The sequence below is a fragment of the Pseudomonas sp. 273 genome (assembly GCF_029201425.1).
Classification (GTDB): domain Bacteria; phylum Pseudomonadota; class Gammaproteobacteria; order Pseudomonadales; family Pseudomonadaceae; genus Pseudomonas; species Pseudomonas delhiensis.
Genome location: NZ_CP116775.1, coordinates 3999393 through 4111452 on the forward strand (window position 1 = coordinate 3999393; position 112060 = coordinate 4111452).

Annotated in this window: 98 protein-coding genes and 5 pseudogenes (2 of these 103 only partly in view); 26 read left to right on the top strand and 77 right to left on the bottom strand. The window is 69.1% G+C overall.

Going from position 1 to position 112060, the window contains the following annotated elements; all coding sequences use genetic code 11:
• Nucleotides 1-1125 carry the 3' portion of an NAD(P)/FAD-dependent oxidoreductase gene (locus tag PKO50_RS18185; RefSeq protein ID WP_275626829.1) on the top strand. Its footprint begins 78 nt before the window's first position, so the window shows 1125 of its 1203 coding nt (coding positions 79-1203); the start codon falls outside the window, past its left edge; the stop codon is at nucleotides 1123-1125.
• A gap of 653 nt (nucleotides 1126-1778) precedes the next feature.
• Here PKO50_RS18185 and PKO50_RS18190 read toward each other — a convergent pair.
• The 7 genes and pseudogenes from PKO50_RS18190 to PKO50_RS18220 all read right to left on the bottom strand — a co-directional run bounded on the left by PKO50_RS18190 (nucleotide 1779) and on the right by PKO50_RS18220 (nucleotide 9623).
• Entirely contained in the window at nucleotides 1779-2003 is a 225-nt protein-coding gene (locus PKO50_RS18190; RefSeq protein WP_109934005.1) for a hypothetical protein, read from the bottom strand.
• 149 nt (nucleotides 2004-2152) lie between these two features.
• On the bottom strand, nucleotides 2153-3112 hold the full coding sequence (locus PKO50_RS18195) for a zinc-binding alcohol dehydrogenase family protein (protein WP_275626830.1): 960 nt from the start codon (nucleotides 3110-3112) through the stop codon (nucleotides 2153-2155).
• 248 nt (nucleotides 3113-3360) lie between these two features.
• Nucleotides 3361-4610 (bottom strand): annotated as a pseudogene (locus PKO50_RS18200) (MFS transporter).
• Between the two features lie 30 nt (nucleotides 4611-4640).
• Nucleotides 4641-5993, bottom strand: a complete 1353-nt coding sequence (locus PKO50_RS18205) for an outer membrane beta-barrel protein (protein WP_275626831.1) — start codon at nucleotides 5991-5993, stop codon at nucleotides 4641-4643.
• 64 nt (nucleotides 5994-6057) lie between these two features.
• On the bottom strand, nucleotides 6058-7689 hold the full coding sequence (locus PKO50_RS18210) for a bifunctional 3-(3-hydroxy-phenyl)propionate/3-hydroxycinnamic acid hydroxylase (RefSeq protein WP_275626832.1): 1632 nt from the start codon (nucleotides 7687-7689) through the stop codon (nucleotides 6058-6060).
• A gap of 103 nt (nucleotides 7690-7792) precedes the next feature.
• Nucleotides 7793-8713: a VOC family protein gene (locus PKO50_RS18215; RefSeq protein ID WP_275626833.1), complete on the bottom strand. Its 921-nt coding sequence runs from the start codon at nucleotides 8711-8713 to the stop codon at nucleotides 7793-7795.
• A 76-nt stretch (nucleotides 8714-8789) separates the two neighbouring features.
• Nucleotides 8790-9623 carry a fumarylacetoacetate hydrolase family protein gene (locus tag PKO50_RS18220; protein WP_275626834.1) on the bottom strand — a complete coding sequence of 278 codons (834 nt, stop codon included), beginning with the start codon at nucleotides 9621-9623 and terminating at the stop codon, nucleotides 8790-8792.
• Nucleotides 9624-9795: 172 nt separating this feature from the next.
• On the opposite strand from PKO50_RS18220, the gene PKO50_RS18225 reads away from it, so the two are divergent.
• Entirely contained in the window at nucleotides 9796-10500 is a 705-nt protein-coding gene (locus PKO50_RS18225) for an FCD domain-containing protein (RefSeq protein ID WP_275626835.1), read from the top strand.
• Nucleotides 10501-11407: 907 nt separating this feature from the next.
• On the opposite strand, the gene PKO50_RS18230 is transcribed toward PKO50_RS18225, so the two are convergent.
• Nucleotides 11408-12796 (bottom strand): aldehyde dehydrogenase family protein, encoded by a 1389-nt coding sequence (locus PKO50_RS18230; protein WP_275626836.1) that lies wholly within the window; start codon nucleotides 12794-12796, stop codon nucleotides 11408-11410.
• Nucleotides 12797-12899: 103 nt separating this feature from the next.
• Here PKO50_RS18230 and PKO50_RS18235 point away from each other — a divergent pair, with 103 nt between their 5' ends.
• Nucleotides 12900-13784, top strand: coding sequence for a LysR family transcriptional regulator (locus PKO50_RS18235; protein ID WP_275626837.1), 885 nt, complete (start codon nucleotides 12900-12902; stop codon nucleotides 13782-13784).
• Between the two features lie 152 nt (nucleotides 13785-13936).
• On the opposite strand, the gene PKO50_RS18240 is transcribed toward PKO50_RS18235, so the two are convergent.
• From PKO50_RS18240 to PKO50_RS18410, 35 genes are all read right to left on the bottom strand, one after another.
• Nucleotides 13937-14377, bottom strand: a complete 441-nt coding sequence (locus PKO50_RS18240) for an FCD domain-containing protein (protein WP_346770518.1) — start codon at nucleotides 14375-14377, stop codon at nucleotides 13937-13939.
• Between the two features lie 578 nt (nucleotides 14378-14955).
• Nucleotides 14956-15381 carry a lipocalin-like domain-containing protein gene (locus PKO50_RS18245; RefSeq protein WP_275626838.1) on the bottom strand — a complete coding sequence of 142 codons (426 nt, stop codon included), beginning with the start codon at nucleotides 15379-15381 and terminating at the stop codon, nucleotides 14956-14958.
• A 4-nt stretch (nucleotides 15382-15385) separates the two neighbouring features.
• Entirely contained in the window at nucleotides 15386-16222 is an 837-nt protein-coding gene (locus tag PKO50_RS18250; protein WP_275626839.1) for an alpha/beta fold hydrolase, read from the bottom strand.
• Nucleotides 16219-17178 (bottom strand): VOC family protein, encoded by a 960-nt coding sequence (locus PKO50_RS18255; protein ID WP_275626840.1) that lies wholly within the window; start codon nucleotides 17176-17178, stop codon nucleotides 16219-16221. The genes PKO50_RS18250 and PKO50_RS18255 overlap by 4 nt, the downstream gene beginning before the upstream one ends.
• Before the next feature lie 34 nt (nucleotides 17179-17212).
• Entirely contained in the window at nucleotides 17213-17827 is a 615-nt protein-coding gene (locus PKO50_RS18260; protein ID WP_275626841.1) for an SDR family oxidoreductase, read from the bottom strand.
• Between the two features lie 159 nt (nucleotides 17828-17986).
• The gene (iaaH, locus tag PKO50_RS18265) at nucleotides 17987-19429 is read right to left on the bottom strand and encodes an indoleacetamide hydrolase (protein WP_275626842.1); all 1443 of its coding nucleotides are present in this window, start codon (nucleotides 19427-19429) and stop codon (nucleotides 17987-17989) included.
• 13 nt (nucleotides 19430-19442) lie between these two features.
• Nucleotides 19443-20180, bottom strand: a complete 738-nt coding sequence (locus PKO50_RS18270) for an aspartate/glutamate racemase family protein (protein WP_249919835.1) — start codon at nucleotides 20178-20180, stop codon at nucleotides 19443-19445.
• Nucleotides 20181-20196: 16 nt separating this feature from the next.
• Entirely contained in the window at nucleotides 20197-21522 is a 1326-nt protein-coding gene (locus PKO50_RS18275; protein ID WP_275626843.1) for an acetylornithine deacetylase, read from the bottom strand.
• Between the two features lie 10 nt (nucleotides 21523-21532).
• The gene (locus PKO50_RS18280; RefSeq protein WP_275626844.1) at nucleotides 21533-22561 is read right to left on the bottom strand and encodes a ring-hydroxylating dioxygenase ferredoxin reductase family protein; all 1029 of its coding nucleotides are present in this window, start codon (nucleotides 22559-22561) and stop codon (nucleotides 21533-21535) included.
• Between the two features lie 51 nt (nucleotides 22562-22612).
• Complete coding sequence (locus PKO50_RS18285; protein WP_275626845.1) at nucleotides 22613-22981, bottom strand: VOC family protein; 369 nt, start codon at nucleotides 22979-22981, stop codon at nucleotides 22613-22615.
• 170 nt (nucleotides 22982-23151) lie between these two features.
• Nucleotides 23152-23643, bottom strand: a complete 492-nt coding sequence (locus tag PKO50_RS18290) for a flavin reductase family protein (protein ID WP_275626846.1) — start codon at nucleotides 23641-23643, stop codon at nucleotides 23152-23154.
• A 14-nt stretch (nucleotides 23644-23657) separates the two neighbouring features.
• Nucleotides 23658-24860 carry an outer membrane protein transport protein gene (locus PKO50_RS18295; RefSeq protein WP_275626847.1) on the bottom strand — a complete coding sequence of 401 codons (1203 nt, stop codon included), beginning with the start codon at nucleotides 24858-24860 and terminating at the stop codon, nucleotides 23658-23660.
• A 5-nt stretch (nucleotides 24861-24865) separates the two neighbouring features.
• Nucleotides 24866-26095 carry a styrene monooxygenase/indole monooxygenase family protein gene (locus PKO50_RS18300; protein WP_275626848.1) on the bottom strand — a complete coding sequence of 410 codons (1230 nt, stop codon included), beginning with the start codon at nucleotides 26093-26095 and terminating at the stop codon, nucleotides 24866-24868.
• A 134-nt stretch (nucleotides 26096-26229) separates the two neighbouring features.
• Nucleotides 26230-27222, bottom strand: coding sequence for an AraC family transcriptional regulator (locus PKO50_RS18305; protein ID WP_275626849.1), 993 nt, complete (start codon nucleotides 27220-27222; stop codon nucleotides 26230-26232).
• A 164-nt stretch (nucleotides 27223-27386) separates the two neighbouring features.
• Nucleotides 27387-28391: a quinone oxidoreductase gene (locus PKO50_RS18310; protein WP_275626850.1), complete on the bottom strand. Its 1005-nt coding sequence runs from the start codon at nucleotides 28389-28391 to the stop codon at nucleotides 27387-27389.
• 64 nt (nucleotides 28392-28455) lie between these two features.
• The gene (locus PKO50_RS18315; protein WP_275626851.1) at nucleotides 28456-30378 is read right to left on the bottom strand and encodes a propionyl-CoA synthetase; all 1923 of its coding nucleotides are present in this window, start codon (nucleotides 30376-30378) and stop codon (nucleotides 28456-28458) included.
• Nucleotides 30379-30518: 140 nt separating this feature from the next.
• Nucleotides 30519-31922 carry an amidase gene (locus tag PKO50_RS18320; protein ID WP_275626852.1) on the bottom strand — a complete coding sequence of 468 codons (1404 nt, stop codon included), beginning with the start codon at nucleotides 31920-31922 and terminating at the stop codon, nucleotides 30519-30521.
• A complete protein-coding gene (locus PKO50_RS18325; RefSeq protein ID WP_275626853.1) occupies nucleotides 31919-32782 on the bottom strand; it encodes an alpha/beta hydrolase in 864 nt (287 codons plus the stop codon). Before PKO50_RS18325 ends, PKO50_RS18320 begins: the two co-directional genes overlap by 4 nt.
• A gap of 57 nt (nucleotides 32783-32839) precedes the next feature.
• On the bottom strand, nucleotides 32840-34174 hold the full coding sequence (locus tag PKO50_RS18330; RefSeq protein WP_261746082.1) for a Rieske 2Fe-2S domain-containing protein: 1335 nt from the start codon (nucleotides 34172-34174) through the stop codon (nucleotides 32840-32842).
• 226 nt (nucleotides 34175-34400) lie between these two features.
• A complete protein-coding gene (locus tag PKO50_RS18335) occupies nucleotides 34401-35405 on the bottom strand; it encodes an AraC family transcriptional regulator (RefSeq protein WP_275626854.1) in 1005 nt (334 codons plus the stop codon).
• A gap of 426 nt (nucleotides 35406-35831) precedes the next feature.
• Entirely contained in the window at nucleotides 35832-36368 is a 537-nt protein-coding gene (locus PKO50_RS18340) for a cupin domain-containing protein (RefSeq protein WP_275626855.1), read from the bottom strand.
• A 22-nt stretch (nucleotides 36369-36390) separates the two neighbouring features.
• Nucleotides 36391-37497, bottom strand: coding sequence for an alcohol dehydrogenase catalytic domain-containing protein (locus tag PKO50_RS18345; RefSeq protein WP_275626856.1), 1107 nt, complete (start codon nucleotides 37495-37497; stop codon nucleotides 36391-36393).
• Between the two features lie 108 nt (nucleotides 37498-37605).
• A complete protein-coding gene (locus PKO50_RS18350; protein WP_275626857.1) occupies nucleotides 37606-38865 on the bottom strand; it encodes a DUF1329 domain-containing protein in 1260 nt (419 codons plus the stop codon).
• Nucleotides 38866-38885: 20 nt separating this feature from the next.
• Nucleotides 38886-40490: a DUF1302 family protein gene (locus PKO50_RS18355; RefSeq protein ID WP_275626858.1), complete on the bottom strand. Its 1605-nt coding sequence runs from the start codon at nucleotides 40488-40490 to the stop codon at nucleotides 38886-38888.
• A gap of 69 nt (nucleotides 40491-40559) precedes the next feature.
• Complete coding sequence (locus PKO50_RS18360) at nucleotides 40560-42947, bottom strand: MMPL family transporter (protein ID WP_275626859.1); 2388 nt, start codon at nucleotides 42945-42947, stop codon at nucleotides 40560-40562.
• Nucleotides 42948-42978: 31 nt separating this feature from the next.
• Nucleotides 42979-43269: a hypothetical protein gene (locus PKO50_RS18365; protein ID WP_275626860.1), complete on the bottom strand. Its 291-nt coding sequence runs from the start codon at nucleotides 43267-43269 to the stop codon at nucleotides 42979-42981.
• A complete protein-coding gene (locus PKO50_RS18370) occupies nucleotides 43266-44036 on the bottom strand; it encodes a glycosyl hydrolase (RefSeq protein ID WP_275626861.1) in 771 nt (256 codons plus the stop codon). The genes PKO50_RS18365 and PKO50_RS18370 overlap by 4 nt, the downstream gene beginning before the upstream one ends.
• Before the next feature lie 220 nt (nucleotides 44037-44256).
• Nucleotides 44257-46236: a methyl-accepting chemotaxis protein gene (locus PKO50_RS18375; protein WP_275626862.1), complete on the bottom strand. Its 1980-nt coding sequence runs from the start codon at nucleotides 46234-46236 to the stop codon at nucleotides 44257-44259.
• Between the two features lie 591 nt (nucleotides 46237-46827).
• Entirely contained in the window at nucleotides 46828-47841 is a 1014-nt protein-coding gene (gene mhpE, locus PKO50_RS18380; RefSeq protein WP_275626863.1) for a 4-hydroxy-2-oxovalerate aldolase, read from the bottom strand.
• On the bottom strand, nucleotides 47838-48767 hold the full coding sequence (locus PKO50_RS18385) for an acetaldehyde dehydrogenase (acetylating) (protein WP_275626864.1): 930 nt from the start codon (nucleotides 48765-48767) through the stop codon (nucleotides 47838-47840). The genes mhpE and PKO50_RS18385 overlap by 4 nt, the downstream gene beginning before the upstream one ends.
• A 14-nt stretch (nucleotides 48768-48781) precedes the next feature.
• Complete coding sequence (gene mhpD / locus PKO50_RS18390) at nucleotides 48782-49576, bottom strand: 2-keto-4-pentenoate hydratase (protein ID WP_275626865.1); 795 nt, start codon at nucleotides 49574-49576, stop codon at nucleotides 48782-48784.
• 14 nt (nucleotides 49577-49590) lie between these two features.
• A complete protein-coding gene (locus PKO50_RS18395; protein WP_275626866.1) occupies nucleotides 49591-50460 on the bottom strand; it encodes an alpha/beta fold hydrolase in 870 nt (289 codons plus the stop codon).
• Between the two features lie 12 nt (nucleotides 50461-50472).
• A complete protein-coding gene (gene mhpB, locus PKO50_RS18400; RefSeq protein ID WP_275630498.1) occupies nucleotides 50473-51420 on the bottom strand; it encodes a 3-carboxyethylcatechol 2,3-dioxygenase in 948 nt (315 codons plus the stop codon).
• Between the two features lie 352 nt (nucleotides 51421-51772).
• Complete coding sequence (locus tag PKO50_RS18405) at nucleotides 51773-52171, bottom strand: metalloregulator ArsR/SmtB family transcription factor (RefSeq protein WP_275626867.1); 399 nt, start codon at nucleotides 52169-52171, stop codon at nucleotides 51773-51775.
• Nucleotides 52168-52818 carry a peroxiredoxin gene (locus PKO50_RS18410; protein WP_244160936.1) on the bottom strand — a complete coding sequence of 217 codons (651 nt, stop codon included), beginning with the start codon at nucleotides 52816-52818 and terminating at the stop codon, nucleotides 52168-52170. The genes PKO50_RS18405 and PKO50_RS18410 overlap by 4 nt, the downstream gene beginning before the upstream one ends.
• Nucleotides 52819-52965: 147 nt before the next feature.
• Here PKO50_RS18410 and PKO50_RS18415 point away from each other — a divergent pair, with 147 nt between their 5' ends.
• The 3 genes from PKO50_RS18415 to PKO50_RS18425 all read left to right on the top strand — a co-directional run bounded on the left by PKO50_RS18415 (nucleotide 52966) and on the right by PKO50_RS18425 (nucleotide 56475).
• Nucleotides 52966-53904, top strand: coding sequence for an MBL fold metallo-hydrolase (locus tag PKO50_RS18415; RefSeq protein WP_275626868.1), 939 nt, complete (start codon nucleotides 52966-52968; stop codon nucleotides 53902-53904).
• Between the two features lie 83 nt (nucleotides 53905-53987).
• Nucleotides 53988-55670, top strand: a complete 1683-nt coding sequence (locus tag PKO50_RS18420; protein WP_275626869.1) for a bifunctional protein tyrosine phosphatase family protein/NAD(P)/FAD-dependent oxidoreductase — start codon at nucleotides 53988-53990, stop codon at nucleotides 55668-55670.
• A 10-nt stretch (nucleotides 55671-55680) separates the two neighbouring features.
• Entirely contained in the window at nucleotides 55681-56475 is a 795-nt protein-coding gene (locus tag PKO50_RS18425; RefSeq protein WP_275626870.1) for a sulfite exporter TauE/SafE family protein, read from the top strand.
• A gap of 44 nt (nucleotides 56476-56519) precedes the next feature.
• Here the strand turns inward: PKO50_RS18425 and PKO50_RS18430 are convergent, their stop codons facing one another.
• Complete coding sequence (locus PKO50_RS18430; protein ID WP_089392213.1) at nucleotides 56520-56753, bottom strand: metal-sensing transcriptional repressor; 234 nt, start codon at nucleotides 56751-56753, stop codon at nucleotides 56520-56522.
• A 184-nt stretch (nucleotides 56754-56937) separates the two neighbouring features.
• On the bottom strand, nucleotides 56938-57135 hold the full coding sequence (locus PKO50_RS18435; RefSeq protein WP_109936422.1) for a DUF2892 domain-containing protein: 198 nt from the start codon (nucleotides 57133-57135) through the stop codon (nucleotides 56938-56940).
• Nucleotides 57136-57318: 183 nt separating this feature from the next.
• Here PKO50_RS18435 and cydP point away from each other — a divergent pair, with 183 nt between their 5' ends.
• The 7 genes from cydP to PKO50_RS18470 all read left to right on the top strand — a co-directional run bounded on the left by cydP (nucleotide 57319) and on the right by PKO50_RS18470 (nucleotide 61297).
• Nucleotides 57319-57516 (top strand): cytochrome oxidase putative small subunit CydP, encoded by a 198-nt coding sequence (gene cydP / locus PKO50_RS18440; RefSeq protein ID WP_275626871.1) that lies wholly within the window; start codon nucleotides 57319-57321, stop codon nucleotides 57514-57516.
• Nucleotides 57516-59090, top strand: coding sequence for a cytochrome ubiquinol oxidase subunit I (locus PKO50_RS18445; RefSeq protein WP_275626872.1), 1575 nt, complete (start codon nucleotides 57516-57518; stop codon nucleotides 59088-59090). The genes cydP and PKO50_RS18445 overlap by 1 nt, the downstream gene beginning before the upstream one ends.
• Before the next feature lie 10 nt (nucleotides 59091-59100).
• Complete coding sequence (gene cydB, locus PKO50_RS18450; RefSeq protein ID WP_109936419.1) at nucleotides 59101-60237, top strand: cytochrome d ubiquinol oxidase subunit II; 1137 nt, start codon at nucleotides 59101-59103, stop codon at nucleotides 60235-60237.
• A 12-nt stretch (nucleotides 60238-60249) separates the two neighbouring features.
• Complete coding sequence (gene cydX / locus PKO50_RS18455) at nucleotides 60250-60366, top strand: cytochrome bd-I oxidase subunit CydX (RefSeq protein ID WP_089392208.1); 117 nt, start codon at nucleotides 60250-60252, stop codon at nucleotides 60364-60366.
• Complete coding sequence (locus tag PKO50_RS18460; RefSeq protein WP_275626873.1) at nucleotides 60347-60646, top strand: cyd operon YbgE family protein; 300 nt, start codon at nucleotides 60347-60349, stop codon at nucleotides 60644-60646. The genes cydX and PKO50_RS18460 overlap by 20 nt, the downstream gene beginning before the upstream one ends.
• A gap of 36 nt (nucleotides 60647-60682) precedes the next feature.
• Nucleotides 60683-61060: a hypothetical protein gene (locus PKO50_RS18465; RefSeq protein WP_275626874.1), complete on the top strand. Its 378-nt coding sequence runs from the start codon at nucleotides 60683-60685 to the stop codon at nucleotides 61058-61060.
• Nucleotides 61061-61123: 63 nt separating this feature from the next.
• Nucleotides 61124-61297, top strand: a complete 174-nt coding sequence (locus PKO50_RS18470; protein WP_158546448.1) for a hypothetical protein — start codon at nucleotides 61124-61126, stop codon at nucleotides 61295-61297.
• A gap of 1485 nt (nucleotides 61298-62782) precedes the next feature.
• Here PKO50_RS18470 and PKO50_RS18475 read toward each other — a convergent pair.
• A complete protein-coding gene (locus tag PKO50_RS18475) occupies nucleotides 62783-64060 on the bottom strand; it encodes a putative porin (RefSeq protein WP_275626875.1) in 1278 nt (425 codons plus the stop codon).
• A 154-nt stretch (nucleotides 64061-64214) separates the two neighbouring features.
• On the opposite strand from PKO50_RS18475, the gene PKO50_RS18480 reads away from it, so the two are divergent.
• Nucleotides 64215-64394: a hypothetical protein gene (locus tag PKO50_RS18480; RefSeq protein ID WP_275626876.1), complete on the top strand. Its 180-nt coding sequence runs from the start codon at nucleotides 64215-64217 to the stop codon at nucleotides 64392-64394.
• Nucleotides 64395-64409: 15 nt separating this feature from the next.
• Here PKO50_RS18480 and PKO50_RS18485 read toward each other — a convergent pair whose 3' ends face one another.
• From PKO50_RS18485 to PKO50_RS18500, 4 genes are read right to left on the bottom strand one after another with little or no spacing between them, the layout of a single operon-like run.
• Nucleotides 64410-65783, bottom strand: a complete 1374-nt coding sequence (locus tag PKO50_RS18485; RefSeq protein WP_275626877.1) for a 4Fe-4S binding protein — start codon at nucleotides 65781-65783, stop codon at nucleotides 64410-64412.
• On the bottom strand, nucleotides 65780-66631 hold the full coding sequence (locus PKO50_RS18490) for an FTR1 family protein (protein WP_109936409.1): 852 nt from the start codon (nucleotides 66629-66631) through the stop codon (nucleotides 65780-65782). Before PKO50_RS18490 ends, PKO50_RS18485 begins: the two co-directional genes overlap by 4 nt.
• Nucleotides 66632-66643: 12 nt before the next feature.
• A complete protein-coding gene (locus tag PKO50_RS18495) occupies nucleotides 66644-66970 on the bottom strand; it encodes a cupredoxin domain-containing protein (protein ID WP_275626878.1) in 327 nt (108 codons plus the stop codon).
• A gap of 59 nt (nucleotides 66971-67029) precedes the next feature.
• A complete protein-coding gene (locus PKO50_RS18500; RefSeq protein ID WP_275626879.1) occupies nucleotides 67030-67560 on the bottom strand; it encodes an iron transporter in 531 nt (176 codons plus the stop codon).
• 248 nt (nucleotides 67561-67808) lie between these two features.
• On the opposite strand from PKO50_RS18500, the gene PKO50_RS18505 reads away from it, so the two are divergent.
• Together PKO50_RS18505 and PKO50_RS18510 are read left to right on the top strand one after the other, a co-directional pair.
• On the top strand, nucleotides 67809-68018 hold the full coding sequence (locus PKO50_RS18505) for a DUF2945 domain-containing protein (RefSeq protein ID WP_109936407.1): 210 nt from the start codon (nucleotides 67809-67811) through the stop codon (nucleotides 68016-68018).
• Between the two features lie 12 nt (nucleotides 68019-68030).
• Nucleotides 68031-68564, top strand: a complete 534-nt coding sequence (locus PKO50_RS18510) for a DUF488 domain-containing protein (protein WP_275626880.1) — start codon at nucleotides 68031-68033, stop codon at nucleotides 68562-68564.
• A 57-nt stretch (nucleotides 68565-68621) separates the two neighbouring features.
• On the opposite strand, the gene PKO50_RS18515 is transcribed toward PKO50_RS18510, so the two are convergent.
• The 7 genes and pseudogenes from PKO50_RS18515 to PKO50_RS18545 all read right to left on the bottom strand — a co-directional run bounded on the left by PKO50_RS18515 (nucleotide 68622) and on the right by PKO50_RS18545 (nucleotide 76673).
• Nucleotides 68622-69872 (bottom strand): OprD family porin, encoded by a 1251-nt coding sequence (locus PKO50_RS18515; protein WP_275626881.1) that lies wholly within the window; start codon nucleotides 69870-69872, stop codon nucleotides 68622-68624.
• An 82-nt stretch (nucleotides 69873-69954) separates the two neighbouring features.
• A complete protein-coding gene (locus PKO50_RS18520; protein WP_275626882.1) occupies nucleotides 69955-70884 on the bottom strand; it encodes an FAD-binding protein in 930 nt (309 codons plus the stop codon).
• Nucleotides 70884-71633 (bottom strand): electron transfer flavoprotein subunit beta/FixA family protein, encoded by a 750-nt coding sequence (locus tag PKO50_RS18525; RefSeq protein WP_275626883.1) that lies wholly within the window; start codon nucleotides 71631-71633, stop codon nucleotides 70884-70886. The genes PKO50_RS18520 and PKO50_RS18525 overlap by 1 nt, the downstream gene beginning before the upstream one ends.
• A gap of 226 nt (nucleotides 71634-71859) precedes the next feature.
• Nucleotides 71860-73097 (bottom strand): annotated as a pseudogene (locus PKO50_RS18530) (CaiB/BaiF CoA-transferase family protein).
• 22 nt (nucleotides 73098-73119) lie between these two features.
• The gene (locus PKO50_RS18535; protein WP_275626884.1) at nucleotides 73120-74322 is read right to left on the bottom strand and encodes a 3-oxoadipyl-CoA thiolase; all 1203 of its coding nucleotides are present in this window, start codon (nucleotides 74320-74322) and stop codon (nucleotides 73120-73122) included.
• A gap of 33 nt (nucleotides 74323-74355) precedes the next feature.
• Nucleotides 74356-75884, bottom strand: a pseudogene (locus PKO50_RS18540) (3-hydroxyacyl-CoA dehydrogenase).
• A 3-nt stretch (nucleotides 75885-75887) separates the two neighbouring features.
• Nucleotides 75888-76673 carry an enoyl-CoA hydratase gene (locus tag PKO50_RS18545; RefSeq protein ID WP_275626885.1) on the bottom strand — a complete coding sequence of 262 codons (786 nt, stop codon included), beginning with the start codon at nucleotides 76671-76673 and terminating at the stop codon, nucleotides 75888-75890.
• Between the two features lie 320 nt (nucleotides 76674-76993).
• On the opposite strand from PKO50_RS18545, the gene PKO50_RS18550 reads away from it, so the two are divergent.
• The 3 genes from PKO50_RS18550 (at nucleotide 76994) to PKO50_RS18560 (ending at nucleotide 80367) form a co-directional block, all read left to right on the top strand.
• Nucleotides 76994-77782 carry an IclR family transcriptional regulator gene (locus PKO50_RS18550; RefSeq protein ID WP_256596019.1) on the top strand — a complete coding sequence of 263 codons (789 nt, stop codon included), beginning with the start codon at nucleotides 76994-76996 and terminating at the stop codon, nucleotides 77780-77782.
• 59 nt (nucleotides 77783-77841) lie between these two features.
• Nucleotides 77842-78996 carry an acyl-CoA dehydrogenase family protein gene (locus PKO50_RS18555; protein ID WP_275626886.1) on the top strand — a complete coding sequence of 385 codons (1155 nt, stop codon included), beginning with the start codon at nucleotides 77842-77844 and terminating at the stop codon, nucleotides 78994-78996.
• Nucleotides 78997-79095: 99 nt separating this feature from the next.
• A complete protein-coding gene (locus PKO50_RS18560; RefSeq protein WP_275626887.1) occupies nucleotides 79096-80367 on the top strand; it encodes an MFS transporter in 1272 nt (423 codons plus the stop codon).
• 93 nt (nucleotides 80368-80460) lie between these two features.
• Here the strand turns inward: PKO50_RS18560 and PKO50_RS18565 are convergent.
• The 6 genes and pseudogenes from PKO50_RS18565 to ppk2 all read right to left on the bottom strand — a co-directional run bounded on the left by PKO50_RS18565 (nucleotide 80461) and on the right by ppk2 (nucleotide 87871).
• Nucleotides 80461-81485, bottom strand: a pseudogene (locus PKO50_RS18565) (DUF2955 domain-containing protein).
• Entirely contained in the window at nucleotides 81475-82593 is a 1119-nt protein-coding gene (locus PKO50_RS18570; RefSeq protein ID WP_275626888.1) for an HlyD family secretion protein, read from the bottom strand. Before PKO50_RS18570 ends, PKO50_RS18565 begins: the two are co-directional and overlap by 11 nt.
• Nucleotides 82590-84095, bottom strand: a complete 1506-nt coding sequence (locus PKO50_RS18575) for a TolC family protein (protein ID WP_275626889.1) — start codon at nucleotides 84093-84095, stop codon at nucleotides 82590-82592. The genes PKO50_RS18570 and PKO50_RS18575 overlap by 4 nt, the downstream gene beginning before the upstream one ends.
• 17 nt (nucleotides 84096-84112) lie before the next feature.
• Nucleotides 84113-85210, bottom strand: a complete 1098-nt coding sequence (locus tag PKO50_RS18580; protein WP_109932904.1) for an AI-2E family transporter — start codon at nucleotides 85208-85210, stop codon at nucleotides 84113-84115.
• A gap of 30 nt (nucleotides 85211-85240) precedes the next feature.
• The gene (locus PKO50_RS18585) at nucleotides 85241-87019 is read right to left on the bottom strand and encodes a monovalent cation:proton antiporter-2 (CPA2) family protein (protein WP_275626890.1); all 1779 of its coding nucleotides are present in this window, start codon (nucleotides 87017-87019) and stop codon (nucleotides 85241-85243) included.
• A gap of 27 nt (nucleotides 87020-87046) precedes the next feature.
• Nucleotides 87047-87871: a polyphosphate kinase 2 gene (ppk2, locus tag PKO50_RS18590; protein WP_275626891.1), complete on the bottom strand. Its 825-nt coding sequence runs from the start codon at nucleotides 87869-87871 to the stop codon at nucleotides 87047-87049.
• Nucleotides 87872-88159: 288 nt separating this feature from the next.
• Here ppk2 and PKO50_RS18595 point away from each other — a divergent pair, with 288 nt between their 5' ends.
• A complete protein-coding gene (locus PKO50_RS18595) occupies nucleotides 88160-88342 on the top strand; it encodes a hypothetical protein (RefSeq protein ID WP_275626892.1) in 183 nt (60 codons plus the stop codon).
• A gap of 774 nt (nucleotides 88343-89116) precedes the next feature.
• Here the strand turns inward: PKO50_RS18595 and PKO50_RS18600 are convergent.
• The 5 genes from PKO50_RS18600 to PKO50_RS18620 form a co-directional block, all read right to left on the bottom strand.
• Complete coding sequence (locus PKO50_RS18600; RefSeq protein WP_275626893.1) at nucleotides 89117-91552, bottom strand: MMPL family transporter; 2436 nt, start codon at nucleotides 91550-91552, stop codon at nucleotides 89117-89119.
• 27 nt (nucleotides 91553-91579) lie between these two features.
• Nucleotides 91580-92644, bottom strand: coding sequence for a YCF48-related protein (locus tag PKO50_RS18605; RefSeq protein WP_275626894.1), 1065 nt, complete (start codon nucleotides 92642-92644; stop codon nucleotides 91580-91582).
• A gap of 63 nt (nucleotides 92645-92707) precedes the next feature.
• Nucleotides 92708-94066, bottom strand: a complete 1359-nt coding sequence (locus PKO50_RS18610) for a DUF1329 domain-containing protein (protein WP_109933054.1) — start codon at nucleotides 94064-94066, stop codon at nucleotides 92708-92710.
• 41 nt (nucleotides 94067-94107) lie between these two features.
• On the bottom strand, nucleotides 94108-95955 hold the full coding sequence (locus PKO50_RS18615) for a DUF1302 domain-containing protein (protein ID WP_275626895.1): 1848 nt from the start codon (nucleotides 95953-95955) through the stop codon (nucleotides 94108-94110).
• Between the two features lie 133 nt (nucleotides 95956-96088).
• Nucleotides 96089-96652, bottom strand: coding sequence for an alpha/beta hydrolase (locus PKO50_RS18620; RefSeq protein WP_275626896.1), 564 nt, complete (start codon nucleotides 96650-96652; stop codon nucleotides 96089-96091).
• 333 nt (nucleotides 96653-96985) lie between these two features.
• Between PKO50_RS18620 and PKO50_RS18625 the strand changes: the two genes are divergently transcribed.
• Nucleotides 96986-97987: an AraC family transcriptional regulator gene (locus PKO50_RS18625; protein WP_275630499.1), complete on the top strand. Its 1002-nt coding sequence runs from the start codon at nucleotides 96986-96988 to the stop codon at nucleotides 97985-97987.
• Between the two features lie 877 nt (nucleotides 97988-98864).
• On the opposite strand, the gene PKO50_RS18630 is transcribed toward PKO50_RS18625, so the two are convergent.
• From PKO50_RS18630 to PKO50_RS18660, 7 genes are all read right to left on the bottom strand, one after another.
• Nucleotides 98865-99875: a putative sulfate exporter family transporter gene (locus PKO50_RS18630; protein ID WP_275626897.1), complete on the bottom strand. Its 1011-nt coding sequence runs from the start codon at nucleotides 99873-99875 to the stop codon at nucleotides 98865-98867.
• Nucleotides 99872-100204, bottom strand: coding sequence for a Rieske 2Fe-2S domain-containing protein (locus tag PKO50_RS18635; protein WP_275626898.1), 333 nt, complete (start codon nucleotides 100202-100204; stop codon nucleotides 99872-99874). Before PKO50_RS18635 ends, PKO50_RS18630 begins: the two co-directional genes overlap by 4 nt.
• On the bottom strand, nucleotides 100201-100866 hold the full coding sequence (locus PKO50_RS18640; RefSeq protein WP_275626899.1) for a DsbA family protein: 666 nt from the start codon (nucleotides 100864-100866) through the stop codon (nucleotides 100201-100203). Before PKO50_RS18640 ends, PKO50_RS18635 begins: the two co-directional genes overlap by 4 nt.
• The gene (locus tag PKO50_RS18645) at nucleotides 100860-102146 is read right to left on the bottom strand and encodes an MFS transporter (protein ID WP_275626900.1); all 1287 of its coding nucleotides are present in this window, start codon (nucleotides 102144-102146) and stop codon (nucleotides 100860-100862) included. Before PKO50_RS18645 ends, PKO50_RS18640 begins: the two co-directional genes overlap by 7 nt.
• A gap of 79 nt (nucleotides 102147-102225) precedes the next feature.
• A complete protein-coding gene (locus PKO50_RS18650; protein ID WP_109935910.1) occupies nucleotides 102226-103278 on the bottom strand; it encodes a 3-keto-5-aminohexanoate cleavage protein in 1053 nt (350 codons plus the stop codon).
• 53 nt (nucleotides 103279-103331) lie between these two features.
• On the bottom strand, nucleotides 103332-104180 hold the full coding sequence (locus tag PKO50_RS18655; protein ID WP_109935909.1) for a TauD/TfdA family dioxygenase: 849 nt from the start codon (nucleotides 104178-104180) through the stop codon (nucleotides 103332-103334).
• Nucleotides 104181-104190: 10 nt separating this feature from the next.
• Nucleotides 104191-105171, bottom strand: coding sequence for a quinone oxidoreductase (locus PKO50_RS18660; RefSeq protein WP_109935908.1), 981 nt, complete (start codon nucleotides 105169-105171; stop codon nucleotides 104191-104193).
• A gap of 224 nt (nucleotides 105172-105395) precedes the next feature.
• Between PKO50_RS18660 and PKO50_RS18665 the strand changes: the two genes are divergently transcribed.
• The gene (locus tag PKO50_RS18665; RefSeq protein WP_275626901.1) at nucleotides 105396-105563 is read left to right on the top strand and encodes a hypothetical protein; all 168 of its coding nucleotides are present in this window, start codon (nucleotides 105396-105398) and stop codon (nucleotides 105561-105563) included.
• A 95-nt stretch (nucleotides 105564-105658) separates the two neighbouring features.
• Here the strand turns inward: PKO50_RS18665 and PKO50_RS18670 are convergent, their stop codons facing one another.
• Both PKO50_RS18670 and PKO50_RS18675 read right to left on the bottom strand, forming a co-directional pair.
• Entirely contained in the window at nucleotides 105659-106747 is a 1089-nt protein-coding gene (locus PKO50_RS18670) for a polyamine ABC transporter substrate-binding protein (RefSeq protein ID WP_109935906.1), read from the bottom strand.
• A gap of 43 nt (nucleotides 106748-106790) precedes the next feature.
• Nucleotides 106791-108092 carry an FAD-binding oxidoreductase gene (locus PKO50_RS18675; RefSeq protein WP_275626902.1) on the bottom strand — a complete coding sequence of 434 codons (1302 nt, stop codon included), beginning with the start codon at nucleotides 108090-108092 and terminating at the stop codon, nucleotides 106791-106793.
• Nucleotides 108093-108227: 135 nt separating this feature from the next.
• Between PKO50_RS18675 and PKO50_RS18680 the strand changes: the two are divergent.
• From PKO50_RS18680 to PKO50_RS18695, 4 genes and pseudogenes are all read left to right on the top strand, one after another.
• A pseudogene (locus PKO50_RS18680) lies at nucleotides 108228-109153 on the top strand (LysR substrate-binding domain-containing protein).
• A gap of 171 nt (nucleotides 109154-109324) precedes the next feature.
• Nucleotides 109325-109840: a sigma-70 family RNA polymerase sigma factor gene (locus tag PKO50_RS18685; RefSeq protein ID WP_109935903.1), complete on the top strand. Its 516-nt coding sequence runs from the start codon at nucleotides 109325-109327 to the stop codon at nucleotides 109838-109840.
• A complete protein-coding gene (locus tag PKO50_RS18690; RefSeq protein ID WP_275626903.1) occupies nucleotides 109830-110888 on the top strand; it encodes a FecR domain-containing protein in 1059 nt (352 codons plus the stop codon). Before PKO50_RS18685 ends, PKO50_RS18690 begins: the two co-directional genes overlap by 11 nt.
• A 121-nt stretch (nucleotides 110889-111009) precedes the next feature.
• Nucleotides 111010-112060, top strand: partial view of a secretin and TonB N-terminal domain-containing protein gene (locus PKO50_RS18695; RefSeq protein WP_275626904.1) — the 5' portion only. 1781 nt of this gene lie beyond the right edge of the window; only the first 1051 of its 2832 coding nucleotides appear in the window; the start codon lies at nucleotides 111010-111012; its stop codon lies beyond the right edge, outside the window.

Sequence of the window (112060 nt, forward strand, 5' to 3'; positions counted from 1 at the left end):
AAACACGACCGTCACGACGTACAGGTCACCCTCCTGGCGCCCCAGGCGGAGCTGCGCATCCGCCCACGCTTCTACGAGCCCGAGGTGGACCGCATGTTCGCCCCGCTGGACGCCCTGTTCGACACCGTGGGCATACGCTTCGTCCAGGGCACCGCCGAGCGCATCGACGAGCAGGCGCAGACCGTCGGCTACCGCGACGCCGCCGGCCGCCAGGGCGAGCTGGGCTACGACCGCCTGGTGCTGGCCACCGGCAGCCAGCTCGCCCGGCCGCCGGTGCCGGGCCTGGGCAGCCACGCCTTCGACGTCGACCAGATCGAGTCCGCGGCACGCCTGGAAGAACACCTCAAGGCCCTGGGCGAGCGGCCCGCCAGCCCGGCGCGCAACACCGTGGTGATCGCCGGCGGCGGCTTCACCGGCATCGAGACCGCCACCGAGATGCCGGCGCGCCTGCGCCAGGCGCTGGGCGCGGACCAGGACATCCGCGTGGTCATCGTCGACCGCGGCGCGCAGGTGGCCGCCGCCCTGGGCGACGGCATCCGCCCGTCCATCGTCGAGGCCTCCAGGGAACTGGGCATCGAATGGCTGCCCGGCGCCAGCGTCGCGGCGGTGGACGCCAATGGCGTGACCCTCGCCGACGGCCGCCGCATCGACAGCCACACGCTCATCTGGACCGTGGGCTTCCGCGCCAGCCCGCTGACCGGGCAGGTGGGCGGCGAGCGCGACGCCCAGGGCCGCCTGCACGTGGACGGCAACCTCCGGGTACGCGGCCAGGGCAGGATATTCGCCGCCGGCGACGTGGCCTACGCCGCCACCGACGACCTCGGCAACCACGCGGTGATGTCCTGCCAGCACGCCATCTCCCTGGGCCGCCACGCCGGCAACAACGCCGCCGCCGACCTGCTGGGCGTGCCACCCACCACCTACCGCCAGCCCAAGTACGTGACCTGCCTGGACCTGGGCGCCTGGGGCGCGGTGTACACCGAGGGCTGGGACCGCCAGGTCAAGCTGGTCGGGCAGCCGGCCAAGGAGCTGAAGACGCAGATCAACACCCTGTGGATCTACCCGCCGGCAGCGGACCGCAGCATCGCCCTGGCGGCGGCCGATCCGCTCATTCCGGTGGCCTGATCGCGGACGCGGGGAGCCAGGGTTCGCGAGCAAGAACTAGGCGTCCCCCTCGATCCTACGAAGAGCCGTGCCGCTCTTGATTTTGGACTTCCAGAGAAACCTCCGAGCGCACCGGAACGCCCCTTCAGGAGGCCGAGCGAAACCGGCGCTCAGGAGGTCATGCGACATGGATGTCGCGAGAGCCCCGATGGGCTACAGGGACGTACCCTCGGGGCGGGCCTCCGTGGCGGGGGAATTCGCGAGGGTAGCCCGGCTCCATCGGGCCCGTATGCGGGGCTGCCTTTTTGGTTACTTTTGTGGCGTTTGACAAAAGTGACTCGCCCGAGGGGGCGAAACAAGAAACATCAACGCACTCGGAGCGGCGCGCTACACCCAAACCCAATAGACAGCTGCTCCTACCCCACCACCGCTGTCCCACCTGTAGGAGCGCGCCCTGCGCGCGATTCGCGGGCAGGGCCCGCTCCTACCCTGCCGGCGGGCACTGCTTCTCGTAGGAGCGAGCTTGCTCGCGAATAAGCCCCGCAGCGGAGCCTGTTCGCGAGCAAGCTCGCTCCTACGAAGAGCAACCTCGGCACGACCTGCAAGACAGTTGCTCCTACGGTTCCAGGAAGCACGATCGTAGGAGCGGACTCCGTCCGCGATTGCCCCCCGGCTCACCCCTGCGCGCTGGGCACCTCGTCCTCGCTGATGCAGTGCTCGATCTCGGTCACCTTGTGCAACGCGAGATCGGCGCAGGGGTAGGCCCCGAAAATGCGTCCCTGGTAGAAGACCACCCAGACGAACCCCAACGGCTCCACGCCCGCCAACCCCCGGACCAGCGTCTGGAACCGAGGGGGCAGGTCGTCGATGTGCATCTGTGCCATACCGCGCAGGATCATGGCGGCTCACCTCTTGCCCGGAAGGCCGCATTCTCGGTTCCCGGCGGCCGCTGGGCAATACGACGGAAGTTTGCCGGAGGCGGTTATCGGAGTGCGGCGACCACCTGGAGAAGATGCCGTTGCCCATACCCCTCCGGGTAGCCAGCGGATCACAGGGTGAAGACGATGCGCTCGGCGGCGTTGCGCTGCCAGGCCGACTCGACCTCGCTCAGCGGCACCGCCTCGGCGTCCACCTTCAGCCCGGCCGGCCCGATGGCCTGCAGCAGTTGGCCGACCACCTTCACCAGGCCTTCGTTGGACACGCTGCCCAGGCCGCTGCCGAGCAGTTCCAGGCCGGAACTGCGCAGCGCGCCGGGGCCCATGGGGATGCTCGCCCCGGCGAGCGAGCCGATGTTGACGAAGCGCAGGCGCGGCGCGGCCTTGCCGCTGCCGTGGCTGACCACCGCGTCGAGGATGCAGGCCGCCGGCGGGCCCCACAGGTAGTCGAGCACCACGTCGATGCCGCGGCCCTGGATTTCCTCGCGAAAGGCGGCGGTCAGCTGCTCGGCCGGCTGGTCGAGGCGGATGAAGTCGTCCGCGCCCAGGGCGCGCAGTTCCGCTTCCACCGCCGGGTTGCGCGCGGTGGCCACCACGCGGGAGGCGCCCAGGTGCTTGGCCACCTGGATGGCAAGGCGCCCGGAGACGCCGGCGGCGCCGTTGACCAGCACGCTCTCGCCGGGCTTGAAGTGCGCGCGCTCCTGCAGCGCCGCCCAGGACGACATGCCGGGGTTGGCGATGGCCGCCGCGGTGATGTCGTCGACGCCCTCGGGGATGGCCACGCACTGGCGCGCATCCACCGCCACCACCTCGGCCATGGCGCCGATGGGCGCGCGGGGGAAGGCGAAGTACACGCGGCTGCCGTCTTCCAGCAGGCCGACGCCATCGGCGCCAGGCACCACCGGCAGGGTCTTGCCGCTGCTGTAGTGCTTGCCGCTGGCCTGGGCACGCACCAGCTGGCTGAGCGCGGCGGCGCGCACACGCACCAGCACCTCGCCGGCGGCGGCCTGCGGCGCGTCTATCTCGCCGTAGCGCGGCGGCTGCTCGAAGGAATGGACGATGGCGGCTTTCATTGCGGGTTTCTCCAAGGCACAAAACAGCGATTCTCGCCCGGCCAGCCCCGTGGCGCCAGCCATGCGGGCCCGGCGAAGACCGGGCGGCGCCGGCTCGTGACCGACGCCGCCCGAGCCCGGCGCGAGGGAAGAACGCCGCCGGGCGCGGGTAGCGCCGGCGGCGGCATGCGCATCCGGCGCATGACGGCGACGAAGCCGGGACGGCAGGCCCGGCCTCGTCGTGCCGACCTCCTGTCGGCACTATCGCTTCAGGCCGCCTCCTCGCCCTGCCCGGCCGGCAGCCCGCGGCGCAGCGGCGCGGTCTCGCGCAGCAGGCAGGCGACCAGCAGGCCCAGCGCCACCCCGCCCAGAGCCAGGTAGAGGGTGTACTGGATGCCGTGGTGCTGGGCGATGTAGCCGGCCAGCGCCGGCGCCACGCCGCCGCCGAACACCTCGCCTATGCCCACCACCAGGCCGGTGGCGGTGGATACCAGGGGCAGCGGCACCGACTCGCCGGTGAGCGGGCCGACGGTCATGCAGATCATGCTGAAGTTGAAGAAGGTGGTGAGGAACAGCAGGGCGAACAGCACCAGCGGCTCGGCCCCGGTGTGCATCAGCAGCCAGATGCAGGCGCCGGTGGCGACGAAGCTGCCCAGCACCACCGACTTGCGCCCCAGGCGGTCGGACAGCGCCGGCAGCACCAGCTGGCCAACGAAGCCGCCCAGGCCGATGGCGGACATGACGAAGCCCATCTGCTGTACGCCCAGGTGCAGGTAGTCGGTAAGGTAGTTGGGCATCATCACGCTGAGCACGAACAGGCTGGTGAGCATGCAGAACATGCCGAGGATGTTCAGCGGCACGTTGCGGTAGCGCAGCGCATCCAGCCAGCGGCCCTGCTCCGGTTCCTGCGCCTGGGCAGGTGCCGCCGCCACGCGGGTCTCGCGCAGGCTGCGGTACATCCACCAGGCGAGCAGGAAGCCGGGCAGCGAGACCACCGCGAACACCCAGCGCCAGGACGGCAGCACCAGCAGCAGCTGGGTGGCGAGGATGGGCGCCAGGCCCAGGCCGAGGATCGGGAAGAAGGCCTGCTGGATGCCGATGTTCAGCCCGCGCCGCGACGGGTGTGAGGACTCCGCGGTGGCGGCGATGGCGGTGGGCGTGAAGGCGCCCTCGGAGATGCCCATCACCGCGCGGATCAGCAGCAGCGCGGCGACGCCGTTGGCCAGCCCGGACAGCCCGGCCAGCAGGGAGAACAACAGCACCGCGGGGATCAGCACCTTGCGCCGGCCGATGCGGTCGGAGAGCCGGCCCATGAAGATCGAGGAGATCCCCAGGCGATGGCCAGGACCGCCGAGATGTTGCCCAGGTCCTGATAGTCCAGCTGCAGCTCGTTCATCATCACCGGGAACAGCGGCAGGATGATGAAGCGGTCCAGGCCGACCAGGCCGAAGCCCAGGGCGAGCATGGCGACGGCGGTGTATTCGTAGCGCGCATTCCACTTCTTGTCGTTGTTGTGCATGGCATGGGTACTCGGGGCGGTGGCGGGCGGTCAGAAGTAGAACAGCGCTTCGACCATGGTGGAGAGTTGCGAGCGGTCGCGGCCGTTGCCGTAGGGGCGGTCGTGGTCGCGGGCATCGAACCAGTCGTAGCGGACCTCCGGGCGCAGCGAGAGGTTGCCGGTCACGTCCCAGCGCAGCCCGCCGGTGAGGGCGTTGTAGTCGCCGCGGGCGCTGCTGGTGGGGAACAGGATGAAGCCGTCCGGGTCGCTGAAATGCTCGCCGCGCACCGAGAACGACAGGTCCGGGCGGTACTGGTAGGTCAGCACCGCGTTGGAGCCCCACCAGTGGGCGCCGTCGAAGCCCGGGCCGCTGACGATGTCCACGGTGCCCGGCTTGCCGTCGCCGGCCTGGTGGCCGTAGACCACTTCGGCGCCCATGGACCAGCGTTCGTCGAACTTGTGCCAGCCGTTGAGCGAGTGCTGCTGCTTGAGCTGGCCGCTGTCGGCGATCAGCCGCGCGGTCGGCGCCTGCACGTCGGAGGTGCTGTCGTTCTGCTCGTCGCCGACGATGAATTCGTAGTCGACCCAGGTGTTCATGTCCGGCGTGCGCCAGCGCAGGGCGCCCATGACCGACTTGCCGTCGTTGTTGTCGCGCAGGTTGTTCCAGCCCTGCACCACGCCCAGCTCCAGGCCGAGGATGCCGGGGTCGCCATCGAGCAGGCGGGTGCCCACCAGCACCCCGGAGACGGTGCCCGGCTCGCTGACGAAGGCGTAGGTCTTGCTGGCGAAGGGGTTGCGCGCCTGGCGTATGTTCGGCGGTATCTCGTAGCCCAGCGCCGGGCCGAACACCCCGGCCATGAAGTTGAAGCCCGGGCCGTAGGGCACGTAGGCGGTGGCGGCGATGTTGGGGACGGCGAGGAAGCGGTCCTTGTCCTTCTGCGCCTTGGCGTTGTCATCCTCGTTCAGGTTCCAGTGCATGTCCCAGCCGAAGGTGCGGGCGAACTGGGCGTTGCGGCCGTAGTTGGCCTCGAAGGTGAAACCGAAGGCGAAGTCCTGCGGCTTGGGCCCCGGCAACGGGGTGATGCGCGGCACGAAGGTGCCCTTGAGCGCCTTGTCGACGAACAGGTGCAGGCTGCCCCACTCCAGGCCCTCGTCGGACATGCCGGTGAGCGGCAGGTTGCTCAGGCCGTCCCGGCGTTCGTCATGGGTGGAGCGGTTGTTGCGCACGTAGGCGATGTCCAGCAGGTTGGAAACGGTGATGCCGTAGTTGCGCTCCAGGCTGTCGCCGAAGAGGCCCTTGAACAGAGCGCCCTCCCCCGGCGCCGGCGCCTCGGCAGCATGACATTCCACGAATGCCAGGGCGGCCAGGACCGCACCAAGCGTTTTCACCTTGATGTTGAGCATCGTTCTGTCTCTTGTTGTTGTTTTCAGAGGGGTGCCGCGGGGAGTGCCCCGCGGCCGAAGTGACCTAGACCTGGGCGGCGAGCGGCCGCCGCGCCTCGCGCAGCGCGCCGCCCTGGCCCTGCTGCAGCGCCAGGTCGCGGCGCAGCGCGTCGAGCAGTTGCGGCAGTTCGCTGGCGTGGCCGATGCCGCCGTAGATGTAGAAGTCCGGGCGCACCAGCACCGCCTGCAGCCCGGCGGCGCGGAGGAACTGGTGGTACTTGCCGGAGAGGTCGCGGCAGGTGCCCGGCGCGCCGTCCTCGCTCAGGCGCACGGTCTTCACCTCCAGCTGTTCGAGCAGCGCCTTGTGCGCCTCGCCCAGCCCGGCCAGCGGGTCGTCGCCGATGCTCACCAGGTGGAAGCCGCGGCCGAAGGCGTCGTCGTAGCGCTGGCGGTGTTCGTCGCGCTCGATCTCGCCGTGCACGCCCAGGCAGCCGGCCGGGCCCAGGGCGCGGCCGTTGCGCTCGTCCTTGTGCACCACGCCGTCGACCAGGCCGGGGAACGGCGGCAGCGGCGGCACTTCGCCGGCGAGGAAGGCGGCGTCGCGTTCGGCGGCCTTCTGCGGGTCGGCCACGCAGACCACCTTGCCCATCGCCACCGAGGCATCGATCACCGCGCGGATCTGCGGCTTGCGTTCCAGGGTGTAGCTGTCCAGCAGCCTGTCGGAGCAGATGCCGCGGAAGACCAGGTCCAGGCGCCAGGACAGGTTCCAGGCGTCGCGGATGCCCGAGCACATGCCCTGGCCCATGAACGGCGGCATCAGGTGCGCGGCGTCGCCGGCCAGCAGCACGCGGCCGTGGCGCCAGGTTTCGGCGATGCGCGAGCGGAACTGGTAGACGGCGTGGCGCACCAGGGTGGCGGTGTCCGGGGTGACCCAGGGCGACAGCAGTTCCCAGACCTTCTCGGTGCTCTGCAGGTCCTCGATGCTCTCGTGGGGCAGGCGCATGAACTCCCAGCGGCGGTAGCCGGGGCCGCCGGGGACCATGGTGGTCGGCCGCGCCGGGTTGCACCACTGGCCGATGTCCGGCACGTCCAGCTCGACGCCGGGGTTGGGCTGCAGGTCGACCACCAGCCAGTCTTCCTGGAAGCCCAGGTCCAGCCAGTCGATGCCGCACTCGCGGCGCACCACGCTGTTGGCGCCGTCGGCGCCGATCACGTAGCGGGCACGCACCGTGCGCTGCTCGGCGGCCTGCGCCGGGTCGCCGCGCTGGGTGCGCTGCAGGCGCAGTTCGCAGCCCTGCTCGTCCTGGCTCAGCCCAAGCACTTCCCAGCCCTGGTGAACCTCGACCTGGTCGATGGCCTTGGCCCGGCGATCGAGTATGGCCTCCAGGCCCGGCTGGTTGAACAGGTAGCCGAAGGGGCCGTCGCTGATCGACTCGGCGGACCAGTCGATCTCCACCAGCACCTTCCAGTCGGCGTTGAACCACTGGTAGCAGGCCGAGGGCTGGGAGATTTCCTTCAGCTCCTCCTCCAGGCCCATCATGCGGAACACGCGGCGGATCTCGTGGTCGTGGAACACCGCGCGCGGCAGCGGGTAGAGGGACTGCCAGCGCTCGTACACGGCGACGCTGTAGCCCATGCGACCGAGGAGGATGGCGAGGGTCTGGCCGACCGGCCCGTAGCCGACGATGGCCACGTCGTGGATCTTGTTTTCGTTCATCTGTGCTGACCTGAACCGGGTGGGTTTGGGCAAGCCGCTCCCCGCTTCCCTGGACGGCAGGAAAGTGTGCGGGACGTGGGGGCGGCCTGCGTCGCTGTGGGCGCTAGCTTTTGGCTGGCGCGCCGTCTGCCTCGGTGTTGAGGACGAAGTACTCGGGGACGCTGGGACCCCAGAGGTACAGCGAGTTCTCGGGCGGGAAGTCGCCCGCCGGCCACTGGCTGCCGGCGTCGATGAAGTCCATGTCCGCCGAGTACTCGCAGAACGAGCCCCAGGGGTCGCGGACGTAGTGGAAGTAGTTGGAGCCCAGGCAATGCCGCCCGGTGCCCCAGCCCTCGCGGTAGCCGGCGCTGGCCATCTGCTCGGCGCCGTTGCCGACGTCGTCCACGCCGTCCACTTCCCAGGCGGCATGGTGGAAGCCCCTGGCGCCGCTCTTGCAGAAGGCCACCAGATGGTGATCGCAGCCGTGGGGGGCATGGGTGAAGGCGATGATGTCCTGGGAGTGGTCGGACAGGCGCAGCCCCAGGGCCCGCTCGTAGAAGGTGACCGCCTGGGGCACGTCGGGGCTGAACAGCAGCACGTGGGACAGCCGCCGCGGGCGCACCCGGGCCACGGCGTCGCGGGTGCCGACGCCGCGCACGGCGGGCCGGGCCGGCGCCGACAGCTGCTTGTGGTCGGGCATGTGCTTGGCGCCGACCTTCACCTGCAGCAGGTTGCCATCGGGGTCGCGGAACCAGAAGCCCTCGCCGTCGCCGGCCTCGAAGCGCGCGCCGGCGGCCTCGGCCTGCTGGCGCAGGGCCGGGTAGTCCTCGGCGAAGCAGTTGAAGCTCAGGTAGGCCAGGCTCTTGCGCGGCCCCGGCAGCATCCGCGCCCAGCGGTGGCCGTCGGCGGCCCGCAGTTCCAGGGCGTCCGGGGTTTCGCCGACTTCCAGGCCGAAGCTGGCGAAGAACTGGCGCGCGTCGTCCAGCGAGGGCACGAACAGCGCGTAATGATCGATCGAATGCACACCACGGATGGTGGGAGTCATGATCGCCTCCGATTGTTGTTCTTGTCGTCGAAGCCTCGGAGCGGGAGGCTTCGATCTGGCCGGGAACTGCCCGGGGTCAGGCTTCGTCCAGCACCGGGTTGACCAGGGTGCCGATGCCTTCTATGGACACTTCCACCACGTCGCCGGCCTTCAGGTAGACCTTCGGCTCCATGCCGAAGCCGACGCCCGCCGGGGTGCCGCTGACGATCACGTCGCCGGCTTCCAGGGTCACCGCCTCGCTAAGGGTGGAGATGATGGTGGCCACGTCGAACAGCATGTCCTCGGTATTGGCCGATTGCACCACCTTGCCGTTGACGCGGGTCTGCAGCAGCAGGCCCTTGCCGCCGGCCGGCAGTTCGTCGGCGGTCACCAGGTCCGGGCCGAAGGCGCCGGTGTCGTCGAAGTTCTTGCCCACGGTCCACTGCGGCGACTTGAACTGGTACTCGCGCACCGAGCCCTCGTTGAACAGCGCGTAGCCGGCCACGTGCTGCAGCGCCTGCTCCTTGGGAATGTGCCGGCCGCCGCTCTTGAGCACCACGGCCATCTCGCCCTCGTAGTCCAGGGTGTCGGAGATGCGCGGGCGCACCAGCGGCTGGTTGTGGCCGATGAGGCTGCTGTTGAAGCGCGGGAACAGGGTCGGGTAGTCCGGCTGGGCGTAGGGCGATTCCTTGGTGTGGTCGGCGTAGTTCAGGCCGACGCAGACGATCTTGCCGGGCTTCTTCATCAGCGGCAGGTAGTCCTGCTCGCCGATCTGCACCAGCGGGCCCTGGGCCTGGGCGCCGTAGGTGGTGAGGTCGACGCCGCGCTCGAGCAGCGACTCCAGGGTTTCCTCGCCGAGAACCCGGACGCCTTCGGCGGTGCGAACGCCCAGTACCGGGCGGCCTTGGTGGGAGAAGCGAACGTAGCGCATGGAGCAGACCTCTTGTTGTGGTTCGTGACGACCGCCAGGCAGTGCGGTATGGGCCCTAAGCTAATCCCGATAAAATATGCCGTCAACGATAAAATATATTTTTTCAGAATTATCGATAAAAGGCTCCCGTGTGTATCATCTGTCTCATCCGTCATCATCCGTGGAACAGCCCATGAACCGAGCCGAACGCTGGGCGGAACAGCCCGAAGCCTCGGAGAAGCGCACCATGGCCTCGCAACTGGAGGCCCGGGTCCGCGAAGACATCATCAACGGCCGCCTGGCGCCGGGCAGCCGCCTGCGCCTGAAGGAGCTGGCCGAGCATTACGACGCCGGCGTCATCCCCCTGCGCGAGGCGCTGTCGCGCCTGGCCGCCAGCGGCTTCGTCAGCGCCGAGGACCAGAAGGGCTTCAGCGTCGGGCGCATCTCCGCCGGGGAAATCCGCGACATCACCGCCACCCGTCTGCTCATCGAATGCCAGGCCCTGGCCGACTCCATCCGCCACGGCGACCTGGACTGGGAAAGCCGCCTGATCGCCGCGCACCACCGCCTGGACCGCCTGCCCATCGTCGAAGGCCCGGAACGGCTGCTGAAGCCGGAATGGGAGAACGCCCACGTGGCCTTCCACGAGGCGCTGATCGGCAGCTGCCGCTCGCCCTGGCTGCTGCGCCTGTCGCACATGCTGCGCGACCAGACCGCGCGCTACCGCATGCTCTCGGTGCACTACGCCGAAGGCGCCGAACGCGACGTGCCCGGTGAACACCGCGCGCTACTGGACGCCGCCCTGGCGCGGGACGTGGACAAGGCCTGCGCGCTGCTGGCCGAGCACTACGAGACCACCACCCGCAACGTGCTGGCCCACAAGGTGCTCAAGGGCTGAGGCGACGCCATGGGAACCTGGGCCAGCAGGCGCCGTAACGCCCTGCAGGAGCGGATCTTGTCCGCGATAGCCGGACGTTCCGAGGCGATTCGCGGATGAGATCCGCTCCTACGCCGCCCCACCCGCGCCATTCCCATTGTAGGAGCGCGCCCTGCGCGCGAATCGCGGACAGAGTCCGCTCCTACAGCTCCAGGGAAGCACGGTCGTAGGAGCGGAACTTTTCCGCGATAGCCGGACGTCCCGGCGCGATTCGCGGATGAGATCCGCTCCTACGCCGCCCCACCACGCCATTCCCATTGTAGGAGCGCGCCCTGCGCGCGAAATCGCGGGCAGGGCCCGCTCCTACAGCTCCAGGGAAGCACGGTCGTAGGAGCGGAACTTTTCCGCGATAGCCGGACGTTCCGGCGCGATTCGCGGATGAGATCCGCTCCTACGCCACCCCACCACGCCATTCCCATTGTATGAGCGCGCCCTGCGCGCGAATCGCGGATGAGATCCGCTCCTACGCCGCCCCACCACGCCATTCCCATTGTAGGAGCGCGCCCTGCGCGCGAAATCGCGGACAGAGTCCGCTCCTACGGTACAGGCAGGCACTGCTTCTCGTAGGAGCGAGCTTGCTCGCGAACCGCATGGCACCGGGTTTGTTCGCGAGCAAGCTCGCTCCTACGAAGAGCACCTCTGCACAGTCAGAAGTAGTAGAGCGCCTCGACCATGGTCCCCAGCCGCGTGCGGTCACGGCCGTTGCCATAGGGGCGATCGTGGTCCCGGGCGTCGAACCAGTCGTAACGGACTTCCGGGCGCAGCACTGGGCGTCGGCGGCAAGCGTCCACGGCAGCAGGTCACGAACCATGGGCGCAACCTGGTGCCGAGCCCGCGCCGGAGGCTCCGGGGGAAACGGCCGGCCCCGTCAGCGGCGATCCACCCAGACGGTCTGCGCATTGCAGAACTCGCGCACCCCGAAGTGCGACAGCTCGCGGCCGAAGCCGCTCTTCTTCACGCCGCCGAAGCCGACGCGGGCGTCGCTGGCGCTGTAGCCGTTGATGAACACGCCGCCCACCTCCAGCTCGTCGGCCATCTGCCGCGCGCGGGCCTGGTCGGCGCTGAACACCGTGGCGGTCAGGCCGAAGTCGCTGTCGTTGGCCAGTTCCAGGGCATGGCGGGCGTCCCTGGCGCGGATGATCGAGGCCACCGGGCCGAACAGCTCCTCGCGGAACGAGGTCATCTGCGGGGTGACCTCGGCCAGCACGGTGGGCTGGTAGAAGTTGCCCGGGCCCTGCGCCTTGTCGCCGCCCAGCAGCAGGCTGGCGCCTTCGGCGAGGGTGCGCTGGACCTGGTCGTGCAGTTCGTCGCGCAGGTCGAAGCGCGCCATGGGGCCGACGTAAGTCCGCGCCTGGGTCGGGTCGCCCATCGCCAACTCGCGGACGGCGGCGACGAAGCGCTCGGTGAAGGCATCGGCGATGCCGTCCTCGACGATGAAGCGCTTGGCCGCGGCGCAGACCTGGCCGGAATTCTGGAAGCGCCCGGCGACCGCCGCCTTCACCGCCAGGTCCAAGTCCGCGTCGGCCAGCACGATGAAGGCGTCCGAGCCGCCCAGCTCCAGCACGCACTTCTTCAGCACCGCGCCCGCCTGCGCGCCGATGGCCGAGCCGGCGCGCACGCTGCCGGTCACGGTGACGGCGGCGATGCGCGCGTCGCGGATGGCCTGGGACACCAGGTCGTTGCCGACGTTGATCACCTCGAACACGCCCGCCGGGAACTGCGCCTGGCGGAACGCCTGGAGCAGCAGGTAGGCGCAGCCCATGACGTTGGGCGCGTGCTTGAGCACATAGGTATTGCCCGCCAGCAGTGCCGGCACGGCCCCGCGCAACACCTGCCAGATGGGGAAGTTCCACGGCATCACCGCGAGGATCGGGCCCAGCGGGCGGTATTCGATCCAGGCGCGCTCGTGCTCCACGCTGGTCGGCTCGGGGGCGAGCATCCGCGGGCCGTTGGCCGCGTACCAGTCGCAGAGCCCGGCGCACTTCTCCACCTCGCCGCGCGCCTGGGTGATCGGCTTGCCCATCTCGGCGGTGATGCACTCGGCCAGGGCGTCGGCGTTGGCGCGCAGGGCCTGGCCGAGGCGGACCAGCGCGGCGGCGCGCTGCTCCAGCGGGGTGCGCCGCCAATTGGCATAGCCCTGGGCCGCGCGGGCCAGGGCCTGTTCCAGGGCTTCGGCGGACTCGAAAGCGTAGCTGTCGATCACCTCGCCGGTGGCGGGGTTGCGGGAAATCGCGTGGGTCTGGGGCGTGATGCTCATGGCGCGCTCCTGGGGGCGGATTGGGGTAGCGCCAGTTTCGCGCTGAGTGATACTTATGAAAACTGAATAATAGAGAGTATTACGCTCTCGTTTGGAGAATGAAATGGACCTGGTCCAGCTGGAGATCTTCTGCGCGGTGGTCACCCACAAGAGCATCGCCGCCGCCGCGCAGGCCATGCACCGCGTGCCCTCCAACCTCACCACGCGGATCAGGCAGTTGGAGGCGGACCTCGACGCCGAGCTGTTCATCCGCGAGAAGAACCGCCTGCGGCTCTCCGTGGCCGGGCACGACTTCCTCGCCTACGCCACGCGCATCCTCGGCCTGGTGGAAGAAGCGCGGGTGGCGGTGTCCGGCAAGGAGCCCAGCGGGCGCTTCCCCCTCGGCTCGCTGGAAAGCACGGCGGCGGTGCGCATCCCCAGGCTGCTGGCGCGCTACCACCAGCAGTACCCGAAGGTGGAGCTGGACCTGTCCACCGGGCCTTCCGGGGCGATGATCGACGGGGTGATCGCCGGGAAGCTGATCGCCGCCTTCGTCGACGGCCCGATCAAGCACCCGGCGCTGGAAGGCATGCCGGTGTTCGACGAACAGATGCTGGTGGTCGCCCCCTCGCACCACGCGCCGATCCGCCGTGGCCAGGACGTCCACGGCGAAATGATCTACGTGTTCCGCGACAACTGCTCCTACCGCCACCACTTCGAACGCTGGTTCGCCGCCGACGGCGCCGCGCCCGGCGCCATCCGCGAACTGGAGTCCTACCACAGCATGTTGGCCTGCGTGAGCGCCGGCGGCGGCCTGGCGGTGATGCCGCGCAGCATGCTGGCGAACATGCCGGGCAGCGCCTCGGTCAGCGCCTGGCCCATGGCCGGCGACTTCGCCCGGCTGAACACCTGGCTGATCTGGCGCAGCGACTCGCGCTCACGCTCGCTGGAGCTGTTCCGCCAGTTGGTGCGGGAGCAGGCGGCGGCGCTGGACATGGCCGGGGGCTGACAGCGCCAGGGGAACCGCCGTCGAAGCCTGGCGGCGCCGGCCACATGAGCTGCGACGCCAAGGCGCTGGAACGCATCTACCAGGCCATGGCCACGCAGCAGCTGGTGCTGGTGCCTACGCGCCGGTGAATGGAAAGACCGGGCCCCGACGGGCTATGAAATCTTCATGCGCGAAGTCAGGTTCTGCTGCATGAAGTCCAGGAAGCGTCGCTGGAACAGCATGGTGTGCTCGTGGGCGGCCTTCTCCGCCGCGTCGGCGTCGCGGGCGGCGATGGCCTCGACGATCTCGGCATGGTCGCGCCCCATGCCGTCGGTGCTGGCGGCGCTGATGATGAAGTCGAAGTACAGGTGCGAAAGCCGTTGCCCTTCTCCCAGCAGCTTCTCGTAGTAGCCAGTGAGGCAGGGGTTCTTGCCGGCGCGGGAGATTTCCATGTGCAGCGCCTTGTTCGGCTCCGTCATGGCCTGGAAGTCGCCGCTGGTGATCGAGGTCATGTACGCGGTCTCCGCGGCGCGGATGCGCTCCAGGTCCTCGTCGTTGCGCTGGATGGCCGCCAGCCGGGTGACGGCGCGCTGAAGCAGGTCCGGCGCGGCGATTCTGGTAGGTGCGCGCGTCCAGGCGGTTGCGGAACATCACGTAGGGCACTTCGTCGATCTGCTCGTACAGCGGATGCTGGCGGTTGATCCTATCCTTGAGTTTCACCCCGGCGTCGGCCAGCTCGCGGGTGTTCTCGGGGCGATGGACGAGCCGGCGCAGCAATGCCGCGCCGCCGGTGAAGAAGAGAAAACAGGCGGAAAATCAAAAAGTTATATGAACAGGCGGGAAGCGCGGGCGGCAGCCCGCGTGTGGCAGGCGGGTCGAATGGAGGGGGCGAAGCCGGGGTTACGTTAGGATTTCAACACATGAAGGTAAGAAATATTGGATTCATCCAACATGAAACTTGCCATCAAGATAGTGGCCACGCCCAGGGTGCCGAGCCGTAATGGACGGCTATGGCCCGGGCGCAGGAATCATGGGGCAGCCCCCGGCGAACGCCGGGCCGGGCGCCTCTGCCAGCGTGCCAGTGGACGCAAGGTGAGCTGCATTGTCGGGGGGCGAGCCTTGCGCCATCAGCACCACGGGTGCCGGAGGTTCCGGCACCCGTTTTTTTGCCGGGCGACCCGCGGCCGTCCGCTCAGCGCACCCGCCGCCAGAGCAGCCTGGCGGTTCGCGCCTCGGGGGTGCCCTCCTCCAGGCGTGCGCTGAGCGCCAGCACGTCGCCCTCCAGCTGGGCGATGCGGCGCTGGCTGCCGCCCTCCCAGTTGGGGAACAGGCTATGGCGCACGTGGTGCAGCACGGTATCACCCTGCACTTCGTAGCCGCCGGCGTAGGTCAGGTAGCTGCCGTAGGCGGCGGCCTTCTCTTCATCGCTGGCCGACCATTGCCCGCCGCTGCGGAAAGGCTCGCGGTCCTTCCTGGCGACCACGCAGAACATGCCATGCGCGCCGTACTCGATGAAGCCCTCCAGCGCCACGCCCATCGGGTGGAGCACGCGCCCGTCGTCGTAGAGCTGCTCCCAGGCCAGGATTTCCCAGCGGCCCTGGATGTCTGTTGCGTTCATGCTGTCACTCCGCTGCATCGGTGAGGAAATCAATCAGCAGGCGGGTGAACGCCCGCGCCCGCTCGATCTGCACCCAGTGCCCGCACTCGCCGAACACGTGCAGCTGCGCATGGGGGATCAGGCGCAGCAGGCGCTCGGAGACCTCCAGCGGTATCACCCGGTCGTCGCGGCCATGGATGAGCAGGGTCTGCTGGGGCAGTTCGCGCAGCGCGGCTTCAGGCACCGCGAGCATCTCCACCCCCTGCTGGCGCGGCGCGGGGAACAGCTGGGCGAAGCGTGACTGCACGTCGTCGCGGATGCTGGCCTCGTAGCGCATGCGCACCAGGTCGTCGTTGATCAGCGAATGGTCGTAGGCGAACACGCCCATCAGCTCGCCCATGGCCTGCAGCGAGGGCTGGTAGCCCCAGACCTTCTCCAGGCCCTCGGTGATGGGGAACGAGATACCCGCCGAGCCCATCAGCACCAGGCGTTTCACCCGCTGCGGATGCCGCTGGGCCAGCGCCAGTGCGATGGCGCCGCCGAAGGAGTTGCCGACCACAGAGACCCTGTCGATGTCCAGGGCGTCGAGCAGGCCGGTCAGTTGCCCGACCCAGGCCTCGGGGTCCAGCCGGCGGCCGGCCGGGCACTGCGTATAGCCGAAACCGAGCATGTCCGGCGCTATCACCCGGGCGCGCCCGGACAGTTCGGGGATCACCCCGCGCCAGTTGGCCCAGGCGGTGACACCCGGGCCGGAGCCGTGGATCAGCAGGATCGGCTCGCCCTGCCCCTGGTCGTGGTAGTTGATGGTGCAGTCGCCGACCCGCAGGTGGTTGGCGATTTCCGCTGATGTCGAAGTAGTCATTGTCTGGCCTTCGCGGTCTGGCTGGTGGTAACGACGGGGGCACGCATCCCCTGCTCGGCCAGGCGCTTGAGGATCTGCCTGGCCTCCTCGCGCTTGTCCGGCGGCAGCCAGGTGCGGTCATGCCCCCACAGGCTCATGCCCTGCAGCTCTTCCACCTCCCAGTCGGGGCCGATGGTGCGCCCGGCCCAGCCGAGCTCGAACATCCAGCCGTCGGGGTTCTTCAGGTAGAAGGAGGTGACGTGGTCGTTGATGTGCCGGCCGAGGGTGACGCCGATGCACTCGGGGTCGGCCAGCGCCATGTCGTAGGCCCGCCCGAGGTCGTCGAAGTCGTTGTACTCCAGCATCATGTGGTAGATCTTCGCCGGCCCGCCGGTGTGGGCGATGCCCAGGGTGTGGTGGCGCGGGTTGACGTGGAGGAACTCGACGCGGAACGGCGCCCGCGCGCGGTCGCTGACCTTGAAGCCCAGCACCTCCTTGTAGAGGTGGCACATCTGCTCGAAGTGCGCGGTGATCAGGGCCACGTGGCCGATACCCAGCTCGCCGGTGCGGAAACCGCCCAGCGGGCGCCCCGGCACGAAGGGGCTGGCGGCGTCGGCCAGGCCCCAGGCCACCTCGATGCGCACGCCGTCGGGGTCGCGGAAATGCAGCATTCCGGCGACGCCGCGCAGGGCGTTCTCCTGCTCCGTGCCGCGGCTGACCGGGTAGCCCGCCGCCGTCAGCGCCTGGGCGGCCTGCTCCAGCTCCTCCGCATCCCCGACCTCGAAGCCCATGCCCATGCTGGGTTCGCCTTCGCAGGCTTCGAGCAGCAGACGCTGGACCTTCTGGTCGGCGCGCAGGCGCACGCAGCGCCCCGGCTCGACCACCTCCACCTGCAGGCCGATGTGTTCCGCCGCCTGCTTCTGCCAGGCCGGCAGGTTGGGAGTGCCGACTATCACGTAACTCAGTGCCCTGATCATGCTTGCGCCTCTCCTGCGCTGGTCCATGTCTGTGTCATTCCGCCGACATCCCGCCATCGACCGAGAGGGTGGCCCCGGTGACGTAGGAGGCCTGCCCGGAAAGCAGCCACAGCAGCGCCGCGCCGACCTCCCCGGGCTGGCCGATGCGCCGCATGGGCACGCCGTCGTCGTACAGGTGGTCGTCGCCGCCGGTGACGCGGTCGAAGCTCGGCGTCTTGATCGGCCCGGGACAGAGGGCGTTGACGCGGATGCCGCGGGTCGCGTAGTCCAGCGCCGCGGCGCGGGTGGCGCCGACGATGCCGTGCTTGGCGGCCACGTAGCCGGCGGTGCGCGGCATCGCCTTGAGGCCGAAGATCGAGGCGTTGTTGACGATGGAGCCGCCGCCCGTGCGCAGCATCGCCTCGGCTTCGAACTTCATCATGTAGAGGACGCCCTTGAGGTTGATGTCGACCACCTCGTCGAGCTCTGCCAGGGGCGTTTCGTGGATGTCGTGGAACGCGCGCTGCAGGCCGGCGTTGTTGAAGGCGCCGTCGAGCCGCCCGTAGCTCTCCACGGCCAGCGCCACCAGGGCGCGGCAGTCGGCGGGGCGGGACACGTCGGTGGCCAGGAACAGGGCCTGGCCGCCGGCCGCCGCGATTTCCTCGACCACGTCCGCCCCGCCCGCGCATCGCGGTTGCCCAGCACCACCCGGGCCCCCGCCCTGGCGAGCGCCAGGCAGGCCTCGCGGCCGATGCCGCTGCCGCCGCCGGTCACGACTATCACCTTGTTGTCCAGATTCATGCTTGCTCCTCCAGGAAAGCGACCGGCATCAGGCCGGCGGGATGCGCCCGAGCACGGCTTCCAGGGCGATGCCCACGGCCAGCAGGCGGCGGTCCGAACCAAAGGGCGCGTCCAGTTCCAGGCCCACCGGCAGCCCCGTGCGCGGGCCCAGCCCGATGGGCAGCTGGATGCCCGGCAGGCCGGCGCTGGCGGCCGGCTCGGTGTTCTGGATCAGCCGCTCGAAATACTCCGGCAGGTTGACCTGGTCGCTGGCCGGCGGCGCCACTATGGGCGTGGTGGGGAAGACCAGGGCATCCAGCCGGTACTGCTCGAACAGGTCCTGGTAGTGCTCCTTCAGGGCCGGGCGGGCAGTGTTCCGAGCCGCCTCGTAGAGCGGCGCGACGTCCACCAGGCCGCCCTCCCCCGGCGCCTTGCGCGGCAGCACCCACTGCTCGTAGATGGCGCGCACGTCCGGGCTGTGGATGTCCCGGGCCAGTTCCTCGATGCTGATGCCCGGCCCCTCGTCGCGCAGGTAGGCGACCATCGAGTCGTAGGCTTCGTGGATCACCACCGGAAAGCCGACGGCGCGGTTCAGTTCCTGCAGGCGCGTCGCCGGCAGCTCGACGAGGCTCACGCCATGGCTGGAAAGCTTCGCCAGGGCGGCCTCGGCCACCTCGCGGACGTCGTCGTCCAGATGGCTCCAGAAGTCCTCGACGATGCCCAGGCGCAGCCCGTCCAGGCTCACCGGCGGCAGCGCGTATTCGTCGCTGATCAGGGCATCGAGCAAGGCGACGTCGGCCATGCACAGGGCCATGGGCCCCACGGTGTCGCGGCTGCGGGCGATGGGGATCACCCCCTCGCTGGAATAGCGGCCGGCGCTGGGGCGCAGCGAGGAGCAGCCGTTGAGCGCGCAGGGAATGCGCATCGAGCCGCCGGTGTCGGTGCCCAGCGCCGCCAGGGCCATGCGCGCGCCCAGCGCCGCGGCGCTGCCGGAGGACGAGCCGCCGGCGATGCGCTCGCTGTCGTAGGCGTTGCGCACGCCGGGTTGGCTGCCTGTGTTGAAGGCAGCGTTGTAGCCGGTGGCGCCGAAGGCCAGCTCGTGCATGTTGGTCTTGCCCAGCAGGATCGCCCCGGCGTCGCGCAGGCGCTGCAGCGTCGGCGCGTCCTGGCGCGGGACGAAGCCGGCCAGCGCCGGCGTGCCGGCGGTGCACGGCAGGCCCGCGGCGTGGATGTTGTCCTTGACCACGATGGGGATGCCGGACAGCGGCTTCTGCCGCCGCCCCGCGCGGCGCGCGGCGTCGGCGGCCTTGGCCTCGGCCAGCGCGCCGTCGCCGTTGAGGGTGACGTAGACGTTCAGCTCGCGGCCGTCCTCGGCGCGGTCCAGGCAGGCGCAGACCAGTTCGGTGCTGCTCAGTACGCCATCGCGGAAGGCCGTGACGGCTTCGGCGATGGTCAGGTCGGCAAGGGTCGGGGAGTCTTGGAAGAGTTTCATGCGGTGGCTCCGTTCAACGGCTGAACGCCTCGTCCTTGAGTCGCTCCGGACTGGGATAGGCAAGCTTGCTGTGGGCGAGGCCGAGGTCGAGCAGCACCTCGCACAGCTTGTAGGCGATGACGCCGGGGTTGAGCACCGGGACGTCCAGGTGCTGGCTGAGGAAGGCGTGGGACTGGTGCATGGTGGTCGAGCCCAGCACTATCACCTCGGCGCCGTCCTCGTGGATGGCCAGCCGGGCGGCGTCCAGCAGCTTGGCGAAGACCACCTCCTCCTTGCCCTGCAGCAGGGCCTCGGTGTCCGGGCGCACGTCGATGGAGCGCAGCGAGGCCAGCCGCGATTCGAGGCCGTATTCCCTGAGCGTCTTGCGGTACAGCGGGAACCAGCGCGGCCACATGGTCAGGACGCTGAACTTGTGGCCCAGGGCGCAGGCCAGGTGGAAGGCGCTCTGCCCCGGCGCCAGCACCGGGATCGACAGCCGGGCGCGCAGCGCGGCCAGGCCCGAGTCGCTGACGGTGTTGATGCACACGGCATCGAAGCCCTCGTCCTCGGCGCGCATGCCGGCCTCGATCACTGCCAGCTCCATCAGCGCCATGTCGTAGTAGCTGTCGGCCAGGGTCGAGACGCTGCCGGCGCCGACGAAGCACACCTCGATGTCCGGGCGCTGCAACGCCGCCGGCAGCTGGGACTCGACCAGGGGCCGGGTCTGCTCGCTCAGCGGCACGGGGAAGATCATTTTCACGCGCTTGCGCATGTTCGTTCTCCCGGGCTCAGAGGCCCAGTTGCTGGCGTGGACGGGTCAGGGTGTCGATCAGCGCGTAGAGGATCTTGCGCGCGCAGGGCATCAGGTCGGGCACGTAGGTCGCGCCCATGCCGCCCAGGCCCTCGGCCACCGGCAAGGGCGCGCCCTGCGCCGGCCACGGCCAGCCGATGCGCGCGGTGGGCACGCCGTAGCGGCGCAGCGCGGCGCCGTCGGTCTGGCCGCCGAGCCAGTCGGGCGTGCCGTGCGGGCGCCGCTCGATGTGTTCCCAGCCACGCTTGCACGACTGGACGATCCAGTTCTGCGGGTCGGTGCTGCCGCCGGGCACGGAGCCGTACATGTCCCACTCCAGCTCCAGGTCGGGGCGCCGCGCCTGCAGGTCGCGGACGAATGCGGCGAACTGCGCCTTGACGTCGCCCGGGCTGCTGCGCGGGTTGATGCGTACGTCGAAGAAGATTTCGGTGACCGCCGAGGGGAACGCCGGGCGCTCGACGTCGCCGCCGCGGATGCCGGCGATCCAGCCGTGGGGCTTGACCACCCCGGAGGTGTTGCGCTCGGCGTAGTCGATGATCCATTGCTCCAGCTCGCCGACCACCGCCGCCGCCGGCACCACCGAGCTGCGGAAGCCCGGGGTGCCGCGCGGCACGCCGGCGTAGCCGAGGCTGCCGTAGACACGCAGCTTGAACCAGGCCATGCCCGGCTCCTCGTGGTACACCCAGTTCCACGGCTTCATGATGATGGCGAAGTCCGGCGCGGCGCCGCGGTTGAGCAGGTGCAGCACGCCGTTGGACATGCCCGCGTGCTGTCGCGCCGAGATGTCCACCGGCATGCCGCCGTCGGCCAGCCCCAGCAGCAGGTCGCCGGTCAGCGGCACCCCGGCTTCGATCAGCGCGGTGGCCACTTCGGTGAGGGTGGCGATCATGCCCTTGGGGTTGGAGGCGCCGAGGCCGAACACCCAGTCGTCGACCTGCTGGGCCATCGGCAGCATGTCGGCCTGCCCGGCTTCGCCGGTCAGCAGCTTCTCGGCCTCGTCGCATTCCAGGTGGGTGTCCAGCGGCGCGTACAGCATCACGCTGGCGCCGCCGCCGCTGCCGCGCAGTTCGCCCAGCACGTTGCCGCTGGTGAAGCTCATCGGCTGGTAGCGGGCGGCCATGCCGATCTGCTTCAGGTGGGCGGTCATGAACTCGCCCACGGCACGGGCCGAGCCGGTGGGGCTGTGGATGTCGGTGATGGCGAACAGCAAGTCCTGCAGGCGCCTGGCGTCGAGCCTGGCGCAGGCCTGCTCGTACCATTTCATCTGCTCGGCGGAGAACGGCATGGAGGTGGTGGGTTGCATGCTGGCGCCCTCAGTGGCTAGCGACGAACTGTTCGCTGAAGATGTTTTCGGGGGCGACGCCCAGCTCGATCAGCCGCGCCGTGGCGGCATCGATCATCGGCTGGGGGCCGCACAGGTAGGCCACGCAGTCCGGGCCGCTCACGTCGCCCTCGCGCAGGGCGCTGACCGGGCTGCCGTGGTGCAGGTCCTCGCGCGGCTCGCGGTCCACGCAGATGCGCGCTTCCAGGCTCGGCAGCCACTGCTTGCGCAGCTCGATCTCGTCGAGGCCGAACAGCACTTCCGGGGTGGCGCAGCCGAAGCTCAGGAGCATCGGCGGCTTGCGCCCGCCGAGCTTGTGCAGTGTGTCGATCATCGACAGGATCGGCGCCAGGCCGGTGCCGCCGGCGACGAAGATGTGCGGCGCGCGGCGCTTCTCCTCGCGCAGGAAGAAGGCGCCGTAGGGGCCGCTGAGGGTCAGCACCTCATCGGGTTTGACCTGCTCTTCCAGGTAGCTGGACATGGCGCCGCCGGGCAGCAGGCGGATGAGGAACTCCAGCTTCGGCAGGTCGGCCGGGGTGCTGGACGGTGAGTAGCTGCGCAGCACCTCGAAGCCCGGCACCTGGATCTGCATGAACTGGCCGGGGCGGAAGTCCAGGCATTCGCCATCGGCCAGTTCCAGGCGCAGGCGCACCACGTTGCTGGCGATGCGCTCGACCGAATCGACGAAGGCATGCACCTCACCGGCCGCCCCCGAGCCGACCTCGCTGCCGTAGGCCAGCTCGAAGGTACAGTCCGTTTGCGCCTGGCACAGGCACAGCAGGCGCTGGCCGGCGGCGTACTCGCTGGCCAGCAGCGTGGAACTGGCGCCGGGGCGGGTGACCGCCTCGCCGTCGGCGAGGTGGGCGATGCAGCTGGAGCAGCTGCCGGAACGGCACTGGTACAGCAGCGGCACCTGCGCCTCGAGGGCGGCGTCGAGGATGCTGGCGTCGGCAGGGACGCTGAAGCTGCGGCTGACGCCGTCGGAGAAGTTCACGGTGACTTGGTGTGTCTGGTCTTTCATGAGTGGGGTCCCACGGGATACGTCGATGGTGCGGCGGGCCGGCCGGCCTGCTCAGTCCTTGTGGAAGATCGCCAGCTTGTTGCCGTCCGGGTCGCGGAAATAGGCCATGTAGAACCCCTGGAAACGCTCGCCGGGCAGCCCTTCGTCGCTGGCGCCCAGCGCCAGGGCCAGGGCGTGCAGCTGGTCCACCCGCTCGCGGGAGCCGGCCGGCAGGGCGACCATGTTGCCGTTGCCCGGCTGCGCGGGGCGTTCGTCATAGGGGGTGCAGATGCCCAGCATCGGTTGTTCCAGGGCCTGCCCGTACAGGCTCAGGCGCGGGGACTCCAGCAGCGCGGTGGCGCCCATGGCGCCGAGGAAGGCGCCATAGAACGCGCGGGCGCGTTCCAGGTGGTTGCTGCCCAACAGCGTGTATCCAATCATTGCAAGGCCTCCGGAGCAGGCAGGGCGTCTTTCGTTGTCATGGCCCGATCATAGGAACCGGGGGTGGCGCCCACACTCCAATGGGTTCCCCGGTTATCCCGCCAGCGCAAATAAACCCAGCGCCGCAGGAGGAGAAACGGCGGCCCCTCCCGGGCCGCCGTGCGGGCTGGCTAGGCGCTCTGCGCGCGGGCCAGGTCCTGGTAGCGGCCGCGGTGGAACAGCAGCGGCCGCATGTCCGGCTCGGGCGCCGCCATGCGCAGCACGCGGCCGACCAGGATCAGGTGGTCGCCGCCGTCGTAGCGGTGCTCGGTGGCGCACTCGAACACCGTCAGGCAGCCCGGCAGCAAGGGCACGCCGCCCACGCCGGTGCCGACCTCCAGGCCGGCGAACTTGTCCGTCGAGGCCTGGGCGAAGCGGTCGGACAGCGCCCGCTGCCCCTCCCCCAGCACGTGCACGGCGAAGTGCTCGGAACCGGCGAACGCGGGGTAGCTGTAGGCGGACTTGCCGATGCTCCACAGCACCAGCGGCGGCTCCAGCGAAACGGCGTTGAAGCTGTTGGCCGTGACGCCGATGGGCCAGCTCTCACCATCCAGGGTGGTAACGATGGTGACGCCGGTGGCGAACTGGCCGAGGGCCTGCCTGAGTTGGGCTCTTTCGATCATCGCAATGCCTCCGCTCAGAACGCCACGCCGTAGCTCACGGACAGCCAGTGCTGGCCCATGTACGGCGAGGTGACCGCATCCGGGCCGGCGCCCTCGCCTTCCACCTTGTCCTTGAAGGAACGGGCGTAGGCCAGGGACAACTCGTGGCCGCCGGTGAGGCGGTAGGTGCCGCCGAAGGTCACGTGCCGGTGGTTGGCGGCCGGCGCCAGGATGCCCAGGTAGGTGTCGTGGCCATCGAGCAGCTGGTTGGCGTCGTTGTAGCCGGCCCGCAGCGTCAGCCGCTGGTTCAGGTCCCAGGCCGCGCCCACCCGCCAGATGCGCTGGTCGCGCCAGCCGAAGCCGGGCCCGTCGGAGTCCCCGGGCGCGCCGGTGGCGCGGCTCACGCCGGGGTTGCCGAGGGACCTGACGTCGCTCCAGTAGACCTTCTGCAGGTCGGCGGCGAGGGTCAGCGGGCCGTGCTTCCAGGCCACGCCCAGGGCCCAGTTGGACGGCATGTCGAGGTCGCCGCCATCGGCCAGCAGCTTGTCGAAGCGGTGCATCTTCGACATGTAGCCGCGGGTGGAATAGCTGGCGCCGAGGCTCCATTCGGGTGTCAATTGGCCGATCCAGCCCAGCCGCAGGCCGGCGCCGTAGGACTCGTCGCGCCCCTGGGGCAGGCCGATGCTGGCGGTGCCGTCGATGTCCAGCACCTGGCGCAGCAGCATCAGGCCCACGCCGACGCTGTGCTGCTCGTTGAGCTTGCGGGCGTAGCTGGTGGTGGCGACCATCTGCTGGAACTGCGAACCGGGGTTGCGCAGCCCGCCGAAGTCGGCGTCGCGGGCGTAGGCGGTGCCCACGCCGTTGCCGACCACCGAGATACCCAGGCTGCTGACGTCATCGAGCATCTTGTTGGCGCCGAACTGCGGGATCACGTACAGGTCCCGGTCCTTGGAGCCGCTGATCGTGTTGCCGGCGAACTCGGCGCCGTTGTCGGCCTTGAGGAAGGCGGCGCCGACGTCCAGGCGGTCGCCGACCGCGACCATCCCGGCCGGGTTGGAGGCGCCGACCAGGGAGTCCTGCGGCAGGGCGATGACCACCCCGCCCATGCCCTCGGACTTGACGCCGTAGCCATGCGGGAAGGTGCCCTGCGTCGCCCAGGCGGCCTGCAGCGGGAGCAGGCAGGCGACGAGCGCACCGGCACGGCCGGGCAACAGCGCTTTGTTGTGCTGTACGGGCATGGCGGTCACCCTCGCGCGGCGCTGAAGGAGGCGATGAAGCGCTCGGCTTCGGCGCTGTCGTAGTACCAGGGCACCAGGCTCTTCGGGTCGTCGAAGGCATTGGCCACGGCGGCGGCCAGCGCCGGGTCGGCGGCACAGGCGGTGAACACCTTGAGCACGGACTCCGGCGGCGGCAGCAGGTGGGTGTTGGTGAAGCGCGCGACCCACTGAGCGTAGTCCCAGTAGCGCTCGAAGGTGGCGTTCTTCCAGGTGTCGTCGAAGGGTGCCCGCCCCTGTTCGAGAATGGCGTTCATGTAGATGTTGGCGCACTTGCTGGCGTTGTTCGAGCCCTGCCCGGTGATGGGGTCGTTGAGCACCAGCACGTCGGCCATGCCCAGCACGGTGCGCCCGGACGGCAGGTAGCCGATGGGCTTGCGCACGGTGGGGGTGACCCGCCCGACCAGGATGCCGAGGTCGTCGGTCAGCCGCAGGTTGCGGCAGCGTGGGGCCTCCCAGGGGAAGAAGCGCTCGATCAGCTCCACCGCCAGCGCCAGGTGTTCCGCCGGCGTGCTGACTTCCGCCCAGCGGTCCATCGGCCCGCCCTCGATGCATTCGAGGTTGATGATGTCCCCTGCCCCGCTCAAGGTCAGGCAGGGGAAGTTGACGTACTCGCCGATGCCGGGGTTGATGCTGATGTTCAGCGCGCTGTAGTCCTCGCGGGGTAGCATGCCGTGCACGTAGGTCAGCGAGATGGTGCGCATGGGGCGGTCGAAGGTGCTGCGCTCGGCGTCGCGCTCGAACAGCTTGCCGATCTCGCCCTTGCCGCTGGCGACTATCACCAGGTCGGAGGTGGCGGCGTAGCGCTCCAGGTCATCCAGCCCCGCTTCCTCGATCACCAGCCGGCCGCCCAGGCGTTCGAACTCGTGCATCCAGCGCGGCATCTTGATCCGCTGGTCGACCGACTGGCCGGGGGCCTTCATCGGCGAGCGCCAGTCGACCATCAGGCCCTCGGCGTTGCCGGCACGCATGTGCACGCCCACGGTGGGCGGGCAGCTGTCGTCCCAGAACGCCAGGCCCAGCTGGCGCTCGAAGCCCAGGGCCATGTCGTACATCGACTGGCTGGACAGTACCCGGCCGGCGGCGATGTCCGCGGCGCTGCGGTTGGAGATCAAGGCGACGTCGTAACCCTGCTTGAGCAGGCCGATGCCCAGTTGCAGCCCGGCCTGCCCGGCACCGACGATAGTTATTCTTCTCATGCGGTCCAACTCCATCATCAAGTTTGGCGATGGCTGCGGGTGCAGCCACGGCCCTCAATGTGGAGCAAGGCGGACACAGCGAATATGCAGGCCCTGCAGCGATCATGCGAATACTGCAAGAAGCTCGCGGGGCGTCAGCCGCGGCCCCTGGCCAGGGTCTGGCGCGGCGTCTCGGCATAGCGCTGGCGGTACTCGATGGCGAAGCGGCCGAACTGGAAGAAGCCCCAGCGGGCGAGTATCTCGGTCACCCGGGCGGGCTGGCGCGGGTCCTTGAGGTCCTGGTGCACGCGCTCCATGCGCACGTCGCGCAGGTAGCGCATGGGGCTGACGCCCAGGAAGCGCTGGAAGCCGTGGTAGATCGAGCGGCCGCTGACACCGGCGATGGCCGCCAGCGTCTCCACGCTGATCGGCTGCTCGGCGTGGGCCTGGATGTAGTCCACGGCCAGCTTGACGTGGCGCGGCAGGACCTGGGCCGAGGGCTCGCCCAGCCGATCGCTCAGGGTGTTGGGCTGCCAGGTCAGCAGCGTGGTCATCAGGGTCTGCTCGAACTGCGCCCTGACCAGGGGCATCTCGAACAGCTGCGGGGCACGCTGCAGCACGTCGAACAGCTGCCGCGCCGTCTGCCCCCAGACCGCCCCGGCGGCGTTGCGCAGGTCCATCAGCGGGTGGAACGCCAGGGGCTGCTGGGCGTCGTGATCGAGCAGCGCGACGGCATGCCGTTCGAGGGCGCCGCGCTCGATGCGCACCACCAGCTTCTGGCAGTCGCCGCTCCAGTTCATCTCCAGGCTCTCGTCAGGCGCATGGATGCTGCCGTGCAGGCTGTCGCTGAGCAGCTCGCGGCGGCCGATCCGCTGCCGGTCGTGGCCGGCGAAGGGCAGCTGCACCAGGTAGAACGAGCCCAGCTCGCCGGGGCGGATGTGCACGTCGGCGCCGTAGCGCATGCGGCTGAAGCTCAGCTGTTCGGTGCGCAGGTGCTGGTGCCGGTAGTCCAGGCGGCTCGCCGCCTGGCGCAGCTCCAGGCGATGCTCGCAGAACACCGAGGCCACCAGCCGGCGCGTCTCGTCGAGGTCCTGCGAATGCAACAGCGCATCGCAGTTCAGGTGGCAGCCGTCGGGCACTGTCGTCATCTTCGCCTCCCAAGGGAAATCGCCTTGCCGGGTTCCCGCTTCGCCGCGCCGGGCCTGCACGCGCCCACCGTACCCCGCGAGGCGCCCTGTCCGGTATGCAGGGGCTGGAAAAAAAATCCCGTGCCCAGGGGGCACGGGCAAACCAAGGAACGCAAATGACGGAACTAGGCTCCCGCCGGCAGCAGCACGATGCAGCCAGTGGTCCGCCGGGCCTCCAGGTCGCGTTGCGCGCTGGTGGCCTGCTCCAGCGCATAGCGGTGCATGACCGGGATCCGCACGTCGCCCCGCGCCACCCTGGCGAACAGCTCGTCGCTGAGCGCCTGGGCCCGCTCGCGGCTCGACACGTGGTGCCACAGGCCCTGGTAGGTCAGGTACAGCGAGCCCTTGCTCACCAGTTGCGCCGGCGCGATGGCCGGCGCGGGGCCGGAAGCGTCGCCGTAGGCGACCAGCAGGCCGAAGGGCGCCAGGCAGTCGAGCGACTTCTCGAAGGTGTCGCGGCCGACCGAGTCGTACACCACCTTGACGCCGCGCCCGCCGGTGATTTCCCGCACCCGCTCGACGAAATCATAGCGGCGGTAGTTGATCGCATGCGCGGCGCCGTGCTCCAGCGCCAACCGGCACTTCTCGTCGCTGCCGGCGGTGGCGATCAGTTGCAGGCCCAGCGCCCTCGCCCACTGGCAGGCGATCAGGCCCACGCCGCCCGCCGCGGCGTGGAACAGCACGCTATCGCCGGCCCGCAGCCCTTCCACCGGGGGGCAGCGCGTCAGCAGGTAGCAGGCCGTCCAGCCCTTGAGCATCATCGCCGCGCCGGTCTCGAAGTCGATCGCGTCCGGCAGCCGGCAGACCGTCATCGCCGGCATCAGCCGCACGTCGCAGTACGCGCCCGGCGGGAAGCCGGCGTAGGCCACCCGGTCGCCTGCGCGCAGGTGCTCCACGCCGGCGCCCACCGCCTCGACCACGCCGGCCCCTTCCATGCCGGGTTGCAGCGGGAACGGCAGGCCGTACAGGCCCTTGCGCTGGTAGATGTCGAGGAAGTTCACCCCGACGGCGTGGTGGCGGATGCGCACCTCGCCCGGGCCGGGCTCGCCGACGGCGACCTCGACCACGCGCAGCGCCTCCGGGCCGCCCGCCTGGTCGATGCGGATGGCCCTGCCAGTGTGCAGGCTCATGTCTGTGCTCCCCTTCGAAGGTAAGGCGGATGGCCCCGGCCGGGGACATCCGCCAGGGTGTTTCTCAACGCCTGGCCAGCGCCGCGGCGATTTCGTCGAGCACCCGCGGGTCGTCGATCGTCGCCGGCACCACGGGCTGCTGGCCATCGGCGAGGGCCCGCATGGTGGAGCGCAGCACCTTGCCCGAGCGCGTCTTCGGCAGGCGCGGAACGATCAGCACGGTCTTGAACGAGGCCACCGCGCCGATCTGCTCGCGCACCCGCGCGACCAGCTCCCGTTCGAGGTCCTCCGCCGGGCGCCGGACGCCGGCCTTGAGCACCACCAGGCCCAGGGGCAGCTGCCCCTTGAGCGGGTCGGCGACGCCGATGACCGCGCACTCGGCGACGTCCCCGTGCCCGGCCAGCGCCTCCTCCATCGCCCCGGTCGACAGGCGGTGGCCGGCCACGTTGATGATGTCGTCGATGCGCGACATGATCCAGGCGTAGCCGTCGGCGTCGAGGTAGCCGGCATCGCCGGTCAGGTAGTAGCCGGGGTAGCGTGCCAGGTAGTTGTCGAGGTAGCCCTGCACGTCGTTCCACAGCGTCGGCAAGGCGCCCGGCGGCAGCGGCAGCTTCAGCACCAGGTTGCCGATCTGCCCGGCAGCGACCTGCGCGCCGTCGGCGTCGAGCGCCTGCAGGTCGAAACCCGGCACCGGCACGCTGGACGACCCCGGCTTGACCGGCAGCGCCTCGATGCCCTGGCAATTGGCGATGGCCGGCCAGCCCAGCTCCGTCTGCCACCAGTGGTCGACCACCGGCACCCCGAGCAGCGCCTGCGCCCAGGCGATGGTGTCCGCATCGGAACGCTCGCCGGCGAGGAACAGCGCCCGCAGGCAGCCGATGTCGTGGTGCTGCAGCCGCTCGCCGCGGGGGTCTTCCTTCTTGATCGCCCGCAGCGCGGTCGGCGCGGTGAAGAAAGTGCTGACGCGATGCTGCGCGATCACCCGCCAGAACGCCCCCGCATCCGGCGTGCCCACCGGCTTGCCTTCGTAGAGCAGCGTCGTGCAGCCGAGCAGCAGCGGCGCATAGACGATATAGGAATGGCCGACCACCCAACCGACGTCCGAGGCGGCCCAGAAGACCTCGCCCGGCTTCGCCGCGTACACCGCGCGCATCGAGTAATGCAGGGCCACGGCATGGCCGCCGTGGTCGCGCACCACGCCCTTGGGCTTGCCGGTGGTGCCGGAGGTGTAGAGCACGTACAGCGGGTCGGTGGCCGCCACCGGCACGCAGTCCACCGGCTGCGCGGCGGCCATGGCCGCCTGCCAGTCGAGGTCCCGCCCGGCGACGAGTTCGGCCTGCAGCTGCGGGCGCTGCAGCAGGATGCAGTGCGCGGGCTTGTGCGCCGACAGCGCGATGGCCTGGTCCAGCAGGGGCTTGTAGGCCACCGTGTGGGTCGGTTCGATGCCGCAGGAGGCCGTCACCACCAGTTTCGGCTGCGCATCTTCGATGCGCTTGGCCAGCTCCGGCGCGGCGAAGCCGCCGAACACCACGGAATGGACCGCGCCGATCCGCGCGCAGGCGAGCATGGCGATCAGCGCCTCGGGCACCATCGGCATGTAGATGACCACGCGGTCCGAACGCTCCACGCCCAGCGCCCGCAGGCAGCCGGCGAAGCGCGCCACGAGGTCGCGCAGCTCACGGTAGCTGAAGGTTTCGCAGCGGCCGGTGACCGGGCTGTCGTAGATCAGCGCGGCCTGCTCGGCCCGCCCGCCCTCGACGTGGCGGTCGAGGGCGTTGTAGCAGGTGTTGAACTCGGCCCCGGCGAACCAGCGGTACAGGGGCGCCCGGCTTTCGTCGAGCACTTCGTCCCAACGGCGGTGCCAGTGCAGGTGCCGCGCCTGCTCCGCCCAGAATGCCCGCGGGTCCGTCAGCGAGCGTCGGTGCTCCTGGCGGTAGCGGCTGTCTTCTTCCTGCCCGGTGGCCGGGCACGCATGGACTTCGTTCATTTGTTGTTCTCTGGGTTGCATCCGGGCCCGTACCCGCCGCGGGAAACACGGCGCCGCAGGCTCAGCCCGATCTTATGAACCGCCCCTGCCCCGCACACTCCCGTGGGCGGGGCCTTTATCCCGGCAGCGCAAGAAAGCGCTCAGATGCCCGGTGGGTGCCTGCGGTGCCAATCGCTCGCCTTCTGCAACGCCATGCCCGCCCGGCACAGCACGGCCTCGCCGCCCTTGCCGGCGATGAACTGGCAGCCCAGCGGCAGGCCTTGCGGGGTGAAGCCGCAGGGCAGGCTCAGGCACGGATGGCCGCTGACGTTGAAGGGCGCGGTGAACTGGATCAGCCGGCGATTGGCCTCCGCGTCCAGCGCCAGGGCCGCCAGTTGCTCGTGGCTCGGCGCCGCGTAGGGCTGTACCGGGGCCAGCAGCAGGTCGACCTGGGTCAGCAGGCTTTCCAGCTCGCCGCTGAAGCGCTGCGCGGCGAGCAGGATGCGCTGGTAGTCCATGCCCGAAAGCGCCCGGCCGCCGTCGATCAGGCGGCTCAGCGCCGGCCCGTATTCCGCCGCGTGTTGCGGGTAGGTGGCGGCATGGGCGACGGCGGTCTGCACGCCGCAATGGGCCTCCCAGTTGGCGCTCACCGGGCGGGTGTCCGGCATGCGCACGCGCAGCAGCCTGCCGCCGCCCTGCAGGACGATCTCCATGACCTGCTGCAGCGCCTGCTGGATGAGCGGGTCGACGCCGTCGCTCAGCCAGGCCTCGTCCACGCCGATGCGCAGGCCCTGGAACGACTCGTCCAGGCCGGGGATCTCCAGGCACACGCTGGGCAGCGAGGTGGGGTCCCGCGGGTCGTGGCCGGCGATGGTCGACAGCAGGAACAGCGCATCGCGGGCGCTGCGGGTGATCGGACCGATGTGGTCGAGGCTGGCGGCCAGCTCGAAGCAGCCATGCCGGCTGACCCGCCCCCAGGTCGGCTTCAGGCCGGTCAGGCCATTGGCCGCGCAGGGGAAGCGGATCGAGCCGCCGGTGTCGCTGCCCAACGAGGCGTAGCAGAGCCCGGCGGCGGTGGCCACCCCGCAGCCGCTGGAGGACGCGCCCGCCCAGTGCCCGGCATGCCAGGGGTTGTTCGGCGCGACCAGGCTGGGATGGTGGATGGCGAAGGCGCCCTCGGTCATCTGCAGCTTGCCGAGCAGCACCGCGCCGGCCTCGCGCAGGCGTGCGACCACCGTGGCGTCCTCCTGCGGCACGCGGCCGTGCAGCAGCGGCATGCCGGCGCAGGTCGGCACCCCGGCGGTGTCGAAGAGGTCCTTCACCGCGATGGGTATGCCATGCAGCGGGCTGCGGCATTCGCCACGCATCAGCTCGCGCTCCGCCTGGCGGGCCTGTTCCAGGGCCAGCTCGGCGGTGACGCAGGCATAGCTGTGCAGCTGCGGCTCCAGGCGCTCGATGCGCGCCAGCTGCGCCTCGACCACCTCCACCGGCGACAGCTTGCCGCTGCGGATCAGCCCCGACAGCTCGTACATCTCCAGGTAGTGCAGTTCAGTCGAGGCGTTCATTCGTGCCCTCCGATGAAGGTCAGCGCCAGCGCATTGAACTCGTCCGGCGCTTCGCTCTGCAGGTGATGCGCGAGGTTGCCCAGCACGTGCAGCCGGGCATCGGCGAACTGGTTGAGCATCAGCATCGGCACGTCGACGCCACCGAACCAGTCGTGCAGCCCCCAGCAGATCAGGGTCGGCGCCAGCACCCGGGAGAACACCGGCATCAGGTTCTCCCACTGGCCGAAGGCCCCGGGGGTCTTCAGCAGCGCTATGAAGCCGGGGTTGGCGCTGGCCTCGAAGCGCAGGCGCAGGGTTTCCTCGTCGAGGCGGGCATCGTCATGCAGTTCGTAGCGGCGGATCAGTGCCGCCATCTTGTCCAGGCTCGGCCCGCCGTCGGCCAGGTAGTAGTCGCTTATCAGCCCCGCGGCGTGCTTGCTGAACAGCGGCAGCGGCTGCATCACCCCGCGCTCCACCGGCTGCGAGCCGATCAGCAGCAGGCTGCCGACGCGATCGGGGTGGTCGACGGCGAAGCGGATCGCCACGCAGCCGCCGAAGGACTGGTTGACCAGGTGCGCCCGGGGGATGCCCAGGGCATCCATGAAGCCCAGCAGCTTGCTTGCGTGCCAGCTGAAGACCGGGCCCTGCACCGGCACCATCTCGGACTGGCCGAACTGCGCCAGGTCGAGGAAATAGCAGCGATGCCGCGCGGAGAATGCCGCGGCGCTCAGGCGAAAATTGCTCCAGGCGGTGCAGCCGGGCCCGCCGCCATGGGTGAAGATCACCGGCGGGCGGTCGCTGGGGCCCTCGACCAGACGGTAGTGCAGGCGCACACCGTCCACCGTGAGGAAATGGCTGCTGGAGCCGGGTATCTGCGGCATGGGGGTTCCCCTGGGAAGGTGACCCGGCCTGGAGCGCAGGCCGGGTCGGGCTGGCGGTCAGTCCTTGATCTGCTCGACCTTGTACCCCGGGCGCTTGCCGTCGGCGGTCTGCTTGAAGATCAGGCTGGTGTCCTTGACCGCGCCGGCCACGCCGCGGCCGGGCTTGGCGATGCCGCGGTTCCAGCGCGAGGCCAGCTTGCGCCAGGTGATCGGCGAGACGTCGGTGGCGACCAGTTGCTCCTCGTCCCAGCCGGTGCCGTCGTAGTAGAAGTTCTGCATGGCCTCGCGGGCGTACAGGTCGCAGTCGTTGAAACCGTGCAGGCACAGCGGCTCGTAGACGCGGTCGAAGCGGTACTGGTGCTTGGTCCGCTCTTCCTCGGTGTTGCACACGCGGACGATGATTTCCCAGTATTCGTGGGTGTCGTCGGTGATGGGCACGTACCACTCGTACTGCGCCATGTGGTCGCCCGGCCAGTTCTCCACCATCAGCACGCCGGGCAGCACCACCGAGGTACGGTAGAAGCGACCGTTGACGCCCTCGACCTTCAGGCCCAGTTCCTTGTTCTCCAGCACCGGCGCCCACTTGTCGGTGAACAGCCACTGCATCAGGCCCTTCGGGCCGTTCTCCTCCTCCACCACGCTGATGCAGTCGTCGCCGGTGGGCAGCAGGCCCAGCGGCAGGACCCAGTCCATGGCATGGACGATGGTGTTGTCCTTGTGCACCAGGATGTGCGCGTTGTCGAAGCCGTTCTCGCAGGCGATGCGCCAGTTGCCGAAACCGGTGCGGTGCATGCCCAGCACCACCGCGTTGTCGTCCAGCAGGCTGGGCGAGGCCGGCCACAGCGGGTGCGGGAACTGCTCGCTGCGCTCGGGGAAGCGGAACGGCAGGTCCTGGGCCAGCGGCGGTACGTCCTCGTCCGGGTAGTCGTCCTCGCGGACGAAGACGAAGATCATGCCGTTGACTTCGTGCACCGGGTAGGTGGTGACGCCGGTGGTGCCGATCAGCTTGTCGTCCGGGTTGGCGACGATGGTCACCAGCTTGCCGCTCTCCAGGTCGAAGGTGAAACCGTGGTACCAGCAGGAAATGGTGCTCTTGGTGAAGCACATGGGCTTTTCCGAGAGCCGCACGCCACGGTGCAGGCACTGGTCCTTGAGGGCGAACACCTTGCCGTTGGCGCGGCGCAGCACGATGGGGATGCCGCAGATCTGGATGCCTTCGACCTGGTCCTCGACCAGCTCATGGCTGAACAGCGCCGGGTACCAGTGGTTGATGAAGCCCCAGGCCGCGTCCTTGTAGGGCTGGTACTGGCTCTGGGTCTTGGCGTTGTTGACGCGGGCATCGCTGATGCCGGTCTTGACCTGGCGGCGACGGATGATCGGTTGCTCGGACATGAAGGGACTCCCCATTGGCTGACTGGACAGGCGCCGCGCCATGCGGCGCGCTTGCGGGCCATCCTAGAAAGCCGCTTCCCGGCTGACGCTCCCGGAACCGAGGGCGTTATCCCCCCAGCGCAGAAAAAGCGCACGGGTTGCAGGGGCATGGGCAAAGGGGCTGGGCGGGGCGCGGGAACGAGCGGGGAAGCCGTGCGGGGAAGAGGGACATCCGTGTCCGCGCAGGTCAACGGGCGAGGGTTTCCGAGGGGCTTTCGCCGAAGCGGCGCTTGTAGTCGGTGGTGAAGTGGCCGAGGTGGCTGAACCCCCAGCGGAAGGCCACGGCGGTGACCGTGGTATTGCCAGGGGACTGGCGCTGCAGTTCCTCCTGGACGTGGCGCAGGCGCACCTCCTTCAGGTACAGCATCGGCGAGGTGTTGCGGTAGCGGCGGAAACCGGTGAACAGCGAGCGGCTGCTGACGCCCGCATGCTCCGCCATGTCGATGATGGAAATCGGCTCGTGGGCGTGCTCCTCGATGTAGCGCTCGACCTTCTTGACGAAGGACGGGGCGATCACCGGCCCCTCGTTGGCGAGCATTTCCGCGCTGTAGTTGTGCGGCTGGCAGGCCAGCAGCACGTTCACCAGCGCCTGCTCGAACTGCGCGGCCAGCAACGGCGAAGGCTCGCTGTCATCGGCGGACAGGCTGTCGTAGATCCAGCCGACCGTGCGCATCCAGCAGCGCCCCTGGGGCGTGTCCAGCGGCATGCCCGGCTGGAACTCCAGTTCCTTGCGCAGCATGCGCCCCAGGTGCTGCTGGCAGTTGCGCTCCAGCAGGCTGGTGTCGATGCGGATGATCAGCTTCTCGGTGCTGTTGCTGTGGTTGATCCGCGACGGCAGGTGGGCGTTGAGCACCGAGCCCATGTGCACGTTGGAAAGCACGCGCTGGTTGCCGCACTCGATCTGCTCCTGCCCGCAGATCGGCATCTGCACCAGGGTGAAGGTGTCCAGCTCGCCGGGCTCGATGGTGATGTCGCCGCCATAGCTCATGCGCCCCATGCCGATGCTGCCCAGGCGCCGGTAGTAGATGCGGGTGTTGACGGTGCTGTTGGCGTCCAGGCTGGACAGGCGGTTCTCGCAGAATATGCGCTCCCCGCACTTGCGGGCCTCCTCGAGGTCCTGCGTACGACAGACTTCGTAGCGCGACAGGACGACGTCCGGTGGTACCGCAGGGGAAAAGAACAGGCGTTCCATATAGCACCCTCCTCCGCCCGGGCACGCGACCGGGCAGGCTCTCACGTTTTATTCGGTGCACGGCGTCGGGGACTGCGCACCATTATTGTTATCGCGACCAGGACCGGCCGACCGCTGCGGCGCAGCCCAAGCGGGGTGCGTCACGCATCGCTGCGGTGCGGCGGGCGGCGCCTGGGCGTCGCCCGGCCGGTACGCGGGGCCAGCAGCGCCGGGGCGCGCTGTCACCGCATCGGGTATCCCGGGCCGTCCTCCCATGCAGATGCAATAAGCACGCCCATCGGCCAGGCCGGGCCATGGAAACGGACGGCCGGGAAAGGTCTTGCAGCTACGCGCCGGGGGCCTTTTCCCAAGGCGCTCTAGGATGATGTTCTCTGGCCCGGGGCAGCGCCCCGGGCCGCTTTCGGCGCACCTCGCCGGACGAGCGCGTCAGCGCCGCGCACCGACCATCACGAAGAGCATTCGCGCCGCAGTGTTACCGGTGTTACGCCAGGCATGCCGGGTACCCGACTGGACCACCACATCGCCCTGGCGCAGGCGGGTGCTGCGCCCCTCGTCGAGTTCCAGGAGCAGCTCCCCTTCCAGCACCACGCCGTAGTCGATGCTGTCGGTACGATGGAAGCCTGGATGCTCGGGCTCGAACAGCTCCGCCATGCCCGGCAGCCGCGCGCGCATCTCGTCGACCGCGGCGGCGGCGTCGACCTCCTCGGCGGGCGCATCCTGCTGCGGCGGGAAGGTCACCAGCATGACGCTGGTGCCGCCCGGCACCGGCAGCACCGAGGCCACGCCCAGGGACGGGTCCCCGGGGTTGGCGACGATCCGCGGGTCCGCTCCGGTCTGCCATACCAGGGCCGCGGAAAAGCCCGGGGAATGGACGAACGGCTCGGTGCCGGCGAGCGGGCCCTGGCTGTCGATCTGCGAAAGGCCGCGGCTGTCGTGGCCGGTCACGATGCGATTTACCTGCATGGTCGAGTCTTCCCTCGGTTGTTCATTCGTGCGCGATGTGGAAGTTGACGAAGCCGCTGGCCTGCGCCTGGATGTCTTCCAGCGCCTCGTTCAGGCGCTCCAGGGTGTAGGCCCGTTCCTCCAGCAGGGACAGGTCGAGCACGCCCGACTCGATCATGCTGGCCATCTCGTCGCCTTCCACCGGGGTGAACCAGAGCGAGCCGATGTACTGCAGCTGCGCGCACATGAAGGGGTGCGGGTCGATGGGGATGGGGCCGGCCACGCCGCCGATCTGCACGATGCGCCCACCGCGGCCGACCGCTTTCATCGCCTCCACCGAAAGCGACGCGGGCGCCTTGGCGCCGAGGGTGTCGAGCATGGCGTCGACGCCGCCGGGCACCTGCTCCAGCACCTGCTCGTGGACGCTGCGCTCGCCGATGCGGATCGCCACGACACGCTGCGGCGCCAGCGCCCGCAGGCGTTCGAGGGCAGCGCCGTCACGCGCGGCGACCAGTACCTGCGAGGCGCCGAAGGCCAGGGCCAGCAGCGCCGCGCCAACGCCCAGGGTGCCGGAGGCGCCGAGGATCAGGATGCTCTGCCCCGGGCGCAGGCCGGACTTGCGGATCGCCGAGTAGGCGGTGCCGAGGTAGCCGAAGCGGGTGGCCTGGGAGAAGCTAAGGCGTTGCGGCAGGCGCACCAGGTTGTTCGCCGGCGCGGTCATGTACTGGCCGTAGCCGGCATACGGGTAGCGCTCGAAGATCGCCTGCGAACCGGGGCCGAAGCCGAAGTAGCCGAGGAAGGTGTACGCCTCGCAGCGCGGCGTTTCGCCCTGCCGGCAATGCCGGCACTCGCCGCAGCCGACGCCGGGGTTGACGTAGACGCGGTCGCCCGGCCTGAAGGCGCTGACCGCGGCGCCGACCTCGGCGACCACCCCGGCCGAGTCCAGGCCGAAAGTCGCCGGCAGCGCCGGCAACGGCAGGAAGGGATACCACTCGGGGAAGTGGGTGGTGACGTTCTTCAGGTTGGGAATGACCCCGCTGGCCTCGACCTTCACCAGCACATCATGGGGGCCGGGTGCCGGCCGGGGTAGTTCGTCGATGCGGAATCGTCCGCCGATCTCGTGCAGGCGCGCGGCCTTCATGGTCGACATGCTCGTGTTCTCCGAAGGGCCCGGCGCCGCCGTTGCGACGCGTGGCCCGGGGTGGCGGGAAAGAGGGGGCGGCATCCGTGCCGCGGGGAAACCGTGCCGGGCCCGCCGTCAGCGGCCGGCGGCCTGCAGGGTCTGCAGGGAGAAGTTGCTGGCCTTGGCGGGGAAGTTGGTCTTCCAGCTCGCGGTGTCGATCAGCGAGACCGTGGCATGGTTGCGCTGGAAGTCGATGACCGCGCCGGCGGTGGTCCGCACGTCGCCGTCGGCGATGTTGGAGTAGGAATGGAACTCCATGAACTTCCAGAACTCACCCTTGCGGTCGTAGGCCTCGGCGTAATAGAAGCGCGGGTACTTCACGTCCATGTACAGCACCTTCTTGCTGTAGGGGTGGATGGACGGGGTGATGGCCTCGATCACGTATACCTCGCGTGGCTCGAAGTTGTTGTTGTTCATGTTCCAGTACGGCGGCTGGTCGTCGAGGACCGGGTACTTCTCGGCCGGCGTCTTGCCGTCGGTCTTCCACAGGCCGGTCTTGCTGTTGGCCACGGCGAGCACCCAGCGGGTGCCGAGCAGCTTGTACTGCGGGTACCAGCACGGGCGCGCGTTGAAGACGTCCAGGTCGTCCTGCAGCTGGTCCGAGGAGCCGACCGGGTCCATCCAGGCGCCGCCGGACAGGCGGCGCACGCGGCGCACGGCGGGGATGTAGGCCCAGACGTCGTTGACCTTGTCCGAGTCGTACATCTGCGTATAGGTCCCCAGCCCCTTCATGTCCGATGGCGACTTGAAGTACAGCAGCTGGCGGCCGCGCTCGCTGCCGTCGCCCTCCACCGCCTGGTCGCCGGTCAGGCGGCCCTTCATGGAGTAGCGGCTGAACTCCGCCACCGGCTCGGCGTGGATGCCCTTCTTGCCGTCGATCAACAGCTGGGTGAACTGCGGGACCTGGGAAACGTCACCCACCAGTTGCCCCAGGTGCCAGTTCCAGACCAGCTTTTCCGCGGCCTGCGGATCCTTGGCGTCGACGTTCGGGAAGGGCTCGCCGGCCACCCAGTTGTCCACCCGGCAGGCTTCCTTGTTGATCACCGTCTTGCCGGCATTGGCCTGCGATGCCTTGACCCAGCGCGGGTCGAGCTTGACCTCCTGGGACTTGGCCAGCGGCAGTTTCCAGCCGGTGTTGCGGATTCGCCATTCCATCTTCTCGGTCAGCAGGCTGGCGATGCTGTGGCCTTCGAAGGTGTCGTTCTTCACCTGGTCGAGGTTGGCCGCGGAAATCACCGTGCCCGGCGCAAGCTCGGCAGCGGAGGCCAGGAGTGGGGACAGGCAGGCCAGGGTCAGGCCCAGGGTGCGTTGCAGAACCGGTCGTGCGCGTTTCATGGTCAGGTCTCCACTACGGGTCAGAACAGGTAGGTCAGGCTGGTGTAGAGCTGGTCACGGTTGTGGAAGTAGCCGAACAGCGTGGTCTTGTCGCAGTTGGCGGCATTGCCCGGGGTGCACTTGTCGCCGTCGCGCCAGGCGTCGTCCCAGAAGGCGTCGTACTCGACCTTCCAGCGCCACTTGCTGGACAGCTCGAAGGTGACCGAGGGCACCGCGAAGCCGCCGTTGTTGCTCAGGTCGGCGCCCAGCACCAGTTGCGGGCGGATGCGCCCGCTGTCGTAGCTGAGGTCGAAGATGGTGGTGGCCAGGACCGAGTGTTCCTTGACCTTGCCGCCCCAGCCGACGCTGTAGAGCAGCTGGTCGTCGGAGTCGTAGTTCTGCACCCACTTGTCGAACAGCTGGACGGAGAAGAACATCGGTTTCTCGGTGCCCAGCAGGCTCTGGGTGGCGGCGATGTTCTTGTCCATGCGCAGCATCAGCGCCACGACGTTCTTGGTCTGGAAGCCGTCGAAGCCCGGGGCGATGTTCTGGCTGAGCGGGGTCGGTACCGGCAGCGCGATCTGGTAGGGCGCGTCCTTGATGTACGCCACCTCGGTGCTGAACACCGCATCGGCCGCGTCGGAATAGCGGCTGGCGGTGAAGCCGTAGATGTTGACGATCGGGTAGATGATCTCGCCGGCCAGGCCCTTGGTCTGGTCGGTGCCGACGGTGTTGGCGCCGGACGGCACCTCGGGCAGGCCGAACAGCGCGAGGTTGTTGGAGGCGTTGAGGATCGGCGAGTTGTAGAAGGTGCGCAGGTAGGACAGCGAGTAGTTGGTGTCGCCGAGCATCCCGCTCCAGCGCAGGCCGCCGGTCCAGTGGCGGTAGTCGCCTTCGTTGTTCTCGTAGTTGTAGGGGTCGATGTTGCGGAAATCGACGCCGGCGTAGGGCTGGCTCGACCAGCGCGCGCCGTAGATGTCCAGTTCGCTGCCGATGTCCTGCTTGCGGTCCAGCCCCGGCCGCACGAAGGCCTCGATGCCGCCGTCGGCCTCGGGCACGTCGACGTTCACCTTGACGATGTTGTTGGTCTTGCGCAGTTCTTCGTTGGCCGGCTCGAGGAAGCTGCGCCAGGTGTAGTCGAAGCCGTGCACCAGGTCGTTGGCGGCGAAGAAGTCGGTCTCGCCCCAGGCGATCTGCTGCTTGCCGATACGGAAGCGGGTGCGTTCGCCAACCGGGAAGTCGATGTACAGCTCGCGGATTTCCTCCTTGTCGTAGAGGTCCATGATGTCGCCGTGCTCGCCGGAGTGGTAGTTGTTGGCGCCCATGTCCTCGAGGTGCTTGAGGAAGTCGGTCTTGACCTCGCGCGAGGCGCGCAGCTTGGCCACCACCGAGACCTGGTCGGTCGCCGCCCAGTCCAGGTTCAGGCGCGCGGTGCTGCGCGCCATGGACAGCTTGCCGCCGTCGCTGTAGCCGGGGGTATCCTCCCAGTTCTTGGTGTTCCAGGACAGTTCCTCGCGCAGGTAGCCATCGACCTTGAGACTGTCGTCGGCCAGGGCCGGCACGGTCACCGGCACCAAGGCGATGGCCAGGGCGAGCTTGTGAAGTGCAACACGCGGTTGCACGCAGGAGTCGACGCTAGAGTTCACCGGATACCTCCCCAGAGGTTAAGAGCGGCCAGAAGCCATGGTTTTGGTTTTGTTGTTGTGCGTTCGCTTTCACACGGCCTGCAGCGGGGCCGGCTCCAGCGCCTGCAAGGCAGCCGCATGCGGCTGCCCGGCGAAGATGAAACGGGGACGGAAGACGTAGATCAGCGAGGGCATCACGAACAGCGCGGAGATCGCCGACACGCTCAGCCAGATCGCCATCAGCAGGCCCATCTCGGCCTGGAAGCGCAGCGACGAGGCCCACCACAGCAGGGTGCTGAGGATCAGCACGCTGGCGGTGACGATCACCCCCATGCCCGCGGAGTGCAGGGCCTGGCGGATGGCGTGCTCGGGGCTGCTGCCGATGGCGATCTCTTCCTTGACGCGGTCGGCGATGTAGAAGGCGTAATCCACCCCCAGGCCGATGCCAAGGGCCGCCACCGGCACCGTGTTGATGTTCATGCCGATGCCCTTCCAGGCCATGAAGCTGAAGGTCAGCATGTTGGAGATGATCACCGGGACCATGAACAGCATGCCGGCCACCGCCGAGCGGTAGACCAGGGTGCAGAGCACGGCGAGGACCAGCAGCGCCAGGGCGATGGCCTCGATCTGGCTGGACAGGATGATCTCGTTGACCGCGGCCATCACCCCGATCACCCCGCCTGCCAGCTGCCAGTGCCCCTGGCTCAGGGGGTTCTCGGCGATGAACTCCTTGATCCGCGCCACCGCGGTGCGGATGGTCTCGCCCTGGCGGTCGCGGAACATCAGGGTCACCGAGCCGTTGGCGTACTGGGTGTCGGTGAAGCGGTCCATGTCGCCCGGCTCGGACACCGAGTCGAGCATGGCCACCAGGCTGCCGTTGATGGCGTCGTCGTTGCCCAGCTCCAGGTAGCGCGGGTTGCCTTCGCGCAGGCTGCTGTTGACGTGGGGCAGCACGTCGGCCAGCGACAGCGAGCCGCCGATCTCCGGCTGGGCCTCGATGAAGCGCTGGAAGCGGTTCATCGCGTGCAGCGCCTCGTTGCTCTTGACCAGCCCGGGATGGCCGTCGTCGCCGAGGACGATGAACATCCGGTCGACGCCTTCGAAGCGCCCGTTGATCGCCGTGGAATCGAGGTTGTACTGCGCCTGCGGCCAGAGGATCGGCGAACCCGGGTTGGCGTCGCCGATCTTCAGGTTGAACGCGTACCAGCCGGCGCCCAGCACCAGCAGCAGGCTGCCGCCGAGCACGACATAGCGGCCGCGGGACAGCGTCACCGCGACGCTCAGGTCGAGTACCTTGCGCAGCGCCGGCAGGCAGTCGAACGGATGCGCGAAGCTGTGCGGACGGCGGATCCACGACAGCATCACCGGCGTCAGGATCACCGCGCTGACGGTCAGGGTCGAGACCCACACCACCGACAGCACCGTGAGCTTCTGCAGCATCGGGATCGGGCTCAGGGCGACCACCGCCATGCACGCGGCGTCGGCGATGACGCCCAGCATGCCCGGGCGGAACAGGTCGGCCAGGGCGACCCGCGCGGCCAGGCGCGAGACCGCCCCCGCCGGCCCACCCGGTGGCAACAACGCCAACTCGTCATCGAAGCGGTTGACGATCTGCACCGAGTGGGAGACCGCCCGCGAGGTGATGAGCATCGCCACCACGATCACCAGCGGCTCGAAGTTGATCCGCAGCAGGTGGCAGATGCCCAGCGCCCAGAGGGCGCTGACCGCACCGGCGAGCAAGGGCAGGAACACGCCGCGCCAGGTCCGCAGCAGGATGAACAGCAGCACCAGCGTCACCGCCACGGCGGCCAGCACCAGGTGCAGGGTTTCCGGCACGTGGTGGTTCACCCAGCCATACAGGATGGGGTCGCCGACCAGGCGGATCTTCACGCTGCCGTCGTCGACCTTGGCGACCAGTGCGCGGATCTGGTCGAAGACCTTGGCGTAGTCCACCTGCTGGTCGATGAAGTCCACGGTGATCAGCGTCGCCTGCAGGTCCTTGGACACGTAGGGCCCGTAGACCAGCGGGTTGCGCAGCACCGCCTGCTTGAGTTCCTCCATGCCCTGGGCGCTGTCCGGCACGTCCGGCCACATCAGCGGGCGGCTCTCGATGCCCTCGGTGGAGGCGCGGACCTCCTTGAGCTTCTTCGAGGCCAGCGAGGTGATCTGGTACTGGTTGACCGCGGACACCTCGCGCAGCCCCAGGGTCACCTGGCGCACCTTCTCCAGCAGCGGGCGCTGGAAGATGTCGCCCTGCTCCACCTCGAACATGATGGTGACCATGTTCGAGCCGCCGAAGGTGTCCTTGAATTTCTCGTGGGTGCGCACGTACTCGTGGCGCGAGGGCAGCATGTCCTCGAATACGGTGCGCACCTCGATGTGCAGGGCGGACCAGCCCAGCAGCAGGGTCAGCGCCATGAGGATGCCCGCCACCCAGGCACGCCGGCGGATGCAGAAATCAGCAATGCGTTCGATCATCTCGTTGTCTCGGAAAAGTGGACGAGGCAGGTCAGGGTTTCAGCGGCGACCAGTGGCGGCCGTCCCAGCGGCCGATGCCGTCGCCGGCCAGCCAGGTCTGCTTGCCGCTGGACAGCGCGCCGGTGTGCCAGGACAGGTCGCGCGCATCCAGCGTGCCGCTGCGCCAGGCGATGTCGCCCGCGCCGACGCTGCCGGCGACCCAGCGGCCGAGGGCGCCGAAGGCCAGCCATTGCCGCTGCGCCGGGTTCCAGATCACGCTGAACAGGTGGTCATGCACGCCGAGCTCGACCGGCTGCCACTGCCGGCCGCCGTCGCGGGTCACCAGCAGCGTCCCCTCCACCCCACCGCGACGCCATTGGCGGCATCGCGGAAGCGCACGGCCATCAGCGAACCGGGCACCGGGGCGGGAATCTCCTCCCAGTGCGCCCCGAGGTCCTGGCTGAGCAGGATGCGGCCGAACTCGCCGACCACCACCAGGCGGCCGTCGTCCAGCAGCGCGGCGTCGTTCCAGGCGACGTCCTCTTCCTCGCGCAGGCGCTGCCAGTGGGCGCCGAAGTCATGGCTGACCAGCAGCGCGCCCATCTCGCCAACGGCGATCGCCAGCCCCGCCGGCCCCACCCGCACCCGGTTGAGCTTGTTGGCCACCGCCGAGCGCGGCACGTCGTCGGCCAGGCGCCAGTGCCGGCCGGCGTCGTCGCTGTGCAGGATGACGCCATCGTTGCCGACGGCCACCAGGTGGTTCGCATCCCAGGCGGCGATGTCCTGCAGGGGCTTGTCGCTGGGCGTTTCCTGGCGGCTGATGCGGCCGTCGGCGGAGATGGCCAGGACCTTGCCGTTGGAGCCGCAGGCCAGGACCGTGCCGTCGGGCAGCTGGGCCAGGCCGTAGAACTGGTCGCGGCGCTCCAGGGGCGGCGGCGTGACGCTGCCGCCGACCGGCTGCGGCTTGATGAACAGGCCCGCCCAGAGCAGGCCGCCGATGATCGCCCAGGGCAGCACCACGGCCAGCGCGTTCAGCGCGCGGCGCGGCAGGCCCGGGCCTCGGGCGCCCTGCTGCGGGGAGGATGCTTCGATACTGATGAGTTTTGTCATAGCGTTGGATTCGCACACAAGGATGGTCTTCTGGCCGACGACCAAGGCGATTCCACTCTAGGGAAGGGGGCTGCGGGGACTATCCCGCCACTGCAGGGGTTATCCGCTGTGCGCAGATTAGTGGCCTGGATCAATTGCACGCCGCGCGCGGCAAGGCTTTCCCGGCAACGCACGAGGCCCGGCTTGCGAGGGCCGGGCCACGGGCATGGCGAGGAAACGGCTACAGGCGGAACCGGCTGACCAGGGCGCCCAGGCGCTCCGCCAGTGCCTGCAGGTCATGGCTGCGACGGCGCACCTGCCCGGCGCTGAGCGAGGCAGCGTCGGCGGAGCTGGCTATCGAGGCCAGGCTGTGGGAGAGCTGCTCGCTGGTGGAGGCCTGCTGGCCGGTCACGCTGGCGATCTGTTGGCTCATGTCGCGGACCTGGCCGATCATCCGGGTTATGCGGTGCAGGGCGTCGCTGGCCTCGCGGGCGCTGGCGACGTTGCCCAGGGAGGTGTTGCGGCTCTTCTCGAGCATGCCGACCACGGTTCGCGTGCGCTCCTGGATCATCGACACGCTGCGGTACACCTCCTGGGTCGATGTGTGCGTGCGCCGCGCCAGGGCGCGCACCTCATCGGCGACCACCGCGAACCCCCGCCCCTGCTCGCCGGCCCGAGCCGCCTCGATGGCGGCGTTGAGCGCCAGCAGGTTGGTCTGCTCGGCGATGCCGCGGATCACCGCCACCACGGTGCCGATGTCCTCGCTGGCGGACTCCAGCTGCCCGGTCAGGGTGCAGATCTGCTCCAGCGTCCGCGCATCCTCGGCAATGGCCTCGTTCAGGCAGGCGACCGTGGCCTGCCCGTGGCTCACGGCCTGGTCGCCCTCGCGCGTGGCCTGGGCGGCCTGGTCGGTGTTGCCGGCCACCTCCTCGATGCCCTGGGACATCTGCCGCATGGCGGTGGCCAGCTGGCCGATCTCGTCGCGCTGGGTGTCCACCCCGCGGCCGGTGACCTGGCTTTCCTCCTGCAGCGCCTGGGCCGCGCCCTGCAAGGCCTGGCTGGTCGCCGTTATCTCCTGCACCAGGGCGGCCATGATGTCGAGGAAGCGGTTGAACTCCCGGACCAGCACCGCCAGCTCGTCGCGCCCCTCGAACGGCAGGCGCGAGGACAGGTCGGCCTCCCCCGCCACCAGTTCGCGGATCGCCTTCACCACCGCATCCAGGGGCCGCGTCATGGCGCGGCCGAGCCAGAGGATCAGCCCGCCGATCAGCGCCGCGGCCAGGCCGCCCAGCACCAGCAACTGCACTGCCAGGGCCTTCACCCCGCCCAGCAATGCCGCGCTGGGCAAGGCGGCGCCGAACGACCAGGGCGCGCCGGTGGCGCCTATGGCGACCGGCACCGCCAGCATGAACACCTCCTCCCCCATCGCCGGCGAGAGGAAGCGGATCGACAGCGGCTTGCCGTTGCGCACCGCGTCGACCATCGTCTGCAGGTGGTCGCCGAGGAAATCCGACTCGGTCTCGGCGGTGTGCCGCCCGACGCGCCGGGGATCGGGATGGGCGACCAGGGTGGTGTCGTTGGCCGTCAGCGCCGCCAGGCCGACGCCCAGTGGCCGCAGCTGGGCCACCTTCGCCTGGAGCTTCTCCACGTCGAGGCCAAGCCCCAGGTGCCCTGCCAGGTGGCCGTTCTGCCGCACCGGCAGCAGCACGGGAATCACCGCCTTCGTCAGGCCGGCCCGCGCCGGCGAGCGGGGCGACGCCACGCTCTCGCGCTCGCCGGCGGCGCCGCCCAGGGCCTCGACCACCGACTCGCACTGCTCGGCCGTCGCGGCCTGCACGGCCTGCGCGTCACGCAACCAGCACAGCGCATCCGCTGCATCGGCGTGCGATGGCACCCACCAGGCGATGCTGACCTGGGGGCTGTCCAGCAACAGCGCCTCCAGCAGCTGCTCGCCGAGCCGGCGGTCCGGCAGCACGCCATCGGCCAGCTCGCGGGCGAGCATGTCCGCGGTCACCCGGCCCGAATGCATGGCGCCATCGAAATACGAGGAAATCTCCGCAGCCTGCTGCTGCACGATGGCCTGCACGGCCACCTCGGCCAGCGCCTCGGTGGAGGCCTTGCTCGATTGGTAGACCAGCACGACCGTCGCCAGGTAGATCAGCGTCGTCAGCGGCAGGACGGTCAGCAGCAGTTTGCTCTTCAGCGACAGGTTGGCCAGCATGGTGGGGCCCGTTTTCAATGTCGACGATCATGTCGTCCCGGCCGCCAAGCCAACGCGACGGCGTGCTTTTCGTAGGAGCGCGCCCTGCGCGCGAATCGCAGGCAGGGCCTGCTCCTACAGTCGAGGTGGGGCCCACCGTAGGAGCGGACCTTGTCCGCGATAGCCGGAGGTTCCGGCGCGATTCGCGGATGAGAGCCGCTCCGGGTTGCCCCTGCAGCGTGCCTTTGTAGGAGCGCGCCCTGCTCGCGAATCGCAGGCAGGGCCTGCTCCTACAGTCGAGGTGGGACCCACCGTAGGAGCGGACCTTGTCCGCGATAGCCGGAGGTTCCGGCGCGATTCGCGGATGAGATCCGCTCCTACGGGTTGCCCCTGCACCGTGCCTTTGTAGGAGCGCGCCCTGCGCGCGAATCGCAGGCAGGGCCTGCTCCTACAGTCGAGGTGGGGCCCACCGTAGGAGCGGACCTTGTCCGCGATAGCCGGGGGTTCCGGCGCGATTCGCGGATGAGATCCGCTCCGGGTTGCCCCTGCACCGTGCCTTTGTAGGAGCGCGCCCTGGGCGCGAATCGCAGGCAGGGCCTGCTCCTACAGGGGCTAGGTCGGTGCGTTGAGCAGGTCCAGGGCCACGTCGACGATCATGTCTTCCTGGCCACCGACCATGCGCCGCTTGCCCAGCTCGACGAGGATGTCCACGGCCTTGATCCCGTACTTCGCCGAGGCCACTTCGGCGTGGCGCAGGAAGCTCGAATAGACGCCGGCGTAGCCCAGGGCCAGGGTTTCGCGGTCCACCCGCACCGGGCGGTCCTGCAGCGGGCGCACCAGGTCGTCGGCCGCGTCCATCAGCGCGTAGAGGTCGGTGCCGTGGTGCCAGCCAAGCTTGTCGGCGGCGGCGATGAAGACTTCCAGCGGCGCGTTGCCGGCGCCGGCGCCCATGCCGGCCAGGCTGGCGTCGATGCGGTTGCAGCCCTCCTCCACCGCGGCGATGGAGTTGGCCACGCCGAGGCTGAGGTTGTGGTGGGCGTGGATGCCGGTTTCGGTCTCGGGCTTCAGAACACTTTTCACGGCACGGAAGCGCGCACGGATGTCATCCATGTTCATCGCCCCGCCGGAGTCCACCACGTAGATGCAGGTGGCGCCGTAGCTCTCCATCAGCTTGGCCTGCTGCGCGAGGCCTTCCGGCGTCTGCATGTGGCTCATCATCAGGAAGCCCACCGTGTCCATGCCCAGCTCGCGGGCGTACTCGATGTGTTGCTTGGAGACGTCCGCTTCGGTGCAATGGGTGGCCACGCGCACGACGCGAGCACCGGCGTTGTAGGCAGCCTTCAGGTCGTGGATGGTGCCGATGCCCGGCAGCAGCAGCGTGGCGATCTTGGCGTGGTTGACCACGTCCGCCGCCGCTTCGATCCATTCCAGGTCGGTATGCGCGCCGAAGCCGTAGTTGAAGCTGGAGCCTTGCAGGCCATCGCCGTGGGCCACTTCGATGGAATCCACCTTGGCGAGGTCAAGGGCGCTCGCAATCGCACGCACGTCTTCCAGCGAGTACTGGTGGCGGATGGCATGCATGCCATCACGCAGGGTCACGTCGGAGATATAGAGTTTCTGGCTCATGCCGAGGCCTCCATTGCTTGCGCCATGCGCTCGGCGGTGGCCAGCGCGGCGGAGGTCATGATGTCGAGGTTGCCGGCGTAGGCCGGCAGGTAGTGGGCGGCGCCTTCGACTTCGAGGAAGACCGAGGTCTTCAAACCGCTGAAACGGCCGTGGCCGGGGATGTTCAGGTCGCGGGCCTCGTCGAACTGCACCTTCTGCTTCAGGCGGTAACCGGGGACGTAGGCCTGCACGGCGGCGGCCATCTCTTCAATCGAGGCTTCCACCTTGGCCTGATCGACCGATTCGCTGAGCACGTACACGGTGTCACGCATGATCAGCGGCGGCTCGGCCGGGTTCATGATGATGATCGCCTTGCCCTTGGCCGCCCCGCCGATGACTTCGATGGCTTTCGAGGTGGTCTCGGTGAACTCGTCGATATTGGCGCGGGTACCCGGACCAGCGGACTTCGACGCGATGGAAGCGATGATTTCCGCGTAGTGGACTTTGGCCACGCGAGACACGGCCGCCACCATCGGAATGGTCGCCTGCCCACCACAGGTCACCATGTTCACGTTCAGTGCCTGCAGGTGCTGCTCCAGGTTGACCACCGGCACGCAATACGGACCGATTGCGGCCGGGGTCAGGTCGATCACGCGAAGACCGGGCTTGTGGCCCCGCAGCAAGGCGTCGTTCTTCACGTGAGCGCCGGCTGAAGTGGCATCGAAGACGAAGTCGATCTCGTCGAAGATCGGCAGGCGGGTCAGGCCCTCCACGCCTTCGTGGGTGGTGGCCACGCCCATTCGTGATGCGCGGGCCAGACCGTCGGAGGCCGGGTCGATGCCGACCATCGCGGCCATTTCCAGGTGCTGCGCGTTGCGCAGGATCTTGATCATCAGGTCGGTGCCGATGTTGCCGGAGCCGATGATGGCGACTTTGCGTTTGCTCATGGTTTTCTCTCTGCTCATTCGGCACTGAAGGTCACGCCGACACGGCCCAGGCCGTCGATCTCGGCGTCGAAGCGGTCGCCCGCGGCCACCGCCACCATGGGCCCGAGGGCGCCGGTGAGGACGATGTCGCCGGCCTTCAGCGGGTCGCCCAGGCGGGCCAGGGTGCGCGCCAGCCACACCGCCGCGTTGAGCGGATGGCCCAGGCATTCGGCGCCGCTGCCGCTGGACACCAATTCGTCGTTGCGCGTCATGCGCATGGCCGCGCCGCGCAGGTCCAGGCCGTCGAGGCGGCGGGCCGGGCCACCGAGCACGAAGCAGCCGCTGGAGGCGTTGTCGGCCACGGTGTCGGCGAAGCGGATGTTCCAGTTGGCGATGCGGCTGCCGACGATTTCCAGGGCCGGCAGCACCCAGCCGGTGGCATTGATGACGTCGGCGAAGGTGGTGTCGGTGCCGGGCAGGTCGCGTTCCAGCACCAGGGCGATCTCCGCCTCGATCTTCGGTTGCAGCACGCGGCCGAACGGCACCACTTCGTTGTCGCCGTAGGCCATGTCGGCGAACAGGCCGCCGAAGTCCGGCTGGTCCACGCCCAGCTGGGCCTGGACCTTGGGGTTGGTCAGGCCGATCTTGCGGCCGACCAGGCGCCGGCCGGCGGCCAGGGCGTGGGCGATGTTGAGGCACTGGATGGCGTAGGCGGCCTCGCCGTTCTCCGCGCCGAGGGTGTCACGCAACGGGGCAATGGCCTCGCCCTGCGTTTCCGCGCGGCGCAGGTCGGCGGCCAGGCGTTCGAGGGTCTCTTGGCTGATGGTCATGGGGCACCTCGGATTCAGTGCTGGAGGAAGTCCAGCACCAGGCGGTTGAAGGGTTCGGCGTGTTCCCACTGGGCCCAGTGGCCGCAGTTGTTGAACACGTGCAGCGTGGCGTCGGGGATGCCGGCGAGCAGGCGCAGGCCGGCGTCCATGGGCACGAAGCGGTCGTTGCGGCCCCAGACGATCAGGGTCTTCGCCTGGATCTCGTGCAGGCGCGAGCCGAAGTCGGGGAACTGCTTGGGGTTGGCGGCGAGGCTTTCGACGAAGTTGTCCAGGTGCTCGCGGCGGCTGAGCATGTTGTCCAGGCGCGTCTGGAACAGTTCCTCGGTGAGGTCGCTGGGGTCGAAGACGAAGACGTTCATCATCCGCTTCAGGTTGTCGATGGTCGGCTCGCGGTACAGGCCGTTGAGCAGCTTGATGCCCTCGGTGGGCATCGGCACGAAGGGGCTGGCGCCGCCGGTGCCACCGCCCATGAGCACCAGCTTGCCGACGCGCTGCGGGTTGGCCAGGGCGAAGGCCACGGCGCTGTGGGCGCCCATGGAGTTGCCGAGCAGGTGCACGCGTTCCAGCCCCAGCACGTCGAGCAGGCCCTTGAGCGCCGTGGCGTTGAGGTCCGAGCGCGAGCCGCGGCAGACGATGGGGTCGCTTTTGCTCCAGCCGGGGCAGTCCATCAGCACCACCCGGTAGCCGGCGGCCAGCAGCGGCTCGAGGTTGCGGCTGAAGTTGGCCCAGCCGCTGGCGCCGGGGCCGGAGCCGTGGAGCATCACCACGGTCTCGGCGCCCTCGCCCAGGTCGTTGTAGTGCAGTTGCAGGTCCAGGTCGCCTTCGCGGATGCGGGCGAAGCGGCTGCTGGCGGCGTCGTTCGGCGCCCTGTTCGTCGTGGTCATCGGCGGCATCCTTCAGTTCTGTTCAGGTTCGGCGCCAAGGGCGCCAAAACCGGCGATCCACTCGGGAATCGGCCGGTAGTACCGGTCATGTACGCGGTAGGCGCCAAAGGCGGAGAGCGCGGCAAAGGCGGCCACCCAGGTTTTCACCTCATGGGTCGAGCGGCCGGCGATGGCCGACAACTGATCGTTGCCCAGGGCATCCAGCTCGCCCAGGCGGTTCTGGGCGAGGATGTCGAGGAACTGCTGGTCCCATTCGGGGTTGAGCGGATGCAGGGAACCGGGGTCCTCGACGAAACGCCGCGCCGCCTGGATCACCCGCTGCTGCCGCGCTTCCCTTTCGTCGGCGGGCAGGTTCCGCCCGCTGCCCATCAGGCGGTCGGCCATGCGCGCGTCGACCTTGGCCAGCTCCGGCACCGGCGGCTGGTGCGACAGCCCGCCGGAGCCGAGGAACAGCACGCGCTTGCCGGTGGAACGGGCGAAACGGCCGATGGCCTCGCCGAGCAGCCGGGCACGCTGGAACCCGGGCAGCGGCGGCGCCACCGAATTGATGAAGACGGGAATCACCGGATAGCGGTCGAGCCCGCCGAGCAATTGCTCCAGCGGCTCGGCAAAGCCGTGGTCGACCTGCATGCGGTAGGAAACCGCCGCGTCGACGCCGGCCTTGAGCACTTCGCCGGCACAGGACTCGGCCAGCGCCCTGGGCACCGAGAGGGTGCCGCTCAGCGTGCCGAAATCGCCAATGGCATGGGCGGCGACACCGATGCAGAAAGACGGCATGACATCGTAGAAGAAGCCGTTGTAGTGGTCCGGCGCGAACAACACCACCAGCTCCGGCGCGAACGCCGCAATCCGGTCGCGCGCCATGCCCACCACGTCGGCGACCTCCTGCAGCACTTCCGGCGCGGGGTCCACGTGCCCGATCAGCGGCGAATGCGAAAGGCATTGGAGGTAGGCGCTCATCGCCAGCACCTACGGCAGGGAATCTGGGTCATCGGGGTATTCAAGGGCAGGCACTCCATGGACACGGCAAGCAGCCAACGCAGCTACGGGTAGCTCGGCGACTCGTCGAGATCATAGGAAGAAAGCCGCCGCCCCACGCTCCCCTGGCGGAAGGGCTTATCCCGATAGCGCAGAAACCCTGCGCGGCGCCGGTACGGCACACAGCGCCCCTGCTTCGCTGCCTGCCATGCAGGCGAAGCCCGCCCGGTTTCCGGGCGGCTTCGGGCGAGGCCAGCCCGCTAACGAGGGAGCCCCGTGCAGCAGAAGATGAAACCGTACCGAAGACGGCAAAAGACGCGGTGGCGCCGCTGACCTAGCGCTCGATCCGGGCGAAACGCGCGCTCTCCCCGGGCGCCGGCGCCATCCTGGCGGGGGGCCTGGTCGCCTGCTGCAGCTGCGGGTCGCCGCACAGTGCCTCGTGCAGTGCTTCCAGCAGCACCTGCACGCGGGCGTCGGCCAGGCTGTAGTAGATCGAGCGGGATTCGCGGCGGGTCTTCACCAGCTGGTTCTGCCGCAACTCCGCCAGTTGCTGCGACAGGCCGGGCTGGCGCAGGCCGAGGTCGCGCTCCAGTTCCGCCACGGAGCACTCGCCGCGGGCGATCTGGCAGAGCAGCAGCAGGCGCGTCGGGTTGGCCAGCAGGCGCAGCAGCTCGGCGGCGTCGTTGGCGCGCTCCTTCAGGGCTTCCAGGCCCTCGTCGGCCGGGGTTTTCATGGTTTCTTCCAGCGGTAGTACCAGGTTTCGTCCGGGCCGGGTTCGACCTGCAACGCCTCGTGCGCATCCAGGGCCACCGGCTCCAGCAGCGCGCCGCCGGGCTGCCAGCCCTCCGGCGTGGAGGCGGCGTGCCGGTCGGTGGCCTGCAGCGCGGCGACCAGGCGCAGCAGTTCCTCCACCGAGCGGCCGACGTTCATCGGGTACCAGCTCAGGGCGCGGATGATGCCCTCCGGGTCGATCACGTAGCTGACCCGGGTGGTCGAGCTGTCCACCGCATCGGGGGCGACCATGCCGTAGCCGCGGGCGATGGCCATGGAGGGGTCCTCGATGATCGGGAAGTCGATGGCCACGCCGAAGCGCTCATGGATGTCGCGTATCCACGCCAGGTGCGAGTAGAGGCCGTCCACCGACAGGGCCAGCAGTTCGCAGCCCAGTTCGTCGAAGCGCGGCTTGGCGCGGGCGAAGGCGATGAACTCGCTGGTGCACACCGGGGTGAAGTCCGCCGGGTGGGAGAACAGCAGCAGCCAGCGGCCGCGGTAGTCGCTCAGGGCGACGTCGCCACGGGTGGTGCGGGCGCGGAACTCCGGCGCACGGTCGTTCTGGCGCAGCGGCGGCATGGAGGGAGCGGCACAGGCATTGGCTTCCACGGTGATCCAGATCCTCGGCTGAACAGGCCGTCATGCTACCGCCCCGGCCCGGTAGCGTCGACGCCGACACTTCGACGTTTTCATAATTGCACTATTAAAGAAATAGTGTAAGCATGATTCAGGTCAATGCCGCAGGAGACGTCCCCCATGTCCGCCCACCATGCCGATGCCGCCCTGGCCGCCGCCAGCGCATTGGTCGACGACGCCGCCGCCGGCCGCGCCCTCGCCCCTCAGGTCACCTCCTTCTTCGACGAAGCCACCTTCACCGTCAGCCACGTGGTGCGCGACCCCGCCAGCAACGCCTGCGCCATCATCGACAGCGTGCTCGACTTCGACCAGGCCAGCGGCCGCACCCGCCAGGAATCGGCCGAGGGCCTGATGGCGTTCATCCAGGCCAACGACCTGCGGGTGGCCTGGCTGCTGGAGACCCACGCCCATGCCGACCACCTGTCCGCCGCGCCGCTGCTGCAGGAGCGCCTGGGCGGCCGCCTGGCCATCGGCGAACGCATCACCCGGGTGCAGCAGACCTTCGGCAAGATCTTCAACGCCGGCAGCGCCTTCGCCCGCGACGGCAGCCAGTTCGACCATCTTTTCGCGGATGGCGAAAGTTTCCGCATCGGCAACCTGCAGGCCATCGCCCTGCACGTGCCCGGGCATACCCCGGCCTGCATGGCCTACGTGATCGGCGATGCGGTATTCCCCGGCGACACCCTGTTCATGCCCGACTACGGCACGGCGCGCTGCGACTTCCCCGGCGGCGACAGCGCCACGCTGTTCCGCTCCATCCGCCGGCTGCTCGGCCTGCCGGGGCGCACGCGGGTATTCCTCTGCCACGACTACAAGGCCCCGGGCCGCGACCACTACGCCTGGGAAACCAGCATCGGCGCGCAGCGCGCCGGCAACGTCCATGTCCACGACGGCGTGGGCGAAGCCGAGTTCGTCGCCATGCGCGACGCCCGCGACGCCACCCTGCCGATGCCGCGCCTGATGCTGCCCTCGGTGCAGGTGAACATGCGCGGCGGCCACCTGCCGGAGCCGGAAGACAACGGCGTGCGCTACCTCAAGCTGCCGCTGAACCTGCTTTGAGCCGCCGACGGCGGGCCATGACGGCCGCTGTCCCGCCGCCCTCCCCTTGCCTTGCGCCGCCGAAAGAAGAAGAGGAACCCGCCATGCAACGTCTGCCCCTGGACGATGGCCTTTGCGTCGCCCCGCAACTGAACCCCGAAGACCTTCCCTCCCTGGCCGCCGCCGGCATCCGCGGCCTGATCTGCAACCGCCCCGACGGCGAGGCCGACGGCCAGCCGGACAGCCGGGCCATGGCCGCGGCCGCCGCCGACCAGGGCCTCGCCTTCGTCTACCTGCCGGTGATCAGCGGCGCCATCGGGGACGCCGACGTGCGCGCCTTCGCCGCCGCCCTCGCCGGCCAGAGCGGCCCGACGCTCGCCTACTGCCGCACCGGCACCCGCTCGGCCACGCTCTGGGCGCTGTCCCAGGCGGGGCAACGGCCCCTGGACGACATACTCGCCCGCGCCGCCAGGGCCGGCTTCGACCTCGGCCAGCTGCGCCCGCGCCTGCAGGCGGCCGCCGGCCCGCGCCCGGCACGCGGCGAGCCCCTCTACGACCTGGTGGTGATCGGCGCCGGCGCCGCCGGCCTGGCCACCTGCGCCAGCCTGCTCAAGCGCCGCCAGAACCTGAGCATCTGCATGGTCGAGCCGGCCACGGAGCACTACTACCAGCCGGGCTGGACCATGGTCGGCGCCGGCGTCTTCACCCCCGACCGCACGGTGCGCCCGATGGCGGCGCTGATTCCCGACTGCGTGGCCTGGGAGCGCTCCGCCGCGGCGGCCTTCGCGCCCCAGGACGACCGGGTGATCCTGGCCAACGGCGCCAGCCTGAGGTACCGCGTGCTGATCCTGGCGCCCGGCCTGAAGCTGGACTGGAACGCCATCCCCGGCCTGGCCGAGACCCTCGGGCGCAACGGCGTGACCTCCAACTACCGCTTCGACCTCGCGCCCTACACCTGGCAGCTGGTGCGCGGCCTGCACCGCGGCCGCGCGCTCTTCACCCAGCCGCCGATGCCGATCAAGTGCGCCGGCGCGCCGCAGAAGGCCATGTACCTGTCCGCCGACCACTGGCTGCGCGGCGGCCGCCTGGACGGCATCGACATCCAGTTCCACACCGCCGGCGCCGCGCTGTTCGGCGTGGCGGACTACGTGCCGGCGCTGATGGAGTACGTCGAGCGCTACCGCGCCCAGCTCAACTTCGGCTCGACCCTGGCGGCCGTCGACGGCCCGGCGCGCACCGCCACCTTCGCCCGCACCGATGCCGACGGCCAGCGCCACGAGGAAGTGCGCGAGTTCGACATGCTCCACGTGTGCCCGCCGCAGACCGCCCCGGACTTCATCCGCAGCAGCCCGCTGGCCGGCGACGCAGGCTGGATCGACGTCGACCCGACCACCCTGCGCCATGCGCGCTTCGCCAACGTCTTCGCCCTCGGCGACGCCAGCGCCGCGCCCAACGCCAAGACCGCCGCGGCGGCACGCAAGCAGGCGCCGGTGGTGGCGCAGAACGCCCTCGCCTGCCTCGACGGCCAGCCCCTGACGGCGGCCTACGACGGCTACGGCTCCTGCCCGCTGACCGTTGAGCGCGGCAAGATCGTGCTCGCCGAGTTCGGCTACGGCGGCAAGCTGCTACCCACCTTCCCGCGCTGGCTGCTCGACGGCCGCAAGCCGTCGCGCCTGGCCTGGCACCTGAAGTCCGAGGCGCTGCCGGGCATCTACTGGAACGCCATGCTCAAGGGCCGCGAGTGGCTCTGCGCGCCCGGCCGGCGCAACGCCGAACAGTCCGCCTGAGGAGGCCGAGATGCCGACCCTCAGCCTGTTGCAGTACCTGCTCGGCGCCGCCGCCGGATCGCTGGTGGGCTTCACCCTCGGCCTGGTCGGCGGGGGCGGCTCGATCCTGGCCGTGCCGCTGATGGTCTACCTGGTCGGCGTCGACAACCCCCACGTCGCCATCGGCACCAGCGCCCTGGCGGTGGCCGCCAACGCCGCCGCCAACCTGCTCAACCATGCCCGCCGGGGCAACGTGAAGTGGCCCTGCGCCTCGGTGTTCGCGCTGGTCGGGATGGTCGGCGCCTTCTTCGGCTCGTCCCTGGGCAAGGCCTTCGACGGCCAGAAGCTGCTGGTGCTGTTCGCCCTGCTGATGCTGGTGGTGGCGGCGCTGATGCTGCTCGGGCGCGCCAGCGAGGGGGACGCCGCGGTGGCGCTGGGCCGCGGCAACGCCCCGCGGCTGGCGGCGTTCGGCGGCCTGGCCGGCACCCTGTCGGGATTCTTCGGCATCGGCGGCGGCTTCCTCATCGTCCCCGGCCTGATGGCCGCCACGCGCATGCCGATCCTCTTCGCCGTGGGCAGCTCGCTGGTGGCGGTGACCGCCTTCGGCCTGACCACCGCATTCAACTACGCACGCTCGGGCCTGGTGGACTGGCCGCTGGCGGTGGTCTTCATTGGCGGCGGGGTGGCCGGCGGGCTGTGCGGCGCCTGGCTGGCGACGCGCCTGTCACGCAGCCAGGGCACCCTGAACCTGGTGTCCGCGAGCCTGATCGGCGCCACCGCGCTGTACATGCTCTACCGCAGCCTGGGGGCGCTGGGCGTCATATGAAGGGACATTCGCCAGGCATGCGCCAGGGCGAGCAGGCGCCGCCTTCAGGTGTACTTCGTGAAGATCGCCCGGACCCGCTGCAACGTCTGCGCCGGGTCCTGCTCGCGGTCGTCGAAGGCCTCTTCCAGCAGGCAGGCGAGCAGCTCCTGGTAGGCCTTGTCCAGGGCCTTGCGCGCCGCGCGGAACTGCAGCGCGATGGTCTCGCACTCCTCGCCCCGGCGGATCATGGCCTGCAACCCGCGCACCTGGCCCTCGATCCGGGCCAGGCGGTTGAGCATCGCTTCCTGGGGGGTGATATCGGTTTTTCTACTCACGTGTACCTTCCAACGCGCATCCCGAGGTGACGGCCCCATGCGGTTTCCATCCCTGGCAACCCGGCGCCCGGACGTGAGGGTAGCGCTGTTCGCCGGGCACAGCCAGCCCGGCGACGGGGAAGCCGCCGGGCATGGCCCGCGCCCTGCGTCAGGCTCGCTTGCAGGCCTTGCAGGTACTGATGCCCAGCAGCGGGTAGGCCGGGCAGAAACGGAAGATGCCGGTGGCCAGCGGCACTACGCCGATCCACCCCCACCAGCCGATCACGCCCGCGAGGCTCAGCCCGATCAGCAGCAGCCCCACGATGATGCGCACAGCGCGGTCGACAGTCCCGACATTCGTTTTCATGACGATCTCCTTGGTCAGCTCCCGCGCGGGTCATCCGGCACGGTGAACATGAGTGGCGCGGCTTGCCGGGTTGGGCGCCGGACGAAGGTCCGTGCGCCTGCTGCGTCAATCTGCCATCTCATTGGAAGGGCACTTCTGAAATACCCTATGGGGTATTACAGCAGCCGCTCCAGAGGTGCACAAGTGAGTGCGTCAATCCGCTCCCCGAAGCTGGTCAGGGAACTGGCGGCCATCGTGCTGATCAAGCTGGCCCTGCTCCTGGCCATCAAGGCCATCTGGTTCGACCACCCCACCCTTCCCGTCGAGGGCCAACGGCAGGTCAGCGCGCACCTGCTGGGCACCCCCGCGCCCACATCCACCCCCGCCAAGGAGTCCCCGTGATGATTTCCGAAGCCGTAGTCGACCTGTCACGCCTGCAGTTCGCCATGACGGCGATGTACCACTTCCTGTTCGTCCCATTGACGCTGGGCCTCGCCTTCCTGCTGGCGATCATGGAGTCGGTCTACGTGATGACCGGCAAGCAGGTGTACAAGGACATGACGCAGTTCTGGGGCAAGCTGTTCGGCATCAACTTCGCCCTCGGCGTCACCACCGGGCTGACCATGGAGTTCCAGTTCGGCACCAACTGGGCCTACTACTCCCACTACGTCGGCGACATCTTCGGCGCGCCGCTGGCCATCGAGGGGCTGATGGCCTTCTTCCTCGAGTCCACCTTCATCGGCCTGTTCTTCTTCGGCTGGGATCGCCTGTCGAAGGTCCAGCACCTGAGCGTGACCTGGCTGGTGGCCCTGGGCTCGAACCTCTCGGCGCTGTGGATCCTGATCGCCAACGGCTGGATGCAGAACCCGGTGGGCGCGGAATTCAACTTCCAGACCATGCGCATGGAACTCACCGACTTCGGCGCCCTGCTGTTCAACCCGGTGGCCCAGGTCAAGTTCGTCCACACCGTGGCCGCCGGCTACGTGACCGGCGCCATCTTCGTCCTGGCGATCTCCAGCTACTACCTGCTGAAGAAGCGCGACCAGGGCTTCGCCCGCCGCTCCTTCGCCATCGCCTCGGCCTTCGGCCTGGCCTCGATCCTCTCGGTGATCATCCTCGGCGACGAATCCGGCTACGAGATCGGCGACGTGCAGAAGACCAAGCTGGCCGCCATCGAGGCCGAGTGGAACACCGAGCAGGCGCCGGCCGGCTTCACCCTGTTCGGCATCCCCGACCAGGAGCAGATGCGCACCCACTACGCGATCAAGATCCCTTATGCGCTGGGCATCATCGCCACCCGCTCGCTGGACAAGGAGGTCACCGGCATCAAGGACCTGCTGGTGCAGCACGAGGCGCGCATCCGCAACGGCATGACGGCCTATGCGCTGCTGGAGAAACTGCACGGCGGCGACACTTCCAAGGCCACCCTGGCCGCCTTCGACGCGGTCAAGCTGGACCTGGGCTACGGCCTGCTGCTGAAGAAATACACCGACAAGGTGGTCGACGCGAGCGACGAGCAGATCCGCCTGGCCACCCTGGACACCATCCCCGACGTGCTCACGCTGTTCTTCAGCTTCCGCATCATGGTCGCCTGCGGCTTCCTCATGCTCGCCCTGTTCGCCTGCGCCTTCTGGGCCTCGGCGCGCAAGCACGAGGAACGCAAGCCCTGGCTGCTGAAGTGGGCGCTGCTGAGCCTGCCGCTGCCCTGGATCGCCGCGCAGACCGGCTGGTACGTCGCCGAGCACGGCCGCCAGCCGTGGTCCATCGGCGAGGTGCTGCCGGTGCACCTGTCCGCCTCCAGCCTGGGCACCCACGACCTGTGGGGCTCGCTGATCGCGCTGGTCGCCTTCTACAGCCTGCTGCTGGTGGTGGAGATGTACCTGATGATCAGGTTCGCCCGCCTCGGCCCGTCGAGCCTGCACACCGGCCGCTACCACTTCGAGCAGGGCGCCGCGCAGCGCCCGGCCACCGCCTGAGGAGCCCGCCATGGACTACGAAACCCTGAAGATCACCTGGTGGGTGCTGATCGGCGTGCTGCTGATCGGCTTCGCCCTCACCGACGGCTTCGACATGGGCGCCATGGCGCTGCTGCCCTTCGTCGCCCGGGACGACCACGAGCGGCGCGTGGCGATCAACACCATCGCCCCGCACTGGGACGGCAACCAGGTGTGGTTCATCACCGCCGGCGGCGCCCTCTTCGCCGCCTGGCCGATGGTCTACGCCACCGCCTTCTCCGGGCTCTACTGGGCCATGCTGCTGGTGCTGTTCGCGCTGTTCTGCCGGCCGGTGGGCTTCGACTACCGCAGCAAGCTGGAGAACCCGCGCTGGCGCAAGGCCTGGGACTGGGCGCTGTTCGTCGGCGGCTTCGTCCCGGCGCTGGTGTTCGGCGTGGCCTTCGGCAACCTGTTCCAGGGCCTGCCCTTCACCCTCGACGAGCTGATGCGGCCGGCCTACCACGGCGGCTTCTTCGCCCTGCTCAACCCCTTCGCCCTGCTCGCCGGGGTGGTCAGCCTGAGCATGCTCTGCCTGCACGGTGGCGCCTGGCTGATGCTGCGTACCGACGGCGAGCTGGCAGAACGCTCGCGCCGCGCCGCGCAATTGTGCGCGCTGGCGTACCTGGCGGCCTTCATCGGCGCCGGGCTCTGGGTCAGCCTGGGCATGCACGGCTTCAGCCTGGTCTCGGCGGTGGACGGCAACGCGGTGCTCAACCCGCTGCACAAGACAGTGACGCTGGACAACGCCGGCTGGCTGGCCAACTACCACCGCCAGCCGCTGACGATGCTCGCCCCGGCGCTGGGCATCCTCGGCGGGCTCATCGCCCTGGCCAGCGCCAGCGGCGGCAAGGGCGGCCTGACCTTCCTCGGCAGCGCCCTGGCCATCGTCGGCACGCTCTGCACCGCCGGCTTCGCGCTGTTCCCCTTCGTCTTCCCCTCCAGCGAGAACCCGGCGGCCAGCCTGACCCTGTGGGACGCGGTATCCAGCCACAAGACCCTCGGCATCATGTTCGCCGTGGCCTGCATCTTCGTCCCGCTGATCCTCTGCTACACCCTCTGGGGCTACGTGCGCATGTGGGGCCGGCTGAGCCGCGGGCACATCGACGCCAACCCCCACGGACTCTACTGAGGAGCGACAAGCATGTGGTACTTCACCTGGATTCTCGGTGTGCTGCTGGCCTGCAGCTTCGGCATCATCAACGCCCTCTGGCTGGAAACCACCCAGGACCTGGACAGCGATGACAGCCGCCAGTCCTGAACGCGCCCTGTGCCGCCGCTGGAGCCGCGCGCTGTCGCTGCTGCTGGCGGCGCCGCTGGCGCTGGTGCTGCTGATCCACCCGGCGCTGATGCTCGATGCCCACGGCGGCTACAGCCATGGCCTGCTGATGCTGGTGATGCTCGGGGTGAGCGGCGGCTTCGTCCACGGGGTGGGCTTCGACCCCCGTGGCCGGCTGTGGGCCCTGCTGTTCGGGCCGGCCATGGCCTGGCCGCTGATGCTGCTGGGCTATGGCCTGCTGCTCTACGTGCGGACGAGCTGAGGCCGCCCTTCCCTTCACATCGAAAGAACCACGCCCATGCACCACCTGGCCCACTACGCAGCGGCGATCCTGGGTACCTCGACGCAGCCCCGGATCGTCCGCGAAAGCACCACCAGCACCCACTGGCATGAGAATGGCTTCGAAGTCCGGCAGTCGATCTCCACCTACGAGTTCAGCGATGGCGTGATCATCCGCCGCATGCTGGAACGGGACGACTACCCGCCGGATGAAACCCTGCTGTGCGCCGAGTGCTGGATCACCTACGAGGTCGTTCGCGACGGCCCTGTGGCCGCCGCGGTGCAGCCCAGGCGCATGACGTTCGACTCCACGTGCCGCGAGGCCTTCTGGCTGAGGTTCCATGCCGCCCCGGCAGCGGGCAGCGGCATCTGCACAACGGAAGGCCCTCCACGCTAGCGGGCCATCCGACGGCACCACAAACCCCATATTCCGGTTCAACTCGACCTGGCAGGTTCGAACATGAAAAGCCTTTCCATCGTCATTCCGTTGCTCGCCATTCTCTTCTCCACGGGCTGCGCCCAGCTGGAGAAGGCCCGGGAGAAGCGCGACGCCGATCCCGCCGCCTACGACGCCCTGGACCTGAACAGGCACTACTTCTCCCAGGATCCCCGCGACTGGGTGCAAGGAAGCTGATCCTGCCAGGGCCTGGCGGGAATGGCCCCACCGGCCCGGGGCAAGAAGCGCCAAACCTGAACGACAACTGAACGGTGCGGCCATTGCGCACGGAAACAGCCCGCAGGCATTGATCCCGGTCAATCGCTCCGGACCTCAGGCGGAAACATAGTGAAACCGAGCGCCCGAGGGGGCCAGGCAAGGACGCCGGCCGGTTATCCCGCCCTCGGGCGCTCCCCCATCGCACCGTAGGGCGCATAACGCTCCAGGCGTTATCCGCCGTTGGCCCCGGCTCCGTCGTTCCGCCTGTCGTAGGAGCGGACCTTGTCCGCGATAGCCGGAGGTTCCGGCACGGTTCGCGGATGAGATCCGCTCCTTGCCGCCCCACCGACACCATTCCCATGTAGGAACGCGCCCTGCGCGCGAAATCGCGGGCAGGGCCCGCTCCTACAGGTTGCCGGGAAACACGGTATTTCTCCCCCGTAGGAGCGGACCTTGTCCGCGATAGCCGGAGGTTCCGGCACGGTTCGCGGATGAGATCCGCTCCTTGCCGCCCCACCGACACCATTCCCATGTAGGAACGCGCCCTGCGCGCGAAATCGCGGGCAGGGCCCGCTCCTACAGGTTGCCGGGAAACACGGTATTTCTCCCCCGTAGGAGCGGACCTTGTCCGCGATAGCCTGAGGTCCCGGCGCGGTTCGCGGATGAGATCCGCTACGCTGCCCCACCGACACCATTCCCATGTAGGAGCGCGCCCTGCGCGCGATTTCGCGGGCAGGGCCCGCTCCTACAGGTTGCCGGGAAACACGGTATTCCTCCCCCGTAGGAGCGGACCTTGTCCGCGATAGCCTGAGGTTCCGCCGCGGTTCGCGGATGAGATCCGCTCCTACGCTGCCCCACCGACACCATTCCCATGTAGGAGCGCGCCCTGCGCTCGATTTCGCGGGCAGGGCCCGCTCCTACAGGTTGCCGGGAAACACGGTATTGCTCCCCCGTAGGAGCGGACCTTGTCCGCGATAGCCGGAGGTTCCAGCGCGGTTCGCGGATGAGATTCGCTCCTACGCCGCCCCACCGACACCATTCCCATGTAGGAGCGCGCCCTGCGCTCGATTTCGCGGGCAGGGCCCGCTCCTACAGGTTGCCGGGAAACACGGTATTGCTCCCCCGTAGGAGCGGACCTTGTCCGCGATAGCCGGAGGTTCCGGCGCGGTTCGCGGATGAGATTCGCTCCTTGCCGCCCCACCGGCACCATTCCCATGTAGGAGCGCGCCCTGCGCGCGATTTCGCGGGCAGGGCCCGCTCCTACACAAAGCTCTCTGATCCCCCATGAAAAAGCCGCCACGACGCATGGGGTCGTCGTGGCGGCCAAGGGGAATGAATCGGACGGCCGAAGCCGGCATTCACGAACTCAAGGCGGTTTGAATGAAGTCAACGGGCGACCCTCGATATATGGAACACGCGGTATTAACTGATACTTCGAAAAAGGTTTGTTAATTCGCAACAAACCTAGAACTTGGCTTCCAGGTCCAGTTGCAGCGTATCGATGTCCGCATCGTTACGCGTACCACTGGCAGCGTCCGACTTGGCCATGAAGTAAGTGGCGCCCAGGGCGAAGTTCTTGTCGATATCGTAGGCGACCTTGAACTTGTGGCCGCGGGATGCGCTATAGCCATTGGCGAAGTCCGAATCGGTAAAGGCGCCGACCACCGCGTTGCGCCGCACGTCGCGATAGTTGTAGTCGAAGCTGAAATCACCCAGCCTGGTCTTTGCACCGGTCAGCCAGGCCGTATCCGCATTACTGTCGGTCGCCTGGTTGACCACATACTGGCCGTAAAGCGAAAGCGGAACCGGCAGGTTGCCGAAGTCCAACTGGCCGAAACCTTCGTAGAGGCGGAAGTCCTTGGTGGTATTGCCATTGGCGGAAAGCTGGCACGGCGTCGTGGTGGCCGAACCGCAAGCGCTGTCGGCATCGTTGTCGTACGCGTAGAGGCTCGCCCCGAGGGTCGCCTTGATGCCGTCGACGGGGCTGAAACGCGTGCCGAACTGGCCACTGTACAGGCGCAGGTCATGCTGGAACGCATAACCTTCGCCATCGACGTTGTCCTTCAGGTCGAAGTAGCCCGCGCTACCGAAGAGTTCGGCACTGCCACCCAGCGGATACTTGTAGGTGACGGCAAGGCCTTCGGGGTTGATGTCGCCGTCCCAGATGACGTCGCCTTCGCTGACCCACGGCTGGTTCATCTTGCCGCCGATCAGGTGCAGGTTCTTCACCGCGGCGGGGTGGAAGTCGATATAGGCCTGGTCCAGCCACAGCTGCTTCTTGTCGAAGTAGTTGTCCATGCTCTGGTTGGTGGAGCGGGCATCGTCGCCACTGCCGGTGGCAATGCGGATGCCGGTGTCCACCTGCGGGTTGATCTGGCTGTAGAAGCCGACCCGGGCGCGGATGCGCTGGCGGTTCTGGTCCCCCTTGGTGCCGCTGTTCTGCGCATGCACGGTTTCCTGGCGCACTCGGACGTCGCCCTTCACCTGGGTCCTGGCGGCCCAGGCGATGCTCTGCTCGAAGGCGCTCATCTGCTCCTTCTTGGCCTTGGCCTGTTCCGCGGCGACCTGGTTCTCCTTGTCCAGTTCGGCCGTGAGTTCGGTGTACTGGGCGGCGCTGATCGAGCCATTGGCCTTGAGCATTTCCAACAGCCTGGCATCGACCCCCGCCTGCGCCGGAACACTCAGAACGAGCAATGCCCCGGCACAAATCCCCATCCCGCCCAGTGCAGAAATACTACGCATCAAGAATCTCCTGAAATCCGATAAAGGCGGCAACTGCCACCCAATTAATTCGGTTCCCACAAAGTTCTCCGCCACAGGCGAAGACCTTGTCCCCAAACCGGGGCAGATTCTTGTTTTTTGAATATTTCAGAATGGTTTCAGACAAAGGCGGGACATGAACAAGCAGAACATCAAGAGCCCTTGCAGCCCTTATGAACTGCGGATTCATATACTATTTGGCGAGGGTGTTTTTACGCGCAGCGGCTATATTGGCGAGCGGGAAATACCTAGCATTTTAAAAGTGAAGAACCCTTCTATTTCGGTCGAATGGAAGTTCTTCCGAGTCACTCAATAGACTGGCCTCGCCCCTTCAGCTCCAACCCCAGAACATCAACCACCAGCCGCCCAGCACCGGCACGCAGGCCAGCGCCAGGCAGGCCAGGGCGCCTGGCTGGCGCAGGGGCGGAACGCCGTGGCGGCGGAGGATCCGCCAGCCCAGCCACAGCGTCCAGGCGCAGGCGCCCGCCAGCAGCAGGGCCCGTGCCGGCTGTACCCAGCCGAGGGCCAGCCCCTCGTAGCGCAGCAGTTTCACGGTGGTGGCCGAAAGCCCCAGGAACAGCCCGCAGGCTCCCAGCGGGATCAGCGCCTGGGCCAGGTGCGCATACACTGCCCGGCCCTGCCCCGCCACCCGGCCGGCCAGGCGCAGCGCCGCTGTCAGCCAGCCGCCCATGAGCAGCGCCCAGGCCAGCACGTAGACCACCAGCACGCCGCCATCGAGCCAGGTGAAGGCGTCGTTGTTCTGCGGGTAGTGCGTCAGCACCCACCAGGGCGCGTTGGCCTCCAGCGGCCAGACGATGCCCCGCGCCACCAGCCATTCCGCGCCCGCCTGCTTGAGCGCGATGAACCAGGGGCTGAGCGTCCAGTTGAAGGCGCCCATGGCCAGGCCGATCATCCCGAACAGCAGCAGGCGCACGGGCCACGGGCTTTCCGTGCGCTGGCCGTGGACGACGATTTCCTCGTTCGGCCAGCGCGGGCTCAGGGCCACGGCGCCGCGCTGGCCGCTGCAGCGGCCGCAGGAATGGCAGTCGGCGCAGCCGGTCATGCGGCGGATGTCGATCAGCGGGGCGCAGTTGGGCGTCGGCAGGTGCGGCCCGGCATTGGCCAGCCAGCGCTGTTCGTCGACGCGGAAGTGCACCGGCGCCAGCCGCGCGAGCAGGTTGAACACGCCGCTTACCGGGCACAGGTAGCGGCACCAGACACGCTTGCCACGCCCGTACAGGAACCCCACCAGCATCGCCGCCAGGGTCGAGCCGCCGAGGATCAGCAGCGCCGGCAGCGCGTAGTCGTAGACGCTGACCAGTTGCCCGTACAGGGTGGTCAGGCAGAAGGCCACGAACGGCCAGCCGCCCCAGCGCATCCAGCGTGGGACGCCGCGCCCGCGGCCGTGCCGGCTCGCCCATTCGCTGAGCGCGCCCTCGGGGCAGAACAGCCCGCACCAGAGCCGCCCGAACAGCAGCATCGACAGCAGCACGAAGGGCCACCAGATGCCCCAGAACACGAACTGCGCGAACACCGCCAGGTTGTCCAGCATGCGCGCCTGCGGCGGGGGCAGGTCCAGGCAGGCCGGGACGACCAGCAGCACCGCGTAGAACAGCACCACGGCCCATTGCAGCGCACGGATCAACCCGGCATGCCGGCGCATGCCGTCCCCCAGCCGGGCCAGCGGGGAAGGTGCGTCGCTCATGCCAGCCGGGCCTCGGCGTGGTGCTCGCCGCGCCGGCACAGGTAGCTCGCCAGCGCCCAGTAGGCCGGCAGCAGCAGTACCGCCAGCAGCGAGGGCGCGGCGCGGTAACCGGCGAACCCGGCCAGGGCCGCTCCCAGGCCATGGCCGTCGCTGAGCCAGGCGGAGGTATCCCACAGCGGGTCGCCGAACAGCCCGTAGCACCATTCGGGCAGGTCCAGCGCCATGACCTGCCCCGCCACCCGGTCCAGCGCCGCCATCAGCAAGGCGCCGCCGAGCAGCAGCAGGAGGACTTCGCTGACGCGGAAGAAGCGCCGCCAGGTCAGTATCCGCGAGGACCACTGCAGCGCGGCGTAGGTGGCCAGCGCCAGCAGGAAGCCGAGCACGCCGCCCAGCGCGAACCAGGTCCAGTCCGCCCCCTGCTGCGCGCCGATGCCATAGAGGAACACCACCGTCTCGCTGCCTTCGCGGGCCACCGCCAGCATCGCCAGCAGCAGCACGCCCCAGCCGCCGTCCTCGGCGAGGCTGCGCTCGGCGTCATGCTCCAGCTGGCGCTTCATGCCGCGCCCGTGGCGGTGCATCCACACCACCATCTGCAGGATCAGCAGGCTGGCGCAGAGCACCATGGCGGCCTGGAACCATTCGCCGGACGGCCCCGCCAGCCACTCCCCGGCCAGCATGAAGAGCGCGGCCAGCGAGCAGGCCAGCACCACGCCCAGCATCACCCCGCTCCAGAGCATGCGCAGGCCGCGCGCCGGCTCCGGGCGATGGCAGAGCCAGGCATGCAGGATGCCGACGACCAGAAGCGCCTCGACGCTTTCGCGCCAGACGATGAACAGGGATTGCAGCATGCTAGCTCCGGGTCAGTGCGCCACGATCTCGCCTTGCGGCAGGTCCATGTGGAACTCGTCGAAGAAGGGATAACGGCCGGGGCGCAGGGGGTGGATCACCACGAAGGAGGTGACGCCCGGCGAGAGCACCTTCTCCACCCGCAGTGGCGTGCTCTCGAACTCCGCCGGCCCGCTGCCGGCATTGCGCACCACGACCTTGAAGCGCTGCCCGGCGGGGACTTCCAGTGTCTGGGGGGTGAAATGGCCATCACTGATGGTCAGCTCATAGGTGGGGAGCGGCGCCGCCTTCGCGGCAACGGCGAACGACAATGCCAACAGGCAGAAGAACGAGCGCAACATGACGGCCTCGCGACTCTCGGGAAGGGAACGCCGCACCCGCAGCGGGCGCGGCCCGCGCATCAGTAGCCGCCTTTCTTGCCGATGCCGGCATAGGTGAAGTCGTATTCCACCTTGCATTCCTTGAACCAGGGCGCCACGCCGGTTTCCTTGTCGACGTGGCGGCCGAACATGGAGGCTTCCGACGGCGGCAGGATGGTGTAGGTCAGGTGGTACTTGCCTGGCCCGAGCAGCTTGAGGTTATCGCCGTAGTGCGGGCCGTCGCTGGCCACCATGCCGTGGAAGTCGCCCTTGAGGACCTGGTCGCTGCCGTCCTTGCGCAGTTCGTAGGCCACCCGCAGGTAGGGAATCCAGCTGCCTTCCTGGAAGCCGTTGGGGTTGTCGGCGGTGGCGGCGATGTCGGCCTCCAGGTGCACGTCGGACTGCGCGGCGGCGCGCATCATCCCTGGCGGGTCCATCTCGATCGGCTGCAGGTACACCGCGCCGATCTCCATCCCGCCGCAGGCCTGCGGGGCGCCGATGGGGTATTCCTTGGCCGCCGCGAACGGGGCGGCGAGCGCCAGTATCACGGGAACGGCACGGTTGATTCGCATGGTCTTCTCCTTGGCTCGGGGATGGGGAATCACGAGCCCGCATTTAGGCGCCAATCGACGCTATTGAGAATGATTTGTATCAAGAATTCCTGAGGTAAATCCGCAAAGCCTGCGCGGCAGGGCCATGAGGGCCTGCCGCCCCGTATCGGCAACTGGGCTAAGCTGAGCACTTCCACTTTCGCGGCGTCGATTTCCGATATGGCCTGCCCGGCCCCGGACGGCGCCCGTATCGAAGAGGAGCCTGGGCGATGAGCAAGCGATTCGAGATTGGCGACCATGTGAGCTGGAATTCCGAGGCCGGCCGGGTGTCGGGGACGATCATCGCCATCCACACCCGCGACTTCGACTACAAGGGCCACCGCCATCACGCCTCGGAAGACGAGCCGCAGTACGAGATCAAGAGCGACAGGACCGACCACGTCGCGGCGCACAAGGGCAGCGCCCTCACCCCGGCGTGACGCGGGCGGCGCGTGAAGCTTCCGTTCTTCACCATCGGCCATTCCAACCGCAGCCTGGAGGCGTTCGTCGAGCTGTTGCGCGGGCCCGGCGTCGAGCGGGTCGTGGACATCCGCAAGGTTCCGCGCTCCGCGAGCAACCCGCAGTTCAATGCCGATACGCTTCCCGCGGCGCTGGCGGGCTGCGGCATCGGCTACGAGCACCTGGCCGCGCTCGGCGGGCTGCGCGGCAAGGCCCGGGGCCTGCCGGCGCAGGTCAATGGCTTCTGGGCCAACCGCAGCTTCCACAACTACGCCGACTACGCGCTCTCGGCGCCGTTCCACCAGGGCCTGGAGCAGCTGCTGGAGGCCGGGCGCCAGCGGCGCTGCGCGATCATGTGCGCGGAAGCCCTGTGGTGGCGGTGCCACCGCCGCATCGTCAGCGACTACCTCATCGCCCGGGGCGAGACGGTCTTCCACATCATGGCCGAAGGCCGCCTGGAACCCGCCCGGCTGACGGCCGGCGCCGTCGTCCAGGCGGATGGCTCGGTCGCCTATCCCGCGGCCTGAGCCCTGCGGGCCGCAGGCGGATGCCGGAACGCGACGCCCTTCCGGCCCGCCCTCGCCTTACCAGAGCGGCAGGCTGTAGCTGACGATCAGCCGCGTCTCGTCCATGTCGTTGCCGAAGCTGCTGCGGAAGGTGCTGTTGCGCACCTTGAAGCCGAGGTTCTTCAGCGCCCCGCCCTGCACCACGTAGCCGACGTCGGTGTCGCGCTCCCACTCCTTGCCGTCGCCCTGGCCATCGAGCAGGTCGATGTCGTCGCCACGCAGGTAGCGCGTCATCAGGCTCAGCCCGGGCAGGCCCAGGGCGGCGAAGTTGTAGTCGTAGCGCAGTTGCCAGGAGCGTTCGTCCTTGTTGGCGAAGTCGCCGATCTGCACGTAGTTGACCAGGTACGGGTCGGTGCCGGCCAGGTAGGCGAAGCCGGTGTCGCCGGACATGCGCTGGTAGCCCAGGCCGAAGGCGTGGTTGTCCAGCCTGTAGGTGAACATCGCGTTGAGCGCGCGGTTGTCGACGTTGCTGCCGCCGTCGTCGCTGGAGCGCGCCCAGCGGATGTCGGACTTCAGCGACTGGCCCGCGGCGATCGGCAGGACGTGCAGCAGAGCCAGGTAGTGCTGGCGGTAGAGGTCTTCGAGATTGGCGTAGTGGTAGCTGGTGCTGAGGTTTTCGCTCCAGCGGTAGGTGCCGCCGGCCAGGTTGAAGCGGTCGCTGGTGAGGTGGCTGCCGGCGCTGATGTTGCGCTTGTTGCCGCGGGTGATGCCGAGGTCCTCGGCGTTGGACGAATCGCGCTGCTTGACCTGGCGCAGCTGGCCGGCCTGCAGGTCGAGGTCGTCGAGTTCCTTCGACTCCACCAGCGCGCCCTGGAAGGTCTGCGGCAGCAGGCGGGTATCGTTGTACTGCACCACCGGCAGCTTGGGCAGCAGGGTGCCGACCTTCAGCGTGCTGCGGGACAGGCGCAGCTTGGCGGTCAGGCCCAGGTCGCTGTAGTCGTCGGCGGCGCGGCGGTCGCTGGCCGAGTACGGCAGCAGGCCGGAGCCAGAGCGGTCGGGGCTGGAGTCCAGCTTCAGCCCGAGCAGGCCCAGGGCGTCGACGCCCACGCCGACGGTGCCCTCGGTGTAGCCGGATTCGTAGCGCAGCAGGAAGCCCTGCGCCCACTCCTCCGAGTAGGACTGCGTCGCGCCGGACTGGCGGTAGTCGCGGTTGAAGTAGAAATTGCGCATTTCGAGGCTGGCCTTGCTGTCGGCCAGGAAGTCGGCATGGGCGAACAGGGGCAGCAGCGCCAGTCCGGGGACCAGCACAGGGGTACGGCGAATCTTCATTGTTGTTGTTTCTTTGCAGGGGTGTTGGCGAAACGCCGGGCCGCTGGACGCCGGCCCGGCAAGGGATGGGCTGGGGGTCGGCTCAGACGGCCTTTTCCAGCGCGGGGACGACCTCGAACAGGTCGCCCACCAGGCCGTAGTCGGCGACCTGGAAGATCGGCGCCTCCTCGTCCTTGTTGATGGTCACGATGACCTTCGAGTCCTTCATGCCCGCCAGGTGCTGGATGGCACCGGAGATGCCCACCGCTACGTAGAGCTGCGGCGCGACTATCTTGCCGGTCTGGCCGACCTGCATGTCGTTGGGCACGAAGCCGGCGTCGACCGCGGCGCGGGAGGCACCGACGGCGGCGCCGAGCTTGTCGGCCAGGGCGTAGAGGAGCTTGAAGTTGTCGCCGTTGCCCATGCCGCGGCCACCGGAGACCACGATCTTCGCGGCGGTCAGTTCCGGACGGTCGGACTTGGCCAGCGCTTCGCCGACGAAGGCCGAGCTGCGGGCATCGAAGACCTCGCCCAGCGCCTCGATGCTGGCACTGCCACCTTCGGCAGCGACGGCGTCGAAGCCGGTGGTGCGCACGGTGATGACCTTGACCGGCGCCGAGGACTGCACGGTGGCGATGGCGTTGCCGGCGTAGATCGGGCGCTTGAAGGTGTCGGCGCTGACCACGTCAACGATCTCGGAGACCTGGTCGACATCCAGCAGCGCGGCCACGCGCGGCAGGTAGTTCTTGCCGCTGGTGGTGGCCGGGGCCAGCACATGGGTGAAGTTCTGGGCGATGGAAACCACCAGCGGCGCGATGTTCTCCGGCAGCTGGTGGGCATAGGCGGCGGCGTCGGCGACCAGCACCCTGGCAACGCCCGCGATCTTGGCGGCGGCTTCGGCCACGGCGCCGACGTTCGCGCCGGCGACCAGCACGGCGATGTCACCGCCGATCTTCTGCGCGGCAGCGACGGTATTCAGGGTGGCGGCAGCCAGCGCGCCATTCGAATGCTCTGCAATAACCAAAACAGCCATCAGATCACCTTCGCCTCGTTCTTCAGTTTCTCGACCAGTTCAGCCACGGACTTGACCTTGATGCCGGCGCTGCGGGCAGCCGGAGCTTCCACTTTCAGGGTCTTCACGGTGGAAGCGGTGGAAACGCCGAGGGCGTCCGGGGTCACCACGTCCAGCGGCTTCTTCTTCGCTTTCATGATGTTCGGCAGCGACGCGTAGCGCGGCTCGTTCAGGCGCAGGTCGGTGGTGACGATCGCCGGCAGCTCCAGCGCGACGGTCTGCAGGCCGCCATCGATTTCGCGAGTGACCTTGACCTGACCGCCAGCGACTTCGACCTTGGAGGCGAAGGTGCCCTGGGCGTAGCCGGTCAGCGCGGCCAGCATCTGGCCGGTCTGGTTGTTGTCGCTGTCGATGGCCTGCTTGCCGAGGATGACCAGCTGCGGCTGCTCCTGGTCGACCACGGCCTTCAGGGCCTTGGCGATGGCCAGCGAGCCCAGCTCGGCGTCGGTCTCGACCAGGGTGGCGCGGTCGGCCCCCAGGGCCAGGGCGGTGCGCAGTTGCTCCTGGGCAGCGCCGGGGCCGACCGAGACCACGACCACTTCACTGGCGACGCCCTTTTCCTTCAGGCGCACGGCCTCTTCCACGGCGATCTCGCAGAAGGGGTTCATGGACATCTTCACGTTGGCGAGGTCGACGCCGGAGCTGTCCGCCTTGACGCGGACCTTCACGTTGTAATCGACCACGCGCTTTACCGCGACCAATACCTTCATTCGATTCTCCTCTTGGTTGCAGGTGCGTAGGGCGAATAACCGTTCGCGGTTATCCGCCGCTTGACCTTGGTCACGCGATGCTCCGAGGTCGGGCCCGGAGCGCCCCGGACAGGCGCTCCGGAATGGCCTCGGCAGCGGGATGGGTTCGCGAGCAAGCTCGCTCCTACGAAGAGCAGGTATCTCCCTGCAGGAGCGAGCTTGCTCGCGAACACGTCACAGGCCGCCCTCAGCCCTCGCCGAGCTGCTCGATCACGCCCTTGGCCTTGAGCTCGGCCAGGCGTGCCTCGTCCAGCCCCAGCCGGCACCTGAGCACTTCGTCGGTGTGCTCGCCGAGCATGGGCGCCGGGCGCTGGTACTGCACCGGCGTCTCGGACAGCTTGAGCGGGCTGCCGACCATCCTGAAGCCGGGGTTGAGGGCGTGGGGAATCTCCACCAGCATGTCCCGCGCCAGCACCTGCGGCTCGTCCAGGGCGCGGCCGATGTCGTTGATCACGCCGACCGGCACCTTGACCGCGTGGATGCGGGCCACCCAGTTGTCGGCGCTGTCCTTGCGGAAGTGCTCGGCCAGCTGGCCGACGATGACCTCGCGGTTGCGCACGCGGTCGGCGTTGCGGGCGAAGCGCGGGTCCCTGGGCAGCTCGGGCAGGCCGATGGCCTCGCACAGGGCAACGAACTGGCTGTCGTTGCCGCAGGCGATGATGAAGTCCCGGTCGCTGCCGGAGAACACCTGGTACGGCACGATGTTGACGTGGGCGTTGCCCTGCCGCCCCGGCGAGCGGCCGGTGGCGAGGTAGTTCTGGCTCTGGTTGCCGAGCATGGCCACCTGCACGTCCAGCAGGGCCATGTCGCAGTGCTGGCCGCGGCCGGTCTTCTCCCGCGCCAATAGCGCGGCCTGGATGGCGACCACCGAGTACAGCCCGGTCATCACGTCGGACACCGCCACGCCGACCTTCTGCGGGCCGGCGCCGGGCACCCCGTCCTTCTCGCCGGTGATGCTCATCAGCCCGCCCATGCCCTGGATAATGAAGTCGTAGCCGGGCTCCTCGGCGCGCGGCCCGGTCTGGCCGAAGCCGGTGATGGAGCAGTACACCAGGCGCGGGTTGAGCTGCGACAGGCTTGCGTAGTCCAGCCCGTACTTGGCCAGCGAGCCGGCCTTGTAGTTCTCGATCAGCACGTCGCATTCGCCGGCCAGCGCGCGCACCAGCGCCTGGCCCTCGGGGTGGCCAGGTTCAGCGCCACCGACAGCTTGTTGCGGTTGGTCGACTGGTAGTACGACGCCTCGGGGCTGTCCGCGCCGTCCGCCGCCTTCATGTAGGGCGGGCCCCAGCCGCGGGTGTCGTCGCCCACGCCGGGCCGTTCGATCTTGATCACCTCCGCGCCCAGGTCGGCCAGTATCTGGCCGCACCAGGGGCCGGCCAGGACACGGCTGAGGTCGAGTACGCGGTATCCGCTCAAAGCACCCATCTTCATATCCTCACTGGCGCGTTCACACGCGCTCGATAACCATGGCGAGCCCCTGGCCCACGCCGATGCACAGGCTGACCACCGCATAGCGTCGACCACTGCGCTGCAGTTGTCGCGCCGCGCTCAGCGCCAGCCGCGCGCCGGAAGCCCCCAGCGGGTGGCCGACGGCGATGGCGCCGCCGTTGGGGTTGACCCGCGGGTCGTCGAAGGCCACCCCCAGGCCGCTCAGGCAGCCCAGCACCTGGGAGGCGAAGGCCTCGTTGATCTCGATGATGTCCATGTCGGCGAGGCCCAGGCCGGCGCGCGCCAGCGCCTTGTTGATCGCCTCGACCGGGCCGACGCCCATGATGCGCGGCGCCACCCCCGCCGCCGCTGCGGAAAGGATCCGCGCCAGCGGCTGGAGCCCATGGCGCTCGCCAGCCGCCGCCGAGCCGATCAGTAACGCCGCCGCGCCATCGTTCACCCCCGAGGCATTGCCAGCGGTGACCACGCCGCCCTCGAACAGCGGCTTCAGGCGCGCCAGCGCCGCTTCGTCGGAGTCCGGGCGCGGGTGCTCGTCCTGCTCGATCACCTTCGGCGGCGTCTTGCGCCCGGTGGGCACGCTCACCGGGACGATCTCGCCAGCGAAGAAGCCCGCCTGGCGGGCCGCCTCGTAGCGCGCCTGGGAGGCCGCGGCGAAGCGGTCGGCCTGCTCGCGGCCGATGCCGTATTCGCGGGCCACGTTGTCGCCGGTCTGCGGCATGCTGTCGTTGCCGAATTCGGCGACGATCCGCGGGTTCGGGAAGCGCGCGCCTATGGTGCTGTCGAACACCGCCAGGTCGCGGCTGTAGGCCGCCTCGGCCTTGGCCATGACGAAGGGCGCGCGGGACATGCTTTCGACGCCGCCGGCGACGAACAGCTCACCCTCGCCGCAGGTCACCGCCCGCGCGGCGTCGATGACGGCGGCCAGGCCGCTGGCGCACAGGCGGTTGACCGTCTGGCCCGGCACCGTCACCGGCAGCCCGGCCAGCAGCGCGGCATGGCGCGCGACGTTGCGGCTGTCCTCGCCGGCCTGGTTGGTGTTGCCGAGGATCACGTCCTCGATGGCGTCGCCCGGCACGCCGTGGCGGGCGAGCAGTTCACGGATGACGTGGGCGGCCAGGTCGTCCGGGCGCACCGGCGCCAGGGCCCCGGCATGGCGGCCGAAGGGGGTGCGCAGGCCGGCGTAGATAAAGGCGTTGAGCATGGAAGTCTCCTTGGATCGGGTAAGCGCCGGGCCTCAGCCCAGCGCGGGCTCGGCATGGCGCAGCGACAGCCCCAGCGCGGCGCGGCGGCGCAGCCAGGGCCGGGGCGGTAGCGGGCATCGCCGGTCAGGTCGGTCATGCGTTCCAGTATCGTCAGCAGCCGCGCGGCGCCGACGCCGTCGCCCCAGGCCAGCGGCCCCTGCGGGTAGCCCAGGCCGCGGCGCACGCCCTCGTCCAGGTCGTCGACGCTGGCGATGCGCTGCTGGACGATGTCGCCGGCCAGGTTGACGATCAGCGCCAGCACGCGCTGGGCGACGAAGCCGACGCTGTCGTTGATCAGCGTGACGCCGACGCCATCGGCGGCCAGCAGCGCATGGGCGGCATCGCGCATGGCCGGGGCGGTCGCCGGGTTCTGCATCAGGCAGCGGTGGCGCTGCAGGTCGAGCAGCGGGTCGATGCACAGGGTGCGCGCCGGGTCGGTGCCGAAACGCAGGCTCGCAGTGGTCGCGTCGATGCCGTAGGGGGCCAGTAGGCACAGCGCCTCGCTGCTCGGCTGTGCGCCCTGCTCCAGGGTTGCGCCAAGCGTCTTCAGCAGCCCGGCGAGCCGTTCGCGATCCTCGTCGTTCTCGGCGCTGAGCCACACCGGCGGCAGCGCCGCCACCCGCGGCACCGGCTGCGGCGCCGGCGGGTCGATCATCCGGCCGTCCTCGTAGCGGTAGAAGCCGCGGCCCACCTTGCGCCCCACGAAGCCGGCCTCGAGCATCTGCCGGGTGAGCGCCGCGGGCCGGTAGCGCGGCTCCTGGTAGAACTGGTTGTAGATGGACTCGATCACCGGGTGCGAGACGTCCAGCGCGGTCAGGTCGAACAGCTCCAGCGGCCCCATGCGGAAGCCCAGGCCCTCGCGCAGGATGCGGTCGATGTCGGCCGGCTCGGCGATGCCTTCCTTGAGCATCTGCAGCGCCTCGGTGCTGTAGGCGCGCCCGGCGTGGTTGATGATGAAGCCGGGGGTGTCCTTGGCGCGGATGCCGCGGTGGCCCATGCGCGCGGCGACCGCCTGCAGGCGGTCGCCCACCTGCGGGTCGCTGGCCAGGCCGTCGATCACCTCGACCACCTTCATCAGCGGCACCGGGTTGAAGAAGTGGAAGCCCGCCACCCGCTCGGGGTGCTTGCAGCCACGGGCGATGCTGGTGACCGACAGCGACGAGGTGTTGGTCGCCAGGATGCAGTCGGCGGCGACCACCGCCTCCAGCTCGGCCAGCAGCGCCTGCTTGGCGTCCAGGCGTTCGACGATGGCCTCGACCACCAGCTCGGCGTCGGCCAGCTCGGCCAGGGAGCCGGCGACCAGCAGGCGGGCCATCGTGGCATCGGCGTCCTCGGCGCTGATCTTGCCCTTCTCCGCCAGCTTGCCGAGGGTGCGCCCGAGGTTGTCGCGCGCCGATTGCGCGGCACCCTCGCGGGCGTCGAAGAGTTTCACCCGGATGCCGGCCTGGGCAGCGATCTGGGCGATGCCGCTACCCATCACACCGGAGCCGACGATGGCCATGCGTTGGATGTCACGCGTCATGGATCATTCCCCCTGGAAGCTGGCTTGGCGTTTTTCGAGGAAGGCGGCGGCGCCCTCCTTCTGGTCCCTGGAATCGAACAGCAGCTGGAAGGCCTTGCGCTCCAGGGTCAGCGCGCTGTCCAGCGGCAGGTCGGCGCCGGCGAGCATCACTTCCTTGATCTGCGCCACGGCCAGCGGCGGCAGCGCGGCGATCTCGGCGGCCAGCGCCAGGGCGCGCGGCAGGGTCTGCGCGTCGCCCACCACCTCGCTGACCATGCCCATCGCCAGGGCCTCCGGCGCCTTGACCAGGCAACCGGTCAGGGCCAGGCGCATGGCCTGGAACTTGCCCACCGCACGGATCAGCCGCTGGGTGCCGCCGGCGCCGGGCATCAGGCCGAGCTTCACCTCCGGCTGGCCGAAGCGCGCCGACTCGCCGGCGACGATGATGTCGCAGTGCATGGCCAGCTCGCAGCCGCCGCCCAGGGCGAAGCCGTTCACCGCCGCGATCACCGGTTTGGGGCAGCGGCCGATGGCCTCCCACAGCAGCTCGGTGTGCCGGCGGTACATCTCGATGGGGCTGGCCTGGGCGAACTCGCGGATGTCCGCGCCCGCCACGAAGCACTCCTCGCCCCCGGTCAGGACGATGGCCCGCACCTGGCCGTCGTCGGCCAGCGCGCGGAAGTGCTCGGCCAGTTGCTGGCGCACGGCGGCGTTGAGGGCGTTGCGGGCTTCGGGGCGGTCGATGCGGACCACCGCCACGCCATCGGCCTGGAGGGTTCGGTGGACCACGCTGGGGTGCTGGGTGCTCATGCTCGTTTGGGCCTCAGTATTGTTTCGTCTGACGAAACTACATTCCGTATTTCAAATTAATCATAGTGATCATCGCTCGACGCTGTAAACGGCATCCGTTCGGATAAGTTATTTTTAACTTTAAAAACAACAAGTTGATAAATGTCTCAGCGACAATTTTACGCAGACCGGAAAACCCTTTATAATTTCGTCTGACGAAACTGAATTTTATTTTATTGATTTTCTCGGAAAAGGGTTCTACCATGCGCCGCAACAAGACGGAGCTGGATTCGGCTGCGCCGACGAAAAACGAAGGTGAGATCGGCCTGTTGGAACGGGGGATGTTCGACCCCGCCACGGCACTGAGCGAGGAGGAGAACAGCGGCCAGTTCGTCACGGCCCTGGCTCGCGGCCTGGAAATCCTGCGTTGCTTCACGCCACGGGAAAACGTGCTGAGCAACCAGGACCTGGCGCGCAAGACCAGCCTGCCCAAGCCGACCGTGACGCGACTGACCAACACCCTGATGCGCCTGGGCTGCCTCAAGCGCGAGGTGCACTCGGGCAAGTACCAGCTGGACGTCGGCGTGCTGGGCTTCGGCTACGCGATGCTGTCGAACCTGTCGATCCGCGCGGTGGCCCACCCGCTGATGGAGGAACTGGCCAACCACGCCCAGGCGGCGGTGGCCATGGCCGCCCGCGACCGCCTGCAGATGGTGTACCTGGACGTGGTCCAGGGCCAGGGGAACATGACGATGCGCCGGCAGATCGGCAGCTACCTGCCGCTGGCGGTGAGCTCGGTGGGCCGCGCGTGCCTGGCGGCGATGCCGGAGAACGAACGGGAGTTCCTGCTCGACCACATCCGCGAGCGCGAACCGGAACACTGGCCGGCCATCCGCAAGGGCCTGGACCGCGCCTTCAGGGACTTCACCGACTACGGCTACTGCCTGTCGATCGGTGAATGGCACCGCGACGTCAACTCCGTCGCCGTGCCCTTGGTACATCCGCAGTACGGGCTGCTGGCCTTCAACTGCGGCGGACCGAGCTTCCAGCTGCCACGCGAGAAGCTCGAGGACGACATCGGGCCCCGCCTGATCAACATGGTCAACAACATAGGTGCCGCCGCTCGCTGATGCTCGGGTGACGGTGCCCTGCCAGACAGGCCCGCCCGGCGGGCCCTTGAGGAGAGCACATGATCCGAGACCCAGAGACGCTGCAGATACTTCTGGATTCCATCCACCAGTTCGTCGACGAGGTGCTGATACCGCGCGAGAACGAAGTCGCGGAAACCGACGCCATTCCCCAGGACATCATCGAGCAGATGCGCGAGATGGGCCTGTTCGGCCTGACCATCCCCGAGGAATTCGGCGGCCTGGGCGTCACCATGGAAGAAGAGGTGAACATCACCTTCGAACTGGGGCGCACCTCCCCGGCCTTCCGCTCCTACATCGGCACCAACAACGGCATCGGCTCCATCGGCATCCTGATCGACGGCACGCCGGAGCAGAAGAGCCACTACCTGCCCAGGCTCGCCAGCGGCGAGCTGCTCAGCTCGTTCTGCCTGACCGAGCCGGACGCCGGCTCCGACGCGGCCTCGCTGAAGACCAGCGCCGTGCGCGAGGGCGACCACTACGTGCTCAACGGCACCAAGCGCTTCATCACCAACGCCCCGCACGCCGGCATCTACACCGTGATGGCGCGCACCAACCCCGAGATCAAGGGCGCCGGCGGCATCAGCGCGTTCATCGTCGAGCGCGGCACCCCGGGCATCTCCCTGGGCAAGCCGGACCACAAGATGGGCCAGAAGGGCGCGCACACCAGCGACGTCATCTTCGACAACGTGCGCGTGCCGGCCAGCCAGCTGATCGGCGGCGTCGAGGGCGTGGGCTTCAAGACCGCCATGAAGGTGCTCGACAAGGGCCGCCTGCACATCGCCGCGCTCAGCGTCGGCGCCGCCGAACGCATGCTCGACGACGCCCTGCGCTACGCCCTGGAGCGCAAGCAGTTCGGCAAGCCGATCGCCGAGTTCCAGCTGATCCAGGCGATGCTCGCCGACAGCAAGGCGGAAATCTACGCCGCCCGCTGCATGGTGCTGGACGCCGCGCGCAAGCGCGACGAAGGCCGCAACGTCAGCACCGAGGCCTCCTGCGCCAAGATGTTCGCCACCGAGATGTGCGGCCGCGTCGCCGACCGCTGCGTGCAGATCCACGGCGGCGCCGGCTACGTCAGCGAGTACGCCATCGAGCGCTTCTACCGCGACGTGCGGCTGTTCCGCATCTACGAAGGCACCACGCAGATCCAGCAGGTGGTCATCGCCCGCAACATGATCCGCGAGGCCACGCACTGAACGACCCCTCGCCGCCCTGCCCCGCCGGGCGGCGAGCCGCAGGCTTACCGATGGGCCGGCAACCCCGGCCCACGAATAAATACAACAGGTAGTTCGCCCATGGAAACCACTGCTTCGACCTCCCAAGCGACCACCCAGAGCAAGACCTGGGTGATCGTGTTCCTGTTCTGCTTCATCGGCCTGCTGATCGACGGCGCCGACCTCATGCTGCTGTCCTACAGCCTCACCAGCCTGAAGGCCGAGTTCGGCCTGAGCAACGTCCAGGCCGGCAGCCTGGGCAGCTTCACCCTGGCCGGCATGGCCATCGGCGGCATCTACGGCGGCTGGGCGTGCGACCGCTTCGGCCGGGTGCGCACCGTGGTCTGGACCATCGTCCTGTTCTCCGTCGGCACCGCCATGCTGGGCCTGACCCACAGCTACTGGCAGTTCGCCGCGGCGCGCTTCGTCGCCTCCCTGGGCCTGGGCGCGCTCTACGTCGCCTGCAATACCCTGATGGCCGAATACGTGCCCACCAAGTACCGCACCACGGTGCTGGGCACCCTGCAGGCGGGCTGGTCGGTGGGCTACATCGTCGCCACGCTGCTGGCCGGCTGGATCCTGCCGAGCTACGGCTGGCGCTACCTGTTCTACGTCGCGATCATCCCGGTCGTGCTGGCGGTGGCCATGCGCCGCCTGGTGCCGGAGCCGGCCGCCTGGGCGGAAGCCCAGGCCGAGCGCAAGCGGCGCAAGGCCATGGGCCTGCAGGAAGTCGCCGAGAAGAAGCCCGAAGGCGCGTTCCGCATGATCTTCGGCGACCGCCGCGCCCGCAGCATGTTCATCTTCTGGTCGCTGACGGCGGGCTTCCTGCAGTTCGGCTACTACGGCGTGAACAACTGGCTGCCCTCCTACCTGGAAACCGAGATGGGCATGAACTTCAAGTCCATGACCGCCTACCTGGTGGGCACCTACGCGGCGATGATCCTCGGCAAGGTCCTGGCCGGCGTCGCCTCAGACTGGCTGGGCCGGCGCAAGGTGTTCGCCTTCGGCGCCCTGGGCACCGCGGTGTTCCTGCCGGTGATCGTGCTCTACCACAGCCCCGAGGCGATTCTCTGGATGCTGGTGGTGTTCGGCTTCCTCTACGGCATCCCCTACGGCGTCAACGCCACCTACATGACCGAGAGCTTCGCCGCCCGCTACCGCGGCACCGCCGTGGGCGGCGCCTACAACATCGGTCGCATCGGCGCGGCCATCGCCCCGGCGGCCATCGGCTTCCTGGCCACCCAGGTGTCCATCGGCGCGGGCTTCCTGGTCATGGGCGCCGCCTACTTCGTCTGCGGCATCATTCCCGCCCTGCTGATCCGCGACAAGCAGTTCGACCCGCAGAGCGAGTGACCTGTGAAAGGCCCGGCGCCGCAACGGCGCCGGGCCCCATGCCGCCAGGCACGGGCATGCCGCCGGCGACTGCCGGCCCCGGCGGCAGCGGCGCTAGGCCCTGGCCCTGCGCAAACGCAACCCGCGCCGGCGTTCCAGCCAGCGGAACATCGCCCAGGCATACACCGACACCGCCAGGAACAGCGCCAGGCGCACGGCGAAGGCGCGGTAGACGTCCTGCCCCGCCGCGCTGTCCTGCACCGACTGGCCGAGCAGGATCAGCTGGGTGGTCAGGCAGCTCATCCAGAACCCCGGCCCCTGCCGCGTCGCCACCACCGCATAGAGCCGGCGCGCCTGCAGCAGGGCGAACAGCAGCACCCAGAGGAAGAACATCCACAGGTGGGCGAACAGGCTCAGGGCGCTCCAGGCGGCTATGGCCAGGGCGCCGGCCAGCAGGGTCGAGCCGATCAGCTCGCGGCCGGCCTGGCGCGCACTGGTCTCGCAGCTCTGCTGGCCGAGGCTGACGGCCTTCATCACCAGCGGCATGAAGCGGTCCGGCGCGATCAGCGCCAGGAGGAAGGCCGGCAGCACGATCAGGGTGGCGCGCAGGGCGATCCAGGCGCTGTCCTCGGCGGCCGGCAGGGCGGCGCCGGTAGCGACGGCGCGTCCGCAGGCTCGGGGAACAGGACGTGCGCCAGGGTCACGCTCAGCGCCGCCAGCAGCATGCCCTTGGCCATGGCCTCGACCACCGCCAGGGCCAGGCCGAAGTCACTGGCACCGGCGGCCGAGACCATGCTCAGGCCGATCACCAGGAAGTTGGCCAGCAGCGCGTTGCCGCCGCGCAGGGCATAGCGGAAGCAGAGGAACAGCCCCAGGCCGACCAGCAGCACCCCGCTGGCCGGGGTGTGCACCAGCAGCGGGATCAGCAGCAGGCCGCTGCCGGCGCTGCACAGCACCAGCAGCGCCAGGGCCGGCGCCAGGCGCAGGGGCAGCGGCTGGCTGCGCAGGGCCAGCAGCAACAGGGCGAAGATCGGCGCCAGGATGGGCACCGGCAGCCCCAGGCCGAAACTGGCCGCCAGGCACGAGGCGGTGCCCCAGGCCAGGCGCAGCGCGCGCCGGCGGCGCAATTCAATAGGCATAGGACACCCAGCTCATGAACCACATGAACAGGCGGCCGAGCAGGTTCAGCGGGTTGCCCTCCCCGGTCAGCGCCATCACCTCGGCCTGGCCCCCCACCCGCAGGTTGGCGCTGTCGGCCAGTTCGTCGCGGTCGAGCTCGACGATCACCGGGAAGCGCTGCGCCGGGCGCAGCCACTCGCGGCTGTTCTGCACCGTCGGCAGGCTGCCCGGCGGCGTGCTCTGGCCGACGCTGACGCCGTAGCCGATGCTGCGCACCCGGCCATGGAAGAGCTCGCCGGGGCGCGCGTCGAGCACCACCAGCACGGGGGCGCCGGGGCGCAGGCGGCCGAGGTTGTTCTCGGTCATGTCGGCGCTGATCCACAGGTCGTGGATGGCGATCAGCGTCATCACCGGGCTGCCGGCGCCGACGTAGTGGCCGACGTCGGTGCGCAGGTCGGTGATCAGCCCGTCCGACTCGGCCCGGACCAGGGTGCGCTGCAGGTCCAGGCGGGCCTTCTCGACGGTGGCGGCGGCGCTGCGCAGCTGGGCGTTGTCGCTGTCCTGGCCGCCCTGCTGCTCGCGGGCCCGCTCCACCTCGGCGCGGGCCGCGGCGACCTGGCTGGCCGCCTGCTCGCGGAGCGCCTGGGCGCTCTCCAGGCGGCGCACCGACACCGTGCCCGGGTCCTCGCGGTACAGCCGCTGCAGGCGCTCGCTGTCCTGCCGGGCCTTGCGCTCGTTGGCCTGGGCCGCAGCCAGCGAGGCCCGTGCGGCGTCGATGCCGGCGGTGTTGGCGCCGATCTGCCGGCGCACCGTGTCCAGGTCCGCCTCGGCGCGGGCCAGGGAGATGCGGTACTGCTCCTGGTCCAGCTCGAAGAGCACCTCGCCCTTGCGCACTTCCTGGTTGTTGCCCACCGCCACCCGCTTCACCTGGCCGGCCACCTCGGCCGTCACCGGCACCACGTAGGCCTGCACCCGCGCCTGCTGGGTGTAGGGCGTGAAGCGGTCGGCCAGCAGGTACCAGGCCAGGCTCAGGACAATCACCAGCATTACCCCACGCACGCCGCGCTCCGGGGCCGGGGCGGCGGGCTCGGGGGCCGGCGGGGCCGGGTTCGCGGGGCTGTCGGTCATGGCGCCTCACCTCGTTCCTGGGCTGTGGGGGCCGGCGCGTCCAGCAGCTCGCCCCAGTCGGTGCGCCCCTGCATCTGCCGGCGGGTGGCCGCGTCGACCAGGGCGCGGCTGTCGTCCCAGCCGCCACCGAGGGCCTTGTACAGGGCCACCAGGCCGCCCACCGCGTTGCCGCGGCTGACCAGGTAGCCGTCCTGCTGCTGCAACAGCAGCTGCTGGGCATCCAGCACCCGCTGGAAGTCGGCGAAGCCTTCGCGGTACTGCGCGCTGGCCAGGTTCAGCGAGCGCTCGGCGGCCTGCGCCGCGTCCTGACGGATGCGCGCGCTGTCCAGGGCGCGGACCAGGCCGCTGGCGGCGTCGTCGGCCTCGCGCGCGGCCTGGCGCACGTCCTGCTGGTACAGCTCGATCAGCTGCTGCAGGCGGGCGTCCTCCACGCGCACGGCATTCCTGCGCCGGCCATGGTCCAGCGGGTTCCAGAGCAGGCTGGGGCCGGCGGCGAGGTCGAAGCTGTCGGGCAGGTTGTGCGCCGAGACGAAGCTCCAGCCGATGCTGCCCAGCAGGCTCAGCGCGGGGTACAGGTCGGCCTCGGCGACGCCTACCAGCGCCGATTGCGCGGCCACCGCCCGCTCGGCGGCGCGGATGTCCGGGCGGCGCAGCAGCAGGCTGGCCGGCACGTCCTGCAGCACCGCGCGGTCGGGCAGCGGCAGTTGGCCGCGGCGCGCGTCCAGCTCCGGCATCGGCCCCGGCGGGCGGCCGACCAGGGCGCAGAGGGTGTTGCGCAGGGCGTTCACCTGGTTCTCGAACTCGGGGATGGTCGCCTGGGTCGCCAGGTACTGGGTGCGCGCCTGTTGCCAGTCCAGCTCGTCGTTCTCGCCATGGCGGAACAGCCGTTCGGTGATCTGGAGGCTGCGCGCCTGGCGCCGGGCGTTCTCCCGGGCGATGTCCAGGCGCGCCTCGGCGGTGCGCAGGGCGAAGTAGGTGTCCGCCACCTGGGCGCGCAGCAGCACCTGGGCGTCGGCGTAGTTGGCGCCGGAGGCGAAGTAGGCGGCGTCGGCGGCCTCGATGGCACGGCTGAAGCGGCCCCAGAAGTCGATTTCCCAGCCGATGTCGAAGCCCGCGCTGGACTGCCAGAACACCGAGTCCTGCGCACCCGGGCCGGACTGGTCGCGCTTGAGGTAGAGGCTCTCGCCGCGCAATTGCTGCAGTTGCGGGTAGCGCCCGGTGCGGACGATGGCCAGTTGCGCGCGTGCCTCGGCCACGCGCAGCCCGGCCACGCGCAGGTCGCCGTTGTGGGCGTCGGCCTCGTCGATCAGGGCCTCCAGGGTGGGGTCGGCGAACACCGCCCACCAACGGCGCAGGTCCGGGCTGGCCACCACGTGGCCGGCCTGCTCCAGGGCCGGCGTGTTCCAGTGCTCCACCCAGGGCGTGGGCGGCGTGCGGTGGTCCGGCCCGACCTGGGTGCAGCCGGCGAGCAACAGGCACAATAGGCTGGCGCGTCGGCCCATGGGCGATTCCCGCCGGGTCAATCCGGCTGCCCGGGGTCGGCCGGCGCGTCCTGTTCGTCCACCCACTGCCAGAACAGGTTGTAGGCCACCGCCAGGATCACCGGGCCGAGGAACAGGCCGATGATGCCCTGCACCACCATGCCGCCCAGCGCGCCGAGCAGCACCACCGGCATCGGCACGTCGACGCCGCGCCCCAGCAGCAGCGGCTTGAGCACGTTGTCGGCCAGGCCCGCGACCAGGCTGTAGACGGTGAAGACGATGGTCGCCAGCGCCACGCCCTGGGTGCCCAGCACGTAGGCGATCACCGGCAGGGTGACCAGCGTCGCCGGCAACTGCACGATGCCCAGCAGCAGCACGACCAGGGCGAGGATGCCCGCGCCCGGCACGCCGATGGCGACGAACCCCACGCCCACCAGCAGCATCTGGATGAAGGCGATGCCGATCACCCCCTGGGCCACTGCGCGGATGGTGGCGGTGCACAGGGTGACGATGCGCGGGCCGCGCTCGGGCCCGGAAACCCGCGTGGCGATGCGCTGGGCCGCGTGGTGGCCGCGCTCGCCATAGGCCATGCAGATGCCGGCGATGATCAGCGCCGCGACGAACAGCAGGAAGGCCGCGCCGACGTTGGCCAGCGCCCCCAGCAGCGCGCGGCCGCTGCCCTTGAGGTGCGGCAGCAGGCGCTGCAGCGCGCTGGTGAGGTCGCCGGAGGCCGACAGCCAGGCCTGGTGCAGGCGCGGCCCCACCAGCGGCCAGCCGGCCACCGCGTCGGGCGGTGCCGGCAGGCTCCAGTCGCCGCTGCGCAGCAGGGCCAGCAACTGCTCCAGCGAGTCGCCCAGGGACACCAGCAGCAGGTAGACCGGCACCAGCAGCAGGGCCAGCGCCAGCAGCACGATCAGCGTCGCGGCGCGGCCGTCGCGCCCGCCCAGGCGTTGCCGCAAGCGGCACTGCAGCGGGTAGAGGGTCACCGCCAGGATCAGCGCCCAGAGCATCAGCTCCAGGAACGGCCGGAACACCTGGAAGGAAAAGGCCACCAGCACGGCGATGAGGCCGGCGCGGATGAACAGGTCGAGCAGGTCCCGCGACAGCCTGCCGTCCAGCCTGAAGCTCGGTTGCATGGTCATGCACTCCCCTCTGTGCCCGCGCCGCTAGTGCTCCCGCGGCAGTTCCGGCGGCATCGCCGGGTCGTCTTCTTCGTCGAAGGTGGCCTCGGCGGGCGCATCGCTCCCTCCACGGTGGAGGTCCGCCAGGCGTCGCTCTTCCTGTTTCTGGTAACCCCGCACCCAGGCCGCCGCCTGCGCCTCGTCCACGCCCAGGGCGAGCAAGGCGCGGCGGGCCATCTCCAGGCTGGAGTGGAAGGTCTCGCGCACCGGGCTCGCCCCCAGGTCCAGCAGCTGCAGCACGTGCTGGCGGTTGCGCGCGCGGGCGATCACCCGCGTGCCGGGATAGTGCCGGGCGATCACCTCGGCGGTGCGCAGGTTGCTCTGCGGGTCGTCGGTGGTGACGATGACCAGTTCGGCCTCGCCCACCCCGGCCGCGTGGAGGATTTCCGGACGCGTGGGGTCGCCGTAGAAGACCGGCACCCCGGGTACCTCGCGGCCCAGGGCCTGCACCGAGGTCTCCAGCGCCACCAGGGGAATGCCGCGGGCCTGCAACAGGCGGGCGATGACGCGGCCCATGCGGCCCATGCCGGCGATCACCACCCGCGGCGCCTGGTCCACCTCCGGCTCGGCCACCGGCGGGGCCCGTACCTCGGCGGCCGGCGCGCGCAGCTGCCGCGCCAGGGCGAGCATCAGCAGCGGCACCAGTGCCATCGACAGGGTGATGGCCAGCACCAGCAGGTCGTGCAGGCGCTGGTCGAGCAGGCGCTGCTCCAGGGCCAGCCTGAACACCACGAAGGCGAACTCGCCACCGGAAGCCAGGACCACGCCCAGGCAGACCGCCCCGGCATGTTCCAGGCCACCCGCCAGGCGCCCCATGGCATACAGCAGCGGCAGCTTGACGGCCACCAGCAGCAGGGTCAGGCCCAGCACCACCCAGGGTTCGCCCAGCAGCAGGCGCAGGTCGGCGGTCATGCCCACGCCGACGAAGAACAGCCCCAGGAACAGCCCCTTGAAGGGCTCGATCTGCGACTCCAGCTCGTGGCGGTATTCCGATTCGGCCATCAGCAGGCCGGCGAGGAAGGCGCCCAGGGCCATGGACACGCCGACGTGTTCCATGATCCAGGCGGTGCCCAGCACGATCAGCAGCGCCATGGCGGTGGCCAGCTCGCGCAGGCCGGGGCCCACCGCCCAGGTGAAGGCCGGGCGCAGCAGGTAGCGGCCACCGAGGATGACCAGGCCGACGCCGGCGGCCACCGCCAGGATCGGGCGCAGCCCGCCGCCGGCGTCGGCGGCATCGCCAGCCGAGGCCCCCAGCAGCGGCACCACGGCGATCAACGGGATGGCGGCGATGTCCTGGAACAGCAGGATGGCCACCGCCAGGCGGCCGTGGGGGCGGCCCAGTTCCTTGCGCTCGGCCAGCACCTGCAGGCCGAAGGCGGTGGACGACAGGGCCAGGCCCAGGCCCAGCACCACCGCCGCCGGCAGGCGCTGGCCGAGGGCCAGGGCGATGCCGCCCAGGAGCACGGCGGTGAGCAGCACCTGCAGCAGGCCGACGCCGAACAGCGCCCGGCGCATGCTCCACAGGCGCCGCGGGGACAGTTCCAGGCCGATGATGAAGAGCAGCATCACCACGCCGATTTCCGAGAGCCGGCTGACGTTCTGCGGGTTGTTCACCAGGCCCAGCACCGAGGGCCCGATGAGGATGCCGGCCAGCAGGTAGCCGGGCACCGCGCCCAGCTTCGCGCGCTGTGCCAGCGGCACCAGCAGGACCACGGCGAGCAGGAAGATCACCGTGGCCTGGAGCAGGCTCCCGTCATGGGGCATGGCTGCGTCTCCCGGCGGGCGTTGGGCTCAGAAGCGCTCGGCGACCATCCGGAACGGATAGGGAGCGGCCTTGTACTTGCCGATCCGCCCGCGCCTGGGCAGCTCGACGACCTCCTCGCGGGTGATGTCCTTGTAGGGGATCTGCGCCAGCAGGTGGCTGATGATGTTCAGCCGCCCGCGCCGCTTGTCCTCGGAGCGCGCCATGTACCAGGGGGCCCAGGAGGAATCCGAGGCGGCGAACATCTCGTCGCGGGCGCGGGTGTAGTCGTCCCAGCGGCCGTAGGACTTCAGGTCCATGGGCGACAGCTTCCACAGCTTGCGGCCGTCGTTGATGCGGTCCTGCAGGCGGCGCGTCTGCTCCTCGGCGCTGACTTCCAGCCAGTACTTGAGCAGGATGATCCCGGACTCGACCATCATCTTCTCGAACAGCGGCACCACGGCGAGGAACTTGCGCGACTGTTCCTCGGTGCAGAAGCCCATGACCCGCTCGACGCCGGCGCGGTTGTACCAGCTGCGGTCGAAGATCACCACCTCGCCGGCCGCCGGCAGGTGCGTCAGGTAGCGCTGGGCGTAGATCTGCGACTTCTCCCGCTCGGTGGGCGCCGGCAGCGCCACCACGCGGAACACCCGCGGGCTGACGCGTTCGGTGATGGCCTTGATGGTGCCGCCCTTGCCGGCGCCGTCGCGGCCCTCGAAGACCACGCAGACCTTGAGCCCCTCGGCCACCACCCACTCCTGGAGCTTCACCAGTTCCACGTGCAACTGCTTGAGTTCGGCTTCGTAGGTCTTGCGGTCGAGCCGCTGCGTTGCGTCGTCCTTCGCGTGTTTCCTGTCTTTCTTGGATTTGGCCATGAGGCCCTCCGTGCGCTGCCTTGGCCCCGTGCGGACGGCGCCCGCTCCTGCGGCGCCCGGTACGTGGGATGTCCTGGCTGAGTATGGATGATCCCTGGCGGTTTGCCGGCGGCCCGGGGGCCTTTTCGAACACTCGCCAGGTCGCCCGGGACGGACCGCCAGGCGGCATCGGGCACGCCGGTGCTTCTGTAATTCGTCGCCTCGCCCGCCTCCGCTCGTCGCCCGCCCTCGCGGCCGCCGGGATTCCCGTGTTTGCTCAATGGACCACTTCGCGAAGGAAGAGCCGCTATGCGACGCCCCACCCTTGTCCTGCTCACCGCCCTGCTCGCCCTGGCCGGCGCCGGCTGCAGCAGCCAGAGCTGCGAACCCGGACAGCCCCGCAGCACCAGCAGCGACACCGAGCGCGACACCCGGCAGCAGATCCCCCGCCAGCAGATCGACCCGCGGGTGCAGTCCATTCCCCGTTACTGAATGACGTAGGGCGCATAACCGTTCACGGTTACCCGCCGCCGTCCGTGCCACCGGGGTGTCCGGCGTGGCCGGCAAATCCAATCGCGGACGGAGTCCGCTCCTACGCCCCTGCATCCTGGAACCGTAGGAGCGGACTCTGTCCGCGATTCGGCGGATAACGCCGTAGGCGTTATGCGCCCTACGGGGAGCCCGGGAGCTTCGCGGTTTCGCATCACGCCGAACGGTCCCCTCTCCCGCTTGCGGGGGAGGGTTAGGGAGGGGGACGGAGTCAGGGTTCGCGAGCAAGCTCGCTCCTACGAAGAGCAGTGCCGCTCTTGCTCTGGTTTTTGGGTTTCCAGAGAAACAACCGAGCGCACCGGAACGCCCCTTCAGAAGGCCGAGCGAAACCCGCGCTCAGGAGGTCATGCGACATGGATGTCGCGAGAGCCCCGATGGGCTACAGGGACGTACCCTCGGGGCGGGCCTCCGTGGCGGGGGAGTTCGTGAGGGTAGCCCGGCTCCATCGGGCCCGTATGTCGGGGCAAGCCTTTTTGGTTACTTTTGTGGCGACTGACAAAAGTGACTCGCCCGAGGGGGCGAAACAAAAAACATCCGAGCACTCGGAGCGGCGCGCTACACCACCCCCCCAAGCCAATTGGGTTATTCCCCTTCGGGCCAGCGCAAGCGCTGTTCGCGATGGAGCCGCGTCCCGCGTTCGCGGGAATGACGAGGTCGGGTTGGGAGCGCGGGACAAGGCTCCGCAAGTGAAGCCATCCCCCCACACCCCCAGCCACCTCACAACCGCCGGCCATTCAGCAGGAAGTGCGACAGCGCCGGGATCAGCAGCAGCGCGCCGAGCATGTTCCAGAGGAACATGAAGGTCAGCAGGATGCCCATGTCGGCCTGGAACTTGATCGGCGACCAGGCCCAGGTCACCACGCCGGCGGCCAGGGTCACGCCGACCAGCGCCACCACCTTGCCGGTGAAGATCACCGCCTGGCGGTAGGCCAGCGCCAGGGAGAAGCCGGCGCGCTGCAGTTGCAACTGCACGCTGAGCAGGTAGAGCGCGTAGTCCACGCCGATGCCGACGCCCAGGGCGATCACCGGCAGCGTCGCCACCTTCACGCCGATGCCGAGGAACACCATCAGCGCCTCGCAGAGCATGGAGGTCAGCACCAGCGGCAGCATGGCCACGAGGGTCGCGCGCCAGCTGCGGAAGGTGATCAGGCAGAACAGGCTGACCGCCGCGTAGATGTACAACAGCATGGTGTGGTTGGCCTGGCGCACCACGCTGTTGGTCGCCGCCTCGATGCCGGCGCTGCCGGCGGCGAGGAGGAACTGGCGGTCCGGCGTGCCATTGGCCTTGGCGAAGTCTTCGGCGATCGCCGTCACCTCTTCCAGGGTCTTCGCCTTGTGGTCCCTGAGGAAGGCGATCACCGGCATCACCGAGCACTCGGTGTTGAACAGCTCCGGGGTGTTCACCGAGGCCTGCTGGGCCGAGTAGTTGAGCACGTCCTGGTTGCGCTGCAGGCTGGCGAACTTGGGATTGCCCTCGTAGGTGCCGGCGGTGATCTGCCGCACCGCGTCGGCCAGCGACACCGTCGCCTGCACCCCGGGGTGCTGCTGCAACGCCCAGCCCAGGCGGTCGGCGAGCACCAGCGTGCGGTAGTTCAGGCAACCTTCGGCCGGGGTTTTCACCATGACCGCGAACAGGTCGCTGGACAGCGCGTAGTGGCTGGTGATGTAGGCGTTGTCGCGGTTGTAGCGCGAGTCGGCGCGCAACTCGGGCGCCCCGGCGTCGAGGTCGCCGATCTGCAGGTGCTGGCTGACCGCGAAGCTGCCGGCGCCGATCAGCGCGGCGCAGGCCAGGGCGATGCTGGCCCAGCGCCGTTCGGTGAAGTGGTCGAGCAGGCTCCACAGCCGGCCCAGGCCCTGCTCGCGGGCCTCCTGCTGCTCCTCGCGCAGGGCACGGGCGGCGGCGCGCGGGCTGACGCCGATGAAGGACAGCGCCACCGGCATCAGCAGCAGCGAGGTGAAGACCAGTACCGCCACGCCGATGCTCGCGGTGATCGCCAGCGCCTTGATCACCGGGATGTCGATCAGCATGAGCACGCCGAAGCCCACGGCGTCGCACAGCAGCGCGCTGACGCCGGCGAGGAACAGGCGGCGGAAGGTGTTGCGCGCCGCCACCAGGCGGTGGGTGCCGCGGCCGATGTCCTGCATGATGCCGTTCATCTTCTGCGTCGCATGGGACACGCCGATGGCGAAGATCAGGAACGGCACCAGGATCGAGTACGGGTCCAGGGCGTAGCCCAGCCAGGCGATCAGCCCCAGCTGCCAGACCACCGCCAGCAGTGAGCAGAAGATCACCAGCAGGCTGCTGCGCAGGCAGCGGGTGTAGAGCAGGATGATGACGAAGGCCGAGACCACCGCCAGGCCGAAGAACATCATCACCCGCAGCAGCCCGTCGATCAGGTCGCCCACCAGCTTGGCGAAGCCGATCACGTGGATGCGCACGGCGCCCTTGCCCGGCCCGCCGGCGTCGAAGGCACGCTGGTCGCCCTGGTACTCGTACTTCAGGCGCAGCGCATCCAGCTCGTGGGAGAACTGCCGGTAGTCGATGCCCTTGCCGGTGGCCGAGTCATGGTCCAGCAGCGGCACCACCAGCATGCTCGAGCGGAAGTCGTTGGCCACCAGGCTGCCGACGATGCCGGCGCGGGCGATGTTCTGCCGCAGCCCGGCGATGCCCGCCGCGTCGCCGGCATAGCCGTCGGGCATGACCGGGCCGCCCTGGAAGCCCTCCTCGGTCACCTCGGTCCAGCGTACTGCCGGCGACCACAGCGACTTCATCCAGGCACGGTCGACACCGGGGCTGAGGAACAGCTGGTCGTTGATCTGCTTGAGCGTTTCCAGGTAGGCGGGGTCGAAGATGTCGCCGTGGCTGCTCTCCACCACCACCCGCACGGCGTTGCCCAGCCCGCGCAGCGCGGCGCGGTTGTCCAGGTAGTTGCGGATGTACGGATGGCTGTGGGGGATCATCTTCTCGAAGCTGGGCTTGATCTCCAGGCGGGTCAGGGCCGTCCAGCCGAGCAGCAGCGTGACCAGGGCGATCAGGCTGACGAACAGGATCCGGTGGTTGAACACCAGGCGCTCCAGCAGGCTGCCGCTGTGCGCGTCGAAATCCCGCAGGTCGTGGATGACGGGCATCTGCCCTTGCTTGAGGTCGACCATGATGAGGCTATCTCTTTTATCTTGTTCTTATCGGGCGGCCGGCAGCGCGCTGCGCTGCAGGCCGCGGCTGCCCACCAGCAGCAGGCTGTCGCCGCTGGCCAGGGCGGCGCTGACCGGCGTGCGCTGGGCCAGTGCCAGGGGCGTGAAGCTGGCGCCGTCGTCGCTGCTCACCAGGCCCTGCCCGGACTGGCTGAACAGGTAGAGGCGGCCATCGTCGGCGAAGCCGGCCGCAGTCAGGCTCACCGGCAGGCCGGTGCTCACCAGGGCCCAGTGCGCGCCGTCATCGACGCTGCGTGCCGCATGGCCGCGCAGGCCGTAGGCGAACAGCAGGCCGGGCTTGCCGACGATGCCGAAGAAGGTGCCCTGGTACGGCGAGTTCAGCGCGACGAAGCGCTGGCGCTGGCGGTCCAGCTTCAGCAGCAGGCCCTGCTCGCCGACGATGAACAGGTCATCGCCCACCGCCGCGATGGCGGTCAGGTGCAGCGATTGCGGGTTGTCGATGCGGTGGTTCCAGGGCGTCCAGCTGAGGCCGCCGTCGGCGGTGTGCAGGATCAGGTCGAAGGCGCCGACGACGAAGCCCTCGCGCGCGTCCTTGAACCAGACGTCGAGGAACGGCTTGTCGGCGCCCTCCTCCTTCATGCGCTGTGCCTGCTCCAGCAGCGGGGCGTTGTCCGGTTGCGGATTGGCCGCGTAGAAGTCCAGCATCAGCTGGCCGATGCGCCGGCCGTCGAGCTGGCGCGTCCAGTGCAGGCCACCGTCGGCGCTGTGCAGTACCACGCCGTCGTGGCCGACCGCCCAGCCGTCCTGCGCCGTCGGGAAGCGGACGGCGGTGAGGTCCGAACTGACCGGCACCTCGGCCTGCTGCCAGCGCTTGCCGTTGTCGTCCGAATACAGGATGTGCCCGCGCTGGCCGACCACCACCAGGCGCTGGCCGGCCCGGGCGATGGACGCCAGCGGGCTGCTCTGGGCCAGCGTGGAACGCTGCGCCGGCAGGTCCAGCACGTCGACGTACTCGTCGGCCCGGGCCACGCCGGCCAGCAGCGCCAGCCCCAGGCCGGCGCAGGCCAGGCTGGGCATGAAGGGAAATCGCATACCGCTACCTCATCAGATGGAAGGCGGCGGCCCGTGCGGGCCGCCGCTGCCGGGCCCGGCGCGTCAGCGAATGCCGCTGCCGGCCAGGGCCTCGGGGGACCACTGGGTCTTGGCCAGCGGTTCGATGTAGTTGATGCCGCCGTAGGGCCCGACGATGCCGTTGATGTTGTAGCTGCCGGCACTGAGGTCGTAGATCATGAACGGCGTGGCGTCCGGGATCTGCTTGTCGTAGCTCTGGCTGAGGAAGGCGAAGGAGCCGCGGTACAGCTGGCCGCGCGCGTCGTACTCGTCGGACGCCAGGGCCACCCAGCTGTCCTCGTCGAGGTAGAAGCGGCGCTTGGCGTAGATGTGCCGCGCATCCGACTTCAGCGTGCCTTCCACCACCCACACGCGGTGCTTCTCCCAGCGCACGTAGTCCGGCGCCAGGTGGTTCGGCGTGACCACCGGCTTGATGTCGCTGGCGTAGGTCAGGCGGTAGGTGTTGTAGGGCACGATCATTTCCTGCTTGCCCAGCAGCTTCCAGTCGTAGCGGTCCAGCGCGCCGTTGAAGACGAACACGTCGTCGTAGGTGCCGGCGCCGGCCATGCCCGGGTTGGGGGTGTCGTAGGCCAGGTTCGGCGCCAGCTTCACCCGGCGCTGGCCGGGCAGGTACTGCCAGGCGCGGCGCGGCTGCTGCAGCGGGTTGGCGGCGTCCTTGAGCATCATCGCCTCGCCGGCGCGGCGCGCGGGGCCGGTGTAGTAGAGCTTCATCTGGTAGTAGACCTCGGTGCCCTTCACCGGCTGCGCCAGGTCCTCGTAGATCGGGTAGTTGATGAAGGCCTGGCCGGTGGTGGCGAGGTTGGCGCTGCCGGCGGCGTCGACGTTCCAGGAGTCGTACTTGGCCTTGATGTTCACCCCCTGGTAACGCAGCAGGAAGTTCCACATGGCCTCGGCGCCGCTCTTGGGAATCGGGAAGGGTACGCCCGGCAAGGCATTGTCGATGGCCATGCCGCCTTCCAGGGCCTGGGTGGCCACGGCGTTCTTCTTGCTGTTTTCCAGCACGGCCTGGGGCAAGGCGGCGCTGCGGTGGGTCGGGTAGACGTCGACGCGGAAGCTCGGGTAGCGCTTGGCCAGTTCCAGGGTGGTGGCGCTGAGCTGGGCCTTGTACTGCTCGGCGTTCTTGCCGTCGATCACCAGCAGCGGCTTGTCGCCGGCGAAGGGGTCCGGGCGCATGCTGTCGCCGGGCTTGAAGCCGGCCGGGGCCTGGGTCAGGCCGCCGCTGTAGGCGGGAATGGCGCCGTCGGCGCTGGCGCCCTTCTCGGCACCGACCGGGGTCAGGCTGGCGCCCAGCTGCGCGGCCTCCTGGGGGGAAACCGCGGCCAGCGCCGCGCCGCTCAGGGCCAGGCCGAGCGCCGTGGCCAACAGGGAAGGCTTGAGGTTCATGGGGTGTATCTCCTGCTCCGCTCACGGAGCCGTACGTGAATTCAGAAGGTTGCCTTGAACGAGGCGGTGACCATGCCGCGGTCCTTCAGCAGGGGCGCGAGGCCGGCCTGCGAGGTGATCTGCCCGGGGATGCACTGGTACAGGCCGTTGGCGCCGGGGGTGTTGTTGTCGCGGCCGGTCTCGCAGGTGTCGAAGGGACCGAAGGCGTCGACGTACTTCAGGTCGAAGCGGTACTTCTGGTGGAAGTCCGCGGCCACGCCGACCGAGTAGCTGCCGGCATCCTCGTTGCCGCCCAGCTGCACCGCCGAGTTGCCGTGCAGGCCGACGTTGTAGGCCATCGGCATGGACAGGTCGACGCCGGGGAAGGCCTGGTACCAGGTGGGGGTGAAGCTGGCGGACATGGCGTAGGCGTTGGGGGTGACCTTGTCGACGCCGCGGTAGCTGGAGTCGCCCTTGAAGGTCTGTTCGCCCTCGGTGACCTTCACCAGGTGCGTCAGGGTGCCTTCCAGCGCCAGGCTGGAAGCGTCCCACAGCGGGGTGGCGCCGAAGGTCACCAGGCCGTTGAGCACCACGTGGAAGGTCTTGCCGCGGGCCAGGCCGGTATCGCCGTCCGAAGGCCGCTCGCCGATCAGGTTGGCGCCGTTGATCAGGCCGCGCTGGGCCGCGGCGTAGAGCGTCGGGTTGATGGTGGTGAAGTTGCTCGCCAGCGGCATGTTCTCGCGGTAGTTCAGGTCCAGGCCGACGCTGACCGGGCCGATGTTCTTCGACAGGCTGATGCCGTAGATGTCGATGTCGTCGGCGTAGGCGGTGAAGTAGTTCATCCCCGGCAGGCCGGCCAGGCCGGGCCGCTGCAGGTTGGGCGCATCCACCAGCACCGCCGGCAGGGTGTCGGAGGTCTTGCGGTAGTAGAAGCCCAGGGTGCCGTCGAGCCACTCCGGGCTCCACTTGGCCATCAGGCCGAAGTCGCCGGTGTTGCTCGGCGTGGCATCGTGGCCGCGCGGCGCGCCGTAGTAGGCCGCCGAGGCCGGGATCGGCAGCCAGAAGACCTTGCCGCCGTCGTTGAGCATGTCGTACGGCCCCATGTAGGTGCCGCCTTCGGGGAAGCGCGAGTTCTCGAACTCGAGGAAGTACTGCGCCGCCAGGGTCAGCTCCGGGTTCACCGTGAGCGACATGGACAGCTGGTTGCGCGGCATGAACAGTTCCTTGGCCTCGGTGCCGGGCACGTTGTACAGCTTGCCCAGGTCCAGGGCCGACTGGCCGTAGTTGATGCCGTTGGCGGCGCTGAACAGCGTCTCGCCCCAGTACACGGTGTGGCGGCCGAGCTTGCCGCTGAGCAGCATGCCGTCGCCGACCTCGTGGCTGGCGAAGACGAAGGCGTCCAGCAGCTCGCCCGAGGGCCCGTTGTAGTAGCGGTCGGCGAAGCCGTTCAGGCCGCTGGTGGCCGGCTGCGCGCCGGCCGGTGCGAGCACCCTGCCGCTGCCGTTCACCAGGTGGCCGGCGTTGGCGCGCTGCCCGGGGAAGGCGTTGCTGCCGCCGACGTGGTCATAGGCATGGTCGTACCAGCCGGCGCCGCTGAGGCGGAAGCCCATGCTGTCGCGGTAGACGAAGTCCAGCTCGCTGAGCAGGTCGAAGCGCTGCGTCACCGCACTGCCGACGCCGAAGTTGCGGTCGCCGTCGTTGACGTTGGCGGTGTTGGCGATCTTGCTGTTCTGCCCTTCCACGCGCTGCCCGTAGCTGAGCTTCACGGTGTTGTCGAAGCGCAGGCTGATGTCGGGGTTGCCGGTATCGATCTCCACCGCCTGCACCAGCGGGCTGCCGATGCTGGCGAGGATGGCCGAGGCCAGCAGGCAGCGGCGCAGGGGCCGTGCCGGGTACTTCTGATTGTGCATTGGATTGCTCCGTTTCTTGTTGTTGTCGGCACGCACTTCAGGCTCGTCTTGCGGCCCTTTCTTGTTCACGCCCCGGAACCTGCGGGCGAGGCACGGCTCCGGCGGCGGGCGCCGGCGCCATGAGTCGGGAAACTCAGTGGTCCAGCTGGCGGATCAGGGCGTCGGCCCGTGGCCAGTCGCCGAACCCGGAGGCCGGGTTGAGGTGGCCGACGCAGCCCAGCTCGACCAGGCTGCCGCCCCAGTCGCGGGCCATGCGCTGCACCGCGGCGAGGCTGGCCAGGTGGTCGTTCTCGCTGGCCGCCACCAGGCTGGGGAACGGCAGGCGCCGGCGTGGCAGCGGGGTCCAGCCGTTCTCGGCCAGGCTCTGCGGCGTCGGGTAGCCTTCCGGCCAACGGGCGTCCAGGTCCGGCGGGGTGGCCAGCAGCGCGCCCTTGACCGGCCGGCTGTAGCGCGCCGCCCAGTGCACCACCATCAGCACCCCGGCGCTGTGCGCGACCAGGATCAGCGGCCCGTCGATCTGCTCGACCTCGCGCTGGATGGCCTCGACACGGGCGTCGAGGTTGAGCTTGTCCTCGGTCAGCGGCGGTACCGAGCGAACCTTCGGCAGGCGCGCCTGGAGCAGCGTCTGCCAGTGCCCGGGCACGTGCTCGCGCAGGCCGGGGACGATGAGGACGGTGGTGTCGTTGGAATGGCTCACCGGATTACCTCGCGGCGGTTTCGAAGATGTTGGAGCAGACAGTAGAGGCGCACCGCCGGGGCTGCTTTGCATAGGGCGTCAGGCACTTCGCATTTGATGACACCGCGGTGCCCGGCCGTCCTGCGCCGGCCGCGTCACCCGAGGCCTGCGCCCTCTGCGACGGGCCCAAGGCGCGCCCCTGGGCTAATCTTTCCCGCGCGGGCGGCCGAGACGGCCGATAGAATCTGTCGCCGTGGAGCAAGCCGGACCGCGCGGCTGCCGCCTCGTCCACTTGACCTTGCGTGACACCCTCGACGACAGAAGAAGAAAAAGAAGGCGACCGATATGACCCCAATGGTGCGTGTGGCGGCCCTGACCAACTACCTGGAGGTGGCCCGCCACCTCGGCCTGAACCCGCAGCAGCAGCTCAGCCAGGTGGGCCTGAGCCAGTCCATGCTCGACAACGCCGAGCAGCGCATTCCCACCGTGGCGGCGGTGCGCCTGCTGGAGGAATCGGCGCGCGCCAGCGGCTGCGAGACCTTCGGCCTGCGCATGGCCGAGTCGCGGCAACTCTCCGACTTCGGCGTGATCAGCCTGCTGCTCACCCACCAGGCGACCCTGCGCGAGGCCATCGACACCATCGTCCAGTACCGCCACCTGATCAACGAATCCCTGGCCCTGTACGTCGACCAGGAAGGCCGCACGGTGATCCTCCGCGAGGAGCTGGTGACCGTGCCGCCGATGCCGGCGCGCCAGGGCATAGAGCTGGCGGTGGGGGTGCTCTACCGGCTCTGCGGCGCCCTCCTCGGCCCGCACTGGAAGCCGCTGAGCGTGAACTTCACCCACGACGCCCCGGCCGACCTGCAGGTGCACCGCCGGCTGTTCGCCTGCAAGATCGATTTCGGCAGCGAGTTCAACGGCATCGTCTGCCCGGCCACAGCCCTGGACGCGCCCAACCCCCTGGCCGACCCGGCCATGGTGCGCCACGCCCGCAGCTTCGTGGACTCGCTGCCTGGCGCCGCCGAGGCCAGCACCCTGAACGAGGTGCGCAAGGCCATCTACCTGCTGCTGCCCATGGGTCGCGCCACCATCGAGCAGATCGCCCTGTCCCTGGGGCTGAACGTGCGCACGCTGCAGCGCCGCCTGGAAGACAACCGGGTGACCTTCTCCGACCTCATCAACGAAGTGCGCCGCGAACTGGTGCTGCGCTACCTGGAGAACCCGCGCTACAGCCTGGGGCGCATCGCCGACCTGCTCGGCTACTCCATGCCCAGCTCCTTCACCCGCTGGTTCACCCAGCAGTTCGGCATGGCCCCGGCGGCCTGGCGGCGCCAGCACGGGCGCAAGGAGGAGTGAGGGACGGTGGTGCCGGCGGTTGGTTCGGCGTGGGCGGGCTCAAGAGCCCCTCTCCCGCAAGCGGGAGAGGGGGCTGTCCTGAGCTGCCGGAGCGTCCGGAGTCATCCTGATAGCCCTCACCGCCGTCGGCCGTGCCACAGGGATGTCCGGCGCGGCTGGTGAGTCCAATCGCGGACGGAGTCCGCTCCTACACCCGTGCGTCCTGGAACCGTAGGAGCGGACTCTGTCCGCGATTCGGCGGATAACGCCGTAGGCGTTATGCGCCCTACGGGGAACCCGGGAGCTTCGTGATTCCGCTTCATGCCGAACGGTCCCCTCTCCCGCTTGCGGGGGAGGGTTAGGGAGGGGGACGGAGTCAGGGTTCGCGAGCAAGCTCGCTCCTACGAAGAGCAGTGCCGCTCTTGATTTTGGGTTTCCAGAGAAACAACCGAGCGCACCGGAACGCCCCTTCAGAAGGCCGAGCGAAACCGGCGCTCAGGAGGTCATGCGACATGGATGTCGCTAGAGCCCCGATGGGCTACAGGGACGTACCCTCGGGGCGGGCCTCCGTGGCGGGGGAGTTCGTGAGGGTAGCCCGGCTCCATCGGGCCCGTATGTCGGGGCAAGCCTTTTTGGTTACTTTTGTGGCGACTGACAAAAGTGACTCGCCCGAGGGGGCGAAACAAGAAACATCAACGCACTCGGAGCGGCGCGCTACACCAAGCCCCCAAGCCAATAGGGTTCTCGCGTTCGCAGGAATGACGACTGGTGGAAAGGCGCACGAGCCAAAGGTCCGCAAGCAAGCCCCTATGAATCCCCCTCACACCAGACGAAAAAAAGGCCGGCAAGGGCGCTGCCCCCCTGCCGGCCCCACCTCGGGTCGAGCTGTGGTTGACCGTCACAGCCCCCAGTGCAGCATCGCAAGCACCAGCACGGCGAGGAAAACGGTTTCGCCAACCATCAGCAGGATCGGCCGGATCCCCACCGTGGCCAGCTCGCGCAGCTGGGTCTTCATGCCCAGCGCGGCGATGGCGATCACCAGGCACCACTGCGACAGCTTGCCACCAGCCTGCTGCACCACCTCGGGCACCAGGCCGGTGCTGTTCAGCGCGGCCAGCAGCACGAAGCCCACGGCGAACCACGGCAGCAGCGGCGGGCGCTTGCTGCCCGGCTCCACGCCGCGGGCACGGGTGATCATGGCGGCGCAGAGGATCACCGGCAGCAGCATGGCCACGCGCATCAGCTTGACCACCGTGGCCACGTCGCCGGTCTCGTGGGACATGCTGTAGCCGGCGCCCACCACCTGGGCCACGTCGTGGATGGTGCCGCCGAGGAACATCCCGGCCTGCAGCGGCGGCAAGGCCAGGAGGTGAGCGATGGTCGGGTAGAGGATCATCGCCAGGGTCGACAGCGCCGAGACGCCGAGCACGGTGAACAGCGTGGCCTTCTCCTTCTTCTCGTGGGCCGGCAGGGCCGCCGCCAGCGCCAGTGCCGCCGAGGCCCCGCAGATCGCGGTGGCGCCTCCGGAAAGCAGGCCGAACAGGCTGTTGAAGCCCATGGCGCGGGCGGCGGCGATGGACACCAGGATGGTCACGACCACCAGCACGACCACCATCGCCACCGGTTGCCAGCCCAGCGCGGCGATCTGCCCGAGGGTGATGCGGATGCCCAGCAGCGCCACGCCCAGGCGCAGCACCTCGCGGGCGGTGAACTCGATGCCGGCCTTGCAGGTGCCGTCGGCGGAGAGGAAGTTCAGTGCCAGCCCCAGCAGCAGGGCGAAGAGCATCACCGGCGCGCCGTAGTGCTCGGACAGGAAGGTGGCCGCGGCGGCGACCATGGCGCTGACCAGCAGGCCGGGCAGCAGGGTACGGCTGCGCGTACCCAGCGCAGCGATGGCGGTGGCGCTCATGCGGGAAGCTCCTCGGGCGCGGAATCGGAAATCACGACGATGCAGGTGTCGCCGTCCCATTCGATGGCGTGGCGGCGCACGCCGAACCCGGCCACCCCGGCGGCGCAGCCCGTGGCCAGGTCGAAGCGCAGGCCGTGGGCCGGGCATTGCAGCCAGCGGCCCTGCAGCTTGCCGGAGAACAGCGAGGCGCCGGCGTGGGGGCAACTGTCGTCGATGGCGTAGTACTCGCCTTCGACGTTGAACAGCAGCACGCCGCGCCCGTCGAGGAAGAACAGGCGCCGCCCGCCCTCCCCCGGCAGTTGCCCGGCGGGCACGGCCAGGTTGCTCATGCCCCTGCCTCCGCCTGGTGCTTGCGTTCCACGGCGCGCGACAGGGCCGCCAGCAGTTGCTCCGGCGGCTGGGCGCCGAGGGCGAAGGGCCGGCCTTCGAGCAGGAACAGCGGTACGCTTGAATCGGCCAACCCCACCCGGCGGCCGATAAAATAGCGTGCTCCCTCCGTCAGTGCCTGCTCGAAGTCACCGGTCTGGTAGCCGCAGGCGCGCAGGATGCGCCGCAGCGAATCGGTTTGGCCAAGGTCGTCGCCCAGCACGAAGTGCGCGCGGAACAGCTGTTCCAGCAGGCACTCCAGTTGTACCGGCGTACCGACCTGGGCCGCGCGCTGGAACACCCGGTGCGCGTAGGTGGTGTTGGGCATGACGCGGATGCGCTCCAGCTCGATGTCGACCCCGGCCTTGCGCGCCGCGTTGCGCACCTCGGCCTGCCGCGCGCGCACCGCGCGCTTGCCGCCCAGGCGGCGCAGGTAGAACTCGGCGAAGGGCTCGCCCTGCATCGGCACCTGCGGCAGCAGTTGCAGGCCCAGCCAGGAAAGGTTGACGCGAACCTCCGGGCGCTGCTGGGCGAACGCGCGCAGCGCCGTATCCAGGTTGCGCTTGCCGATCAGGCACCAGGGGCAGATGAAGTCGAAGGTCATCTCCAGTTGCAGGTTCAGCATGCTGCGCCCTCCCCGCCCCGCAGGCGCTGGATGTCGGCCGGGTAGTGGCGGTAGGCGTAGCAGAACACCAGGGCCGCGGCGACGCTGATCAGCGGTATCAGCTGGAAGGCCCGGTCCAGCCCCAGGTGGTCGGCCAGCACGCCGGTGAGCAGCGGGCCCGGAGCCAGGCCCAGGAGGTTGTTGACCAGGGTCAGGGTGGCGAAGGCGGTGCCGTGCACGGCGGCGTGGGTCAGGTTGGCGACCATGGCCCCGGCCGGCCCGGACGTGCCGGTGGCGACCAGCATGGCCAGGGCGATCAGGCTCAGCTGCACGGCACCCGGCGGCAGGCGGAAGGCGACCGACAGCAGCAGGCAGCTGATCACGCAGAAGGCGATGGCCAGGACGATCTTGCGCTGCGGCGCGGTGCGCCCCAGGCGGTCGCAGAGGATGCCGCAGAGCACCATGCCGGTGCCGCCGACCAGCACCACCAGGCCCGAGACCATGCCGGCGCGGTCGGTGCCCATGTGGTAGTAGCGGTTCAGGTAGCTGGGCAGCCAGACCATCACCGCAGCGCCGACGAACAGCTGCAGGCCACTGCCGATGTAGGCGCTGACCACCGAGCGGCTGGCGAACAGGCTCTTCAGCGAATGCCCGCTACGCGTGCCCGAGGTGGTGCGCACATGGCCGATGCGCTTGTCGTTGACCAGCAACGGGTAGGCCAGGGCCAGCAGCAGGCCGAACAGCGCCATGCCGGCGAATGCCCAGCGCCAGCCCAGGTGCGCGGCCAGCACGCCGCCCAGGCCCATGCCCAGCACCGAGCCGAACATGCCGCCGGCCATGAAGGCGCCGGTCAGGGTCGCGCGCAGGTGCGCGGGGAACACCGAGATCACCACGGCGATGCCGACGCTGCCGTAGGCCGCCTCGCCCACGCCCACCAGGAAGCGCGCGGCGAACATCTGCGGGAAGTTCTCGGCCAGGGCGCAGCCGAGGGTGGCCAGGCTCCAGAGCATGGCCATCAGCACCAGGCTGCGCACCCGCCCCCAGCGGTCGGCCAGCAGCGACAGCGGGAAGGTCAGCACGCCGACCATCACCGCCACTATGCCGCTGAGCAGGCCCAGCTGCGCATCGCTCAGCACCCACTCGGTCTTGAGCAGCGGGAACACCGCATTGAGCACCTGGCGCGACATGTAGTCGGAGATCAGCAGGCCGAAGGTCAAGGCGAACACCACCCAGGCGTATCGGCGCGACACGCTGGGTTCGGTGGCGGGAATGTCGCCCAGGGCGACGGAGTGGATGGCCATGGCGCTACCTCTCCAGGCGAGATGGTTTCTTGTTGTTGTAATGGACGGCGGCCGGGGCACGGGCCCCGGCCGGCACTGCTCAGGCGCGTTGCGGCACGCCTTTCTGACCCGGCACGCGGTTCGGCGCCATGCCGTTCATGCGCAGGGTTTCCTCGATGCTCTCGTACTGTACGCCGATGCGGTAGATCGCCCGTGCCTCGCGGCCGTCGGCGACTTCGCGGCCCAGTTCGTGGGCGACGCGCACGCACTGCTGGATCTGCTCCACCGAGGTCATGCGCTGGCCGTGCTGGTCGATGATGGTGTCCTCGATGCCGCAGCGCGGGTGCAGGCCCATGGCCATGGCGATCATGTTGAACGGCAGCACGTTCTTCAGCAGCGACTCGGCGGTGACGCAGGCGCCATCGGGTGCGCGGTGCACGAAGTTCATGAAGTTGAACGGGTTGGGGCCGTCGAAGCCACCGCCGATGCCGATCCAGGTCAGGTTCAGCGGGCCCTTGTAGACGCCCTTGCGCACCAGGCGCTCGAGGGTTTCCAGGGCGTGCATGCCGGTCAGCTGGAAGTGCGGCTGGATATCGTTCGCCTGCAGGCGCTTGAGGTGCTCCTCGACCCAGGCCGGGCCGGCGGGCACGGTCATCTCGCTGTAGGCCGCCTGGTACGCCGGGTTGGCCAGGGAGGTGCCCGCCAGGTATTCCGGGTAGAGCAGCTCCATGATGTTCATCTGGGTGGTGTTGATCGCCACCGTCACCTGGTCCGGCTTGGGCGTCAGCTCGGCGAGCATGTGCCGGGTGTCGTCGGACAGCCACTTGGCCGCCTCGCCCTCGTCCTCCGGGGCGAAGGAGATGGAGCCACCGACCTGGATGATCATCTCCGGCACCGCCTCGCGCACGCCGGCGATCAGCTCGTTGAACTTGGACAGGCGCTTGGAGCCCTTGCCGTCCAGCTCACGCACGTGCAGGTGGAGCACGGTGGCACCGGCCTCGTAGCAGTCCACGGCCTTCTGCACCTGCTCGTCCATGGTCACCGGGATGTCCTCGGGGAAGTCCTCGGGCATCCATTCCGGGCCGTAGGGAGCCACGGTGATGACCACCTTCTCCTGGTTTTCCGGGTGCAGGGAATCGTCGAAAAATTGCATGTCGGTCTCCTCGGATTGTTCTTGTCGGATCGACGTCGGGCGCGCGGCCCGGCTCAGTACGGCTTGTCGCCGATGATCCCGGCGCGCTCCATCTGGCGCACGCAGGGCGGGTAGTCCATCACTGCGTAGTGCTGGGTGCAGCGGTTGTCCCAGATCGCCACGCTGTTCTTCTTCCAGCGCCAGCGCACCTGGTACTCGGGGATGTAGGCCTGGCTCACCAGGTAGCGCAGCAGGTCGCCGGCGCCGGGGTTGGCGTCCTGGCCGAAGCGCACGTTCTGCGCGGTGTGGTAGTTGCTGAAGTGGGTGGTGAAGGCGTTGACGAACAGCACCTTCTCGCCGGTTTCCGGGTGGGTGCGCACCACCGGGTGCTCGGCGTCGGGGTACTGCGCCTTGAGCGCCAGGCGCTTGTCGATCGGCATGGCCGCGCCGAAGCTCGCCTCGATGCTGTGGCGCGCGCGCAGGTCGGCGATCTTCTCCTTGATCTCCGCGGGCAGGTTCGCATAGGCCAGGGCCATGTTCGCCCACAGGGTGTCGCCGCCCACCGGCGGGCACTCCACGCAGCGCAGCACGCAGCCCATGGGCGGGATCTCGCGCCAGGTGGCGTCGGTGTGCCAGGCGTTCTCGTAGCGGTCGTTGGGCTGGTTGGGGTTCTTGTAGATGCGCACCAGGCCCGGGTGCTCCGGGTCGCTGCCGGCCACCGGGTGGTCCTCCAGCTCGCCGAAGCGGCGGGCGAAGGCCACGTGCTCGGCGCGGCTGATGTCCTGGTCGCGCAGGAACAGCACCTTGTGTTCGAGCAGCAGGCGGCGGATCTCGGCGAACAGGTCGGCGTCCCGTGAGGCGTCGCCCAGGTTCACCCCGGAGATTTCGGCGCCGATGCTGCAGGTCAGTCGTTCCACGTGCATGGCCAGGTCCTCAGATGACGAAGATGGATGAACCGGTGGTCTTGCGCGCTTCCAGGTCGCGGTGCGCCTGCACGGCGTCCTCCAGCGCGTAGTGCTGGTTGATCTCGATGCGGATGTCGCCGTTGCCGACGTGGCCGAACAGCTCGTCCAGCAGCGCCTGCTTCTCCAGCGGGTCGGCGATGTAGTCGGCCAGCGCCGGGCGGGTGAGGAACAGCGAGCCCTTCATCGCCAGCAGCACCGGGTCGAAGGCCGGGATAGGCCCGGAGGCGGTGCCGACGCAGACCATCAGGCCGCGGCGCTTGAGCGAATCCAGCGAGGCCATGAAGGTGTCCTTGCCGACGCTGTCGAAGACCACGTCGACGCCGCGGCCGTCGGTCAGCTCGCGCACGCGGCTGGCGACGTCTTCCTCGGCGTAGTTGATGACGTGGGCGCAACCGTGGTCATAGGCGATCTGGGCCTTGGCCGCGCTGGACACGGTGCCGATCACGTTCAGCCCCAGCAGCCTGGCCCACTGCGCGACGATTAGGCCGACGCCGCCGGCCGCCGCGTGCAGCAGCACGCTGTCGCCCGGCTCGAAGTAGTGGATGCGGCGCAGCAGGTAGGCCGAGGTGAGGCCGCGCATGGTCATGGCCGCGGCGGTCTCGAAGGCGATGTTCTCCGGCAGGCGGATCAGCGGCGCGGCCGGCACCAGGCGCTCGGTGGCGTAGGCGCCGAGGGTGTTGACGAAGCCGGTGTAGGTGACGCGGTCGCCGGGCGCCACGTTGGCCACGCCCTCGCCCACCGCCACCACCACCCCGGCGGCCTCCACGCCCATGCCCGAGGGCAGCGGCACCGGGTAGGTGCCGTTGCGGAAATAGGTGTCCGCGTAGTTCAGGCCTACCGCCACGTGGCGGATGCGCACCTGCCCGGGGCCGGGGTCGCCGACCTCCACCTCCTCGAAGCGAAGTACCTCGGGGCCCCCTGTCTCGTAAAAGCGTACGGCCTTGGCCATGCCGGATTCTCCAGTCTGCATTGTTCTGCTGGGCACTCGCCCATGGACCGGACTCTAGGCAGGGGGCCTGCTGGCTGCTTCACATGGCACGACAGGCAATTCGCATTTCATGACAGGGGCACGAAGCCAGCTGTCGAGCCGACCGCAGGCCCCTCGCCGCCCCACCGCTGGCGGCCGAACGCTTCGATACGCGCCGGCAGGTCGTCCTCGACGAGGCCAACGCCATGGGCTACCACGCCGGCCTCTCGCGCACGAGCCGCTCGCTCGCCGAGGTGGCGGTGGCGCTGACCTTCTCCATCGTCATCGGGCTGATCGCGGACCTCGACCGCCCCCACGAAGGCGCCCTGCAGGTGAGCCAGCAGGCGTTGATGGACCTGCGGCAGTCCATGTAGGTGAATTCCCGTGGACCTGCACCCATACCGCAGCTGGGCAACGCAGCGCATGGCGGCCTGGTTTCAGCCGCCATGCCCGGTGCTGCGGGGCCCCGTCACTTGCCGCTGGTCACCCGCGTCCACAGCCGCGTGCTCAGGCGCATGCCGGCCGGCGACAGGGTCTGGATCGGGAACAGGCTGTCGAGGACTTCCTTCGGCGGGTAGACCGCCGGGCTGTCGCGCAGCGCCGGGTCGACGTACTGCAGCGCGGCGGCGTTGCCGTTGGGGTATTTCACCGCGTTGCTGATGTTGGCGATCACCTTGGGCTCGAGCAGGTAGTTCATGTAGGCGTAGGCGTTGGCCAGGTGCGGCGCGTCCCTGGGGATCACCACGGTGTCGATCGCCACGGTGGAGCCCTCGCGCGGGATGCTGTAGCCCAGGTTCATGCCGTTCCCCGCCTGGTGCGCGCTGCTCATGGCCTGCAGCACGTCGCCGCTGAAGCCGATGGCCACGCAGATGTTGCCGTTGGCCAGGTCGCTGACGTACTTGGACTGGTGGAAGTAGCGGATGTAGGGACGGATGGCCAGCAGCGCCGCCTCGGCCTTCTTCAGGTCCTCGGGGTTCTGGCTGTGCGGGTCCAGGCCCAGGACCTTGAGGGTGATGGAGACGATCTGCGTCGGGTTGTCGAGGAAGGCCACGCCGCACTGGCTGAGCTTCTTGATGTTCTGCGGGTCGAACAGCAACTGCCAGGACTGGGTCACGTCGGTATTGCCGAAGATTGCCTTGACCTTGTCGGCGTTGTAGCCGATGCCCACCGTCACCCACATGTAGGGGATCGCGTACTGGTTGCCCGGGTCGCTGGCCGCGAGGATCTGCATCACCTTGGGATCGAGGTTGTTCCAGTTGGGCAGCTTGCTCTTGTCCAGCGCCTGGATGGCGCCGGCCTTGATCAGGCGCGGCAGGAAGTGGCTGGACGGGCTGACCAGGTCGTAGCCGCTGCCGCCGGTCATCAGCTTGGCTTCGGTGGTCTCGTTGCTGTCGATGACGTCGTAGGTGGGCTTGATGCCGGTACGCTGGGTGAACGTGGCCAGGGTGTCGTCGGCGATGTAGCCGCTCCAGTTGGCGATGTTGACGGTTTCCTCCGCCTGGGCGGTGCCGGCGAGCAACGCCATCGAGAACATGGCGGCACAGGTGCGCTTGATCATCTGCTTCCTCTCTTGTTTTGGCTGTGGCCTGTGAATCGCGGGGTCAGCGTTCGTTTCTCGCCCGGTGGACTTCCCAGGCCATGCGCACGCTGGCGCCGATGTCGAAGAAGGGCCTGGGCGGCAGGTAGCCGGGCCGGGCCTGGCTGAGCACGTCGCCGAGCAGGGGTGAGTCGATGCCGCTGGCCATCTCCACCAGCAGGCGGCCCCACAGGGTGCCGCGGGCGACACCGGAGCCGTTGCAGCCGGCGACCGCGTGCAGCCCCTCGTCGACCCGGGCGAAATAGGGTTCGCCGGAGCGGGTGCCGCTCAGGTGGCCGGTCCAGGTGTATTCGAGGTCCTGCGCCTGGATACCCGGGAAGCGCTTCTGCAGCCCCCGCAGGTGCTCGCCTTGGCGCACGGCCAGTTCGCCGGCGTCGAGGTCGCGCTGGCGGTACTCGACGGTGTTGCGAATCATCAGGCGGCGCCCCGGCAGCAGGCGCAGGGTGCAGCCGCCCGGCAGGGTCGAGAGCACGCCCCAGCCCTGCTCGTCGAACAGCGACTGCCAGTGTTCTTCGGTCAGCGGGCGGGTGATGCTGGCGCTCAGTTCCAGCGCGAAGGTGCCGCTGCGCCGCAGCCCCACCCGCGGCAGGAAGGCGCCGACGCAGACCAGGACCTGCGCGGCCTCCACCTCGCCGACCGAGGTGCGCGCCTTCCAGCCCCGGCCCGGCAGGCGCCGCAGGTCGGTCACGGCGCTGTTTTCATGCACCGCCACCTGTTCCGGCAGGCTGTCGGCCAGGCCTTTGACGTAGCGCGCCGGCTGCAGCAGCCCGTTGCCCCCGGCGCAATGGATGGCCCGGGCATAGAACGCCGTGCCCAGGCGCTTCTGCAGGGCATCGCCCTCGAAATAGCGCGCCTGGGCGCCGACCGCCTGCAGGGTTTCCACGGCCCGTTCGGCCTGCTGCAGGTGCGCCGGCTCATGCACCGCGAAGTGGTAGCCGTCGTCGCTGAGTTCACAGGCTATGCCCAGCTCGGCGATGCGCCGGCGCACCTCCTTGCCGGCCTCGGCGCCGATGCGCGAAGCCACCTGGTAGGCGGCGAACCCCGGGGCGCCGATCAATTCGCCGGCGCCGGGCAGCTCGTGGCTGACCACGAAGCCGGAGTTGCGCGCGGAGGCGCCCTGGGCAACCCGCTGGCGGTCGAGCAGGACGATGCGCTGCGACGGGAAGCGGCTCGCCAGGGCATGCGCCGCCGAGAGGCCGGTGATGCCGCCGCCGATGATCAGCCAGTCGGCCTTGTGGGCGCCTTCCAGGCGCGGCCGCACGGGAGATTCGCCGGCCAGCGCGATCCAGCCGCAGTGGTTGTTCATTGCCTTTCACTCCTTCACAATCGATGCGCAGGCGTTATTGGCAATAACCCCATGAATGCGCCGCATGGCCTTAATCTACGGGCAGACATGGCCAGGTTCTAACGTTAAAAATTCATCCATCAATTCGGAATTCGCATGGATAACATGCTTCGCGTTCCCTCGCTGCAGGCGCTGCAGGCCCTGGTTCGGGTCGCCGATACCAGCAACTTCACCGAAGCCGCCCGGCAGCTGCACCTGACCCAGAGCGCCATCAGCCGGCAGGTGCAGCAGCTCGAGGAGCACTACCAGACGGCGCTGTTCGAACGCACCAGCCGCAAGGTGGCGCTGACCGCCCACGGGCGGGAGGTGTACGAGGTCGCCCGGGAGATGCTCAAGGCATTGCGCGCACTGGAGCAGCGCCTGGCGCCGCCGCCCAGGACCGGCCGTTCCGCATCCGCATCTTCGTGTCGCTGGCGGTGCGCTGGCTGCTGCCCAGGCTGAGCTCGTTCTATGCCGTCAACCCCGGCCTGTGCCTGTCCATCGAGACCGTCAGCGGCGAGACGGTGGACACCGGCGGCGACTGCGACGCCTACGTGCTCTACCTGCCCGGCGGCCTGGACGAGCGCCCGCTGACGCCGCTGTTCGACGAATACCTGATCCCCGTCTGCGCCCCGCAGCTCAGCGGCGGCCTGGCGCCGCCACGCTCGCTCGACGAACTGGCCGGCCACGCCCTGATCCACGGCTCCACCGGCCGCCACGAATGGACGCTCTGGCTGCAGGCCCAGCAGGACCTGGCCGAGCGCAGCTACAAGCACATCCTCTTCAACCTCGACGACCTGGCGCTGGACGCCGCGGCCCGGGGCCTGGGCGTGGCCATGACCGACAAGGTCCTGGCCCACGACGCCCTGGCGCGCGGCGACCTGGTCGTCCCCTTCGGCGAGGCCCTGCGAACCGGCGGCGTGTACGCGCTCTGGCTACGCGACAGCGGCGTGAAACACCCCGCGTGCCAGGCCGTGCTGAACTGGTTCGAGGAGCAGCTCGAACAGACGACGGGGCAGGCGCAGGGGGATCGGGCCGGCTGATCCGGCACGCCCATGTCGTTCCGGGGCCAGGTGGACGGCCCCGGCTGCGAAAAAACCTGGTGGGTGCGCCTGCCACCCACCCTCACTGGCGCTTGCCGCCATTTATTGAGATGATAATTATTCGCATATACGCCTAACCCCTCCCCTCGCGACCGTCAGACACCCGGCACCGTGACAGACCCAGGCCAACACAAGCTGCAGCTGTTCCTTACCCACCGTACCGCGCTGGTCACCTACGCCACGCCCATCGTCGGTTGCCGGGCGCACGCCGAAGACGTCGTCCAGGAGGCCTGGCTGCGCTTCGCCAGCGCGGAGATGAACGTCGCCCAACTGCACCAGCCCAGCGCCTACCTGTACCGCATCGTGCGCAACCTGGCGCTGGACTTCGTGCGCCGGCCACTGCATGGGGAACAGCAGGCGGCAGACGATGACTTCTTCGATTTCCTCAGCGACCAGCGCCCCTCGCCGGAACAGATCGCGCTGCAGCGCGAGGAATTGCAGCGCGTGCACCGCGCGCTCGGCGAGTTGCCCGAGCGTACGCGACGGGTGTTCGAGCTGTACCGCCTGGAAGGCCTTACCCTGCAGGCCATCGCCGACCAGCTGGGGCTTTCCGTGGGGATGGTCCACAACCTGGTGCGCCAGGCCCTCGGCCACTGTGCACGGAGCCTGACCGACGATGGACAATGAAACCTGGCGCCGCAGGCGCAAGCGCCCGACAATGGCGCCCTCCTACCCCATGGATGAGCAGGACTGCGTGAGCGAGACCGACGAGCGACACCCGCCCCGGGACGATGACCCGGTCTGGCAGCAGGCCATGGACTGGCTGATGCGCCTGCGCGAAGCGCCGGGCTCGATGGAACTGCGCCGCGCCTGCCGCGCCTGGGCCGAGGCCGACCCGCGCCACGCCCGGGCGCTGCGCCAGCTCGGGCGGGCCTGGCAGCTCAGCGGCATGCCCGCCGAAAGCGCATCGGCGCAAGCGCTGGCGCCCCAGGCCGCGCCTGTGGCGCCAAGGCCCCAGCCCCGGCGGCGCAAGCGCTGGCCGCAGGCATTGGCGGCCTCGCTGCTGCTGGGCATGCTCGCCTGGACCCTCCAGCCGGAGGACCCCAACCGCTTCAGCGCCAGCACCAACCGCGAACTGCGCCTGCCCGATGGCAGCCAGGTATCGCTCGCCGCCGGCAGCCGCCTGGAGCTGGCGTTCAGCGGCAACCAGCGGCAGGTCCGCCTGGTGCAGGGCGAGGCCTTCTTCGACGTCGCCCACGACAGCGCGCGCCCCTTCAGCGTCGAGGCCGGTGGCGGCACGGTGGTGGTGACCGGCACGGCCTTCGACGTCCGTGCCGAGGGGCAGGCCTGGGAGGTAGCGGTGGCGCGCGGTTCGGTGCGCGTCCAGCCGCCCCGTGGCCTGCCGCCGCGCCAGCTGGGCCCCGGTGACCGGCTGCGGGTCGAGGTGCCCGACGGGCAGGTGCGCCAGGAGAAGGTGCCCGCCGGACAGATCGGCGCCTGGCGCCAGGGCCAGTTGCTGGCCAACGACACACCGCTGCTCGACCTGCTGGAGCAACTGCGGCGCAACTACCCGGGCGTGCTGCTGGTGGATGAACAGGCCTTCGCCGGCAAGCGCGTCACCGGCATCTACGACCTGCGCGATCCACGCCGCGCACTGCAGGCCATGGTCCGGCCCTTCGGCGGCGAAGTGGGCGGCTGGGGCCCGCTGTGGCTGTCGGTACATCCAGGAAAGTAAGAAATTTCATTCGGCGATTGAAAAATCGCCCCCTCACTTACGTCATTGAGCGCTGAACACGACTGATAGTCGTTATCAACTGCACATGGCGCCTTCGCGCGCCTTTCGGAGACAGCGCTCCATGAATCTGAACGGGAAGTCCGTGGCCCACGGCCGCGGCCGTTTCTACCTGCCCCTGCGCCGACTCGGCGGCATCGGCCTGCTGTGCCTCGTCCCCCTCGCGTCCCTGCCCGCCCTGGCCGATGCCCCGGCCCAGGACGACGACGCGCCACTGGAGCGCAAGCAGCGCTTCGAGATTCCCGCGCAACGGCTGGCCACCGCCCTGCTCGTCTTCGGCCAGCAGAGCGGCCTGCAGGTCAGCGCCGACAGCGAACTGCTGGAAGGCCTGCGCAGCCAGGCGGTGTCCGGCCAGATGAGCGCCTGGGACGCCCTCAACCAGCTGCTGCAGGGCAGCGGCCTGCACTGGCGCTACGGCGAGCCGAACCTGGTGTCGCTGTTCCGCGTCGACCTCAGCCATGCCATCCCCACCGCCGACGTCTGGGTGCGCGCCACGCGCGAACAGGACTTCCAGGGTGCGATGAGCTTCGACCGCGAGCTGATCGAGCGCATGCCGGCCGGCAACGGCGACATCACCAGCCTGCTGAAGATGGACCCCAACGTGCAGTTCGACGACGCCCAGCTGAGCAGCAAGACGCCCGGCGAGATCGACCCGGCCAACGTCAGCATCAACGGCGCCAAGTACTGGCAGAACCTGTTCCTGGTCGACGGCGTGAGCATGAACAACGACATCAACCCGGCCGCCGACGCCGGCAGCGCCAGCAACATGACCGACGTGCCCGGGCGCAGCCAGGGCCTGGCCCTGGACACCGACCTGCTCGACTCGGTGACGGTGCTCGACAGCAACGTGCCGGCCGCCTACGGCGGCTTCAACGGCGGGGTGATCGAGGCCAACACCCGGCAGCCCACCCAGGAGCTGCACGGCAAGGTCTCGGCCCAGGTCAGCCGCTCGGAGTGGACGCGCTACCACATCGACGAACGCGACCAGCAGAGCTTCGAGGACTCCACCAGCTACCTCAACCAGCCGGAATTCGACAAGCTGGTGCTGCGCAGCACCCTCGAAGGCCACGTCACCGACGACTTCGGCCTGCTTCTGAACTACTCCTCCAAGCGCT

What these genes read in the sequence shown, in the direction of transcription:
- PKO50_RS18190 (WP_109934005.1), bottom strand. Translation starts at nt 2,003, where the DNA reads ATGATCCTGCGCGGTATGGCACAGATGCACATCGACGACCTGCCCCCT.
- PKO50_RS18195 (WP_275626830.1), bottom strand. Translation starts at nt 3,112, where the DNA reads ATGAAAGCCGCCATCGTCCATTCCTTCGAGCAGCCGCCGCGCTACGGC.
- PKO50_RS18205 (WP_275626831.1), bottom strand. Translation starts at nt 5,993, where the DNA reads ATGCTCAACATCAAGGTGAAAACGCTTGGTGCGGTCCTGGCCGCCCTG.
- PKO50_RS18210 (WP_275626832.1), bottom strand. Translation starts at nt 7,689, where the DNA reads ATGAACGAAAACAAGATCCACGACGTGGCCATCGTCGGCTACGGGCCG.
- PKO50_RS18215 (WP_275626833.1), bottom strand. Translation starts at nt 8,713, where the DNA reads ATGACTCCCACCATCCGTGGTGTGCATTCGATCGATCATTACGCGCTG.
- PKO50_RS18220 (WP_275626834.1), bottom strand. Translation starts at nt 9,623, where the DNA reads ATGCGCTACGTTCGCTTCTCCCACCAAGGCCGCCCGGTACTGGGCGTT.
- PKO50_RS18225 (WP_275626835.1), top strand. Translation starts at nt 9,796, where the DNA reads ATGAACCGAGCCGAACGCTGGGCGGAACAGCCCGAAGCCTCGGAGAAG.
- PKO50_RS18230 (WP_275626836.1), bottom strand. Translation starts at nt 12,796, where the DNA reads ATGAGCATCACGCCCCAGACCCACGCGATTTCCCGCAACCCCGCCACC.
- PKO50_RS18235 (WP_275626837.1), top strand. Translation starts at nt 12,900, where the DNA reads ATGGACCTGGTCCAGCTGGAGATCTTCTGCGCGGTGGTCACCCACAAG.
- PKO50_RS18245 (WP_275626838.1), bottom strand. Translation starts at nt 15,381, where the DNA reads ATGAACGCAACAGACATCCAGGGCCGCTGGGAAATCCTGGCCTGGGAG.
- PKO50_RS18250 (WP_275626839.1), bottom strand. Translation starts at nt 16,222, where the DNA reads ATGACTACTTCGACATCAGCGGAAATCGCCAACCACCTGCGGGTCGGC.
- PKO50_RS18255 (WP_275626840.1), bottom strand. Translation starts at nt 17,178, where the DNA reads ATGATCAGGGCACTGAGTTACGTGATAGTCGGCACTCCCAACCTGCCG.
- iaaH (WP_275626842.1), bottom strand. Translation starts at nt 19,429, where the DNA reads ATGAAACTCTTCCAAGACTCCCCGACCCTTGCCGACCTGACCATCGCC.
- PKO50_RS18270 (WP_249919835.1), bottom strand. Translation starts at nt 20,180, where the DNA reads ATGCGCAAGCGCGTGAAAATGATCTTCCCCGTGCCGCTGAGCGAGCAG.
- PKO50_RS18275 (WP_275626843.1), bottom strand. Translation starts at nt 21,522, where the DNA reads ATGCAACCCACCACCTCCATGCCGTTCTCCGCCGAGCAGATGAAATGG.
- PKO50_RS18280 (WP_275626844.1), bottom strand. Translation starts at nt 22,561, where the DNA reads ATGAAAGACCAGACACACCAAGTCACCGTGAACTTCTCCGACGGCGTC.
- PKO50_RS18285 (WP_275626845.1), bottom strand. Translation starts at nt 22,981, where the DNA reads ATGATTGGATACACGCTGTTGGGCAGCAACCACCTGGAACGCGCCCGC.
- PKO50_RS18290 (WP_275626846.1), bottom strand. Translation starts at nt 23,643, where the DNA reads ATGATCGAAAGAGCCCAACTCAGGCAGGCCCTCGGCCAGTTCGCCACC.
- PKO50_RS18295 (WP_275626847.1), bottom strand. Translation starts at nt 24,860, where the DNA reads ATGCCCGTACAGCACAACAAAGCGCTGTTGCCCGGCCGTGCCGGTGCG.
- PKO50_RS18300 (WP_275626848.1), bottom strand. Translation starts at nt 26,095, where the DNA reads ATGAGAAGAATAACTATCGTCGGTGCCGGGCAGGCCGGGCTGCAACTG.
- PKO50_RS18305 (WP_275626849.1), bottom strand. Translation starts at nt 27,222, where the DNA reads ATGACGACAGTGCCCGACGGCTGCCACCTGAACTGCGATGCGCTGTTG.
- PKO50_RS18310 (WP_275626850.1), bottom strand. Translation starts at nt 28,391, where the DNA reads ATGAGCCTGCACACTGGCAGGGCCATCCGCATCGACCAGGCGGGCGGC.
- PKO50_RS18315 (WP_275626851.1), bottom strand. Translation starts at nt 30,378, where the DNA reads ATGAACGAAGTCCATGCGTGCCCGGCCACCGGGCAGGAAGAAGACAGC.
- PKO50_RS18320 (WP_275626852.1), bottom strand. Translation starts at nt 31,922, where the DNA reads ATGAACGCCTCGACTGAACTGCACTACCTGGAGATGTACGAGCTGTCG.
- PKO50_RS18325 (WP_275626853.1), bottom strand. Translation starts at nt 32,782, where the DNA reads ATGCCGCAGATACCCGGCTCCAGCAGCCATTTCCTCACGGTGGACGGT.
- PKO50_RS18330 (WP_261746082.1), bottom strand. Translation starts at nt 34,174, where the DNA reads ATGTCCGAGCAACCGATCATCCGTCGCCGCCAGGTCAAGACCGGCATC.
- PKO50_RS18335 (WP_275626854.1), bottom strand. Translation starts at nt 35,405, where the DNA reads ATGGAACGCCTGTTCTTTTCCCCTGCGGTACCACCGGACGTCGTCCTG.
- PKO50_RS18340 (WP_275626855.1), bottom strand. Translation starts at nt 36,368, where the DNA reads ATGCAGGTAAATCGCATCGTGACCGGCCACGACAGCCGCGGCCTTTCG.
- PKO50_RS18345 (WP_275626856.1), bottom strand. Translation starts at nt 37,497, where the DNA reads ATGTCGACCATGAAGGCCGCGCGCCTGCACGAGATCGGCGGACGATTC.
- PKO50_RS18350 (WP_275626857.1), bottom strand. Translation starts at nt 38,865, where the DNA reads ATGAAACGCGCACGACCGGTTCTGCAACGCACCCTGGGCCTGACCCTG.
- PKO50_RS18360 (WP_275626859.1), bottom strand. Translation starts at nt 42,947, where the DNA reads ATGATCGAACGCATTGCTGATTTCTGCATCCGCCGGCGTGCCTGGGTG.
- PKO50_RS18370 (WP_275626861.1), bottom strand. Translation starts at nt 44,036, where the DNA reads ATGACAAAACTCATCAGTATCGAAGCATCCTCCCCGCAGCAGGGCGCC.
- PKO50_RS18375 (WP_275626862.1), bottom strand. Translation starts at nt 46,236, where the DNA reads ATGCTGGCCAACCTGTCGCTGAAGAGCAAACTGCTGCTGACCGTCCTG.
- mhpE (WP_275626863.1), bottom strand. Translation starts at nt 47,841, where the DNA reads ATGAGCCAGAAACTCTATATCTCCGACGTGACCCTGCGTGATGGCATG.
- PKO50_RS18385 (WP_275626864.1), bottom strand. Translation starts at nt 48,767, where the DNA reads ATGAGCAAACGCAAAGTCGCCATCATCGGCTCCGGCAACATCGGCACC.
- mhpD (WP_275626865.1), bottom strand. Translation starts at nt 49,576, where the DNA reads ATGACCATCAGCCAAGAGACCCTCGAACGCCTGGCCGCCGACCTGCGC.
- PKO50_RS18395 (WP_275626866.1), bottom strand. Translation starts at nt 50,460, where the DNA reads ATGACCACGACGAACAGGGCGCCGAACGACGCCGCCAGCAGCCGCTTC.
- mhpB (WP_275630498.1), bottom strand. Translation starts at nt 51,420, where the DNA reads ATGAGCGCCTACCTCCAATGCCTTTCGCATTCGCCGCTGATCGGGCAC.
- PKO50_RS18405 (WP_275626867.1), bottom strand. Translation starts at nt 52,171, where the DNA reads ATGAAAACCCCGGCCGACGAGGGCCTGGAAGCCCTGAAGGAGCGCGCC.
- PKO50_RS18415 (WP_275626868.1), top strand. Translation starts at nt 52,966, where the DNA reads ATGTCCGCCCACCATGCCGATGCCGCCCTGGCCGCCGCCAGCGCATTG.
- PKO50_RS18420 (WP_275626869.1), top strand. Translation starts at nt 53,988, where the DNA reads ATGCAACGTCTGCCCCTGGACGATGGCCTTTGCGTCGCCCCGCAACTG.
- PKO50_RS18425 (WP_275626870.1), top strand. Translation starts at nt 55,681, where the DNA reads ATGCCGACCCTCAGCCTGTTGCAGTACCTGCTCGGCGCCGCCGCCGGA.
- PKO50_RS18430 (WP_089392213.1), bottom strand. Translation starts at nt 56,753, where the DNA reads ATGCTCAACCGCCTGGCCCGGATCGAGGGCCAGGTGCGCGGGTTGCAG.
- PKO50_RS18435 (WP_109936422.1), bottom strand. Translation starts at nt 57,135, where the DNA reads ATGAAAACGAATGTCGGGACTGTCGACCGCGCTGTGCGCATCATCGTG.
- PKO50_RS18445 (WP_275626872.1), top strand. Translation starts at nt 57,516, where the DNA reads ATGATTTCCGAAGCCGTAGTCGACCTGTCACGCCTGCAGTTCGCCATG.
- cydB (WP_109936419.1), top strand. Translation starts at nt 59,101, where the DNA reads ATGGACTACGAAACCCTGAAGATCACCTGGTGGGTGCTGATCGGCGTG.
- cydX (WP_089392208.1), top strand. Translation starts at nt 60,250, where the DNA reads ATGTGGTACTTCACCTGGATTCTCGGTGTGCTGCTGGCCTGCAGCTTC.
- PKO50_RS18460 (WP_275626873.1), top strand. Translation starts at nt 60,347, where the DNA reads ATGACAGCCGCCAGTCCTGAACGCGCCCTGTGCCGCCGCTGGAGCCGC.
- PKO50_RS18465 (WP_275626874.1), top strand. Translation starts at nt 60,683, where the DNA reads ATGCACCACCTGGCCCACTACGCAGCGGCGATCCTGGGTACCTCGACG.
- PKO50_RS18470 (WP_158546448.1), top strand. Translation starts at nt 61,124, where the DNA reads ATGAAAAGCCTTTCCATCGTCATTCCGTTGCTCGCCATTCTCTTCTCC.
- PKO50_RS18475 (WP_275626875.1), bottom strand. Translation starts at nt 64,060, where the DNA reads ATGCGTAGTATTTCTGCACTGGGCGGGATGGGGATTTGTGCCGGGGCA.
- PKO50_RS18480 (WP_275626876.1), top strand. Translation starts at nt 64,215, where the DNA reads ATGAACAAGCAGAACATCAAGAGCCCTTGCAGCCCTTATGAACTGCGG.
- PKO50_RS18485 (WP_275626877.1), bottom strand. Translation starts at nt 65,783, where the DNA reads ATGAGCGACGCACCTTCCCCGCTGGCCCGGCTGGGGGACGGCATGCGC.
- PKO50_RS18490 (WP_109936409.1), bottom strand. Translation starts at nt 66,631, where the DNA reads ATGCTGCAATCCCTGTTCATCGTCTGGCGCGAAAGCGTCGAGGCGCTT.
- PKO50_RS18495 (WP_275626878.1), bottom strand. Translation starts at nt 66,970, where the DNA reads ATGTTGCGCTCGTTCTTCTGCCTGTTGGCATTGTCGTTCGCCGTTGCC.
- PKO50_RS18500 (WP_275626879.1), bottom strand. Translation starts at nt 67,560, where the DNA reads ATGCGAATCAACCGTGCCGTTCCCGTGATACTGGCGCTCGCCGCCCCG.
- PKO50_RS18505 (WP_109936407.1), top strand. Translation starts at nt 67,809, where the DNA reads ATGAGCAAGCGATTCGAGATTGGCGACCATGTGAGCTGGAATTCCGAG.
- PKO50_RS18515 (WP_275626881.1), bottom strand. Translation starts at nt 69,872, where the DNA reads ATGAAGATTCGCCGTACCCCTGTGCTGGTCCCCGGACTGGCGCTGCTG.
- PKO50_RS18520 (WP_275626882.1), bottom strand. Translation starts at nt 70,884, where the DNA reads ATGGCTGTTTTGGTTATTGCAGAGCATTCGAATGGCGCGCTGGCTGCC.
- PKO50_RS18525 (WP_275626883.1), bottom strand. Translation starts at nt 71,633, where the DNA reads ATGAAGGTATTGGTCGCGGTAAAGCGCGTGGTCGATTACAACGTGAAG.
- PKO50_RS18535 (WP_275626884.1), bottom strand. Translation starts at nt 74,322, where the DNA reads ATGCTCAACGCCTTTATCTACGCCGGCCTGCGCACCCCCTTCGGCCGC.
- PKO50_RS18545 (WP_275626885.1), bottom strand. Translation starts at nt 76,673, where the DNA reads ATGAGCACCCAGCACCCCAGCGTGGTCCACCGAACCCTCCAGGCCGAT.
- PKO50_RS18550 (WP_256596019.1), top strand. Translation starts at nt 76,994, where the DNA reads ATGTTCGACCCCGCCACGGCACTGAGCGAGGAGGAGAACAGCGGCCAG.
- PKO50_RS18555 (WP_275626886.1), top strand. Translation starts at nt 77,842, where the DNA reads ATGATCCGAGACCCAGAGACGCTGCAGATACTTCTGGATTCCATCCAC.
- PKO50_RS18560 (WP_275626887.1), top strand. Translation starts at nt 79,096, where the DNA reads ATGGAAACCACTGCTTCGACCTCCCAAGCGACCACCCAGAGCAAGACC.
- PKO50_RS18570 (WP_275626888.1), bottom strand. Translation starts at nt 82,593, where the DNA reads ATGACCGACAGCCCCGCGAACCCGGCCCCGCCGGCCCCCGAGCCCGCC.
- PKO50_RS18575 (WP_275626889.1), bottom strand. Translation starts at nt 84,095, where the DNA reads ATGGGCCGACGCGCCAGCCTATTGTGCCTGTTGCTCGCCGGCTGCACC.
- PKO50_RS18580 (WP_109932904.1), bottom strand. Translation starts at nt 85,210, where the DNA reads ATGCAACCGAGCTTCAGGCTGGACGGCAGGCTGTCGCGGGACCTGCTC.
- PKO50_RS18585 (WP_275626890.1), bottom strand. Translation starts at nt 87,019, where the DNA reads ATGCCCCATGACGGGAGCCTGCTCCAGGCCACGGTGATCTTCCTGCTC.
- ppk2 (WP_275626891.1), bottom strand. Translation starts at nt 87,871, where the DNA reads ATGGCCAAATCCAAGAAAGACAGGAAACACGCGAAGGACGACGCAACG.
- PKO50_RS18595 (WP_275626892.1), top strand. Translation starts at nt 88,160, where the DNA reads ATGCGACGCCCCACCCTTGTCCTGCTCACCGCCCTGCTCGCCCTGGCC.
- PKO50_RS18600 (WP_275626893.1), bottom strand. Translation starts at nt 91,552, where the DNA reads ATGGTCGACCTCAAGCAAGGGCAGATGCCCGTCATCCACGACCTGCGG.
- PKO50_RS18605 (WP_275626894.1), bottom strand. Translation starts at nt 92,644, where the DNA reads ATGCGATTTCCCTTCATGCCCAGCCTGGCCTGCGCCGGCCTGGGGCTG.
- PKO50_RS18610 (WP_109933054.1), bottom strand. Translation starts at nt 94,066, where the DNA reads ATGAACCTCAAGCCTTCCCTGTTGGCCACGGCGCTCGGCCTGGCCCTG.
- PKO50_RS18615 (WP_275626895.1), bottom strand. Translation starts at nt 95,955, where the DNA reads ATGCACAATCAGAAGTACCCGGCACGGCCCCTGCGCCGCTGCCTGCTG.
- PKO50_RS18625 (WP_275630499.1), top strand. Translation starts at nt 96,986, where the DNA reads ATGGTGCGTGTGGCGGCCCTGACCAACTACCTGGAGGTGGCCCGCCAC.
- PKO50_RS18630 (WP_275626897.1), bottom strand. Translation starts at nt 99,875, where the DNA reads ATGAGCGCCACCGCCATCGCTGCGCTGGGTACGCGCAGCCGTACCCTG.
- PKO50_RS18635 (WP_275626898.1), bottom strand. Translation starts at nt 100,204, where the DNA reads ATGAGCAACCTGGCCGTGCCCGCCGGGCAACTGCCGGGGGAGGGCGGG.
- PKO50_RS18640 (WP_275626899.1), bottom strand. Translation starts at nt 100,866, where the DNA reads ATGCTGAACCTGCAACTGGAGATGACCTTCGACTTCATCTGCCCCTGG.
- PKO50_RS18645 (WP_275626900.1), bottom strand. Translation starts at nt 102,146, where the DNA reads ATGGCCATCCACTCCGTCGCCCTGGGCGACATTCCCGCCACCGAACCC.
- PKO50_RS18650 (WP_109935910.1), bottom strand. Translation starts at nt 103,278, where the DNA reads ATGCAATTTTTCGACGATTCCCTGCACCCGGAAAACCAGGAGAAGGTG.
- PKO50_RS18655 (WP_109935909.1), bottom strand. Translation starts at nt 104,180, where the DNA reads ATGCACGTGGAACGACTGACCTGCAGCATCGGCGCCGAAATCTCCGGG.
- PKO50_RS18660 (WP_109935908.1), bottom strand. Translation starts at nt 105,171, where the DNA reads ATGGCCAAGGCCGTACGCTTTTACGAGACAGGGGGCCCCGAGGTACTT.
- PKO50_RS18665 (WP_275626901.1), top strand. Translation starts at nt 105,396, where the DNA reads ATGGGCTACCACGCCGGCCTCTCGCGCACGAGCCGCTCGCTCGCCGAG.
- PKO50_RS18670 (WP_109935906.1), bottom strand. Translation starts at nt 106,747, where the DNA reads ATGATCAAGCGCACCTGTGCCGCCATGTTCTCGATGGCGTTGCTCGCC.
- PKO50_RS18675 (WP_275626902.1), bottom strand. Translation starts at nt 108,092, where the DNA reads ATGAACAACCACTGCGGCTGGATCGCGCTGGCCGGCGAATCTCCCGTG.
- PKO50_RS18690 (WP_275626903.1), top strand. Translation starts at nt 109,830, where the DNA reads ATGGACAATGAAACCTGGCGCCGCAGGCGCAAGCGCCCGACAATGGCG.